85 protein-coding genes and 1 rRNA gene (1 of these 86 running past the window's edge) are annotated in these 115,343 nt (G+C 49.7%); 40 read left to right on the forward strand and 46 right to left on the reverse strand.

All coding sequences use genetic code 11. From position 1 onward, the window contains the following. A 5S ribosomal RNA gene (gene rrf, locus CLV60_RS21565) occupies positions 1–95 on the forward strand; the annotation flags it as partial. Between the two features lie 244 nt (positions 96–339). On the opposite strand, the gene CLV60_RS21570 is transcribed toward rrf, so the two are convergent. After that, positions 340–1,365 (reverse strand): LacI family DNA-binding transcriptional regulator, encoded by a 1,026-nt coding sequence (locus CLV60_RS21570; protein ID WP_106597463.1) that lies wholly within the window; start codon positions 1,363–1,365, stop codon positions 340–342. A gap of 151 nt (positions 1,366–1,516) precedes the next feature. Here CLV60_RS21570 and CLV60_RS21575 point away from each other — a divergent pair, with 151 nt between their 5' ends. The 4 genes from CLV60_RS21575 (at position 1,517) to CLV60_RS21590 (ending at position 6,221) form a co-directional block, all read left to right on the forward strand. Further along, positions 1,517–2,920: a Gfo/Idh/MocA family protein gene (locus tag CLV60_RS21575; RefSeq protein WP_106597464.1), complete on the forward strand. Its 1,404-nt coding sequence runs from the start codon at positions 1,517–1,519 to the stop codon at positions 2,918–2,920. A gap of 6 nt (positions 2,921–2,926) precedes the next feature. Next, a complete protein-coding gene (locus CLV60_RS21580) occupies positions 2,927–3,700 on the forward strand; it encodes a glucosamine-6-phosphate deaminase (RefSeq protein WP_106597465.1) in 774 nt (257 codons plus the stop codon). A 64-nt stretch (positions 3,701–3,764) separates the two neighbouring features. Then, entirely contained in the window at positions 3,765–4,907 is a 1,143-nt protein-coding gene (locus CLV60_RS21585) for an acyltransferase family protein (RefSeq protein WP_106597466.1), read from the forward strand. A 3-nt stretch (positions 4,908–4,910) separates the two neighbouring features. Further along, complete coding sequence (locus tag CLV60_RS21590) at positions 4,911–6,221, forward strand: dienelactone hydrolase family protein (RefSeq protein ID WP_211302266.1); 1,311 nt, start codon at positions 4,911–4,913, stop codon at positions 6,219–6,221. Here CLV60_RS21590 and CLV60_RS21595 read toward each other — a convergent pair. The 3 genes from CLV60_RS21595 to accC all read right to left on the reverse strand — a co-directional run bounded on the left by CLV60_RS21595 (position 6,205) and on the right by accC (position 9,796). Beyond that, the gene (locus CLV60_RS21595) at positions 6,205–6,885 is read right to left on the reverse strand and encodes a 2-C-methyl-D-erythritol 4-phosphate cytidylyltransferase (protein ID WP_106597467.1); all 681 of its coding nucleotides are present in this window, start codon (positions 6,883–6,885) and stop codon (positions 6,205–6,207) included. The genes CLV60_RS21590 and CLV60_RS21595 overlap by 17 nt on opposite strands. An 89-nt stretch (positions 6,886–6,974) precedes the next feature. Beyond that, positions 6,975–8,024, reverse strand: coding sequence for a tRNA preQ1(34) S-adenosylmethionine ribosyltransferase-isomerase QueA (gene queA / locus CLV60_RS21600; RefSeq protein WP_106597468.1), 1,050 nt, complete (start codon positions 8,022–8,024; stop codon positions 6,975–6,977). 266 nt (positions 8,025–8,290) lie between these two features. After that, positions 8,291–9,796, reverse strand: a complete 1,506-nt coding sequence (accC, locus tag CLV60_RS21605) for an acetyl-CoA carboxylase biotin carboxylase subunit (protein ID WP_106597469.1) — start codon at positions 9,794–9,796, stop codon at positions 8,291–8,293. 176 nt (positions 9,797–9,972) lie between these two features. Here accC and CLV60_RS21610 point away from each other — a divergent pair, with 176 nt between their 5' ends. Together CLV60_RS21610 and CLV60_RS21615 are read left to right on the forward strand one after the other, a co-directional pair. Further along, a complete protein-coding gene (locus CLV60_RS21610) occupies positions 9,973–11,244 on the forward strand; it encodes an aminotransferase class I/II-fold pyridoxal phosphate-dependent enzyme (protein WP_106597470.1) in 1,272 nt (423 codons plus the stop codon). Positions 11,245–11,505: 261 nt separating this feature from the next. Continuing rightward, the gene (locus tag CLV60_RS21615) at positions 11,506–11,688 is read left to right on the forward strand and encodes a BF3379 family histone-like protein (protein ID WP_090374548.1); all 183 of its coding nucleotides are present in this window, start codon (positions 11,506–11,508) and stop codon (positions 11,686–11,688) included. Between the two features lie 58 nt (positions 11,689–11,746). On the opposite strand, the gene CLV60_RS21620 is transcribed toward CLV60_RS21615, so the two are convergent. The 3 genes from CLV60_RS21620 to CLV60_RS21630 form a co-directional block, all read right to left on the reverse strand. After that, a complete protein-coding gene (locus CLV60_RS21620; protein WP_106597471.1) occupies positions 11,747–12,160 on the reverse strand; it encodes a MaoC family dehydratase in 414 nt (137 codons plus the stop codon). 99 nt (positions 12,161–12,259) lie between these two features. Next, positions 12,260–12,637, reverse strand: a complete 378-nt coding sequence (gene hpf, locus CLV60_RS21625) for a ribosome hibernation-promoting factor, HPF/YfiA family (protein WP_106597472.1) — start codon at positions 12,635–12,637, stop codon at positions 12,260–12,262. 231 nt (positions 12,638–12,868) lie between these two features. Continuing rightward, positions 12,869–13,171, reverse strand: coding sequence for a DUF4286 family protein (locus CLV60_RS21630; RefSeq protein ID WP_106597473.1), 303 nt, complete (start codon positions 13,169–13,171; stop codon positions 12,869–12,871). Between the two features lie 68 nt (positions 13,172–13,239). Between CLV60_RS21630 and CLV60_RS21635 the strand changes: the two genes are divergently transcribed. Further along, positions 13,240–13,659 (forward strand): cytochrome B, encoded by a 420-nt coding sequence (locus CLV60_RS21635; protein ID WP_106597474.1) that lies wholly within the window; start codon positions 13,240–13,242, stop codon positions 13,657–13,659. Between the two features lie 101 nt (positions 13,660–13,760). On the opposite strand, the gene cysM is transcribed toward CLV60_RS21635, so the two are convergent. From cysM to CLV60_RS21700, 13 genes are all read right to left on the reverse strand, one after another. Next, positions 13,761–14,633 (reverse strand): cysteine synthase CysM, encoded by an 873-nt coding sequence (cysM, locus tag CLV60_RS21640; protein ID WP_106597475.1) that lies wholly within the window; start codon positions 14,631–14,633, stop codon positions 13,761–13,763. A 199-nt stretch (positions 14,634–14,832) separates the two neighbouring features. After that, positions 14,833–16,044: an alpha/beta hydrolase family protein gene (locus tag CLV60_RS21645; protein WP_106597476.1), complete on the reverse strand. Its 1,212-nt coding sequence runs from the start codon at positions 16,042–16,044 to the stop codon at positions 14,833–14,835. Between the two features lie 74 nt (positions 16,045–16,118). Continuing rightward, a complete protein-coding gene (locus tag CLV60_RS21650) occupies positions 16,119–16,850 on the reverse strand; it encodes an alpha/beta fold hydrolase (protein ID WP_229211080.1) in 732 nt (243 codons plus the stop codon). Between the two features lie 67 nt (positions 16,851–16,917). Beyond that, positions 16,918–18,636 carry an AMP-binding protein gene (locus CLV60_RS21655; protein ID WP_106597478.1) on the reverse strand — a complete coding sequence of 573 codons (1,719 nt, stop codon included), beginning with the start codon at positions 18,634–18,636 and terminating at the stop codon, positions 16,918–16,920. 134 nt (positions 18,637–18,770) lie between these two features. Further along, positions 18,771–19,280, reverse strand: coding sequence for a GNAT family N-acetyltransferase (locus tag CLV60_RS21660; RefSeq protein WP_106597479.1), 510 nt, complete (start codon positions 19,278–19,280; stop codon positions 18,771–18,773). A 32-nt stretch (positions 19,281–19,312) separates the two neighbouring features. Further along, positions 19,313–20,704: a hypothetical protein gene (locus CLV60_RS21665; RefSeq protein WP_170118834.1), complete on the reverse strand. Its 1,392-nt coding sequence runs from the start codon at positions 20,702–20,704 to the stop codon at positions 19,313–19,315. A gap of 80 nt (positions 20,705–20,784) precedes the next feature. Continuing rightward, positions 20,785–22,038 (reverse strand): hypothetical protein, encoded by a 1,254-nt coding sequence (locus CLV60_RS21670; protein WP_106597481.1) that lies wholly within the window; start codon positions 22,036–22,038, stop codon positions 20,785–20,787. A 97-nt stretch (positions 22,039–22,135) separates the two neighbouring features. Then, complete coding sequence (locus tag CLV60_RS21675) at positions 22,136–22,828, reverse strand: hypothetical protein (protein WP_106597482.1); 693 nt, start codon at positions 22,826–22,828, stop codon at positions 22,136–22,138. Positions 22,829–22,834: 6 nt separating this feature from the next. Then, entirely contained in the window at positions 22,835–23,404 is a 570-nt protein-coding gene (locus CLV60_RS21680; RefSeq protein ID WP_229211081.1) for a thermonuclease family protein, read from the reverse strand. 48 nt (positions 23,405–23,452) lie between these two features. Beyond that, positions 23,453–23,845, reverse strand: a complete 393-nt coding sequence (locus CLV60_RS21685) for a hypothetical protein (RefSeq protein WP_106597483.1) — start codon at positions 23,843–23,845, stop codon at positions 23,453–23,455. Positions 23,846–23,880: 35 nt separating this feature from the next. Then, positions 23,881–25,113 (reverse strand): sulfite oxidase, encoded by a 1,233-nt coding sequence (locus CLV60_RS21690; RefSeq protein ID WP_106597484.1) that lies wholly within the window; start codon positions 25,111–25,113, stop codon positions 23,881–23,883. 226 nt (positions 25,114–25,339) lie between these two features. Then, positions 25,340–26,131 (reverse strand): ferritin-like domain-containing protein, encoded by a 792-nt coding sequence (locus CLV60_RS21695; protein WP_106597485.1) that lies wholly within the window; start codon positions 26,129–26,131, stop codon positions 25,340–25,342. Between the two features lie 27 nt (positions 26,132–26,158). Beyond that, positions 26,159–26,884: a ferritin-like domain-containing protein gene (locus CLV60_RS21700; RefSeq protein ID WP_106597486.1), complete on the reverse strand. Its 726-nt coding sequence runs from the start codon at positions 26,882–26,884 to the stop codon at positions 26,159–26,161. A gap of 602 nt (positions 26,885–27,486) precedes the next feature. On the opposite strand from CLV60_RS21700, the gene CLV60_RS21705 reads away from it, so the two are divergent. Together CLV60_RS21705 and CLV60_RS21710 are read left to right on the forward strand one after the other, a co-directional pair. After that, positions 27,487–27,789 (forward strand): hypothetical protein, encoded by a 303-nt coding sequence (locus tag CLV60_RS21705; protein WP_106597487.1) that lies wholly within the window; start codon positions 27,487–27,489, stop codon positions 27,787–27,789. 140 nt (positions 27,790–27,929) lie between these two features. Beyond that, on the forward strand, positions 27,930–29,303 hold the full coding sequence (locus CLV60_RS21710) for a sigma-54-dependent transcriptional regulator (RefSeq protein WP_106597488.1): 1,374 nt from the start codon (positions 27,930–27,932) through the stop codon (positions 29,301–29,303). On the opposite strand, the gene CLV60_RS21715 is transcribed toward CLV60_RS21710, so the two are convergent. From CLV60_RS21715 to CLV60_RS21725, 3 genes are all read right to left on the reverse strand, one after another. Beyond that, on the reverse strand, positions 29,291–31,855 hold the full coding sequence (locus CLV60_RS21715; RefSeq protein WP_106597489.1) for a hybrid sensor histidine kinase/response regulator: 2,565 nt from the start codon (positions 31,853–31,855) through the stop codon (positions 29,291–29,293). The two genes, CLV60_RS21710 and CLV60_RS21715, sit on opposite strands and share 13 nt — an antisense overlap. A gap of 201 nt (positions 31,856–32,056) precedes the next feature. Next, positions 32,057–34,003: a c-type cytochrome gene (locus tag CLV60_RS21720; protein ID WP_106597490.1), complete on the reverse strand. Its 1,947-nt coding sequence runs from the start codon at positions 34,001–34,003 to the stop codon at positions 32,057–32,059. Between the two features lie 28 nt (positions 34,004–34,031). Next, on the reverse strand, positions 34,032–35,879 hold the full coding sequence (locus CLV60_RS21725) for a 3-keto-alpha-glucoside-1,2-lyase-like domain-containing protein (RefSeq protein ID WP_229211082.1): 1,848 nt from the start codon (positions 35,877–35,879) through the stop codon (positions 34,032–34,034). Positions 35,880–36,072: 193 nt separating this feature from the next. On the opposite strand from CLV60_RS21725, the gene CLV60_RS21730 reads away from it, so the two are divergent. Next, positions 36,073–36,837 carry a 3-keto-disaccharide hydrolase gene (locus CLV60_RS21730; protein ID WP_106597491.1) on the forward strand — a complete coding sequence of 255 codons (765 nt, stop codon included), beginning with the start codon at positions 36,073–36,075 and terminating at the stop codon, positions 36,835–36,837. Positions 36,838–36,915: 78 nt separating this feature from the next. Here CLV60_RS21730 and CLV60_RS21735 read toward each other — a convergent pair whose 3' ends face one another. From CLV60_RS21735 to CLV60_RS21745, 3 genes are all read right to left on the reverse strand, one after another. Further along, positions 36,916–39,639 (reverse strand): TonB-dependent receptor, encoded by a 2,724-nt coding sequence (locus CLV60_RS21735; RefSeq protein ID WP_106597492.1) that lies wholly within the window; start codon positions 39,637–39,639, stop codon positions 36,916–36,918. Between the two features lie 130 nt (positions 39,640–39,769). After that, the gene (locus CLV60_RS21740; RefSeq protein ID WP_106597493.1) at positions 39,770–40,717 is read right to left on the reverse strand and encodes a FecR family protein; all 948 of its coding nucleotides are present in this window, start codon (positions 40,715–40,717) and stop codon (positions 39,770–39,772) included. An 87-nt stretch (positions 40,718–40,804) separates the two neighbouring features. Further along, positions 40,805–41,338, reverse strand: coding sequence for a sigma-70 family RNA polymerase sigma factor (locus CLV60_RS21745; protein WP_229211083.1), 534 nt, complete (start codon positions 41,336–41,338; stop codon positions 40,805–40,807). Positions 41,339–41,506: 168 nt separating this feature from the next. Between CLV60_RS21745 and CLV60_RS21750 the strand changes: the two genes are divergently transcribed. The 4 genes from CLV60_RS21750 to CLV60_RS21765 all read left to right on the forward strand — a co-directional run bounded on the left by CLV60_RS21750 (position 41,507) and on the right by CLV60_RS21765 (position 45,363). Then, complete coding sequence (locus CLV60_RS21750; RefSeq protein ID WP_106597693.1) at positions 41,507–42,076, forward strand: hypothetical protein; 570 nt, start codon at positions 41,507–41,509, stop codon at positions 42,074–42,076. Between the two features lie 95 nt (positions 42,077–42,171). Further along, entirely contained in the window at positions 42,172–42,900 is a 729-nt protein-coding gene (locus CLV60_RS21755; RefSeq protein ID WP_106597494.1) for a hypothetical protein, read from the forward strand. An 85-nt stretch (positions 42,901–42,985) separates the two neighbouring features. Beyond that, a complete protein-coding gene (gene glgP, locus CLV60_RS21760; RefSeq protein WP_106597495.1) occupies positions 42,986–44,635 on the forward strand; it encodes an alpha-glucan family phosphorylase in 1,650 nt (549 codons plus the stop codon). 185 nt (positions 44,636–44,820) lie between these two features. After that, a complete protein-coding gene (locus CLV60_RS21765) occupies positions 44,821–45,363 on the forward strand; it encodes a Uma2 family endonuclease (protein ID WP_229211084.1) in 543 nt (180 codons plus the stop codon). A gap of 10 nt (positions 45,364–45,373) precedes the next feature. Here the strand turns inward: CLV60_RS21765 and rfbD are convergent, their stop codons facing one another. The 4 genes from rfbD to CLV60_RS21785 form a co-directional block, all read right to left on the reverse strand. Next, positions 45,374–46,276, reverse strand: coding sequence for a dTDP-4-dehydrorhamnose reductase (gene rfbD, locus CLV60_RS21770; protein WP_106597497.1), 903 nt, complete (start codon positions 46,274–46,276; stop codon positions 45,374–45,376). Position 46,277: 1 nt separating this feature from the next. After that, positions 46,278–46,985, reverse strand: coding sequence for a peptidylprolyl isomerase (locus CLV60_RS21775; RefSeq protein WP_106597498.1), 708 nt, complete (start codon positions 46,983–46,985; stop codon positions 46,278–46,280). Between the two features lie 5 nt (positions 46,986–46,990). After that, entirely contained in the window at positions 46,991–47,587 is a 597-nt protein-coding gene (locus CLV60_RS21780; RefSeq protein ID WP_106597499.1) for a hypothetical protein, read from the reverse strand. A gap of 116 nt (positions 47,588–47,703) precedes the next feature. Continuing rightward, positions 47,704–49,128, reverse strand: a complete 1,425-nt coding sequence (locus tag CLV60_RS21785; RefSeq protein ID WP_106597500.1) for a BamA/TamA family outer membrane protein — start codon at positions 49,126–49,128, stop codon at positions 47,704–47,706. 223 nt (positions 49,129–49,351) lie between these two features. Between CLV60_RS21785 and CLV60_RS21790 the strand changes: the two genes are divergently transcribed. From CLV60_RS21790 to CLV60_RS21805, 4 genes are all read left to right on the forward strand, one after another. Then, positions 49,352–53,137, forward strand: coding sequence for a T9SS type A sorting domain-containing protein (locus tag CLV60_RS21790; protein WP_170118835.1), 3,786 nt, complete (start codon positions 49,352–49,354; stop codon positions 53,135–53,137). Positions 53,138–53,180: 43 nt separating this feature from the next. Further along, on the forward strand, positions 53,181–56,393 hold the full coding sequence (locus tag CLV60_RS21795; RefSeq protein ID WP_170118836.1) for a DUF6443 domain-containing protein: 3,213 nt from the start codon (positions 53,181–53,183) through the stop codon (positions 56,391–56,393). Positions 56,394–56,398: 5 nt separating this feature from the next. Continuing rightward, complete coding sequence (locus CLV60_RS21800; RefSeq protein WP_146151581.1) at positions 56,399–56,650, forward strand: hypothetical protein; 252 nt, start codon at positions 56,399–56,401, stop codon at positions 56,648–56,650. A gap of 212 nt (positions 56,651–56,862) precedes the next feature. Continuing rightward, positions 56,863–57,918, forward strand: coding sequence for a hypothetical protein (locus CLV60_RS21805; RefSeq protein WP_146151582.1), 1,056 nt, complete (start codon positions 56,863–56,865; stop codon positions 57,916–57,918). A 25-nt stretch (positions 57,919–57,943) separates the two neighbouring features. Here the strand turns inward: CLV60_RS21805 and CLV60_RS21810 are convergent, their stop codons facing one another. Continuing rightward, complete coding sequence (locus tag CLV60_RS21810; RefSeq protein ID WP_106597505.1) at positions 57,944–59,167, reverse strand: PepSY-associated TM helix domain-containing protein; 1,224 nt, start codon at positions 59,165–59,167, stop codon at positions 57,944–57,946. 44 nt (positions 59,168–59,211) lie between these two features. Then, complete coding sequence (locus CLV60_RS21815; protein ID WP_170118837.1) at positions 59,212–61,575, reverse strand: TonB-dependent receptor; 2,364 nt, start codon at positions 61,573–61,575, stop codon at positions 59,212–59,214. A gap of 194 nt (positions 61,576–61,769) precedes the next feature. Between CLV60_RS21815 and CLV60_RS21820 the strand changes: the two genes are divergently transcribed. The 7 genes from CLV60_RS21820 (at position 61,770) to CLV60_RS21850 (ending at position 72,790) form a co-directional block, all read left to right on the forward strand. After that, a complete protein-coding gene (locus CLV60_RS21820) occupies positions 61,770–61,967 on the forward strand; it encodes a hypothetical protein (protein WP_106597507.1) in 198 nt (65 codons plus the stop codon). A gap of 299 nt (positions 61,968–62,266) precedes the next feature. After that, a complete protein-coding gene (locus CLV60_RS21825; protein ID WP_106597508.1) occupies positions 62,267–65,659 on the forward strand; it encodes a SusC/RagA family TonB-linked outer membrane protein in 3,393 nt (1,130 codons plus the stop codon). A gap of 37 nt (positions 65,660–65,696) precedes the next feature. After that, a complete protein-coding gene (locus CLV60_RS21830) occupies positions 65,697–67,340 on the forward strand; it encodes a SusD/RagB family nutrient-binding outer membrane lipoprotein (RefSeq protein ID WP_106597509.1) in 1,644 nt (547 codons plus the stop codon). Between the two features lie 92 nt (positions 67,341–67,432). Beyond that, a complete protein-coding gene (locus tag CLV60_RS21835) occupies positions 67,433–68,719 on the forward strand; it encodes a hypothetical protein (RefSeq protein ID WP_106597510.1) in 1,287 nt (428 codons plus the stop codon). A gap of 30 nt (positions 68,720–68,749) precedes the next feature. Beyond that, a complete protein-coding gene (locus CLV60_RS21840; RefSeq protein ID WP_106597511.1) occupies positions 68,750–70,099 on the forward strand; it encodes a PhoPQ-activated pathogenicity-related family protein in 1,350 nt (449 codons plus the stop codon). A gap of 48 nt (positions 70,100–70,147) precedes the next feature. Beyond that, a complete protein-coding gene (locus CLV60_RS21845) occupies positions 70,148–71,926 on the forward strand; it encodes a purple acid phosphatase family protein (protein ID WP_106597512.1) in 1,779 nt (592 codons plus the stop codon). A gap of 21 nt (positions 71,927–71,947) precedes the next feature. Then, positions 71,948–72,790: a glycerophosphodiester phosphodiesterase family protein gene (locus CLV60_RS21850; protein WP_106597513.1), complete on the forward strand. Its 843-nt coding sequence runs from the start codon at positions 71,948–71,950 to the stop codon at positions 72,788–72,790. 66 nt (positions 72,791–72,856) lie between these two features. Here the strand turns inward: CLV60_RS21850 and CLV60_RS21855 are convergent, their stop codons facing one another. Next, entirely contained in the window at positions 72,857–74,143 is a 1,287-nt protein-coding gene (locus CLV60_RS21855; RefSeq protein ID WP_106597514.1) for a hypothetical protein, read from the reverse strand. Positions 74,144–74,298: 155 nt separating this feature from the next. Between CLV60_RS21855 and CLV60_RS21860 the strand changes: the two genes are divergently transcribed. Beyond that, positions 74,299–75,522 carry a DegT/DnrJ/EryC1/StrS family aminotransferase gene (locus CLV60_RS21860; RefSeq protein WP_106597515.1) on the forward strand — a complete coding sequence of 408 codons (1,224 nt, stop codon included), beginning with the start codon at positions 74,299–74,301 and terminating at the stop codon, positions 75,520–75,522. A 23-nt stretch (positions 75,523–75,545) separates the two neighbouring features. Here CLV60_RS21860 and CLV60_RS21865 read toward each other — a convergent pair whose 3' ends face one another. Next, the gene (locus CLV60_RS21865; protein ID WP_106597516.1) at positions 75,546–76,061 is read right to left on the reverse strand and encodes a GNAT family N-acetyltransferase; all 516 of its coding nucleotides are present in this window, start codon (positions 76,059–76,061) and stop codon (positions 75,546–75,548) included. A gap of 1 nt (position 76,062) precedes the next feature. Beyond that, positions 76,063–82,140, reverse strand: coding sequence for an alpha-2-macroglobulin family protein (locus CLV60_RS21870; RefSeq protein WP_106597694.1), 6,078 nt, complete (start codon positions 82,138–82,140; stop codon positions 76,063–76,065). Positions 82,141–82,382: 242 nt separating this feature from the next. Between CLV60_RS21870 and CLV60_RS21875 the strand changes: the two genes are divergently transcribed. The 4 genes from CLV60_RS21875 to CLV60_RS21890 all read left to right on the forward strand — a co-directional run bounded on the left by CLV60_RS21875 (position 82,383) and on the right by CLV60_RS21890 (position 87,255). Continuing rightward, positions 82,383–83,456: an efflux RND transporter periplasmic adaptor subunit gene (locus CLV60_RS21875; protein WP_106597517.1), complete on the forward strand. Its 1,074-nt coding sequence runs from the start codon at positions 82,383–82,385 to the stop codon at positions 83,454–83,456. Further along, positions 83,453–86,566, forward strand: coding sequence for an efflux RND transporter permease subunit (locus CLV60_RS21880; RefSeq protein ID WP_106597518.1), 3,114 nt, complete (start codon positions 83,453–83,455; stop codon positions 86,564–86,566). Before CLV60_RS21875 ends, CLV60_RS21880 begins: the two co-directional genes overlap by 4 nt. Before the next feature lie 65 nt (positions 86,567–86,631). Beyond that, positions 86,632–86,847: a DUF8507 family protein gene (locus tag CLV60_RS21885; RefSeq protein WP_106597519.1), complete on the forward strand. Its 216-nt coding sequence runs from the start codon at positions 86,632–86,634 to the stop codon at positions 86,845–86,847. 3 nt (positions 86,848–86,850) lie between these two features. Next, positions 86,851–87,255: a putative toxin-antitoxin system toxin component, PIN family gene (locus CLV60_RS21890; RefSeq protein ID WP_106597520.1), complete on the forward strand. Its 405-nt coding sequence runs from the start codon at positions 86,851–86,853 to the stop codon at positions 87,253–87,255. Positions 87,256–87,265: 10 nt separating this feature from the next. On the opposite strand, the gene CLV60_RS21895 is transcribed toward CLV60_RS21890, so the two are convergent. From CLV60_RS21895 to CLV60_RS21920, 5 genes are all read right to left on the reverse strand, one after another. Further along, positions 87,266–88,348 carry a fatty acid desaturase family protein gene (locus CLV60_RS21895; RefSeq protein WP_106597521.1) on the reverse strand — a complete coding sequence of 361 codons (1,083 nt, stop codon included), beginning with the start codon at positions 88,346–88,348 and terminating at the stop codon, positions 87,266–87,268. Positions 88,349–88,548: 200 nt separating this feature from the next. Continuing rightward, the gene (gene metK, locus CLV60_RS21905) at positions 88,549–89,829 is read right to left on the reverse strand and encodes a methionine adenosyltransferase (RefSeq protein ID WP_106597523.1); all 1,281 of its coding nucleotides are present in this window, start codon (positions 89,827–89,829) and stop codon (positions 88,549–88,551) included. Positions 89,830–89,875: 46 nt separating this feature from the next. Next, positions 89,876–90,739, reverse strand: coding sequence for an FkbM family methyltransferase (locus tag CLV60_RS21910; protein WP_106597524.1), 864 nt, complete (start codon positions 90,737–90,739; stop codon positions 89,876–89,878). Between the two features lie 165 nt (positions 90,740–90,904). After that, positions 90,905–91,783: a lipoyl synthase gene (gene lipA, locus CLV60_RS21915; protein ID WP_106597525.1), complete on the reverse strand. Its 879-nt coding sequence runs from the start codon at positions 91,781–91,783 to the stop codon at positions 90,905–90,907. Positions 91,784–91,801: 18 nt separating this feature from the next. Continuing rightward, positions 91,802–92,557: a hypothetical protein gene (locus CLV60_RS21920; protein WP_106597526.1), complete on the reverse strand. Its 756-nt coding sequence runs from the start codon at positions 92,555–92,557 to the stop codon at positions 91,802–91,804. A 219-nt stretch (positions 92,558–92,776) separates the two neighbouring features. Here CLV60_RS21920 and CLV60_RS21925 point away from each other — a divergent pair, with 219 nt between their 5' ends. Continuing rightward, positions 92,777–94,033 carry a 3-deoxy-D-manno-octulosonic acid transferase gene (locus CLV60_RS21925; RefSeq protein WP_106597527.1) on the forward strand — a complete coding sequence of 419 codons (1,257 nt, stop codon included), beginning with the start codon at positions 92,777–92,779 and terminating at the stop codon, positions 94,031–94,033. Between the two features lie 34 nt (positions 94,034–94,067). Here the strand turns inward: CLV60_RS21925 and CLV60_RS21930 are convergent, their stop codons facing one another. Next, positions 94,068–95,291 carry an ROK family transcriptional regulator gene (locus tag CLV60_RS21930; protein WP_106597528.1) on the reverse strand — a complete coding sequence of 408 codons (1,224 nt, stop codon included), beginning with the start codon at positions 95,289–95,291 and terminating at the stop codon, positions 94,068–94,070. A 344-nt stretch (positions 95,292–95,635) separates the two neighbouring features. Between CLV60_RS21930 and rsgA the strand changes: the two genes are divergently transcribed. Together rsgA and mce are read left to right on the forward strand one after the other, a co-directional pair. Beyond that, a complete protein-coding gene (gene rsgA / locus CLV60_RS21935) occupies positions 95,636–96,571 on the forward strand; it encodes a ribosome small subunit-dependent GTPase A (protein WP_106597529.1) in 936 nt (311 codons plus the stop codon). A 1-nt stretch (position 96,572) separates the two neighbouring features. Beyond that, positions 96,573–96,974, forward strand: a complete 402-nt coding sequence (gene mce / locus CLV60_RS21940; RefSeq protein WP_106597530.1) for a methylmalonyl-CoA epimerase — start codon at positions 96,573–96,575, stop codon at positions 96,972–96,974. A gap of 13 nt (positions 96,975–96,987) precedes the next feature. Here the strand turns inward: mce and tamL are convergent, their stop codons facing one another. From tamL to CLV60_RS21960, 4 genes are all read right to left on the reverse strand, one after another. Then, complete coding sequence (gene tamL / locus CLV60_RS21945; RefSeq protein WP_229211086.1) at positions 96,988–99,420, reverse strand: translocation and assembly module lipoprotein TamL; 2,433 nt, start codon at positions 99,418–99,420, stop codon at positions 96,988–96,990. Then, positions 99,410–104,350: a translocation/assembly module TamB domain-containing protein gene (locus CLV60_RS21950; RefSeq protein ID WP_106597532.1), complete on the reverse strand. Its 4,941-nt coding sequence runs from the start codon at positions 104,348–104,350 to the stop codon at positions 99,410–99,412. The genes tamL and CLV60_RS21950 overlap by 11 nt, the downstream gene beginning before the upstream one ends. 107 nt (positions 104,351–104,457) lie before the next feature. After that, complete coding sequence (locus CLV60_RS21955) at positions 104,458–105,168, reverse strand: hypothetical protein (protein ID WP_106597533.1); 711 nt, start codon at positions 105,166–105,168, stop codon at positions 104,458–104,460. A 275-nt stretch (positions 105,169–105,443) separates the two neighbouring features. Next, positions 105,444–107,786 (reverse strand): TonB-dependent receptor, encoded by a 2,343-nt coding sequence (locus CLV60_RS21960; RefSeq protein WP_106597534.1) that lies wholly within the window; start codon positions 107,784–107,786, stop codon positions 105,444–105,446. Positions 107,787–108,122: 336 nt separating this feature from the next. Between CLV60_RS21960 and CLV60_RS21965 the strand changes: the two genes are divergently transcribed. From CLV60_RS21965 to lolA1, 6 genes are all read left to right on the forward strand, one after another. Next, entirely contained in the window at positions 108,123–109,751 is a 1,629-nt protein-coding gene (locus CLV60_RS21965) for a beta-N-acetylhexosaminidase (protein WP_106597535.1), read from the forward strand. Between the two features lie 97 nt (positions 109,752–109,848). Beyond that, a complete protein-coding gene (locus CLV60_RS21970; protein WP_106597536.1) occupies positions 109,849–110,052 on the forward strand; it encodes a hypothetical protein in 204 nt (67 codons plus the stop codon). Further along, a complete protein-coding gene (locus CLV60_RS21975) occupies positions 110,043–110,525 on the forward strand; it encodes a DUF6036 family nucleotidyltransferase (RefSeq protein ID WP_106597537.1) in 483 nt (160 codons plus the stop codon). The genes CLV60_RS21970 and CLV60_RS21975 overlap by 10 nt, the downstream gene beginning before the upstream one ends. Positions 110,526–110,600: 75 nt before the next feature. Beyond that, a complete protein-coding gene (locus CLV60_RS21980) occupies positions 110,601–111,632 on the forward strand; it encodes a quinone-dependent dihydroorotate dehydrogenase (RefSeq protein ID WP_106597538.1) in 1,032 nt (343 codons plus the stop codon). 44 nt (positions 111,633–111,676) lie between these two features. Next, positions 111,677–114,244 carry an FtsK/SpoIIIE family DNA translocase gene (locus CLV60_RS21985; protein WP_106597539.1) on the forward strand — a complete coding sequence of 856 codons (2,568 nt, stop codon included), beginning with the start codon at positions 111,677–111,679 and terminating at the stop codon, positions 114,242–114,244. A gap of 103 nt (positions 114,245–114,347) precedes the next feature. Then, positions 114,348–114,998, forward strand: coding sequence for an outer membrane lipoprotein periplasmic chaperone LolA1 (gene lolA1 / locus CLV60_RS21990; RefSeq protein WP_170118838.1), 651 nt, complete (start codon positions 114,348–114,350; stop codon positions 114,996–114,998). A 148-nt stretch (positions 114,999–115,146) separates the two neighbouring features. Here lolA1 and CLV60_RS21995 read toward each other — a convergent pair whose 3' ends face one another. Then, positions 115,147–115,343, reverse strand: partial view of a DNA topoisomerase IB gene (locus tag CLV60_RS21995; protein WP_106597540.1) — the 3' portion only. 904 nt of this gene lie beyond the right edge of the window; the window shows 197 of its 1,101 coding nt (coding positions 905–1,101); the start codon falls outside the window, past its right edge — the gene reads right to left on this strand; its stop codon occupies positions 115,147–115,149.

Genomic DNA, 115,343 nt, shown 5'->3' on the forward strand with positions numbered 1-115,343 from the left:
TGGTGTTCACCTCTTCCCATCCCGAACAGAGAAGTTAAGCCCGGATCCGCCGATGATACTTGGTTCAAACCCGGTAAAGTAGGTAGCCGCCACAATTATTAAAACAATAAAAGCATCCCCATAAAGGATGCTTTTTTGCGTTAGGGGTCTGGTACTCACCTCTCCCCAGTCGAGCGCGACCCGTTAAGCCCGGATCCGCCGATGATACTTGAACTACGCGTCCCGGTTCAAACCCGGTAAAGTAGGTAGCCGCCACAATTATTAAAAACGAAAGCCCGTCCAGATGGAGGGGCTTTTCGCGCGTATAAGGGTGTTGTTTATTATTCAACCTTCAAGGCGCTAACCAATCCCAATAGACTTCCTCTGTGTGGATTCCCTGACAATGAGCTCGGTGGGTAATGAAATCTGCTGTGTAGGGTAGCTTTGTTTCTGAATATGCCTGATCAGCACTTCGCAGCTTTTGCGCCCGATCTCATAGGCGGGTTCGGCAATTGTGGATAACGATGGCGAAATGATTTTTGAAGTAGGATCATTCGTAAAGCCGATTACACCTACTTCTTCCCCCACCATTATGCCTTGCTCCCGCAACCATAAGATTACCCCAAATCCTTTGCGATCGTTGACAGAGAAAATCGCATCAGGGCGGGAGATGCTATTGAACAATGTGCTCATATCTTCACGTCCATTTTCATCGCTGAAACCGGAGTGAATGACGCCATAAGATTCGAGATTGTGTTTTTTTAATGTATCGAGATAGCCTTGAAGTCTTTGTTGAGTGAGGTTAAGGCCAGGAGGACCGGCGAGATGCGCTATTTTCGAATATCCCTGCGCAATCAAATGCTCAGTAGCCATACATGCCCCGGTATAGTCGTCCTGAACGACCACGGATGTTTTGACGGATTCCGGCACACGATCAAAAAATACCAGCGGCATATCAGCTTCGACCAACTCTTCAAAATGGCTGAAATCGGTCGTTTCATAGGTAATGCAAGCCAATAGTCCGTCGACGCTGCTTAGCGAAAGCTCCCGAACGACTTTTGTTTCCCAGTAGGCCGAGTCGTTCGTCAGATACAGCATTACCTGGTAATTCTGTTCCAATGCATATTCCTGAATGCCGGTGATTACCGTAGAGAAATAGTAATTGGTGATTGCCGGAATAATTACAGCAATTTTGTGCGTACCGCTTTTGACCAAACCAGTCGCGTTGAAGTTAGGCCGGTAATTCATTTTAGCGGCGGTATCCAGCACCAGTTTCCTGGTTTCCGCGCTCACATCATATGTATCCCTCATCGCACGCGAGACAGTCGCCACCGATATGCCGAGTGCTTTGGCAATGTCTTTAATCGTAGTTAATCTTTTGGTCATTGCACTGACTGCTTCGTGGTGTGGGATGAAATTCTGGTTTCGATAACGTTCTCGCTACTATTTAAAGTAAATATCTGGAATGCCGCTATAAAACATTGTAAAATTGTACGATTGCAAACGTTTTTTTGGATTGAACAATGACTCAAAACAAATGAAAAAGCGCGAATTTTTGAAAATAGCCGGATTAGGAACGCTCGGAATGGCAGGGGCAAACGCCAAGGTGGTTGCTGAACCGGGTCTCGTGTTACCAGTTGATAGAAAGCAGATTTTTAACATGAGCGGCTTTGCCGCACCGAAGATCGATAACGTGCGTATAGGCTATATAGGCATGGGTAATCGCGGCGGCGGGGCGATTAAACGCATCGTGCACCTGGCCAGCGTGCAGGTGACGGGCGTAGCCGATATCGTACCTGAAAAGGCGAATAGTGCAAAGAAGTTTTTGATAGAAGCCGGACATAACCCGGAAGCGTATTCCGGTTCGCCGGATGCCTGGAGGAAGCTTTGCGAACGCGACGACATTGACCTCATTTACATTTGCACACCCTGGAACCTGCATACCCCCATGGCGTTGTACGCGATGGAGCATGGCAAGCACGTCGCGACGGAAATCCCAGCTGCAACGACGGTGGAAGATTGCTGGAAGCTCGTTGAAACCTCGGAGCGCACCAAAAAGCATTGCATGATGCTGGAAAACTGCTGCTACGACTTTTTTGAGCTACTTACATTGAATATGGCCCGGCAGCGTTTTTTCGGAGAGATTGTCCATGTCGAAGGTGCCTATATCCATGACATTTTTGAATCACTGTTCCAAAAAGACAAGCGTTACGATTTGTGGCGCCTGAAAGAAAATCAGCGAAACGGGAACTTGTATCCTATGCACGGCCTGGGACCCATCGCGCAAGTTCTCGACATTAACCGCGGGGATAAAATGGATTACCTCGTGTCCATGAGCAGCAATGATTATATGCTGCAAGCCAAGGCGAATGAATTGGCTGCGAAAGATCCCGATTTCAAAAAGTACGCAGGGAAATCGTACCGCGGGAATATGAATACCACCACTATCAAGACTAATAAGGGGAAGACGATCATGCTGCAACACGACGTGTCCTCTCCACGGCCCTACTCGCGTCTGCATCTGATCAGCGGTACCAAAGGCGCCGCGCAAAAATATCCGTTACCGGAGGATGGCACGCAAGGTCGTATTTCGCACGGGCACGAGTGGATCAAGCCGGATGAATTCAAAGCACTTGAACAGCAGTATCAGCCTGAAATCGTGAAGCGCGTGGGAGAACTGGCCAAGAAGGTGGGCGGACATGGCGGGATGGATTTCCTGATGGACTGGCGGTTGATAGACTGCCTGCGTAATGGACTTCCCCTGGATCAGGACGTATACGATGCTGCGTCATGGAGTGTAATCTCGCCGCTCACTGAATGGTCGGTGGCAAACAGGTCCAATTCGATCGATGTACCAGACTTTACGAATGGTTCCTGGAAGAAAAATAAGCCCGTCGACATTACATTAAAGGAGGGCGGTAATACGGAAGTAAAATCATAGAAGAGTATGAAAGTTATTATTTCGGAGACAAAAGAGGAGTTGGGGCAAAGTGCCGGCGCATATGCTGCCATGATCATCAGGGACACCATAACTACGCAGGGCTATGCGAACGTGATTCTGGCCACTGGAACCAGCCAGTTTGAAACATTGAATCAGCTGATTGAGGAGAAAGATATCGACTGGTCGAAAGTCACGATGTTCCATTTAGATGAATACATCGGTTTGCCGGTGACGCATCCGGCGAGTTTCCGGAAATACCTGTCCGAGCGGTTTTTATCCAAAGTACCTTCGCTGCGCGCTTCGTACCTGATTAACGGGGAAGGTGATCTTGAAAAAGAGCTGGAATACCTGGCCCAAAATATCAGTGCGCATCCAATTGATGTGGCATTGGTGGGCATCGGCGAGAACGGGCATTTGGCGTTCAATGACCCACCAGCCGATTTTGATACCGAATCGCCTTATCTGGTGGTAAATCTTGATGAGCCGTGCCGTCGTCAGCAAATGGGCGAGGGCTGGTTTGGATCGCTCGACGAAGTGCCGTTGCAGGCGATCAGTATGTCGGTGCGGCAGATCATGAAATCGACCCACATAATTTGTTCGGTTCCCGACGAAAGGAAAGCGGTAGCAGTTAAAAATAGCCTCGAAAATGAGGTGAGTAATGCATTTCCGGCGAGCATTTTGCAGCTTCATTCGCATTGTGCCTTCTTTCTGGACAGGGAATCTGCGAGCTTGCTGACGGCCATTGAAACGGCAAACAGCGACGTCGAAATACGCAAATAGCGGCTCGGGTACGGGTAAAAGCAGCGTTATAGTAACTTCTATTCCAAATAGTTATCCTAAACCTATGGAAGCACCTTCTATTGCCGCACAAAAGGAAGTAAGGCAACCTTCCTCGCCGGGCCGGTTGGCCTCGATCGATGCGTTGCGGGGATTTGATATGCTGATGATTGCAGGAGGGGGGCAGTTCATTTCTACGCTGGGCGGAAAAACGGGGATTCCGTTTATCGACGCCATTGCCGCACAATTCGAGCATCCCGCGTGGAATGGTTTTACTTTTTACGATTTCATATTCCCGCTGTTTCTTTTCCTGGCAGGCACTTCCCTCGCATTCAGTGTTACGGGTGGTTTGGCGAAAGGCATTCCACCGTCAGTGATACGGAACAAGGTATTCAAACGAATGTTGATCCTGATTGCACTGGGTATTCTCGACAAGAATGCTCCGATGGATATTTTCGATCCCGCGCATATACGCTACGGGAGCGTGCTCGGGCGGATAGGGCTCGCGGCGTTCATTTCGGCGATTTTATATATGAAATTCGGAACGAACCAGCGGCTGTATATCGGAGCAGTCATTCTCGTTGCTTACTATTTGATTGTGCTATTGGTACCCGTTCCTGGTTTCGGTGCAGGTGATCTTTCTTTCGAAGGCAATCTGGTGGGCTGGATCGACCGCAATTTTATGCCGGGGATATTGAAGCAGGGTACGTATGATGAACTGGCACTCCTTACCCAGTTTCCGGCGATATGTCTTACCATTTTCGGTACGGTGGCTGGCGATGCGCTACTGAAAGAAAGCGATTCGGGTGCGAAAGTCGGGAGGCTTTTTGCATTCGCTCTGGCCGGTATTGTGGTTGGATTGGCCTGGAATTTCGTTTTTCCTGTTAACAAACACCTTTGGTCGAGCTCATTTATCATGCTCACTTCCGGAATGGCCTTCGCGATGCTCGCGCTGTTTTACTGGATCATCGATGTGAAAGGGCACCATAAATGGGCGTTTTTCTTCCGCGTAATCGGGCTGAATTCGCTCGTCATTTACTTAGCTGTGCGGTTTGTGGATTTCAATGAGTCGTCGAGACTGCTGTTTGCAGGTATTTATAAGCATGCTCCCGAAAACTGGCACGAGGTTTACAATACGCTGGGCGGGTTCGTACTGGTTTGGCTGTTTCTCTACTTTTTGTATCGTCAAAAAATATTTGTCAAAGTCTAGCTTATGAAAACCGCCGACACGGACCCCAATGGTGCTGAAATATCGAGAAGATCCTTTTTAAAAAACACCGCCGGTACGGTCGCGCTGTCAATGGCGGGCGGGGCGTCGGTAACTGCGGCAGCTCCCGTTTTTAATGCAAACAGTATTCATTCAGTTTCTATGGCATCAGAAAAAAGCCTGATAGGCGCTTACGGTCCCTGGGCCGCCTCATTGCTTCCCGCCCAGCCCCCGCTTTCATTTCGAAACTCCAAATGGGGCAATATTGAGGCCTGGCGGAAGGAGGCTTTGGAAAAGACCAGAGAACTGGTGTCGGCCCCCGCAAAACCCGCATTGCCGAAAGTGACTGTCAAGAAGAAATATACCTACGACGGGCTGGAAATCGAAGAACTAACCTGGCAATTGCCTTACGGGAGGCCCACCGAAGCCGTTTTGCTGAAACCGGCGGGCACTACCAAGCCGCTACCGGGCATTCTGGGGCTCCATGATCACGCGGGGATGAAGTATTTCGGATTAAGAAAAATTGTCAAAACATCCGACGACCAGCATCCGATACTGAAAGAACACCAGGAGACGGATTACGGCGGCAGGGCCTGGGCGAATGAGATAGCTAAACAGGGCCACGTAGTGCTGGTGCACGATACCTATGCGTTCGGCAGCCGCAGGGTGCATTATGAGGATACAAAAGGATTGAACTGGGGCGCGGTGAGCACCGAAGGTAAATCGGATGCTGATCCTGAAAAAACTGAGAATATCCGGACTTACAATGCATGGTCGTCGGAGCACGAGCATGTGATGTCCAAATCGCTGTTTTCGGCTGGTACCACGTGGCCCGGTGTGTTTTTGATGGAAGATCAGGTGGCGCTCGATATTCTGGCAGCCCGGAAAGAAGTAGACGCTAATCGCCTCGGCTGCGGCGGGCTTTCGGGGGGCGGGTTGCGTACCGTGTACCTGGCCGGCCTTGACCCGCGCATTAAATGTGCCGTTTGCGTCGGGTTTATGACCACCTGGAAGGATTTGATTCTAAATAAATCATTCAACCATACCTGGATGACTTATACGCCACTGCTGCCCAAATACCTCGATTTTCCTGAGATTCTGGGCCTGAGAGTGCCATTACCTACATTGGTTTTGAACAACAACCAGGATGAGCTCTACACCCTCCCGGAAATGAAGCAAGCGGACGCCATTTTAACGGAGGTTTTCAAAAAAGCCGGCGCTTCCGACAAATATAAGGCCAGCTTTTACGACGGCCCGCACAAGTTCGACGCAGATATGCAGAAAGAAGCCTTCGAGTGGTTCAGGAAGTGGCTTTGAGATAAATTTCCGCCCAGCGAAGATCTTCGGGTGTGGTGATCTTGATATTCTCGTAAGCGCCGTCGATGAGATGGATATGGTAACCCCATGCTTCGAGCACGCTTGCGCAATCGGTGAACGATTCGTGGTAGTCGGCGGTGAATGCGGCTTTCATCCAGCTGGATTTGAATGTCTGCGGCGTCTGGATAAGCCTGAATAGCGTGCGATCCATCGCTTTATTCCCTTCGTTCTGGCCTACAATCCGGATCGAATCTTTCAAAGGTACGCTCACCACCGCGGCGCCATACGAAGCGGCGTTTTTGAAGCTGTCGGCAATAATCTCGCGGGAAATCACTGGTCTTACGCCGTCGTGAACGGCCACGAGGAATTCTTCTTTCTCTACAATGCAGTTCAATCCGTTTTTAACCGAGTGAAAGCGTGTTTTTCCTCCTGCTACGAGTTGATGGGGAATGGCAAAACGATGATTTCTGCACAATTCTTCCCAGTAACCAAACTGCTCCGACGGCAGCACGACAATAATGCGCAGGTTGTGCGAATAGTCGGCAAATGCCCGGATCGTATGCATGAGCACAGGCAGGCCGTTGACAAAGAGAAACTGTTTCGGGATATCGCTTTTCATGCGGCTACCACTTCCGCCGGCAACGATGATGACGTATTCTTGCATCGGGATTCAGGCTAATAAAAAATGGTCATTTACGGCTCAGGACGATTTGTCGCTGATCATAAATGACCATTGGATTTCAGGGTTGTATATTAAATGATCAGCATGGCGTCGCCGTACGTGAAGAATTTGTATTTCTCCTTGATGGCGATATCATAAGCTTTCATTACCAGATCAAAACCTCCGAAAGCACATGCAGCCATCAAAAGGATCGATTCGGGCAACTGGAAATTCGATAGTAATGCATTGGCGATCTTGAAATCGTATGGAGGGAACACGAATTTATCGGTCCAGCCTTCTACCGGTTTCAAATGGCCGCTCGCCGATACCGACGATTCGATAGCGCGTAACGAAGTGGTACCTACCGCGCAAATGCGTTTTTTGCCGTCGATCGCCTTGTTCACAACCTCCGCTGTACCTTGTGTAATGCGGTAGTTTTCAGAGTCGGTTTTGTGTTTGGTCAAATCTTCCACGTCCACGGTACGGAAGGTACCCAAGCCAACGTGCAAAGTAACCGGAGCGAAGCTAACCCCTTTAATTTCAAGGCGCTTCATGATGGCTTTCGTAAAGTGCATACCCGCAGTAGGAGCGGCTACCGCACCGACGTGCTCTGCAAAAATGGTTTGGAAACGTTCCCGGTCGGCGCTTTCTACCTTGCGGCGTGAGATAATTTCAGGAGGAAGCGGTGTTTCGCCCAGTTCGTCGACCAGCTTCATGAATGCGTCGTTGTCGCCGTCGTAAAGGAAACGGATCGTACGGCCGCGTGAAGTGGTGTTGTCGATTACCTCGGCTACCAGGTCGCTGTCGCCGAAATACAGCTTGTTACCTACACGGATTTTCCGTGCTGGATCAACCAGAACATCCCAAAGGCGCATTTCGCGGTTCAATTCGCGCAACAGGAAAACTTCAATTTTCGCGCCGGTTTTTTCCTTCTGGCCGTAAAGGCGGGCAGGAAATACCTTCGTGTCGTTGATAGCCATTACATCGCCGTCGTCAAAATAATTGATCACATCGGCGAATGTTTTATGTTCAATTTCTCCTGTTTTCCGGTGAACGACCATCAGGCGGGACTCTCCGCGGTCGGAAGGATGAAGTGCGATTAAACTCTGGGGAAGATCAAACTTAAATTCGGATAGCTTCATAGCTGGATATTCTGTGAATTTCTTTGGTCGTAGATAATGTCAGGAAAAACGGATAAATCCCGATTTCTGGCGGATTCCGGCACTTATTACAACTGAATTATAGCAATTATTAACTAGATAAGCACTCACCTTTCAAAGAAAATTTGATAGCGGGAATACTTGCAGGCGTTTCAAATTGCCCAAAAAATTTGTATAATCAGCCCTTATCTAAAATAAGACCGCAAAAGTAGGAATTTTTTTAAAAAATTTCAAGAAATGCGGCGGTTTTAATATGCTGCGAACCGGCGTGCTTTCCATTTCGATGCATTTGCACTCACTTCCTCATTCTGAACAGGTTTGCTTTCCGGTAGAGTATCATTGAGCAACGCGGAGATCAGCGCTGCAAGGCCCGCGACTTCGTCATCGGTTTTTGTACTTAACAAATCCGGGTGGAAATGCCGGCCCACAAAATTGGTGTCGAAGCTGCCATTCACAAATGCCTCGTGCTGCATCACAAAGCGGCAGAACGGAAGCGTGGTTTGCACGCCGCTGATCTGGTATTCGTCGATGGCCCTCGTCATTTTACGGATCGCCGTTTCGCGGTCTTCTCCATAGGTAATGAGCTTGGCGATCATCGGATCATAGTAGATCGGGATTTCCATGCCCTCTTCAAAACCGTCGTCTACGCGCACGCCGTTGCCGTCGGGCTTCACGTATGTGTGTAATGTGCCTATGTCGGGCAGAAAATGATTGGCTGGGTCCTCGGCATAAACCCTGATTTCGATGGCATGGCCGTGGATTTGCAAATCTTCTTGCGCAATGCGGAGCGGTTGCCCTTCCGCGATCAGGATCATTTCCTTCACCAGGTCCACGCCGGTGATCATTTCCGTCACCGGATGCTCCACCTGCAATCGGGTATTCATTTCGAGGAAATAGAAATTCCGGTTTTCATCCATGATAAACTCCACGGTCCCTGCGCCGTAATAGTTACAGGAGCGTGCGACGTCCACCGCGCAACGCCCCATTTCTTCACGGATTTCGGGGGTGATGGAAATTGATGGCGCTTCCTCTACCACCTTCTGGTGCCGTCGTTGAATGGAGCATTCCCTTTCGAAAAGGTGGATAATATGGCCATACTGGTCGCCCAGGACCTGGATTTCGATGTGTTTAGGCGAGGTAATGTACTTTTCGATGAAAACGGAGCCATCCCCGAATGCCGCCTGTGCCTCGCTCACAGCGCGGTCCATCTGTTCGTCGAACTCGGCTTCATTTTCTACAACGCGCATGCCCTTTCCACCTCCGCCGGCGCTGGCTTTAATGAGAATCGGGTAACCAATGCTGTTGGCAATGCGTTTGGCCTCATCGCGGTCGCTAATGGCGTCAGGTGTACCGGGTACCATCGGGATATTGTATCTGGAGGCTGCTTGCTTGGCGGCCAGTTTGCTCCCCATTACCTCTATCGACTCGGGCGACGGACCTATGAAGATCAGCCCGGCTTCCTTCACTCTTTTGGCAAAGCCGGCATTTTCGGAAAGGAATCCATAGCCCGGATGGATCGCATCCACGTTCAGCTCGGCGCAGACTTTCAGGATTTTATCAATATTTAAATACGACTCCGAAGACGGCGCTGCACCTATGCATACGGCCTCGTCGGCATAGCGCACATGGGGTGATGTGCGGTCGGCCTCGCTGAACACGGCGACCGTCGCGATGCCCATTTCCCGGGCGGTACGCATGATTCTCAATGCAATTTCTCCCCGATTGGCGACCAGGATTTTTCGGATTTGGGGCATAAAAATGGTGGTAAGGTTTGGGATACGGCGTGCCGATTAAAGACACTCTTCCCATTAATTTACTAACTTACCGTAGGTTGCAATGACGAAGGTCTTTTTTAAGTTAAATGTAAATTTTTTATTTTTGCATTTATCTAACATTTAAATCATCAGTTACCCACATAAAAAAAGAGAGAGTGGATATTTTCGAGAAATTGCGCAACAACTCAGGTCCGATCGGAACGCCGGCTAAAATGCTGAACAGCCACCATTATTTTTCGTTTCCGATGCTGGAAGGAGAGCTTGGACCGCGCATGAGATTTATGGGACGGGAAGTGCTGAACTGGAGTCTCAACAATTACCTGGGCTTGGCGAATCATCCGGAAGTTCGCAAAGCGGACGCCGACGCCGCTGCCAAATGGGGCCTCGCGTACCCGATGGGCGCAAGGATGATGTCAGGGAATTCCGTCCTTCACGAAACTTTTGAAAAGGAACTGGCGCAGTTTGTTGGTAAAACAGATGCATTCCTCCTCAACTATGGTTACCAGGGCGTGATGTCTGCGATCGAATGTCTTTGCGACCACCGCGACGTGATCGTGTATGACGCCGAGTCGCATGCATGTCTGATCGACGGTATCCGTCTGCACAAAGCCAAGCTGGGCGAATACTACAAGTTCAACCATAACGACATGGTGAGCCTGGAAAAGAACCTGATCCGCGCGACCAAACTCGCAGAAGAGAAAGGCGGCGGCGTGTTGGTGATCACCGAGGGGGTTTTCGGAATGTCGGGTAAAGTAGGCGATCTGAAAGCCATTGCCGAACTGAAAAAGAAATACAACTTTCGTTTGCTCGTGGATGATGCACACGGTTTCGGAACCATGGGTGAAACCGGTGCCGGGGTAGGCGAGTTGCTGGGTGTTCAGGACGAAATTGACCTGTACTTCTCCACATTCGCGAAATCGATGGCAGCGATTGGTGCGTTCATCGCTTCGAACGATCCGGAGATCATCATGTTCCTGAAATACAACATGCGTTCGCAGACCTACGCGAAGGCACTTCCCATGCCTTATGTAGAGGGTTGCCGCAAACGTCTTGAGATGATCAAACAAATGCCGGAGTTGCGTGAGAAGCTTTGGGAAAATGTAAAAGCCATGCAGGACGGCTTGCGCGCCCGCGGATTCAATATTGGTGAAACCGAATCTCCCGTAACACCCGTGTTCCTGCACAGCGAAGGCGGTGTTCCGGAAGTTACCCGCATGGTACGCGACTTGCGCGAGAATATGGGAGTGTTCTGTTCGATCGTAGTTTATCCGGTAGTACCGAAAGGCCAGATCATGCTTCGCATCATTCCGACGGCTTCGCATACGCTCGAAGATGTAGAATATACACTGAACGCATTCACGACGCTTGCCGATAAACTGAAAAACCGGGTTTATCAGAGCGACGCGGTACAAGAAGTCGTGGAATAGTTATTAAAACCGCTTTTTTTGCATGCAGAGGGCTTTTTTTGAAAGAGCCCTCTTTTTTATTTACTATCGGACAATAAAACTTGACATGCGTAACTGATTGTTATTGAGTGATTTATGCTGATTTAGGTATTTAATTGTATTTTAGAAGTGTTTTTTTTTGTTTTTTGGGTTGCTTAAATGGTTTTAATTACTAAATTTCGGTCAAAACATGCGTTTTTAGCGTGTGAGAGGCATTTTTTAAAACTAAAAAACAAAGAAAACATGGCAAGATTCGATGAAGTAAAGGACTTGATTCTTTCACTGGAGGGCGATTTCGATAAGTTCTATAACAAAGGCAACCAGGCTGCCGGAACTCGTGTACGTAAAGGCATGCAGGATCTGAAAACGTTGGCTCAGGATATTCGCGCAGAAGTTCAGAACAAGAAGAACGAAGGCGAAAAATAACGAAGCACACGGAAGATTTTTCGAAGCCCCGGCGATCATCGCCGGGGCTTTTCCTTTTTTAGAATTTCTCCTCGTTCACCATCGTGGCGACACCACGGACGGCGATCTTTTTGGTAGTGGCGTCGTAAATCTCGGTGGAGATTTCGGCGATATGCTTGGCCGGGTTGATAGAGACGATCTTGAAAACGGCGCGATACTCCGTTTCGACGTACATCGGGCGCAGAAACTCTACGGTTTGTTTCAGATAAATGGAACCGAAACCAGGAAATTGGGTGCCCAATACCTTTGTGAAAACCGTAATCCCCAGCATTCCGTGGATGATTGGCTTCTTGAACTGCGTAGTGGCAGCGAATTCGGCATCCAGGTGCACAGGATTGTTATCGCCGGTCAGGTCGGCGAATGCCTGTACTTGCTCCTGCGTGAATTTGAAAAGATGGTCGAACGTTGCGTCGACAACAGGTTCTATTTGCATAAATGGGTCATTTACTTGGAATGGAATTTCAAAAATACATCTAAAACGCAAAAAGCCGCCTGGCGGTAGGCGGCTTCTTGCTTCAAGTTGAACGCTGGTCTATTCTTCCATGTCTTCGGCCAGCACGACTACCCCGTTGTCTTCGGAGAGTCCGTCAAGGCCTTTCGCGGCCCTGGCATTGTTCCTTTTATTTTTGAATTTTTTAACCTGCATTTTCAGGGTATCTATTGCTAAATCGGTTGCTTCTTCAAAGGTGGTTCCCTGCTCCCTCACAAACATCGTCCCGCCGGGCACATAGAGCTTCACTTCAAGGAGTTTGGTATGCAACTTGGTGTTTTCATTCCTGTCGAGCTTAAGGAATACCTCTCCACTGGTGATCCGGTCATAGAACGTATCCAGTTTATCCAATTTTTGTTGAATGAATGTCAACAATTTGGGATCGGCATCAAAGTGAATTGCTTGCATCTGCAGTCTCATAAGCACACATCATTTTAAAGTAAAACATATTTCCAACCGCTTTCCAGATCTTCATGCCGGAGGTTTATTCATCTTCGGATAGTTATAAAAACGCGTGCTATCCGGGCTGATCTCCTGGTTGAATCTGCCTTAACGGTAGATTAAATAAAAGGAAATATTAAGTTAATGTCAAGTAATAACCGTGGTTTTTAAGGCACATTTATTTGCCTCTAAAAACCACGTATACTGGCATTACGCTTCTTCCAAAAGTGTCCTGAAAGAGACATATTGCCCGTTGAAAAGCTCATGATGGCGCTCCTGTATGGTCGGCTGAAAGTGGGTTTGATACGCCAGAAAATCTTCCATCGTCCTGAATTTAAACTGGGTAGTGTAGGTCGAACCTTCGTTCTCGATCTCGGTCAGGAGCCGCAGCAGCTTGCATTCCAGCGGCAGTTCCGTCGCACTGATTTCCGGGATATACACCGATTTCATATAATGCAGCCAATCTTTTTCGGCCTGGTAACTGATATTGACTGTGATGTTATAGACGATCATTTTATAAAAATTTATGTTTGCGAGTTACATTTGCATGCATATACTTATTCACCGTAACCAGTATTATCATGAATATTCTTCTACACGCCCATTCGGGCCTCCGTTATGTGGTGTTAGGACTTTTGATTGCAGCGATTTTCACAGCCTACTCCAACTGGCAGAAGGGCAGCCAGGGCGACAGCAAGCTGTACCTCTTTACCCTCATCGCCACCCACACCCAGTTGTTGATCGGACTGGTGCTGTATTTCATGAGCTCCAAAGTTAACTTCGATCTGATCAGCGAGAAAGTTTTTCGTTTTTATTCGATAGAACACGTATTCATGATGCTGATCGCCATCGTGCTCATTACTGTGGGAAGAGTACGGTCGAAGAAGCTATCCGGCGCCGACAAGCACCGGACGGTGTTATATTTCTATGCATTGGCGTTGATTATTATCCTGGTGGCTATCCCCTGGCCTTTCCGTAACCTGGGATCGGGATGGTTCTGATTTGACCGCCGACGACCGACCGCTGACCGCCGATCACTTGTGTGTAATGCACAAGTGATCGGCGGTCGGCCGTTAGTGGTCAGCCGTCGCGGCGAAGCCGCTCATCCGAACAGATCGCTCGACAAATATCGGTCCCCGCGGTCGCAGATGATGAAGACGATCACCCCTTCTTTCAGTTCCTTCGCCAGTTGAATGGCCCCCCAGGCAGCACCTCCGCTGCTCATTCCGGCAAAAATAGCCTCTTCGTTGGCCAGGCGCCGGGTAGTAAGCGTGGCATCCTCCTGCGACACTTCGATCACGCGGTCCACGCGCTCTTTTTCAAATATTTTGGGAAGATATTCCACCGGCCATTTGCGGATGCCGGGGATACTCGAACCGTCGTTGGGCTGGCAGCCGACGATCTGGATATTACTGTTTTGTTCTTTCAAATAGCGCGAAACGCCCATAATGGTACCCGTAGTGCCCATCGATGATACGAAATGCGTAATCTGCTGGTCGGTATCGCGGTAAATTTCCGGTCCTGTGGTGCGGTAATGCGCTTTCCAGTTATCGGGGTTGGCAAATTGATTGAGCATGAAATAGTCACCTGCCGCAGCCTTTTCTTCGGCCAGATCGCGGGCACTTTCCATGGTTTCGGTGAGGATCACTTTTGCCCCGAATGCTTCCATCGTGAGCACGCGCTCGCGGGTGGAGCTCTGCGGCATCAGCAATTCTATTTCAAGGTCAAAAAGCCGTGCTATCATGGCCAGCGCGATGCCGGTATTGCCGCTGGTGGCTTCTACGAGCTTCATACCGGGCTTCACTTCGCCGCGTTCAAGCGCGCCTTTGATCATGCTGTATGCCGCGCGGTCTTTCACGCTGCCGCCGGGATTGTTGCCTTCCAGCTTGCCGAATATGCGGACGTTGGGATTGGGGTTAACTCTTCGTAATTCAACCAGGGGTGTATTGCCTACCAGATCCAGTAATGATGACATGGTGAAAATTCGTGATGTTGTGATTCAAAAAAGGTACGTGTATCAAGAGTTATCGACCGGGCGACCTCTTTGTGCAAGCGTAAATCAACAACATCGAACGATCCGAAAGAATGCCCGACGGGATGAAAAAGTAGAAAACTTGGTAGTTGAAAGCATATTTACCCTATGAAACTAGTGGGATGCAAATATACCATATTATTTATGGGGTTTCGGCAAAAAATGCCTGGGTACCCAGCAGGAATGGCAGGATTGAGCTGCTATGTGTGCCATCGGTAACCTTGATAAACGTCACATTGGTGGCGCCCAGCTTTTGCATGGCATTGTAGGCATTTTCGGAGTTGAAAAAAAACACCAGCGGGTCTTTAGTGCCGTGGTAGAGCTGTGTCGGGGTTTTGGGTTTGAAATTGTAAACGTCGTTATCGGCAATGGCATCGATGAAACCCTTATCTGTCCCGTCGTTGAGCGCTTTTTTGAATGAGTCGTTCAAGGCCAGGTGGAAGCTCTCTGCAATGGAGACATTTCTTCCCGACGCGGCTATTTTAGAGGCATACTTTTCCGTGAAGTAATACGAAGCCGGTTTGTTGAGCTTATAAATATTGTCGTACGTAAGCAAAACCCAGAGATAAAGCGAATTGTACCCCGCAATGCCATCTGTTTTATCATTGATGATATGCTTCATAAATGCGGTCTTGTCGTAAGCGCCGGCCCCGCAGCTGGATGCCCGCAGGTTAAATTCCGACGAGGCTTCTTCTTCGATCTTCCGTTGGAGGGACATCGTTGCAAACCCGCCTTCTGAATAGCCGGCGACATACAGTTTTTCGTCCCATTTGATCTCCGTTTGACCCCTCAGATATTCTTTCGCAGCTCTTAACATGTCCAATGATGCCGAAGCAAGGCTCGCGCGGTGCTCGTATGGGTGCGGGAGATTGTCGGAAGCACCATAGCCAATGTAGTCCGGGTAAGCGATAATGTAGCCCATCGACCCGAATAGCGATCCGAAAGAGGAGCCCTCCGATCCGTCCCTAAAAAGAGATGGCGCGTCGCCGATGTCGGTGATGGTACCGTGCTGCACGCTGATCATGGATACCGGGTTGCTTGTTACCGGAACGATTAGTGCCCCCGAAGCGGTAATATCCGTCCCGTCGGTGTTTTTGGTTTTATAAGTGATCTTGTAGACTTTGATATCGTTCTTAACGTATGCCGTCACCAACCCCGACAAGCTCCCCGTCTTTTGAATGATCTGCGCCTTGCTGAGGGAAGTAATAGGAGTACTTTCCTTTAAATAGACATTCTCCTCGGTAGGCGGTACCAGTTTGGTATCATCATCCTTACACGAGTTGAGGATCAGCAGGCTCCAAATGAGCAGGTAGCCAAGGTATCGAAATGAAAGGGAAGGGGTAGATTTTTGCATAGCTAAAAGATAAACAGGCCATTAGTATATTACTGGTAACGCATAATGGCCTGTTTTTGATGATAATTCTTCCGTTAAATTTTACTCATATACCAGTTAATCATCCTGGCGGTAGCATCAGGTCGCTCCACCATACCCATATGACCGGCCTCGGCGAAGATCAGCGGGTAGCTCTTTTTCGGGAATTCGGCGAGCTCGATGACGCTCTCGAAGGGAATCAGCTTGTCCTGCATGCCAATGATGAATAGTACCGGAAATGGCAAGCTGGCCAGCACAGCGGTGCGGTCGGGACGGTTGCGCATGGCAGTAATACCGGCGATCAACGCTTCGGCGGGGAGTTTGCCGAAATGCGCAATATGTTCTTTGATACGCTCGGGATAAAGCTCTTTGTAGCGGTCACCGAAAAGGTTTGCGGCCGTACTTTTTACAAACGACTCCGTGCCGTAGGTCCGCAGGAGTTCAATCATCTGGCCACGCTGATGCTTTTTCGCGTCGTCGTCGGCGTAGGCTGTGGAATGGAAAAGCCCGAAACCTTCGAGCATGTCCATGTATTTTTCGGCGAATGCCAGGGAAATATAGCCGCCCATCGAATGGCCGATCAGCGTACATTTCTGAATGTTGGCGTTGGTCAGGAAGCGATGCAGTTCGTCTGCATATTCCTCTACGGTCTGGCAGGAAGTGAAGAGCGAAATGTTCGGTCTTACTACCGTGTGAGTGTCATTGATTGCAGCGTCGAGGCTGTCCCAAATCGTGTCATCTATGCCATGACCATGTAGTAATACCAAAGTTTTCCGGTGTAGATTCATATAGATTTGCATTCAAGGTTGAGAACTTGTTTGCCTAAATATACTAAACCTTCGACCGTTTGCGGCCCTAATGGCTAACTTTCGCCATTTCTTCCTCGCGCAGCGCGCGGCGGAGTATCTTGCCTACATTGGTTTTGGGAAGCTCTTTACGGAACTCGATCTGCCGGGGATTTTTGTAGCCTGTGAGGTTTTCCTTGCAATAGGCTTTCACCTTTTCCTCAGTCAGTTCCGGGTCTTTTTTGACCACGAAAATTTTCACCATTTCCCCTGATTTCTCATCCGGAATGCCCACGCAGGCCACTTCTGCGACGCCTGGACATTGGGCTACTACATCCTCGATTTCATTGGGATAAACATTGAAGCCTGAAACGAGGATCATATCCTTTTTCCGGTCCACGATCTTGAAAAAGCCGTCGGCATCCTCGATACCGATGTCTCCGGTCCTGAACCAGCGGCCGCTTTCATCTTCCAGGATCACTTTGGCGGTTTCATCGGGGCGGTTATAATAGCCGAGCATAATTTGCGGCCCTTTCGCGCAGATTTCACCGCGCTCGCCGATGGGCAGCCATTTGTCGTCCTCTCCCAGGATGCGCATTTCAGTACTCGGGAACGGCAGGCCAATGGTACCCTGCTTGTGTTTGCCGTTCAACGGGTTCACCGAGAGTACCGGCGATGTTTCGGAAAGTCCGTAGCCTTCCACTAATGGGCAGCCGGTCGCTTTTTCCCATCGCTCCGCCACGATCTTTTGCAGTGCCATGCCGCCTGCAATCGTGATTTTGAGGTTCGAGAAATCCACTGAAGCAAATTCCGGGTTGTTCAGCAAGCCGTTAAAGAGCGTGTTGAGCCCCGGGAAAATATGGAATGTGTTTTTTTTGAGTTCTTTAATAAATGCGGGAATATCTTTCGGATTCGTGATCAGCACATTCAGCGCGCCCCATTTGATACCGCACAATCCGTTGATCGTCATGGCAAAGACGTGGTATAGCGGCAATGCGGCTATGAGTGTCAGCTGCCCGGTTGTTTCGGAATTCCGCATTTTGGACATTAGCCATTCGTTAATGCCCTCCACATTCGCGATCAGGTTCCTGTGGGTAAGCATAGCACCTTTGGATACACCGGTAGTGCCGCCCGTATATTGTATAAATGCAAGGTCGAGGCCCGAAACGTTCGGTTTCTGGTAGGTAATACCCGAGCCCACAGACAACGCATGAGCCAAAGAAACCGTGTTTTTGAGATGGTAAGCCGGTACCATTTTCTTCACATATTTCACCACCGCATTCACGATCAGCTTTTTGGGGAAGCCCAGCATATCGCCGATTTCGGAAATGATCACGTGCTCGATATTGGTATTGGCAATGACTTTTTCCAGGTTTGATGCAAAATTGGCAAGTATGACGATTGCTTTTGCCCCGGAATCCTTGAACTGGTGCTGCATTTCACGTGGCGTGTACAACGGATTCGTGTTCACGATCGTAAGGCCTGCACGCAGCGAGCCCATCATCACGACCGGGTATTGCAGCAGATTAGGCATTTGTAAGGCAATGCGGTCGCCTTGTTTCATGCCGACGCTCTGCAGGTATGCGGCAAAATTTTTCGAAAGTTCATCCAGTTGCCCGAAAGTCAGCTTTTTATCCATATTCGTAAAAGCAGCCTTATCGGCATTTTCCCGGAAACTCGACTCCATCAGTTCGAGCAGGGACGAGTACGCATCCGGATTTATTTCATAGGGAATGCCCTCCGGATAGTTTTTAAGCCATGGATAGGTATCCTTCGAGATCGAGACCATAATTTCAGAGCAAAGGGTAAGAATGACTATTTGTGAATTAAGGTAATCAATTAAGCCAAAAAAATATCGAACCAATCCAATTTATTTTTGACCTGAAAAACCTTCGAATTTGGGTTAAATCGCAGACATTCCGATTACCGGCGGCTAATTTCCCAACGCCAGAGCAGTCCTTCGTCCGGGTCGTTTATATCCTCGGTTTGGGCAAAACCCAGCTTTTCCAGAATATGCCCGGAAGCATTTTCTTCCGCCAGGGTGTGCGCGATCACCTTGCGCACGGACGGGTGCTGAAACGCATGGTCCATCAAGCCTTTGGCTGTTTCGGTGCCTAATCCTTTTTCCCGGTACGACGGAATGATTTCATAACCGATCTCCACCATGCCGTTCGGATCAGGCTCACCTTTGTAGCCGCAAGAGCCGATCAGCATGTTGTCGGGGACGTGTATAATGAGGTAAACCCACCAGTCGCGCAACGGCGGGTGGGCTTTCCAACGGTGATAAGATGGGGTGAAAGTATCGCGGAAATCCGTCCACTTTTTAGGGACGTTTACGCCCATAACGCGGGCTAATGTATTGTTTCCCATTCGGATAGCATCATAAAGCGTATCGTCACAGGAGATAATTCTTAAATGGGGGGTCAGAATCATAATAAAGGAAATGAGCCCCCCAAGTTAAGAAACTATAAATTGTTTTCGTCAAAGCGGTCGGTGATTGCCTTACGGATAGCCTGGTGCGGGCGCATTCCCGTGCTGCGCGTACGAGGCACGGCGCGATCGGCAGAGGCATTCGATTTGGCCCGTAATGCGAGGTTCGAAACCGTCAGATGACTGTTGCGCCAGGCGTCGTATTCCTCTTCGTTCATTACGTCGCGGGTAACCTGCCCGTGCGCATAACCGTCGCCGAAGGATTGAATGCGGCTGTCGGTTAATGCCTGTTTCCGTTCATTCTCCAATGCCTCTATTTCCGCCCTGATTTTCGCTTCTTCCGTTTTCAGTTCTTCCAGTTTAGGTAAGAGCTCGATTTCGTTTTCCAGAACGGTTTTCTGGGTCATATGCTGTGTTACGATCTGTTGCAACGGCTCCATTTGTTTCAGGATCCGCTTTCTTCGTCTGCGTAAGCGCCATAGTTTCGGGTCGACCTGCAACCAGCGGTACCAGAATCCTTGCAGCACCGGCAGGGCCATGCCCAGCGACACCGCACCCGCGATCGCAAACAATACACCGCTCAATACGAACGAAAGCAATGCCCACGGGCTGTTCACAAGGTCGAGGTTGAGCTGATCGGAATTTTGCAGTGCCTGCTCGATTTTCTTGGTCAGCGCAGGGCTATCCACCGGCGCGCCGGTCAATGGATCAACTGCATTCAATTGCAGGTTTTTAACTGATTTGTTGATTGCCTCTTTCAGCTTGTCGGTGCGGTAGGCTTCGTAACGGAACCAGCCGAGCACGATCAGCGTCACGATGGCGAAAATCGATAATATCAGTTTAAATCCGGCATAGCGCGATTTGGCCTTCGGGGATTCGTCTTTATGATAAGGCTCTTCCACCAGACGGTCATAGGCAGGTTTCAGTAACACCGAAAGCATCGCCAAACCGATCGCAAATGCCCAGGCTTCATTCGAATTCCGGATGTTCAGCGCATAGGCCACGATTTCGTGTGAGATAATCAGGTCACCTGCGATGAACGAAATACCGGCGGCAAGGAAAATCAAACCGGCGATCAGCGAATAGGACGGCGCCTTTTCGGCACGTTTCTCTTTCAGTTCCTCGGTCTGTGCGTCGATTTCGTTGATCGAACGCTCCATGTCCTTCATTTGCGTAGCTGCATTGTTGAGGCCCATTACCTCATTCTGCAATCTGCCATATGCGTTTTTGTGTTCTGTCAGCGCTTGTTGGTTCCGTGATCTGGTTTCCGAAAGCTCATATCTCTTTTCATTGAGCCGGTCCTGGATCCAGTCGTGGTTTACATTGCTCGACAGATAATTCTCATATACTTCACGGTCGATACCTTCCATTCCACGCGTGTAGCCGTGTTGGTAATCTCCGTTTTCATTTGGATTTTGCTCGTTCATGACCATTATTTGGGGTTGATCGATTATGAGTTAGGATAAAAATCGCGCCATCGGCGCATTTCCTGATCATCTTGCTGCCGCTATTTGCCCTTCTGGATCAGGTTAAGCTGCCGGGTAGTCAGCTCGTTTTTCATCCGGCGCGCGAGATAGAATTCGCTCTCAAAAAGCTTGATTAGCATGTCCCGCTTGGCAAAAAGGCGGTCGCGCTCGGTCTCGGCATGGCTCTGCTCGCGCAGTACCTGCCATTTTTTTACACGCAGGTCGTCGATCTCCTCCTGCAAGGTTTGGCATTCCGACTCCCAGTTGTAGTTATTTTCAACAAAATCCTGGCGGTCGCGACGAATATTTAACCAAACTTGGAGGTCATTGCGCAGGACGGTAATGTTACTGAGCAGCAGTTTTCCTGCAAAAAGGAAGAGGAAGAATACAAACACAAAAAGCGCAAATGCCTGCCACCAGGTTTGGTAAGTAATGACGTTGGCAAACACGAACAACGCCGAAGCAAATGGCAGTCCGATCTCTTCCAGCAGCGATTTCCACGTCACTTTCGAATCGGTGTCATGGAAAAGCGAAATGCGCCCGAACAAGCTGAACATCCCGGCCAGGAACACGCCCAGCGCGATCCACGAATTGTCTGCAAACGCCGGTTTCAGCGACTCGCGGATCAAAAAGAAGTTACCCACGCACATGGCTGCGCATAGCGTGATGCCTATGAGCGTCCGCGGAAGATGATGCTCGCCTTCCGCACGAGCGCCTGGTGTTTTCAGCCGCTCCTGCAATTCATCGATCCGGTTTTGTTTCTGACCGATGAAAAGGTTCAGTTCCTGAATGCGCTCATTATGCTCCTCGATGTTAGCCAAATGCGAGGCAGCCAGATTCGAGAAGTATTTATGAATAATGTCGGTTTTCTCGTGCGGGTCGGACTCCGAAAGCCCGAACAATACCCCTTCGTCACGCAATGTGTCTTCGTCTTCGAGCCAATACGGGATCGGTACTTCCACTTTCGGAATTTCTTGTGCCACCGGTTGAAACTGCGGAACCGCGGGCTGCGGTGCTACCGGTTGAGACGCTGCCGGTTGAGGAGCCGCTTGCTGAGCTGTGGTTGGCGCGGGTACTACCGGCCGGGGCGGCTGATTAACAGGAGGCTGGTACTGCGGCACAGTGGCCGTTACGTATTGCCGGTTATCGGCAACAGGTGTCTGAGGGATCTGATTTTGTTCCACTGATCGGGTAGGGGTGTCGTTCGCCTGAACAGGCTCATCATCGTAAAATTCGTTTTCGTCGGACTCTCTCGGACGAAACCAGCTGGCAATTAATTCAGTCAGTTTGGCCATAGTTTTTCATGGGTTAGCCTGCGATTATCCATGAAAACAAACAAATTCGCTATAATATTGTGATGACCGGCTATTAAAAAAGGTAAGCGCCTGGGGATTAGGACATTTCAAACATCTTCTGTAACGCTTGCCAGAGTTTTTTCTTAAGATTCCGGTCGGATTCGATCACCACCAGCGGGTCGACGAGCAGGAACCAGATACCTTCCAGATTCTTAGGCGTGTAAGGTACCAGCAGCAGGTCGAGGTGGAGCTTGATGAGCGGGACGCCGAAGGAGATAAAAAAGTTGGTCTTTTTACCCGAAAGTACGGTTCGCGCGTCCTGTCCGGGCATGAAGCTGAAATTCACAACATCGCTCGTTTCCAATGAATGGCCTACCGCTTTGAGGATATTGTCGAGGAACAATGCTTCGGACATGAGCATATCCTTCTGCTTTGGCTCGTCGGTGAGGACTAGGACCTTGTGCTTCAATGCAGGAAACGCAGCGGCAGGAATAGCTGCATTCACAGCCGGTGGGGGCGTTATTGCAGGTGTCTGAGGCAATGCAGGGGCAGTAATCGGAACGGCTGGCGTTGCTGGTTGTGACGAAACGGGTGGCTGCATGGGAACGGCCGGTGTCGCAGGTAAAGAGGACGCGGGCGCCTGCACATGCGCAGGCTCGGGTACCTGCGGGGCAGGTTGGGCTTCCTCAGCGACAGGCGCAGGGCGTTCAGTCAGCGCGCGATCTTCCAGCTGAAACAAGGTTTCATTCTGATAAAGGATCTGAAAAAATGCTACCGACGAATGCTCCATATTAGATTACAAATGCCCCAGTTCCATTCCAGGCTGGGTCCAAATGCCTATTTTCTGTTTGTTAGCAGCTATTTCAAGTTTGGCGTATTCCTGATCGTGCGAATACTTTTTGAAATGCACTGCCAATCCCTTCTTAACCAATTCCTTGTTCAGCACTTTACCGTCGGGCAGTACCACTTCTCCCAGCAGGCGACCGTATTTATCGAATTCGCCCTTGTGGCGAATGCTGACCATTTTCCGGAAGCATTTCTCGCTCGTAAACTGCTTCGCGTTGTTGTAAAAAGGCATGCTACGCTCCGGGCAGTTGATATGCAGAAAACGTATCCGCACATTCTTGCCCATTCTGCGGCCCGCCTTCTTACCTGAATAAATGTATTTCAGTTCGATCGTGTCGCCATCCTGAATACCAATCACTTCAGCTTTGAGCGGATTCGGTAGATCGCTGTTATTATTGAATTGCCGGCCTTCTTCGGACGTCAGCGCGCACGAGGCGAGCATGGTCGGGGCACTGGTGAGAACGAGGAACAGCAGGCTGGAAAATGCAAATCGGGAAACGAGAAAACGGAAATCAGGCACGCGGAAAATTCATAAAGTTTGAGTACCAAAGATAGCTATTGTTTCCGATCAGTTTTGTTCCAGTTTGTACCACTTGATGTCCTTTAAAGGCGCTCTCCTTGCCACTGAGGCAGTTGGCGAATAATTTTTTTCCAGATAATCGAGTACTGGCTTCTCTGCATCGCCCAGCTCCCACAGGTTGTGGTTGGCCTGCATCCAGCGGATCTTCTGCTTCCAGCCGTCGCGCGTGAAACGGTTGGCGATGATCAGCTTGGTGGAATGGCAATTGGTACATTGCGCCTTCACCATATACAGGTTCTCATCCACGATCAGGCCTGTTTCGGGGTCTTTTTTCGTGGTGTCGGCGATTATCGTACTCGCATTGTTATGTTTGGCCGGTGTTTCGGGCAGCGTTTGAAAAACAATACCTGCGCCGAGCATGGCTATCAAAAGAGTTTTCATAAACTATCGTATTTGCCCGGAAGCATTGTGGTACATTATCCTACCTTGACGGCGATTCTTTCGCAAGCATTGTTCAGATACCCGCCGGGGTTCCAGGCCGGTGCCAGCATCGGTTGGGCAACGCCAGTCTCATCGGTGGCTTTTACCCATATTTCGTAATAGCCGTTGGTCGGGAATTTGATATGGGTATTCCAATGCTGCCACGCCAGACGGTTCGCCGGTGCTTCGAGTTTGCATTCTTTCCAGGTAGCGCCGAAGTCGATGGAAACTTCCACTTTTTTAACAGAATGGTCTCCCGCCCATGCGTGCCCGCGCAATGCGAGCTCTTTTCCGGGATCGATCATCGCGCCAGTCTTTGGATACGTGATCAACGACTTCACCGGCATCGACTCTATAATTTTGTAATACTCATCGGTAGCCGGAATTTCAGTGCCGGGAGCTACCGGGTTGCGGGGCAGCTTGTAACTATGCCCTTCCATCTTCGGACCGTCGTGTACCTTGTTCCGTACCGAAATGCCGCTCAGCCACTTCCCCGAAACGGAAGCAGGCCAGCCGCCGATCACGAGCCGGAGCGGGTAGCCGTGGAACTCGGGAATATCCTTGCCATTCATTTGCCAGGCAATGAGCGTCTCATCTTCCAGGGCTTTTGCAATGGGTACGCCACGTGAGATGGATTCTTTCTTCGGATCGCGGCTCAGGTGGAGGTCTTTGCCGTGGTAACCTATATATACGGCATCGCTTTTAATGCCCACATCGTTTAAAATGTCTTTCAGGCGGACGCCTGTCCATTGTGCACAATGCACAGCGCCCTGGCCCCACTGGTTACCCGAGGCCTGGGGCTGGTAGCCCGAGCGACCGTTACCGCCGCATTCTAGCACCAGCTGATAGGAGTATTGTTTAAATTTCTTTTTAAGGTCTGCTAACGTGTAGGTTTTGGGCGCTTTTACCGACTCTCCGTCGATCGTGAGCGTCCAATTGGCTACATCTATTTTCTCGGGAACAAGACCGTTGTTGCGGATGAACATGTTCTCGACAGGAGTTACGCGGTCATCGAGCAGATGTACCGGCGTTTCCACATTCCAGGGCTTGTCACCCTGCACGATCATTTCCGCATTTTTGCCTTTCAACGCGTCCTTTTCATCCAGGAAAATGGGGCGGTACCCGGCGGGCATACGGCTAGCAAAAACGATCTGGCTTCCCATTGCGGTAGCCAATGCCGTGAGGCTCCCTGTTCTGAGAAAATCTCTTCTGTTTAATTCGGAATTCATCAACTGGTTCAGGAAAACTTTTAAAACTTTATTTTCAAACTTACATAAACCGAACGGCTTAAACCATTATTTCGTGTCAATTTGGGCGGTTTATCCATAAAAAAGAGGCTACCGTCGCCGGTAACCTCCTGATCCATAATAGTGTGTATTGAGGCACTTAGGGCTATGGCCCATTGAAAAGTGCATGTATATGCCTAACAGGGAAAGTTTACGTTAATGGGTGCGATTATTTTTTGATAAATGGCCCCGCAATCGCGAGTACGGCTTCTTTCGTCAGCGGCTCATCGAACGCTTCGGTAATGGCCGCATCACTCTTCGAAGCAAGCCCTTTGAGGTTTACGCCTCCTTGCGTCATGTTATCCTCTCCGGCGTAAATGGCAGCCACGGCTCCTTCCTTACCTGTGATCCAGCCCTTCATTGCCGTGTTGCCCAGCAATGTGGCAGCAAGCCGCCTCGCTACCGCTGCGTGCCGCGCTTCGATGGAATGCACCTGCAATGCATATTCGAGAATCTGTGGGTCGGCGATCAATGCACCGGCCTGGCCCTTGTAAGCACGTACGCCCGTATCTTCGAGCGCGCTCGAAACGGTTACGAAGGTTTTGTAATTGGTAAATACATCCCCGAAGGCACCACCGTATTTGAAATCGAAGGTTGGTTTTGCAATGGCTTTGCTCCCGAGCGCTTTTACGAGAAATGCGACGTGCTGCGTTTCGTGCTTGCCGATTTGTGTGAAAATGGTTTTGTCGGATGCCGGGATGAGGTTCGCAGCCGCATTGCCCGCTTTGTAGAACTCGTCTTCGAGGTATTCGAGCGTCAATGCGTAATTCAGTACGTCCACGGCGGCTGCCGACTGCGCGAATGCCTTGTTTACGATTGCCGCAAATGCAGTTGGGATCGCCGCGGAGGCCAGCTTGCTTCCTACCCGGTTCATAAAATGACGGCGCGACGCGTATTCGATTCTTCCGACTGCATCGCCGTCAATTTGCTGGAATTGATCTATGATTTTGAAAATATCCATTGTGTCTGATCCTGTTAGTGTGAATGATTATTTACCTACGTTGGCACCGGTGATGGTATCCTTTACGTAGCCCTTAACCGCCATGAGAATGTCGGCAGGCGCGATCGCCTTGTCCATTCCGTTGGCGTCGATGATGTCGTCACCGGCAAAATCGGCAGATTTCGGGTTGATCAGGTCACGGATAACGGCCGCGTGACGGGCCTCTACGGAAACGATCTTTCCTGCAAGCAAGAGGTAATTCGGATCTTTGATGAGCTTTCCGGCACCATTGTAGGCCGCTACGCCGGTGTCTTCGAATAGTTTGGCTGCGCCAAGGACCGCCTCCTTTTTGGAGAAGTCGATGGCAGCGAAGTTAGGGGTCAGTCCTTTGATAGCCTTGTCGCCCAATGCCGCCTTGAAAAAGTCGCGGTGAACGATCTCGTGGTCGCGGATGTCGGTCAGGATTGCTTTCTCTGCGTCGGTGATGCCGTTATAGGGCGTCTGGATCACTTGTGTGTAAAACGCGGCTTCGAGTTGTTCGAGCGCGTATGCATAGTTGAGTACGCCGATGTCTCCCGAACCGAGATCGACGGTGTCGCCTGTACCGGGGATCATCGGGTCGTCGTCATCGTCGTTGCAACCTGCGGCAATGACGATTGTTCCTAATGATGTGGCTAAACCGGCCGAGCGTAAAAAGAGACGTCTGTTAACGACCGACGTAATTTCCCCTTCTCCTTTGCCGGAGCTGTTCTTCGTTTTTGTGTGTTTGTTCATAGCAATAAAAGGTTATTGAGTTACTCTCCGTGTGTCGAAAGAGTTTTGAGAGACCTACGCAGGAAGGATTGCTTTAGATCGACGGACGGGAAAAAGGAGGAAGGGAAGGATGGGGGAGAGGGATTTAATAGAGAGGTGCTTAAAACGCAAAAAGAGTCCCGGATGGGGACTCTCGATGCTTTCAGACTAACCGATGGTATTCTTAAATAACGTTGAGTAAATAATGCCTGAGATATAATTCAATGTATGAATGTATAGCGTTAAGTCTCTAGCGGTGTGTAGTAGTTGTGCTACTTTTTGCAGATAAATAATTTCTACGCAAATATAAGGGAATATGTTCCTAACAAAACAATATTGGATAAAAAAATTTGAATTTTTTTTAGTTTGGGTAATAACATACGGGTACGTGAACAAACTGGTTATTAAATTTCACATAACTGGTGTGAAATTCCCCAACCTGAGGTACAGCTCCCGTTCCGTGCGGTTACACAGCTGCGAATTAAAATTGGTTAATATCTGATAATCAACTTTTTTTGTAGCATATTTCCGTTGGCACGAATATCTCTTTCATTTTATACTAAAAATTAAATGCCCGATCCATTATGCGAATAACCCCGATAGCCCTCGCCCTCTTGCTAGCAGCAGTTACCCTGGATGTTGACGCATCCATACAATCTCTTGGAGATGTGACCGTTATTGCCGAACATAGCAAGGTTGCCGTGCGGCCGGAAGACCTCCCGGAGGCGGTTAAGAGTACCTTGTCCGGCTCCTATGCCGAATGGAAAGTAACCAGTGCTTACCTGGTCACGCGGGATGACAACTCACAGTATTACGAAGTAAATATCAAACGAGCGGAAGAGACATCTACACTTAATCTGGACAAGTACGGGAAGAAGGTCGACTAGTAAAAGGCCGCTCCCGGCGTCTGACAGGCACATAATGAAAAGCCGGGGACTTCTCCGGCTTTTTGGCGTTTGTTTTTTGTACTTTTACATAATACCCACTCGTTTAATAGTATTTATTTTTCTTAGAAATAGTATCACCCATGGCTCATCTGCTCCTCGTTGAAGACGATTCTACATTTTCAAAGTTGCTCACCAATTTTCTCGGCAAGCATGGTCATCAGGTAAAAGTTTGTACAAACATAAAAGAGGCGAGAGAAGCACTCGGGAAGAACAACTCCGACGGGCCGTTTGAAGTGCTGATGCTCGACTACCGTCTGCCGGACGGTAACTCTGTAGATTTTCTCAAAACGCTTAGAAGCGAAGGAAACCGCACCCCGGCTTTCATCATGACCAGTTTTCATGATGTGAGGACCGCGGTTACCGCCATGCAAATCGGGGCTTTCGATTATATCACCAAGCCGGTGAACCCGGAAGAATTACTTATGGTACTCAGGGAAGCGCTGAACAAGGGAGAGGTGACGAGCGTGAAGACTGCGCCGAAAGCCAAAAGCAATTCGAAAGCAGAAAAGCAATCGCTTGACTATATCGAAGGTAAAAGCAAGGTTGCCAAACAACTTTTCGAATATGTGCGGCTGGTGGCGCCGACCGATATGTCGGTGATTATCCAGGGCGAAAGCGGTACGGGTAAGGAGCACGTGGCGAAGTCGATTCACCGCCTTAGCAAGCGCGCCGACGGCCCGTTCGTGGCGATCGATTGCGGTTCGCTGTCGAAAGACCTGGCGGCCAGCGAGCTTTTCGGTCATAAGAAAGGCGCATTCACCGGCGCGTTGCAGGATAAGATCGGGCAGTTCGAAGCGGCGGATGGCGGTACGCTATTCCTCGACGAGATCGGAAACCTGAGCTACGACGTGCAGATCAAGCTTCTCCGGGCATTGCAAGAGCGCATTATCGTTCCCATTGGCAGCACCCAGCAGGTCAAAGTGGATGTTCGTCTCATCGCAGCAACCAATGAAGACCTTATTTCGAGCGCAGCCGCCGGCGATTTTCGCGAAGATCTTTACCACCGGTTGAACGAGTTCAAAATCGAAGTGCCCGCATTGCGCAAGCGCGGCGAAGATCTGCCGATTTTTGTTCAGCATTTTGTAGACAAAGCCAACGACGAGCTCGAACGCAATGTGAGGGAGCTTTCGAAAGAAGTAATGGATGTTTTCCAGAAATACGACTGGCCGGGTAACCTGCGCGAGCTGAACAACGTAATCAAACGCCTCGTGCTCTTGTCGAAAGAGGAAGTGGCTACATTAAGTGCATTGCCATCGGAAATGATCACCGCGATGGAAGATCAGCAGAAACCTGCGCCGGGTTCCGATTTGAAAGCATTGCAGGAAACGCATGAGAAAGAAATGATCGAAAAGGTGTTGCAGGAAGTGCGTTACAACAAAAGCAAAGCGGCCAAGTTATTGAACATCGACCGCAAAACTTTGTATTACAAGATTGAAAAATATCATATCGAGTAGGAGAGCGCTTTTTCTTCCACTTGCTCTATTACTGACGCAGCGTCGTTTACGACCTGCGTCATTTCTTTTTCCGACACTTCCGCTGCGTTTTCACGCAATGCAATTTCCAGATTCCTGAATCTCGCCGAAAGGTCGCGGGCGCCGATCTGCCCGGTACGACCGGCCATGCGGTGCATGAGCTCCTGTGCGTGGTCGGGTTCGTTGGCGGAAATATGCTGCCTAAGCGATTCGATGTCGGCGCGGGAATCTTTCACAAACTGATCGAGGATCTCGCGCAGCAGGCTTTCGTCGCCGAAAGTCATTTCAGTGAGCATCGTGAAATCAAAATCCAGGTTGTGGGCCGGGTAGTCATTTTCTGGCTTGACCTCTGTTAGTATAACGGCGGGCGAATCTCTTTCCGGCGCCGAGGACGATTCGAGGAGTTCCAGCAGGTCCCTCGAATGGAATGGTTTCATCAGGTAACCGTCGAAGCCCATACTCAGCAGTTTTTTACGTTCTTCGGGCAATGCCTGTGCAGTGAGGACGAAGAACTTGACATCCTTCGGAGCCGATTTACGCAGGCGCTTTACGAGCTCGGCCCCGTTCATGCCCGACATACGCATGTCGGTGAGCACGAATTTCACCTGATCGTTCCATGGCCGGCTCAGTACCTCCTCGGCGGAGGAGAATGCCGCATGGGCAATGCCATTCATTTCAAGTACCGAAGAGCACCATTTGAGAATAAAGGCGTCGTCGTCCACCAGCCATACTTTGCCGTTGATCCGGTAGCTTCTTTCCGGCGCTTCTTCCGCCAACTCCAGTGTGTCTGCCTTTTTCATACTGGTGGTGACAAAAAAAGTCGTGCCTTCTCCCTGCTTGCTGGTGACATGAATACTCCCCGACATTCCTTCCACCAGCGCCTTTACAATGCTCAGACCGAGCCCTGTACCGCCATACCGGCGCTGAATGGAGGGGTCAGCCTGCTCGAACTGGTTGAAAATACGTTCTGTCTGTTCCTTCGACAGCCCGATACCTGTGTCCGAAATCTGGTATTCGATTTTGGCGAGATTACCGCTTTCGTGGCCTGCTACTTTGAGGACTACTTCCCCGTTCTCGGTGAACTTTATCGCATTAGTCAGCAAATTGTACAGAACCTGCCGCAATCGGAATGGGTCGCCATGCAGGTAGAGGTTGGGTTTCAGAGAGTTTTCGAGCCTCAATACCAGGCCTTTGGACAGAGCGTTGGGCCTGAGTACCTGTATTACCTCGTTCAGGAGCGGATTAATGGAAAATACCCTGTCCTCGAAGGTAAAGCGGTCGGAAATGATGCGGCTGTAATCAAGCACTTCATTAACGAGGTAGAGCAAGTGCTCCGAGGCCGAATGCAGCGTTTCCAAATCCTGCTTCCGCGGCTTTTCTTCGTTTTTCAATGCTTCCGCATAGCCGATGATCGATTGTAGCGGGGTACGGATCTCGTGGCTCATATTGGCCAGGAACCGCTGCTTGGCCATGCTGTGGTATTCGGCCTCTTCTTTGGCTTCTTCGAGCTGCTGGCGGTAGTCGTTGCTTTTGGTAATGTCGGTGAAAATGAAATAGGCCATTACGGCTGTCAGGAAAAAGAAGCCGAGCATGATCCATTCGAGGTAATCCACGCTGCCTTCTACCATTCCTTTCGCCTTCGCGTTGTTATCATTGGAATCCCGCATAACATCCCGCTGAACTTCCTGCATTACCCCGAGCAATTGCTTCACCAGCGAGTTACCTGCTGTCGCCAGCTCCTGCTCCCGGTCAACGAAGGTTACCGCCCGTTTTTTCTGAGATTTTTCAATGGCGTGAACAGCTTCACCTACTTTTTCAATCGTACTATCCTTTTTGGCAACACGAATCGTATCGACCTGGACATTTACCTCCTGTTTTTGCACCAGCTTCGTGGGTTCTTTAGCCGGTGTCTGATTCTTTTTATTTCCGCGAAATACCCTGCTGAGGAAGCCTTTTTTGGTGCTGGCTTTCTGGCTGGTATCCGGTACTTCTGTGTAAACGGTGGTAGTAGTGGTACGTTTTTCGGTCTTGACTACTGTGCTATCGGGTTTGACTTTCTTGGTGGTAATCAGTCCGGAAATGGATTTTACTTCGTCTTCCAGCGCTTTGTTGCTTACCAGCTTGGACCGCACCTTCACATAGTCTCCGTAAATTTTCTCTCGTTCTTTGAGGATCTTCTTCATGGAGTCGATCCGGATCACCTGCAACGGGTCTTCAAGGCTAAGGTAGCTGAGAGTGTCGAGCGTAGCGATGAGCTCGACGGATTGTGCGAGTACCTCATCATTGAGTTCTTCGCCTTTCAGCTTTCGTTCGTTCTGAAGGTGATCGAGCGTGAGGATGTCCTGGAATATCTTATTCACCAACCGCATTTTGTCGTCCGGGGTGGAGAGTGTATCCAGCGTGGTGAGCATATTGTCGAATGCCAGCTTGCTGGTTACCCAGGATGCTGCCAGGGCAAGAGAGGCAATGAAAAAGCCCACAACGACTTTTCCTTTTACCGATTTCAAGAAAGACGGGCCACGAAGCGTAAACATAGTTTTGGGTCACATTCAATAACAACTAACGCATTTTCAACGCTAAAACGTGCGATTTGTACTGCATTAGTCTGGTTGACAATGTGAAGATAATGTAATAAAATGTATTCTGAACAGGCTGATCTTCAACTAAAAAAGGCTGCTTCCGGTGTGGAAGCAGCCTTTTGGGATAATACCCGGGCATAGCCCGTTGGAATGCAATTATTTCGCAAGTGAATTGATCCACGCCGCGATTTTAGCAGCTTCTGCCTTAGGAACCTGAGGCATAGGCGCCATTGGCGTCGCGTAGTCAGGCCAGTTTTCAGGCTTCGGTGCGTAAATCAGTTCTACGATCTTCTCGTTGCTGTATTTGCGTTTTGCAACGTCAGCGTAAGAAGGTCCTACTACTTTTTTGTCGGGCGCGTGGCACGCAAGGCAAGTGTTTTTAGCCAGCAATGGCTTCACTTCTTCCCAGGTTGGCGCTTTCGCTGCTGCTCCGGCTTTAGCAGGAGTAGCTTTGCCTTTGCCGTCCGGAGAAACGTGCTCTTTCGCAGGTTCAGCCGAGACAGATGCCTGCGCTTTGCCTGAGCGGGTAGTTTTCAGGTCGGAAACCTTCAGTCTCTCGCCATCAGGAATGTTGTTCAGCGTGTAATAGGCATCCGGGTGTACGAGGGACCAGCTGTTTGAAGCTGAGCGAACGCCTTCCAGCGAGATTTTGTGAACATAGTATTGCTTCATACCGTCGAGTACGATGCGCACCTTCTTGTTATCGTCGGATACTTTCACACCTGTGATTTTCACGTCTTCCAGGTTGATCTGCGGGCTACCGTAAACAGGGTAATGCTTGTAGAGGTAGTTAACCACTTTGTAAGAATCCAGGTCTTCGGCCGATTTACGATCAACCGGCATGGTAAATTCGATTTCGAAACCGTCTGGCTGAGCTTTCACGGTGTACATTTCGAAAGGCATTTTGCCGTTCCATACCAAGCGCTGCAAGCCCTGGTTGGCGTCACCGGCCGATCCCCAACCACGGTTGGTTTCGCCTACGAACATTGATCCGTCCTTATCGAACGCCATACGCAACACACCCGACTGGAATCCACTTCGGAAACCGATGCTGGCACCCTGGTATTCTCCTTTTACTTTTTCCAAAACAATACGCATAATATTGCTTTGTCCCTGATCACCCACGAAAACCTGGCCGGTGAATGGCCCGAAACCACCTTTGGTATCATCCAGAATCAATTCAGCAGTAGATACACCGTGTACACCATAAGGCAACCATACAGCCGGAAGCTGTACCATATCGTATTTCTGTTTCAGTTGGTATAGGAACTGAGGCTCTTCTCCCAATGTATTTTCAGGCTTGATAGCACGGTCTTGTGCGTTGCGGTGCTGGCGGTTGTCGCGCTCCGCGAAGAATTGCTTTTCAGTCAGTTTTACCGGTGAGTTAGGCAATCCAGCCCACTTTAAACCTGCCGGGTGGCCCATGAAGCCTCCTTTTTTAACCTGGAAAATCGCGCCGGTACCCATCCAGTCGCCCTGGTTGTCGGTGTAAAACAGTTCGCCGTTCAGCATGCTGATACCCGCTGGAGAGCGCACACCGGTTGCGTAGGGTTCGTATTTGCCGTCGTTGGTGATGTGGAAAATCCAGCCACGACCTGGCACGCGGCTTTCGCCTCTCCACCATTCTTCATCACCGAATGCTACGTTACCACTTACGAAGAAGCTGCCATCCGGAGCCAGTTTCGGTCCGAACGAGTATTCGTGGTAGTGACCTGACAATGGCCATGCGTAAACGGTTTCGTAAACATCCGCCTTGCCGTCGCCGTTTTTATCAACAAGCTTGGTCAACTCGCCGCGCTGTGCGCAGTATAATGCACCTTCTTTGTAAGCCAAACCGAGGATTTCGTGCAAACCGGTCGCGAACTTGCGGAAATACGGCGTGCGGCTGGTAGGGTTATCCACGATCCAAACTTCACCACGACGTGTTGAAATCGCCAGGGAGCCATTCGGCATAGTCGTCAGACCACCTACTTCGAGGATAATACCTTCCGGGATCGGCGGTGTAACGATCTTGTAAAAGTCTTCTTCTTTCGGGGACTCCTGCGCTTTCAGCGTAGACAGGGAGGCCAAAAGAGCAAATGCTATATGAGCAAGTTTTTTCATTGTCAAATCAGGAATAATAAGGTTTAAATCAGAACAGGATAGAATACTTCACTTCGCCATTGGTTACAGGCACGATGAGTTCCTGCTCGCCTTTGGCGCCTCTGATTTCTGGTTTAAGTTTTTTGTCGGCCAGCTGGATGTAGTACGATTTGTCGTCTACCGCGTAAAGTCCTTCCGCGATTTTTTCGATGGAAGCACCGTCGGCCAGGCGTGCTACGAGGTCTTTTGCAGGGTTATTCACCTTTACAATGCGCTCGAAATACTGATTGTTCACGACAGAAACGTAGTCGGTGATCGAAGAACCGAATGCCTGGTACTGGAATGTAGGAACATCCGAGTCGTCCAGCACGTAACCTTTCGGACGGTAACCGCTGCCGGTTGTGTCCGCTTCCCATTTAGATTTACCTGATTTACCGAGGAACATATCGTCGCCGAGCAACGTCACGCTGCCGCGAGGGCGTGAAGAACCATCGCCGCGGTCGTGCCACATAGGAGTAGCATCGAGGAATTCGCCACGCCAAACTTGCAGAACCGCACCTTTGTCCAGGTCGTAGGTATAATGCAGGCTTGCAGGGCTACCCACAGACACCGCATGCACCACGCGCGTTCTTTTCGCTTTTTCGTCCTTGCGGAAATCCATGAAAGAGCGGGTAATGGTATTGTTAGAAGCCTGGATCAGGATCGGGTCGGTAGAACCGCCGCCCATCGCAGAGCTCTTGGAATGGAGTGCGATTTCACGGAAGCCTGGTCCGCTCACCCAAAGGCCGAGTACCGGGCGCATCCAGCCATCTCTTTTGTTATTGAAAAATTCGAGTTTGTGATCGCCGGCTGTCAGATTCACTTTGGCAACACGGAATTCGTTGTTCGATTTCCACTCCGGCTTGATCACATCCTTACCGTCGATTTTCAGGTATGCATTACCTGAAGCCTGCAAACGGAAAGTGTATTCACCTTCGCTGGCTGCATTGAAACGGCCATTGTAAACAAAAGAGTAGTTATTGTTCTCTTTCAAAATCTCCCAGTTCAGCGCTTCCGCTTTGCCGGTTTCGGCAGGAGTCAGTTTTGAAAGGTCTTCCGTTTCCGACAAACCGCCGTAATAGGTTTTGTAGGTCAGTTCGGAAAGGGTCGCAGGTTTCTTGTCAAAATTGTTCACCACGATATTGCGGATCGCGAGGGAACCGTGGTCGCCCTGGATGCGGATCGGGCCCATCGGCACGTCCTCAGCCGTGAGTGAACCGCGGGTTGGCCCGCTTACTTCCACATTTTCGTGGATAGTCACGCCATTCAACACCACTGAAAGGAATACCGCGTTTGCGATTTTCTTACCGCTCGCATCGAAACGGGGAGCCTGGTAAGAGATTTTGATATGTTGCCACAGACCTGGCGCTTTTGCCACGTTGAAACGCGGTGCATATCCTTCGTAGCCTTTTTCGCCTTCGGGCTTGGAGTCGTTCCAGCGCTCATAGATACCACCGGCATCATTGTATTTGGCGCCTTTTTTACCCCAGCTATCGAAAAGCTGTACTTCGTAGTTGCCTTGCAGGTAGATTCCTGAGTTGGAGCCTTTGCTCATCATGAAATCCAGCTCAATGTCGAGATCGCCGTGTTTGAAGTTGGAAATCAGTTCATAGTCGCTGCCGTACTTGCCTTTTTCGTGAAGGCAAGCGAGCACACCTTTACCCGGGCTGGTAACCAGCGCGTTTTCCTTGGTGAGATCAGCCGATGCATTGCCGACGATTTTCCAGTCACTGGATTTGGTCGTAAAAGCACTGAGGTCGTTGAGAGGAATGGGCTGCTGGGCGTAGGCGGTATGCATGGCGAAAGCCGCTACCCCAGAGGCGATTAATTGAAAAAGTGAACGGTTGGTTTTAGACATACTTGCAGTAAGCTTAGTCGGTTTTAGATTAGCAATCCAGGCTACGAATGCCTTTAGCCCTGCAAATTACGTGATAAGAATCGGGAAAATTACATTTATATAGATGAGAATCCTTTTTGTTGTTGCTTTTTCCTTAATGTTGTGTTTTGATACTATTTCAAAGAGTTTTTAGACTAAAACTGTTACCTTTCAAATGAAAAAATTGATGCTTACCGCGTTCAGCATGGCTGCTGCCTTTGCCGCACACGCGCAATTGCAGCCTGCGAAGCAAACTCCTGAGTCCAGCGAATTGTGGAATCCCGTTCCCCGCGTGGTAACGCCCGGCAAAGGTTCATCGGCGGTTTCAGGCTTCACTGCCCCTTCCGATGCGATCGTCCTGTTCGATGGTAAGAACCTCGATCAGTGGGTCTCAGGAAAAGACGGTAAATCAGCTGCTCCCTGGACTGTCGGCGACGGCGCAATGACCGTAGCCCCTAAATCAGGAGACATTCAAACCAAGCAGACATTCGGCGATTACCAGCTGCACATCGAGTGGAGAACCCCCGCAAAAGTGGACGGAAACGGACAAGGCCGTGGTAACAGCGGTATTTTTATGCAGGGAATCTACGAATTGCAGGTACTCGACAGCTATAACAACCCAACCTATTCAAACGGTCAGGCAGGTTCGATCTACAAGCAAACCATGCCGCTCGTGAATGCAGCGGTAGGCCCGGGCGAATGGCAGACTTACGATGTGGTTTACACCGCACCGCATTTCAACAAAGACGGCCACATGACACATCCGCCGTACATTACCGTAATCCATAATGGTGTATTGGTGCAAAACCACACCATGATCCAGGGAACGACTCCTTATATCGGCCAGCCGACGATCGAGCCGCACGGAAAAGGCCCTATCAAATTGCAGGACCACAACAACACGACCAGCTTCCGCAATATCTGGATCCGCGAGTTGTAAGATTGTAAACGTCTTAATATCAAAAAATGGCTGCCTCAAACGGGGCAGCCATTTTCAATTTATAATCCACTAGCTTAGTTAAAATTTGATCGCCAGATTGGCGGAGAAGTTTCTCGGCATTTGAGGCGTGAGCACGCCCTGGCCGGCGAAATATTTCTTATCGAGCATATTGTCGAGTTTGAGGCCGAGGCGCCATGCCTTGGTATTGTAGAAAATAGTCGAGTTCAAAACCGTGTAAGACGGAATGGTGAACACGCCCGTCACAGCGGAGTTAGCAGTCAAATGCTCGCTGATGTAATTCCCGCCGATACCGGCTCCAAGTCCTTTCAGCTTACCGAATGGCAGATTGTAGCTGATCCACGCATTCGCGAGGTCGGCAGGGCCCGCATTCGTTGGTCGGCGGCCTTCCAGCGCCACCGTCGACTTCGTCAATTTGCTGTCGTTATGGCTGTAACCGGCCACGAGGTTCAAGCCGGTGATGGGGTTGGCGATGACCTCTACCTCGATACCACGGCTGTACTGCGTACCGTCCTGCACAGTAATGTTGTAGTTCTTGCCCTCGCGCACGAGCACGTCCGTACGTGTGATGTTGTCAACCTTGATATCGTAATAGCTGACAGTCATATTCAGCTTGCCCTGATAGCTTTCCAGTTTAATACCCCCTTCCAACTGATTAGCTTGCTGCGGCTTGAAAACGCCCGAAACATCCGGCAGCGGCTGGGCGACAGGCGCTACATTGAAGAAGCCATTCATATAATTCCCAAAAACCGAAAGCCGGTCTTTAATAATCTGATACACCAATCCGAACTTGGGCGAAACGGCCGTTTGCTTGAACTGCGTATTGGCTACGTAGGTGCGTGTGGCGTGATTTAATGTGCCTTTGTTTTCGAAGCGGTCCACGCGCAGGCTGATCATCGCGAGCAGGCGGTCGGTGACATTGAGGACGTCGGAGAAATAGGCGCTGTACACATTGCCTGAGTTGTAGTTGCGCGTAGGCGCGTCGGTATTTGCAGCCAGGCGTGCTTCTACGGACGTGCGGTTGATTTTCAGGTAATTCGGATCGTTATGAATGCCGCTTACATTATCGAACACAATGTAGGGCGAGTTGTTGTTATGCGCCGTGCGGTTCAGGTAGTCGAGGCCAATCACAACGCGGTTGCGCAATGTCCCGATCTTGAAATCGCCGATGAAGTTCTGCTGGATGTCGATCGCATTGTTGGTCGTGTTTTGAAGGGAAATATTACGTTCGAGCAATGTATCGGCCACTGCTCCGCGGATGAACTGGTATTGATAAAAGCCGTCGGATTTGCGGGTATTGCTGGAAAACGCGGTTTGAGACGTCCAGCTGTTGGAAAGTTTGTATTTCAACTGACCATACACATTGATGGTCGGCGTTTTCATCGTCAGGTCGTTGCTGGTGTAAGACCTGTTCCAGTCGAAACCAAGCTCCTGGGGTGTGTGGGCCACAAACTGGCGCGTACGATTCAGGAAGATAGCCGAAGGGCTGGTCATTTCACCCTGGTAAATGCCTGCGTTGAAAAGCACGGTCATTTTTTGATTCACGCGGTATTCCAGCGACGGCGCAATCACCAGGCTTCTCCGGAAACCGGCATCCTGGAAACTGCCCTGGTATTGATAAGCCGCATTAACCCTCAGCAAAAGGTTTTTAGAAGCATTGATAGGGCCGTAAATATCCGCGGTCAGGCGATTCAACCCAAAGCTCCCGGTGGTATAGCCAATCTCGCCGCCGGCGATTTCAACCGGCTTTTTGGTGACAATATTAATTAATCCACCAAACGACGTCACCGAGCTGCCGAACAGCGTGGCCGATGGTCCTTTGATCACCTCCACTTTTTCCACATTGATCGGGTCGAACTCGCCGTTGGTTTGTACCGGCAGTCCATCCACAACCGACAGTTCCGTGCGGAAGCCCCGCAACGCGTAGAATGTCGCACCATCGGAATTGATACCACGATTAGCCTGGATCTTGTAAACTCCCGGCGCATTCTTGACGATGTTGGAGAAGTCGGTAATGAGCTGCTCGGTGAACAGGGTTTTGGATAATGCGCTGTAAACCTGCGGGTTTTCCATGTTGCTCACCGGCAGCTTGGCTACGTAATCGCTTTCTTTTTTAGAGAACTTGTTAATATCCCCGCTGATCACGACTTCCTGTAATGCTTTACTGTCTTCGTTCAGAAATATTGGTTCGAATGTGACGGTCTCGTCCGCTTCGATGGTTACCACACGCTCGATGGGCTCGTAACCAAGCAGCTGGATCACCACCTTATGCTCGCCAGCCGGGATATTACGGATTATAAAGTCTCCGTTGAGATCGCTTTGCGCACCTTTGCCCGTACCCTTTACCGTAATGTTCACAAACTCGGCCGGTTTGCCGTCGGAAGTTTTTAATGTTCCGCGCAATGCGCCGCGGCCTTCACCGGCTTCGATCGTAATCACATTTTCCTGCACGTGCAGTTCTTTCAATGCTGAGCCTACCACACGGTGCAGTGCGTCTTTCATCGGCACACCGGCCAGATTCGCATTCACCTTTTTGGCGACATTCAATTGCGTGCTGCTGTATGAAATGGAAGTGCCCGTCTGGTCGCCTATTTGCGCGAGGGCATCGGCCAGGCGTACATCATGTAATTTGAGGGTCACAGCTTTGGCAAGTACCGGTGCCTGGGCCAGCGTTTTATTTGAAATACACAAAACTATGGCGCATAACGCTGCGGCCATGCAGTTTCGAAGGAGCGAATAACAGATTTTGGCGCCCGTTTGGGGCGAAGTATAATTGGGCTGCATATTTTTGTTTAAATGTTGATTGATCTGCGATTGATTGGCATTCGACCCGATGTTAAGTTTGGCGACAGCGCATCGGGTTTTTCCATTTTCGCAGGTTAGGGCGATTTATTCATTGGGATGGATGGGGTTACTATTCATATATACTGATGGATTCTCCTTGTACTGTATAGCGGAAGTCAACCGCTATGCTCAAACTGCCCAGCACCGCATTGAGTGTCGGTTTCTTAAATGAGCCGGTGTAGCGTTGGTTTTTCAATGCCTCATCGCGGATTTGAATGCTGACATTGTAGCGCCTTTCGAGCTCGCGCGCCACCTGCGTCAGAGGCACGTCATCGAATCGTAAAGCATTGTTCAGCCACGAAACTTCTGCTTCCACACCCGAAACGGCACGGACCGATAACCGCTTCCCTTCTATCAGACCGGTCATTCCGGCAGTTACGATCTCCGATTTCGGCGAAATTTTGTTGGTGAACTTTACTTTTCCTTCCGTTACCAGCAATGCTGTGTGAGCTTCGCCGGGGTATTCTTTCACATCAAAAACAGTCCCGAGCACGCGTGTCTGCGCTGCGGCTGTTTCCACAATGAATGGCTGTTTCGGATTCTTTTTGACTGAAAATTGCGCCTCACCGATCAGTACAACCCGCCGGATCGAGTCTGTGAAAGTGGAAGGATACCGAAGCTCACTATCGTAACCTAGCATCACCACCGAGCCATCGGGCAATGCGAATTGCCGGGTTTCCCCTTTTTGCGTGCTGCTAATCTGAATGGCCGCTACTTTGACAGGCTCCTGCCCTTTTTTGTTTTGGAATAAATACCAGACAACACCACTAGCCAGCAAAAGCATAGCGGCTATTCCAGACAGGTAATGCCGGTAGCGCGCCCAGAGCGGCTGCGCATCAAGCACCTGCAAGCGCTCCCACACACGTGCGCCCGACTCCCGCCTTATTTCATCGGGGATTTCGGAGATAGCTTCCGCGGCGGTTTCGGGGGCATCGAGCCATTGTTCCACGGCTTGTATTTCGGCAGGAGTGCATTGGCCTTCGGTATAACGCTTTAAAAGTTCAGGTGTAATGTTCATATGCCGCCATGGGTTCATGGGGACGGGATGTCCCTGCATATATTGTTGCGTAGCCCGAAGGTTCCCCTGGCGTGCGGCAGAAATTTTTTAATGCTGGTATTCGGCGAGGTGCTTGCCGAGGAAGCGCAATGCGCGGGTGAGGTGGTATTCCACCGTTTTTTCGGACAGCACAAGCGATGCGGCAATGGCTTTATTGGACATCCCTTCCTGCCGGCTCATCACGAAAACATCCTGGCAGGGGTGGGGCAGATCGGTCACAAGCTCGCTCAGGCGCTCGGAAAGCAGGTGATAGTCGACCTGCCGTTGTGTCGTTTCTTCGAAACCTGCTTTTTTAGGAATAACCTGATCAAATATTTGCCGGCGGTTGGCTGAGTCGCGGTGGTGGGCGAGGAGTTTGAGTTTCGCTGCCCGCACGAGATAGTTGGCGACCGGGCCTTCTACCCGCAGCTCACGGCGCCGCTCCCAGAGCGACTGGAATATTTCGTGCATCAAATCTTCGGCCAGTTCGAGGTCGCGGGTACCCTGGTAACACACCGCAAATACCTTTTCCCAATGCAAATGGTAAAGTTCTTCAAACGACTTGTCTGTCTGAATCAGCAATGGGGCGATTACAGGGGGCATAGGGTACCGGGAATGTCCAATGCAAAGCTACAACACTATTTATATTAAGTCCAAATAATGAATTTATCAGGTGCAATAATTTTTAAGCGTTAAATGATTGGTAACATCGGTGAAGCCTTTTCTGTTTTCATTTATATTCGCTTTCAATGTCACTCCAAAACCGTTGCCATGCAGGAAATAGAGCCCTATTACAATTGGGAGAAGCATTATGTGGCCAGCCACGATGAGCGTTCGCCCTTCTACGGCCGTACTTATAACCTGGATTATTACGAAAATGCGATCTACGGCTACTACATCCATCCGCTGTGGGATGATATCGGGTCGGAGACGCTGTATGTGAAAATCCTGTTTGCAGATTACAACAAGCGCTTTGTGATCATTGAGATGTTCGGGGAGTGGAACGATGCGCTGCATAACGACATCATGTTCTTCAAAAGGCAGGTCATTGATCCGCTCGTGAACCAGGGCATTAACCAGTTTATATTACTGGGCGAAAATGTGCTCGATTTCCATGGCGGTAACGACGACGACTATTATGCAGAGTGGTTCGACGACGTGGAGGACGGCTGGATCGCCGCGATCAATTTCCGTGAGCATGTGGAGGAGCAATGGAAGAAGTACCGGCTCGATTATTATATCAATTTCGGTGGTACGCTGCACCTCAATAACTGGCGCACATTATTGCCGGAGCCGTTTTATGAGTTGGTTAAAAATTTGATGGTTAGAAGGTTAACGTAGCATAAAGCTGCGTGCATTGCTTGCAACCTTGGTAACTCCTTTGTAGCTTACGCACTCATCGTATCAACTGTTCTTACCTTAAAACCTCATTTCCCATGGCCGAGAATACCGAACCTACACCAGAAGATGCAAAAGAATCGCTGGAAAATAAAGTTGAAGAACTCAAAACTACTGCTACCGACGCTAAGGACGCAGTCGTGGAAGAGGTGCAGGAAGTGAAGGCCGAGGCAACCGAAGTAGTGAAAGAAGAAGTGGCTGCCGTAGAGACGAAGGCGGAGGAGAAATTGGAGGAAGCGGCCGATGGCATTAAGACCGAAGTTTACGAAACGATCGACGACCTGAAAGCACAGGCGGAGACCAAGGCAGCGGCTGCCGAGGAAGCGGTGGAAGAGGTGAAAGAAGAGGCGGCGGCTAAGGTAGAGGTTGTAAAAGAGGAGGTTGCGGAAAAAGTCGAAGAGGTACAATCGGGCTTTGCTGCGAAACTAGCCGGTCTGACAGAGGCAGCGGCTGAGAAATTCGAGGACCTGAAAGAGGCCGCGACGGATAAGTTTGAAGATATTAAGGAAGTTGCTGCGGAGAAGTTTGAAGATATCAAGGTAGCCGCGGCAGACAAGTATGAAGATATCAAAGAAGATGCCGCCGAAGCATTGGAAGATGCGAAAGAGGTAGCTTCCGAAAAGCTCGCCGAAGCACAAGCCAAGGCTAATGAATTGAAAGCGAAGGCTGCGGAGGAAATAGCGGAGTTCAGGGAGGAAGCCTCGGAGAAAGTCGTTGAGACGAAAACCAAGGCGAAGGGATTCTGGGCGCGGCTCTTCGGCAAATAGGCGCTTGAAAAAGTAACCGGACCCGGCCCTTTTCGATAGGCCGGGTTTTTTATGCAATTGTTTTGTTCTACCAAAATTGCTTCTAATGTCACAACAAACTTTCGCTCTTCCCTACCGCCACCCGTTTGCGGCGGATAATCAGTACAAAAAATCAGTGGCCTACTTTTCGATGGAATTTGCTGTCGATCAGGCTTTAAAGATCTACTCGGGCGGTCTGGGTTTCCTCGCGGGCTCGCATATGCGCAGCGTGTACGGGCTCAAACAAAACCTGATTGGTATCGGAATGCTGTGGAAATATGGCTACTACGACCAGGGCCGCAAGAAAGACGGCAGTATGGAGCCGGAGTTCCACGAGAAAATGTATTCCTACCTGGTCGATACTCAAATCCGCTTTCAAATACCCATCATGGGTAAAAACGTTTGGGTTGCAGCCTACTACCTCGATCCGGAAACGTTCGGTTCGGCGCCATTATTCCTGCTCACGACCGACACCGACGGCAACGACGAATCGACGCGGGCGATCAGTTATTCATTGTACGATTCCGATGTCACCTATAAAGTGGCGCAATGTATGGTGCTGGGCATCGGCGGTGCGAGGTTGCTGGAAGCCCTTCAATACGAGCCGGAAGTTTACCATTTGAACGAGGCGCACGCGGTTTCTGCACTGTTTCATTTGTATAAAAAATATAAGAAGCCTGCGGAGGTACAGAAGCGGGTGGTTTTCACGACACACACGCCGGAGGAAGCCGGAAATGAAAAGCACGATATTCACTTTCTGGACCAGCTGGGCTTTTTCTCCGGTCTGGACCTCGAAACCGTGCGGAAAATCAGCGGTATAAGCGACGATGTGTTCAACCACTCGCTGGCCGCATTGCGCCTGAGCCACAAGGCGAATGGTGTTTCGAAACTGCATGGAGAGGTCTCCCGGAAAATGTGGAAATCGCATCCCAAAATCGCGCCGATCGGCCACGTTACCAATGCGCAGAACAATGCTTATTGGGTTGACCCGGTATTGGAAGAAGCGAGGCTCGGAAAGGATATCGATGCGATCGTTGCGCGTAAAAAAGCATTGAAAAAGACATTGTTCAAGACAGTTGCCGACCAATGCGGAAAGCTGTTCGACCCGGATGTGCTCACGATCGTGTGGGCGAGGCGGTTTGCGGCCTACAAGCGGCCGGATATGCTGATCTGGGATCTCGAGAGGTTTAAGAAAATCATGGAGAATACGAAGCAGCCGGTGCAGGTAATATGGGCCGGTAAACCGTATCCGAAAGATGAAGGAGCGATTGCGACCTTTAATCATCTCTTCTATTTAAGCCATTTGTTTCCCAATATGGCTGTGCTGACCGGCTATGAACTGGCATTGTCCAAGCTGCTCAAAGATGGCGCCGATATCTGGCTCAATACGCCTGTCGTTACGCGGGAAGCTTCCGGCACCAGCGGTATGACCGCCGCCATGAATGCCGCATTGAACCTCTCTACATTCGACGGATGGATATGCGAGTTCGCGAAGGACGGGCACAATGCATTTCTGCTGCCGGTAGCCCAGGGAGAGGATATCAATAAGCAGGATTGCGATAACCTGCTGAAAGCCCTCGAAAGCACGGTAATCCCCACTTACTACAATGCGCCCAAGAAGTGGCAAAAGATGATTTTGAATAGTATGAACGACGTTTCGGAACCGTTCAGCTCTGATCGGATGGCGCGGGAGTATTATGAGTTGTTGTATAGTTAAAATCCAAGCCGTAGGAAAGCGGCGACCGGTAGTTGGGTTTTGTGGGTGTATCCTGTGAAAATTGGCTGCTGGTCGCTCTGCAACCTTCGCTTTGAAATCGTTATATTTGATTTACATTATTGAAAGACTTCCAAAGACATCGTTAAGTTATGGACACGCCTGTTAAATTCATTGTGGGAGATATCATGAGCGAGGACGAATTTTTCCGTTTTTGCCAGATGAACGATACGCTCAGTTTTGAACGGGACAGCGAAGGCAACATTATACTTATGTCGCCGGCTGGAAGTTTATCTGATAATCTTAGTTCCAAAATTCTTATCGCGCTCGGTATATGGCTGGATCAGCACGATAATCCAGGGATGATCTTTGGCTCATCGGCTGGTTTTACGCTTCCTAATGGGGCTGTTCGCTCGCCGGACGTTGCCTGGATTAATAGCAAAAGCTGGGATGCCTTGTCCGAAGCGGAGCAAGAGCGATTTGCGCCAATCTGCCCTGATTTTGTTGTTGAAGTTCGCTCGAAAACTGATAGCATTATTTATTTGCAGAATAAAATGCAGGAATACATGGCTAACGGCTGTCGCCTTGGCTGGCTGATCGACAAGTATGTCGGGAAAGTATATGTTTACGAACCCGGCAACCCTATCATTGAACATTCCGGCTTGGATATTCAACTTTCAGGAGAGCCCGTTTTCCCAGGGTTTAAGTTGGACCTTGCGAAGATAGCATGATAATTCAACCTTAAATCTGCCCCGCCAAAATCTCAATCCCTTCCCGAAACGAATGCGGCTCGTACCCCAGCACATTCCGTGACTTAGTCAGATTAAAACCTGTACGCGGTGGCCTTCGCGCCGGTTGCGTGAATGTGGATGCATCCGTAGGCGAAATCAAAGAAGCGTCCAAACCAAAGTAATCCGCAGCAGCAAGCGCCATTTGGTAGGGTGTCAGGAAATCCTTGCCGGAAATGTGGTAAATGCCTTTGGCCTCCTGGTCCGCAATGAGGAAGCAGCCCATTGCCAGGTCCTCGGCCAGCGTAGGTGTGCGGAATTGGTCGGTTACCACTTTGATGGCCTTGCCCTCCTCCAATGATTTTTTAACCCAAAGTATGATATTGCTCCGACTCATGTCGTGCGCGATTCCGTACACAAGTACGGTGCGGGCGATGGCCCACTCGATGTCCGAGGATTTGACGGCTTTTTCAGCAGCATACTTGCTCCATCCGTAAAAACTGATGGGGTTAGGGATATCCTCCTCCCGGTAGGGCCCCGAGGTGCCGTCGAAAATGAAGTCGGTAGAGACGTGTTCGAGAAAGATCTGGTACCTGGCACAGGCCGCTACCAGCGTTTCGGTAGCGGTAACATTCAGTTGCCAGCAGGCATCTTTCTCCGCTTCGCATTGGTCCACATTCGTCATCGCGGCGGTGTGGATCAGCACATTGGGGCGCTCGGCGCCGAGCACCTGATCAACGGCTTCCGGGTCGGTAATATCCATTTCAACATAGCGGTACCCCTTGCTGAATGGCAGCCGGTTTTCTCCTCTGGCCGTGGCAACTGTTTCAATATGTGCTTTTGAAACGAGTAGTTCCACCAGTTTTTGACCCAGCAACCCGTTGGAGCCGGTGATCAGGATTTTTTTCTTTTCCAATTTAAGCTTCGTATTTCCAGCCGTATTTGCGGGTAATCTTCTTCTTTTTCATCTTCTTGACAGTCACTTTCATCGAAACGTCCTTCTCAGGGCGATCGCGCTCGTCTTTGTCTACCGAAGCAATCTTGTCAATTACGTCCATGCCGTCAATAAGCTGCCCAAAAACGGTATAGGCACCGTCCAGGTGCGGTGTGCCGCCGATGGTCTCGTATACTTTCTTCTGGGCGTCGGTCAGTTTACGTGCCGCGCGTGCCGATTGTTTTTCAAGGTCTGCCTTGCTCCATTTGCGGCCTTCTACAATATAAAACTGGCATCCGCTGGACTCTTTTTCGGGATTGTTGTCGCGTGCAGCGGCCAGTGCGCCCTTCTGGTGGAACAACTTTCCGTTGAATTCCGCAGGTACCCTGTAACCGTTGTCGCCGCGGCCTAGCATGTCGTCGGGTTTTGCATTGCGGGAATTGGGGTCACCGCCCTGGATCATGAAGTCGTCGATGACGCGGTGGAAAAGCAGCCCGTTATAGAATTTGTCCTTGGCAAGTTTGATGAAGTTGGCCTTATGCTTCGGCGTTTCGTCGAAAAGAATGAAGCGCATCGTGCCCTTGTCGGTAGCGATGGTGATTACCTCGTCTTTTTTGGACGGTTTTTGCGCAAAAACATTCAGGGCAATCAGGCATAATGCGCCCAGGAGAATCGATTTTTTGTTTTTCATAGGTGTTATTTGGCGGCCAGAACGTTTTTGTCGACCGGGAAGAATTGAAATTTCAGACCATAATCTTTCCCTTCCGAAACATCCTCCATGTCCACCCGGATCGTCTTGTTGTTCCAGGTGATCTTTTTGGTTTCTTCTTTCGGGGAAGAATAGGCCTCGCTAAAATACTGTTTGCTGGCATTCCAGAGCTGTTTGGTAGCTTCCGGGCTGTTCAGGTAAACGTCGATCGTGATTTTGTTTACCTTCTTTTCAGGTGTAAGAAAGTACTGCACGTCGATGGTTTCCAGCTGAGCCGTTTCCGAGGTGTATCCCAGGTGGTCGGGTGCTTCTTCAAACATTTCGAAGGTTTCGGTGGCCTTCACTTTGGCGACCGCATCACCGAACGCAATGCCCCTCAGAACAACACCCGCCGGATTCTGCTCCGCTGGCCCGAGGATCGTTTTCAGCAGCGCCGACTGGTCGCTGTTCAGGTCGGCGGGAGCAGCTTCGTGCAGGACTACCGAGTCTGCCGCCGCCTCGGTTTTTTCATTTGTTTTAGTGTCGCAAGCCGAAGCGAATAATGCTATCGCGAGCAATGCGATTCCGTTTTTCAGCGTATTCATAATCGTAGAGGTTGTGTCATGCGGTTAAATAAAGTTGAGAAATTATCGTGCCTTATAACTAGTTCGACTGATGGTCAATTGCAATTTATACATATTTAACACTTCCGGAAATCCGGTTAAAACTCTCTTGCAAGGTTAAAAAAGAACCGGCGTTCGCCCAAGCCGTTCAGGGTTACATTGAACCGCGCAACGATATTATAGAAAGTTACCACGTCCAGTCCCGCACCGGCGCCATACAATGTCGAGTTGCCCAATTTGGTATTGCTGAACTCCGGATAGCTGTTTTTGACATAGCCTGCATCTGCAAAAGTATTGATGTAGGCCGCCAGCGGAATCGTATTAAATTGTCTGACAGGGATGAATGAAAAATGTTTTTGAATTGAGAAAAGCCTGTATTTCAGTTCGTTCTTGATCAATGCGTAATCCTGGCCGTCGATCACATAAAGCTCGTACCCGCGCACGAGGTCGTTACGATAGCCTAGACCCACCGTTTGGGTGTAAGGTTGGCGCTTCGGAAACGATACCCGCCCCCGGACATTGGTGTTGAAAAACCACTTCTTGCCCAGCGGAATAAATTTGCGGTAAGAGCCGTACAAGTACAGCGTGTTGACGTCGTCGGAAGGCAGGAGCCCGGTTTTGGAAATCTGCAACCCGGCCGTCTGGCCTTGCAGTGCATATTGCGCATTATCCCGCTTGTCGTAGCTGTATGTGTAGGTCAGCTGGAAATAACGTTGCCGTTTATCCCCATTCAGAAGGTAGTTGGGGTTGAGCTTCGCTATCGTATCCGAAATCGTGAGGTAGCTCCACCGGAGGTCAACGGAGTGGAATGTGTAATACTTGTTACGCCGCGTCAGACTCACGTAGGTATAGAACCGTTCGCGGTTGATATCCTCGCTGCTGAGGTATTGCAGCTTATCGCGCCAGGTTCTGAAAGCGGTATTTTTATTGATGGAATACGAAGTCCCGACGGTGATGCCGGTCTTCTGCGCCTTGTCGATATAAGGCAACGTATAGGCTAGTTCGAACTTGGGAATAAAACCGAATTCGGCCAGAAAACGGAGCTTGTCGGCCCGGCCTGTGACATTACCGTAGCTGAGGTATACGCCGTAGGTCGTCCTGGAAAGGTCCCGCTTTCGTTCGTACCACCATTCATTGAAATTCCGGTCGGCGAGCTGGAAAACCGGGAGTATAATGAAGTACCAGCGTTCCTTCACAACAATGCGGATATCGGTGTGAACGGAATCCGGATTCGGCTTTGTCAGCAGGTCGACTGTAATGAATAAATTGGTATTAATGACCTTTCTGCGGTCAATTTCGAGCTTTTCTTTGAGTGTTTCCGTGGTAAGCGAATCGCCTCTGCGGATGTCCATCTCACGCATAATGATGCCCGTGCGGGTACGATGGTTCCCTTCCACCGTAATATCACCCACGATCACATTGCCGGCACTGTCGGCAACGACCGTCTGGGCGGAGGCGAAATGGGAAAAAAGCAGGATAAAAAGCAGAAAGTAAATCTCCTGACAGCACTTCTTAGGGTTCATTCTTCACGGTTCCGAGTTTCGGTATAGAAACGATACTTTCTGTTAATATGATAAAATTTTAGCAAAAATAGGGGTTAACACCGAACATCTGGCCGTTCGGTGATCGAAAAGGGTTGCTTGATAATTATATGGTTTCCTGCAAGCGGCAGTAGTATATGTTTGCCGGCATCGTACTAGTTGAATTCCGGAGCTTAACTAGTGTGAGATGGCACCCACTGTCATAATGATACTCGTTTGTGCGCTGCACACCTGTAACTATTGTTTCACCGGCCTGCTTGCAGGTCAGCCGGATATTCTTTGTCCGGTTATCCTGATCATCAACATGAGACACACATTACTATTGATTTTTACCCTTTGCTGTTTTTATACAAGATTGCTAGGGCAGATTGTGCCCAAGCCGGATTCGGAAGATTCGGCGAAGCTTGTGAATGCTATCCAATATTTGCAGATACAGGAAAATATTCCGAAAGCTCCGAGTACAATTCAAAGCCCCAACGTAGCAAGCTTTGGGTCGCACGGAGAAATTCCAGTTTCTCTTTATACCGGTAAGCCGGAAATTTCAGTCAATCTGCACGAAGTTTCCGATGGCCCCGTGAAGCTACCGATCTCTTTGATATATGACGCAGCTGGCGTCCGGCCGGAGCAACATCCGGGGTGGGTAGGGATGAATTTTACACTGTCTACGCATTATGCAATTACAAGGACGGTCAGAGACGCGCCGGATGACAACAAACCCAATGCGAGTACGCTCGGAGAACATGGGTACGCGTATCATACTGCTTTGCTTAACGGAGTGGATTGGTCTCAGAGCGCAGGTATCATAGCCATTGCAAACACCACGTTAAACCAGATTCATATCGATACTGAACCGGATGAGTTCAGCTTTTCGGCTCCGGGATTTTCAGGAAAATTTTATCTGGGCAGCGACGCAAAGTGGAAAGTACAATCCGAACGCCCTTTGAGGGTGCAATTGATTAATAGCGGAATACCGCTTTACCCCCCTTTTACACCTCCTACTTTTACCGGGAACCAATGGGATAGCTTTAATAACCAACATTACGCAGAACATTTTGAAGGTTTTATAATTACCGATGAGTTTGGCACACAATATATTTTTGGAGGTAGTGATAATTCCTACCTGGAATATAGTCTTGATTTTTTTAATCAGGGAAAATCTAATTGGACGTGTAATTCCTGGTATCTGAAAAGTATTGTGCGTCCGACAGGTCAAACAATTCAGTTTTTGTATGAGAGAGGTGATTTTCTGGCCCAGATGTACATCGCTATTTACAACAAGATGGCTAGGGTCAACGGAGGAAACCTTTTTTCATGCAGCAATTGGTCGTCGCTCATAGGCCAGATGGGCCCGTACAATGGAAAACTTATTTCTCCGATTTACCTTAAACAAATCACCGCGGATAATTTTCGGGTCATCTACAACACCTCCATCAGCAATGAATTACCCTATTCGCAGGACATTTTTGATTCATATATTAATGGCCTTTCACTGAGTATTCCCGGGTTCACCAAGCGAGATTATCTTACGTATTTGTATGACTGTTTTTATCCCAATAACACTGGACCCAATAACTGCGGTAGCCCGAGTTTAGCGCAGCTTTTGGCAAAGCTCAAATGGCGGAAGCTGGACAAGATTGTTATTCAGAACGGCAGCGGTATTACAATCAAAGAGTTTGAGCTCACCTTCAACAATATCGCGAGCGAGCGCCTAATGTTGCAGAAGGTGCAGGAGAAATCAGGCTATAATGCAAATAAGTTACCTGCATACGAATTTACCTACTATGCAGATCCTCAGCTGAGTTTGCCGCCCTATTGCAAGTCGCACACCGATCACTGGGGATTCAATAATGGCAAGCTGATTAATGTGAATGTGGATTTTAACGATTTCGGCAACTATGGGCTGAGCTTTCGAAATCCGGCGGTCTTTGAAAAATATTATCGTCTGGGAGCGCTATCACAGATAAAGTATCCGACGGGCGGCATTACAAAGTTCTGGTTTGAGCCCCATCGCTATTCAAAGGAGGTGAAACTCAAACGTTGGGAGGGTGAAGATGCTCTGGCGTCAAATCAAATAGCGGGCGGACTGAGAATTCGTGAAATCGTAAGCTATGATCCCGGTTTGGGACTTCCCGCGGTGTCGAAGAAGTATTACTATCTGGCCAGCTTTAATGCTGCTAGTCCGGACACTTCGTCGTCGGCACTTTCGAGCGGTGTACTAGGGGGTAAAACGCAGTATTATTGGCCTGACTACAAACCATTACCGGAAACAGCTGGGGTGTTGGTCGAGGAAGATATTTTCTCTACCCAATCGGTTTTGCCGATATCCGAAAATGCGATGGGAGTGCATATCGGTTACTCACAAGTCATTGAACGTTCTTCGACGGAGGGGTGGAAAGTGCATCAGTTCTCGAATTTCGACAATGGGTACCGGGATGAGGCACCGTCAGGTTTCCTTCAAACGAGTGCAACTCCCTATCAGCCGTACAACAATAAATCCTACACGAGAGGAAAACTGCTCAACTTGTCAAGCTATTATCAGAATGGAAATCTGGCATCAAAGACGACACAGATTTTTAATCCTGTCGGTCCGCTTGGTGAGTATTCTGCTCGCTCTGTAAAGACGTTGGTGGAACTATTATGTCAGACGAATCACAAGGTTTATGAAGGCACAGCAAGTTTGATAGATGTCAGGAAGTTCCTTCCCACGGAGATTATTCAAAATACTTATGATCAGGATGATCCGGTTCTTTTCAGCAGTTCTGTGGCCAGTAGAGTGTATTGGCCCAACGGACAACTAGATATAGAGGGGCAAAGCGATAGTCGCGGAAGGATGATCAAAAACAGATACAGATATCCGCTCAATCAGGGGGATGCGGCAAGTATCGCAATGACTAGTAAGTACATCATTGGCCCGGTTGTTGAAATGCTTAAATATAGCGGCTTGGATGTGTCGCCAACTCCGATAAGAGCGACGACAATTTCCTATGACCTTTTTTCGGGGAATTACCAACCTAAAAAGGTTGAAAGTAAACTTGGTTTTACACCAACTTTCACAACCGACATTGAATTCCTCACTTACGACCCGAGAGGAAACCTGCTGACTTATAAGGAGCTTAATGGGCCTGCGAATAAACTGGAATATTTCGGGCCTGCCGATGTAGGCAAGACTGATTTGCTCAAAAAGCGAACTATTGCAGATGGCACATCCGCAGCGCAGTCCACGAGCTACGACTATAAGCCGGGTGTGGGTGTGGAAACGATCCAGGACCCGAACGGTAAAACGATATTCTATGAATATGATGGTTTCAACAGGTTGAAATCGGCGATTTCAAATAATGCGGGTGGACCTAAGCGAGCGGGTTATTGCTATAATCTGGCAGGCCAGGTAGTGGATTGTGCGCCTTTAACGCCTACCGGAACTGTTTCTGCACCTCCATTACTGCTCATTTCCGAAGCCGCCTTGCCGGTGACGCTGGTTGAGTTCAACGCGGTTCGTCGCGAAAATGCGGCTTTGCTGTCTTGGACAACCACCCACGAATCCAATAGCGATCATTTCGCGGTTGAACGTAGCGGTGATGGAAAACAATGGGAATCGATAGGGACGATTAAATCGCATGTGGAAAGTGACGAAAAGCAATTCTACACATTTACCGACACCGCGCCGCTACCCTCGGAAAATCTATACAGGCTTAAAATGGTCGATCAGGATGGCTCATATGCTTATAGTCGCATTCAAAGCGTGACGTTTGGGGATCAGCGTGATGCCGTACTTTATCCCAATCCGATTACGGTCGGGAATAAGTTGCAGATACGGGTATCCGATCCGTCCGCAATTACACGCATTGCGATTTTTGATTCGGGAGGCGATGAGGTCCTGTCGGCTCGATGGCAGCCCGAGATAGATGTTTCGAGCCTGTCCGCGGGGTTGTATGTTGTGCGCATTGCCTATCGCGATGGTTCGACGGGTATCCACCGGATCGCGAAGCAATAGTCAGCCCTTCCTTCTATTTATTTACTTCAATCCAGATTCAGGTATGAAACACACATTATCCTGGCTGGTGATCTGCATGCTTGTGCGGATCATTGGCTATGCGCAGCAAACAAATACGCGTAACTATATTATCCATCGAAGTTACAAACAATCGGGAGCGAATGCGGACGACGTGAGTAAGGTCAACACGCAAGTACAGTATTTCGACGGCCTTGGCCGGCCCATTCAAATGGTGATGGTAGCACAGAACCCGGCCGGTCAGGATTTCGTGGAGCCATTGGAGTATGACGCCGCTGGCCGGATTATCAAGAAATACCTCCCTTATGCGGCGTCGGGGAGTGGGGCGTTCCATGGAAATGCGGGTGCCGAAGCGACGAATTGGTATAATGCCAATACCGCTGGTCTGGCATCCTCGGATCTGGGCAGGCCTTACCAGGAGACATTCTTTGAGCCCGCACCAACCAATCGCATTTCGGGAGAGCGGGCGCCGGGCAATAAAAGTAACACTTCGGTAATTAAGCAGAAGGTCAATACGGCAAATCAGGTAAATCGCTATGATTATGATCAAGCGGCGAATACCATTGTTCAAGTGGGTGCGTATGCAGCGGGAACATTGACCTACAAAAACATCACCGACGAACAGGGTAATGTTACAAACGAATTTACCGACCTGCTCGGACAGGTAATTTGCCGGCAGGTAATCGCAGGAGCGGGTAATTTACTTTCCACCTATTACATCTATGACGATGCCGGGCTGCTCAGAGGCGTTTTGCAGCCGAATTACCAGGATGTGCCGTCGTTGACGGATCATGCATTCACATATGACTATGATGAGCGCGGGCGTATGACAGTGAGGAGGGTCCCCGGCGGTGGTGTAACGGAGTTGGTTTATGACCAGTATAACCGGCTGGCGCTTTCCCGTGACCCGAATCAACTAGCGCGGGGCGTCTGGGCATTCATCAAATATGACGCATTGGACCGACCTGTCGTATCCGGGGAAATTGCTTCGAATGCCACCAGGCAAAGCTGGGCCGTAAACGTAGATGCCAACACCGAACATCATGAAGAGCGCAACAATGGTGCGATTCAGGGGTACACGTTGGATAAGACAGCCCCTAAGACAGCCACGGAAGCCAGTCTGCTAACCATCACTTTTTATGATGATTATGCTTTTTCAAAGGCTGCTAATTTAGCCTACAATGCGGCTTATTACCCCGCCTCCAATTCGAATGTAAAAGGGCAAGTCACCGGCACGCGGGCGAGGATGCTTCCGGGGAGTGGCGCTGCGGGGAGCTGGCTGACATCCGTAAGCTATTTCGATAATGAATACCGCACAATTCAGGTTACCCGGGAGCTGTATGATTTGGGAGCAAGTAGCATCGAACGTGTTTCAAATCAATACAAATACGACCTCGCGCCCGTGATGGCAGAGCAGAAGACCGAACAAATGTTGCCCGGGAATGTTACGCACACTCATGTTGCAACTTTCGAATACGATCATGCCGACAGGTTATTGTGTGTTAAGGAAAAGGTTATGAGTGCTAACAAAACAAAAGAGCTTTTTACCACCGGCCATCGCTACAACACCCTTGGACAGCAGCAAAGCCAGTGGCAGCATTCGCCCGACAACATACATTACCTTCGAAAGACCAATTTTACCTACAACATCCGAAGCTGGCAAACCGAAGGGCGAACGGTTTACAAACAGCAGGATAACAATCCGGAGCAGAATGTTTTTGGCTTTACTTTAAACTATGCCAACGGGAACAACTATACAAACGGCAACATCAGCCAGATGCTATGGTTGAACAAAGATGAGGCTTCGTACGTCAAGGGGCTCAATTTTACTTATGACGCAGCGAACAGATTGACGGGTTCGAGCGGTGCCGGCGGCTATGCCGATACAGAAAATGGCATTACCTATGACAAGAACGGGAACATCAAAACGCTTGTCAGGGCTGGCTCGGCTGTCGATAATCTGGCTTATACCTACGCTGGGAACCGGCTGTCGTCAGTCAGCGACGGAAGCGGTAATAATCTTGGCGTCAAAAGCGGGGCGAGTTCTTACGGTTACGATGGAAATGGCAATATGACTGCGGATGGAAACCGAGTCGCGACACTGACTTACAATTATCTGAACCTGCCTAAAACGGTCACATTGGGAGGGAAAACCGCGACTTACGATTACGACGCGCTCGGTGCGAAGCACAAGTATGTGTTTGATACGCTTACATTGAAATACGCCGGGCAGTTCCAATACCGGCAAACGGGCAATGCGAACAACCTTCACCGCATATCCCTGTCCGAAGGCCAGGCTGTTTTCAGAAATAACAATATCGGATTTGAATATTATCTGAAAGACCATCTCGGTAACGTCAGGCTCGTTTTCGACGAGAAAGGCCAGACATTACAGCGTACAGATTATTACCCCTTCGGCCTGGAAATAGACCGGAACAATCCGGTACAGCCGCTCAAAGTGCGGAATGGGTATAACCGGTATCTTTATAATGAGAAGGAGTTGCAGGTCGGGATTGGGTATTTGGATTATGGTGCGCGGATGTATATGCCGGAGATCGGGCGCTGGGGCGTGGTAGATAATCGAGCCGAAAAATATACATTTTCAAGCCCCTATGCTTATTGTCTAAATAACCCCCTGATTTACACCGATCCTAAGGGAGACACTGTTAGAGTTTATACAGAAGTTTCAGGTGCTGGACATGCATGGTTAAGCACAGGAGACGGTAAAAATATGACGGTGTATAGCTATGGTAGGTATGCCGGAACTTATGATAAATGGCATGGTGTGAATACATTGTCCAATGGCCCTGGTGTATTATTAAGATTAACGGGAGAAGATGCACGCTCTTACAATCAGAAAAAATTCGACAAAACCGGAGCGACAGTATTTCAGGTTTTGGATGTAACTGACGAAGCCGTTCAAGAGAAAATTGATGCTCAATTTAATTCTTCTGATAAGAGACCCCAAAAGGGGGAATATAAAAGTGATCCAAGAGCACGTGTCGTCGGAGAATACCAATTGTTAAGTAATAATTGTACGACCTGTGTTAGCGATGCATTGAGCAATTCTGGATCCAATGCAACTCAACAACGTCCAAATAGGAGTGGTAAACAGGAAGATGCTCGTTTTGTTATTCCTGCATCATTACAAGCATTTTTAAATTGGCAAGCAAATTCAATATTTGGAAACAATTCAGTTAGAGTTGAGAAAGTGATAGCACCCAAAAAAGAGAACTGATGAACATGAAAATTGTTTCAAAACTTTGGATCGCTGTATCCTTGATGCTTTTGCTAATTGTAGCATCCAAATTATTAGATGCTTACGTGTCATTAAAATATGAGGTGGAAGAGGTTCATGTGTCTAGCCAATTGAATGAAGCGGTAATTGATAAAAAGAAATTGCTGGATCAAATGATTGTGGGGCTTTGGTCTGCCGCGACATATTTACTAGTGAATATTATCATTATGGTTCGTCGGGTGTATAATAATCAATAGCAAACTATTGAAGAGTATACGTCTAATTTGGAACGAGTTATTGATCTATTGACCTTAATTCAATTATTTTCAATTTAACCAAAAACACACCTATGAAAGCGCATTCAACACACATTATGAGAAACTATACACATGCCTTCCATAATGTAATTCCTTGTCTATTTATAATTCAATTAATCACAGCATCGCAAACTTTCGGCCAAGGGAAATTCGTGGAAGGCTACATTCTAACCAATCAGAGTGACACTATCCGCGGATTTGTCCGGGATGAAAATTGGGCGACCAGCCCGGATCGCATTGCGTTTAGAAATCTGAATGGCGAGGTATCGGCTTACGCGGCCGAAAGTATTGCGGGTTTCGGATTAGTTACCGCAAAGGAAATTTACAAGAGCAGGAAAATTGGGGTATTGAACATAAACCTCATGCAGCCGTATATGCTTGCACCGTCATTGGAAACCCGGGATTCGGTTCAGGTGTTTTTGCAGGAAGTAGTAAGCGGCGGAGTAGTAACGTTATTTGAATTCCTGGATCACACGCAGCATTCGCGTTTCTTTATTGAGAAGGAGCACCGGTTGAAAGAGCTGTTCTACTATCCGTTCTACAAATCGGTTGACAATCGGAATTACCTGGTTGTTTACGATGAATATAAAAAGCAGCTCGTGAAACTATGCGCGGATGCAGAGCGGTTTCGCGAACCACTACCGCCGTATCAGGAAAAGCATTTAAAAGAGTATATCAAGTCGTATAATGCGTTTTTTACCAAGGATAGTGTCCGATACCTGGCTGAAAATCATAGGCTGGCTTTCAATTTGGAGCTCATCGGAGGTGTTGAGAACTGGGGCGAGGAGATGGTCATTCATAACAAGGCTACTTATGGCTTCGGGTTGCGGACGGACTTTCCACGCAAGTTTCGCAACAGGTATGTGAAAGCCAGTATGCTCTTTACGCCTGGCCTCCCACTCGGATTCTCTCCAGGTGCATTCTCTAAAAAGACGTTAAGAACACTCGAAGTTGGTTTGGGACGATATTTTGGGTCGGGAGGTCTCCGACCTTTTTTAGGCCTCAATGCGAGCATCGTCAATAGGGGCTACCGTAGTGATTTCCTGGGAATGAATGTAGGAATAAGCTACAAGCGCCTGATAAGTGTGGAAGTAGGGCATTTTGCCAATTTCTACTGCTTCATGACCAAGACCAGTTTCCTGATCCAACCACGAATAAGTTTGCACTATTTTGCCAACTTGAATTTTGGTCAGAACAGGATGCGCTAGCACAATACATTGGGAAGAAAGTCACCTAAGTTACCACGGACCGCTTTGCCGCCACAGATTTTACCTTGCCGCTCTTTTTTCCCCTAAACCACCAGATAATAAACCCTGTCACCGGTAAACTGGCCCCGATCAAGCTCGCGAAGAATGCGAGAATGCGCGTCGGCAGGCCGTAGATCTGCCCCACGTGAATGTCAAAATTCATGGCGTAGAGTTTTTCCCCGGTAGACATTTCCTCGAATTTTTTCGATTCCTCTGAGGGGAGTTCGGCCAGGGTATTGCGGTCAAAAAAGCGGGTGAAAGTTTTGTAAATGGTACCGTCTTGGGGGTTGATGGTGATTTCATAAGGATCGTTGGCTTCTTCGGGGAAGCTGATGTTCAGCCGGCCGAGGTCGCCGGGGTGGTCGTTGCGGATCCGTTGCCAGAGGATGTCCGCGGGCTGGTCGTACAGTGGATGGGTGAAAGTCGTGTCGGAATGCGGGTGATCGTCGGAATGGCCGTGGGAGGCGGTGGCTTTGCCGGTGAGCAGCCATTGGTAACCTCTGTCGAACCAGTCGAAACTGTATACGATGCCCGAGATTGTGAGCGCCAGCACGACGATGAATGCGTAGAAGCCAAGCACGTTGTGGAGGTCGAGGTTGACGCGCTTCCAGTTTCCCTTCCATTTGATTTTGAAACTTTTGTCACGTGTCGATTTTGTCCATTTCTTAGGATACCACCAAATGAGCCCGGTGATGAGGGTGATCACAAAAATAATGCAGGAAGCGCCTACGACCGGGCTGCCGATTTTTTGAGGCAGGAAAAAGAACCGGTGACCGCTGCGTACAAATATGAAGAATGATTCGGCCGTCGATGGGCCGGTTTTGTGATACAGTACCCGTCCGTCATAAGGATTGAGGTAAACGGAGTAAAACTTACCCTTCTCCGGTGTGTAGTTCGTGAATGCGGATTTTTCGGAAGTGCCGTAAGTAATGCTGGTGAACTCCACGCCTTTGCCCTCCTTGCGCTGCGCGAATGCGGCGGCCTTGGCAATCAATACGGAGGGCGGGAGAAACGGCTTGTTTTGGGCCTCCACGCGCTGGTAGGGTTCGGTAAAATACCAGACTTCGTACCGGAATACCCACAATGCGGCCGTGAGGCACACGACAAATACGACAATACCGGATGCAAGCCCCAGCCAGAGATGCAGCCATTCATTCATGCGCCTGAAAAGAGAACGCCGGGGTTTTTCTGTGGATTTACGGTTGCTCATGGTGGCAGGATTGAATCCGGGGCGCAGAACGCGCCCCGGATAGATCAGAATTTGATGGTTACCGAGCCGGATAACTGGCGGAGCGGCTGAGGCAATCCCCAGTTGGAGAAGGTGGCTTCGTTGCCCAGGTTATTGCCTTTGAGCGTCACGCGCCATTTGGGCTGGTCGTAAAAGAGCGAGGCGTTAATCAGCGTATAGCCCGGAATGGTAATCAGGTTGGCGGCCTCGAAGAAGCAGTCGGATACATAATTACCGCCAAAGCCAAGGCCAAAATTGCGCAGTGTTTTGCCGGTAAACTTGTAGCTCACCCAGAGATTGGCAAAGTCGGTCGGGACTTGCGCCACGTAGTTGCCTTCGAATGCAGCGGCTTTCACTACTTTATTCTCATTTTTGGCATAACCCGCCACGATGTTCAGGCCCGCTACCGGGTTTGCAACGATCTCTACTTCATAGCCTTTGCTTTTCTGTTGGCCGTCCTGAATCGTAAAGCTGTTTTCGATGCGGGTAGCATTGTTGATTGCGATATCATAGTAGCTGACAGTACCCGTCAGTTTGCGGTTAAATGCTTCGGCTTTCAAACCAAACTCCCATTGATTGGCATTCAAAGGCTTGAACGTAGCGATGGTACCGTCGGGCTGCACCACGGGGGCGACATTCTGGAAACCATTCATGTAGTTACCAAAAATCGAAAGCTGCTCCGGTGCAAGCTGGTATACAAAACCGAATTTGGGCGAAACGGCGGTTTGCTTGTAATCGTTGGTTCCTTTGACACCGTTGGTGATCGTCGCATTGTTCACGAACCGGTCCACACGGAGGCTCAGCATTACAATCAGGCGCTCGGTCAGGTTGATCACGTCCGAGGCATAGGCGCTGTACGTGCTTAGGCGCGTCTGGTTGTTGGAATTGGTTTTGGCAGCCATGAGGTCGTTCACCTTTTCGAGGTTGATGCCCGGGATAGGCTTGTTGGTATTCACCACATCATACGTTCCGACGTCGGTATAGCGCAGCTGGCTCGTGAACGTGTACACGTCCAGGCCTATGAGCAGGCGGTTGCGTACGCGTCCGATGTTGAAATTGCCGGTAAAGTTTTGCTGCGCATTGATGGACGTGAAAATGCGGGGGCCGTAGTTGGAAATGTTTCGGTTGAAAGTCGTGTCGCTTGTCCAGTTCGGGTAAATCTGGTTGCTGTGCTCGATGCGGTTATTGCCGAGCGTGATATTCGTTTGGGAGGTCCATTTGGAATTGATGGTATAACGGGCGCCGAGTGCGTAATTGAGTGCGGTGAGGTCCGCGTCGATGTTTTCGCCGCCCAGGGATGTTTTGCTGCTGACAGGTATGTCCTTGAAATTCTTGTAGGAAGTTTTGTTCAGGTTCTGATAATAGGCTACGGTCGAGCGGTTGGTGGCATTCAATTCGGCGTCGAAAGAGAGCGTAAGACGATCGTCTACCTTGTAAAGCAAGCTTGGTGTAGCGGTGTAGCGGCGGTTATGGCCGAAACTCTGCCAGGTTCCTTCCGAGTGTGCGGCGGCATTCACACGGAGGAGCAGGCTCTTGTCTGCATTGAGCGGCGTATTGACATCCGCTGTAAACCGGCTGAGCTCGTAACTTCCTGCGGTATACGAAACTTCACCTTTAAATTTCTCGAAAGGCTTTTTGGTAACCTCGTTGATCAGCCCGCCGAAGCTTACAAGGCTCGACCCGAACAATGTTCCCGATGGACCTTTGATCACTTCAACCCGTTCCAGGTTGATCGGGTCCGATTGGTAAATCTGCACCGCCATCCCGTTCCGGATTGTGGTGGTAGCCGAAAAGCCCCGGATCGTAGCACCGGTACCACCGGCCGGATTGTTGACAGGTGCCACGCCCGCTACATTCCGTAATGCGTCTTTAAAATCGGTCACGACCTGTTCGCTGATGAGGTCTTTGTTGACAGTGCTATAAACCTGGGGATTTTCCAGGTTTTTGAGCGGAAGCCTGGCCACATAATCCGATTCCTTGTCGGCAAACCGGTTTACATTCCCTTTCACCTGCACCTCTTCCAGCTGGTTTAAACTCTCTTTGAGGCTCACAACAGGTACCGTGATCGTTTCATCGGCCACGATTTCAATGGGTATTTCAACGGCCGAGTAGCCGATGAGCTGCACGACGAGCGTTTGGCTGCCTTCGATGACATTCCGGATGATATAGTCGCCCTGTTCGCTGGTGAGTGCGCCTTTGGACGAACCTTTAATGGACACATTGACAAAGCTGGCCGGCTGGCCGTCGGAGGTTTGCACAACTCCCCGCACGTTGCCGCGTCCCTTGTCGGGAGCGAGCGCGAAGGCGCATTGAAATGAAATCAGCAAGGCAACGGCCAGGTGGGTTACACGCAATAGGGCATTTGCAGAGTGTAAGTATTGATTTTTCATATTATTTGTAAATAATCTAAATAAAAATACAAACATAATGCGCTTTTCGGTTTTCGCCAACGAAAGCGGAAAAATTTGCCGGCTGCGGGCTTCGCAAAAAAGAAGCAGTGTGGGGAGAAAAATCCGGGTTGCGGTAGTAGTCTGTTATGAAGCTTTGCAAGTATCCTTGTCACATACCAAAACTAACTAACACCATGTCATTCTCCCGGGCTGAAATTTTGATTAACAAGCTTATCAGCAATAAGATATCCGAGGACGAACTGGCGGAGTTGCTCGCAGGGATTTCCGATGACGAAGGGGGTAAAACTTACTCCGACGCCCTCGAAATTTATTTCAACCGTTTGTTGAAGGAAAACCGGCCGAACGGTGAGGCCGGGCCGAAGGAATCATAGCAGATTACAGAATTTACAACTACTCACTCTCCTCTATCAATAGTTTGTTCAGAAATAAAAAAGTCAGATCCTTTTAGAATAGCCCAAACGACACCATCCCTAGTAATGTGAGCAGGATTTCAAGATGTTTTCTTCCGTGAGCAACCCTCGCGGAAGGTGATCCGCTACTCACCTCTGATACCATGTTATTAATACCGCTGACACGGATTATATAAGTCTGTCGTGTTTTCTATTTTTTTAACATAAAGCTCTATTTCTCAGTATCATGAACAGTGCCCGTCACCTTAAACACAAAAACTATGGATCCAAATTTTACTGCTAGCCTGCGAAGGTTGCTCCTATGCATTTTCGTGGCAGTTTTGCTCGTCAGCCCGGCATTCGCGGCGAGAAATCTCGATAAGACCATCAAGGGAAAAGTTACTTCGAAAATAGACGGCGCGGCGCTGCCCGGCGTCAGTATTGTGGTGAAGGGAAGCCAGCTGGGTACCTCCACCGATGCAACCGGTAATTACTCGATCAACGTCAATGAGGCCTCCAAGCCGGTTCTCGTATTTTCCTACATCGGGCATGAAACCCAGGAAGTGATCGTAGGGAACCAATCGGTGATCGACGTGGTGCTGGCGGAAGGTGTTGAAACGCTGAACGAAACCGTGGTAACGGCTTTGGGTCTTTCACGCGAGAAACGCTCATTGGGCTATTCGGTGGCCGAAGTCAATGGAAAAGATATCAGCCGGGTGGCACAGGAAAACGTGCTGAATTCGCTGGCCGGCAGGGTGCCGGGCGTTACCATTAGCTCCACAGGTGGCACCGGTTCTTCGGTCAGTATGATCATCCGCGGCGCTACATCTCTGAGCAGTGATAATCAGCCGCTTTTCGTAGTTGACGGTGTTCCTATCGCCAATACGCTCAACAACGTAAGCCAGGTAGGTAACGACAACCGCGTCGACTACGGTAATGCGATTTCCAGCCTTAACCCCGACGATATCGAGAACGTATCCATCCTGAAAGGCCCGAACGCAGCGGCACTTTACGGTTCGAGGGCAGGTCGCGGGGTGGTGCTGATTACTACCAAAACCGGTAGCAAATCGAAAAAAATGACGGTTTCCGTCAACTCCAACACGGTTTTTGACAAGCCTTACAAATACCTGAACATGCACCACAAGTTTGCGACGGGTATTCTGCCTTTTACACCGGATAACAACCCGTACCCCGGTGGTGTGCTGATGATCGACGAAGGTTCTGCCGGTGGGGTAGGCCCGGAACTCGACAAAGGCTATAAGGCCATTCAATGGAACAGCCCCAAGGATGCCAATGGCAACCCGATTCCTACGGACCTCGTTTCGCATCCGGATAATGTCAAAAATTTTGTGCGTACAGGTATTACCACCACCAACGGGGTTGCAATTTCAAACAGCAATGATCTGGTAACTTACCGGTTGTCGTATTCGAACATGTCGAACCGCGGTATTATCCCGAATTCAGATCTGTTCCGTAATTCATTGAATATCAATTCGGCAGTGAAGCTGGCCAAAAAACTGACGCTCAGCACGAACGTCGATATCAGCCGCAACAACTCCAACAACCGTCCGGCGACCAACCGTGGTACCAACCCGCTGCAATGGGCATATGCGGTTTCGCCGCACATCGATATCCGCGACCTGCGCAATTACTGGGTGCCGGGGCAGGAAGGCTTGCAGCAGCTGTCACAAGGCCCGGGCGATTACAACAACCCGTGGTTCCTGGCTTACGAGGTCAACAACAGCTTCGTCCGCGACCGTGTGTTTGGGAACCTTAAGGCCGACTGGCAGATCACACCGCATTTGAGCCTGATGGGTCGTTACGCGCTCGATACTTATCGCGAACAGCGCGAAACCAAAATCGGAAACAGCTATACCAATGATAGCCGTGGTGGTTACGGGGTGATTAACCTTACCCGATTTGAACGCAATGCCGACTTCCTTTTGAGCTATAAGCGTGATATCAACAATTTCAGTTTCTCGGTATCGGGCGGTGGTAATACCCGTTATCAGAAAAATATGGACGTGAACACAGCCAGCGGAAATGGTACCGGGTTGGTTATCCCGGGGCTTTATACGCTGTCGAACATTGCCCCGCAGAACCTCAGATTTTCCAGCTACCTGTCGGAAAGGGCCGTTTACAGTGTCTACGGATTGGCCAACATTGGTTTCAAAGACATGGTCTACCTCGACCTGACAGCACGCAACGACTGGTCGAGTACCCTGCCGAAAGCTAACCGCTCGTACTTCTATCCGTCGGCTTCATTGAGTGTCCTGCTCAATGAGGTATTCCGGATGCCTAATCAGATCAGTTTGCTGAAAGCGAGAGGAAGCTGGGCACAGGTGGGTAACGATACCCAGCCCTACAATTTGCTGGCGACGCTGGGTAACTCCGGTGCCTGGGATGGCATTACACGCTTGTCCAAATCCGGATCAATATTGCTTCCCGACCTGAAACCGGAGATCGCGACTTCGTATGAATACGGGCTTGACCTGAACCTCTACCAAAACCGCGTCCGAATGACCGCCACTTACTATCAGGTGGAGAACCGCAACCAGATTATCCCGACCAAACTTCCGGGGTCGAGCGGTTTTACTTCGAAAAATATCAATGCAGGTTTGCTCGTGAGCAAAGGACTTGAACTGACACTCGGAGGCACGCCGATCGACAAGAACGGCTGGCGCTGGGATATCAATGCCAACTGGTCGAGAAACCGCACGACGATCAAGTCGCTGTCGGATGGCCTTGAATTCTATACGCTCTGGACCGACGCAAAAGGCGGTGCCTGGACTTACGTAGGCGATAAGATCGGGGATATTTACGATAACGAGCTGGTTACGGTTAAGGACAAGAGCTCGCCTTATTACGGCTACCCTATTCTGGATGAGAACGGTTCGTGGCAGTCGATTTCCGCTTCCAAAACCCGCAATAAGATCGGTAACTTCAATCCCGACTTCCTGATGGGTTTGCAAACATCCCTTTCATATAAAGGTTTCACGCTGAACATGTCGTTCGACTGGCGCCAGGGTGGCGATTTCGTATCGCAAACATATCGTTATGGCGAGTCCGACCTGAAATCTCAGCGCTTCCTGGATAACCTGATTAATCCGAACGGAATGACCGGCGACCAGCTGCGCAACTATCTCGTGAACAACAACAAGGTGGTGGTTACCGGAAACCAATTCAACATCGTCGGTGGTCCTACCAAAGAATATGGCGGCTTCCCGTTTGAGTACGGAGGCAATACGTATGACTATGCGGTGTTCAACCCCGGCGTGATTGCACAATACAACGAAGCCGGCGAAATCACCGGTTACACTGAGAACCTCGGTGGAGCGGGCACGAAATACATTCCTTACGGCGACAACTATCCCTGGGATTTCACCCGTGCGGCTACATTCGATGCTTCGTTTGTGAAACTCCGTGAAGTATCGCTCGGATACGACCTGCCCTCAACTTTTGTGAAACGCCTGGGTCTGCAAAATGCCAACATCGCCGTTTACAGCCGCAACATTATCCTTTGGACCAAAGCCAAAATCGGTATTGACCCCGAGCAGGCATTCCAGCAAGAGTCCGGTGCACAGGCTGGTACCCAGTTCAAGCAGGGTATCGAGCGCTACAACGTAACTCCGTGGGTGATACCTGTTGGTTTTAAACTTGGTTTAACTTTCTGATATAGAATTACATAGTCTATTTAATATAAATAAACTCATGAAAAAACTTAATAACAAGTTCGTCATCATACCGCTGCTGCTGGCATGCATGGTCTTTTCCTGTAAGGACCTGACGGAGCTCAATGAAAACCCGAACGGGGTAGCACCGGAGTCGGTGAACCCGAACCTCGTATTGCCGACGGTCCTGACGGAGGCGGCCAAGCTGTATGTGAACCTGGGCTACCAGGACATCGCGGGCGTGGTGCAACACACGCAGAAAGACGCATGGTCGAGCGGGCATAATGACTATGACTGGGGCGGGGACCAGAGCTGGAATGCGTATTACGATGTATTGCGTAATAATGATCTGGTGTATCAAAGAGCCGTGGCCACAAATTTTGAGTTTCACCAGGGCGTAACTTTGGTGATGAAATCGTTCATGTTCGGTCTCATTACCGATCTCTGGGGCGATGCGCCTTATACCAATGCATTGAAAGGCGAAGCCGGTTCGACAGCCGATATTCTGCCGTCATTCGACAGCCAGGACAAGATTTACGCGGGAATTATCGCCGACTTGGAAAGAGCCAATACCTTGCTTTCCAAATCGAAAGCCGACTATGAGGGAATCGTCGACAATGTGGATGTTTATTATGGAGGCGATCCTGCCAAATGGCGGAAGATGGCTAATTCGCTATTGCTTCGTTACTACATGCGTATTTCGGCCAAGCAGCCTGACATTGCGAAGGCGGGTATCGAGAAAATCGTGGCCAATGCGGCAAATTATCCCATCATTACTTCCAATGCGGATGATGCTACGATGGGCTTCCCGGGCAACAGCGAGGCAGATTCATGGCCTGCTAACACCGTGATCGACGCGAGCGGAAGCAACTACCGCCGCATTAAAATGTGCGCGACACTGGTGGAAAAATTGCAGACATTGAAAGACCCACGCCTGGGAATCTGGGCCAACAAGGTGGAAATTCCCCTCGTAGTGGATCCGACACAACCAGCCGGAACCGACAAAATCGTGGACGGCAAGCGCATTCTTTCGCCGGATAAGGTTAAGAATACGCAAGTCGACACAGACCCGGAATATGTGGGTTTGCCGCCAAGCTTTTCGGCATTGCCGTCGGCCTATAACCTCAACCCAACGCCGGGGCAGACATCCTTTAACCCGCACGTTTCGTTCCTGAACAACATTTACAAATCCGCCAAAGGCCCGTTGCTGCGTGCACGGCTTATTTCTGCTGCGGAAGTAAACTTCATTCTCGCCGAAGCGGCATTGAAAGGCTGGGCTGTCGGTGTGGCGAAAGACCGTTACGAAGCCGGTGTGAAGGCTTCCATGACCACCTGGACGGTAGGCGATAAGTATGCCGCTTACATTGCGACACCCGGCGTGGTTTTCGACAATACAGTGAAGCAAGTACTCGAACAGAAATGGATTGCCAGCTGGACAGCTGCTACCGAAGCGTGGTTCGATTTCCGCCGTACCGGCATGCCTGCTTTGAAAGCCGGCCCTGCGGCCAAGCGGGAGGTGCTGCCTGTGCGCTTCTATTATATGCAGGACGAGCTGCGGATCAACAAAACCAATGCGGAGGCTGCCGTGAGCAAGCTGGAAGTGACCAACTATTCGCAGGCCGACAACGGTAACAGCGCGTGGTCCAAACAATGGCTTTTGCAAGGAACTGGTAAGCCCTGGTAGTCATATTTGTTTTAAGGTGAGTATTTAAAACCGGGACTGTCGGGATCATCCCGCAGTTCCGGTTTAGTTTTAATTGGTAAACCCCTTCCAAAATGAGAGCCAGAATCATTTTCGTTTGCCTTTTGTATCTGTGCATTAGCCAGGTCGCGGTTGGCCAGCATTTCAGGGCTGCGGCGGCTGTGCGGGTGATAACGCCCGATCCGCTTTTGCCGGTTTCCGGGGGCATTGGTACGCCGAAGAAAGCAACGCAAAAGAATGGCGACTTGTATGCGAGAGCATTTGTGATGGAAAAGGGGGCGGTCAGGATCGCCATTGTGAATGTGGATAACCTGGGCTGGCCGGCTGCCTTGGGCAACAGGTCGCGGAAGCTGATCAAAGGGATTGCGCCCGAGAACGTGCTCATAGGCGCCACGCATACGCACAGCGGGCCCGATGCGTACGGTTTTCCCAATGAAAAGGGCGAGTCGTTCGCCGATATGGCTTACCTCGACCGTTGCGTTCAGCAAATCGCCGATGCCGTGAATGAGGCAGTCGGGAAACTGGAAAATGCTTCATTGAAAATAGCAGTAGCCGATGCCAAAGGTAAGATCGCGTATAACTACTATGCCGACCAGCTTTACGATCCCAGTTGCGGCGTGATCCAGGCTGTGGCCAACTCCGGGGCAAATAAAGGTAAGCCCATTGCCACGCTGGTGAACTACGCGATACACCCGGAGGTGATCGGGTCGGGCAGGGGTATTCTGAGCCCGGATCTTTGCGGGCCGCTGTACGATCGCATTGAATCTCAAGGTGGAGGAGTCGCCATTTTTATGAACGGCGCGCAGGGCGGCATGGTAACTGCCGATAACCGCCTTGAAGGTGGGAAGGAAGCCAATGACTGGACTGAATGCAAAAGGATAGGCGAACTGCTGGCCGATGAAGCGTTGCGGATCGTGAAAGACGCGGCGGTGCAGGAAAACCCGGACGTTTATTGCGCTTCCCGCAGGATTGAGTTTCCGGTGGATTCGGAGATCATGCGTTTTATCCTTCAAAAATCACCTATTAAAAATGAAATGGCCGGTGATAATCGCATTGTGACGCAGCTGAATCTGCTCAATATCGGCAGCGCTCAGGTGCTGACCGTTCCGGGCGAGGCATTGCCCAATATCGGCTACTATGTCAAAAGGCATATGAATACCAAAAAGCCATTCCTTTTCGGACTGACGAACGATGCATTCGGCTACATGCTCACGAAGGTTGATTTCAACAGTTTTAAACGGTATGACTACGTGAGCCGGACAAGCCTGGGCGAAATGACAGGCGAGATTTACATGGAACAGGCATTGAAATTAGTAAAAGACAGCCCCGCGCCGCAGCCGACTGCCCCGGCGGGAAAGTAAACCGATTTTTCAACCCAAATAAGAGTGATCATGTTTTTGAAAATAGCCGTCAGATCCGTGTTGCTGGCCTTCGTGGCGACCGTATTCGCGAACGCCCAGAAAGTGACCCCGGAAAACGCATTGGAGAGCTACCTCAACAATGGCGACAAAACCTTCAAATGGGAGCTGAAAGAGACATTTAAACGCGACGATCTGACATTTTACCAGATCCTGCTGACCTCTCAGAAATGGCGGGAGTTCACCTGGACGCACCAGTTGACGCTCATCGTACCAAAAGAAAACCGGCACGACGACGCGTTGCTTTTCATAACGGGCGGTTCCAATTCCAACGAACAGCCCAATTGGAACAGCAAAAAAGACGAAAAAATGTACGGATCGCTCGGTGCGGTGGCTACCACGAACCAAGCCATTGTGGCATTGCTGAAACAGACGCCTAATCAGCCGTTTTTTGGTGATTTGACGGAGGATGCATTGATTTCCTATACATTACACAACTTCAAAAAAGACAAGGACTACACCTGGCCGCTGCTCTTTCCGATGGTTAAAAGTGCTGTGAAAGCCATGGATGCCGTGCAGCAGTTTTCCCAAAAGGAATTGAAACACACCGTGAATAGCTTCGTCGTAACGGGTGCTTCGAAGCGGGGATGGACGACCTGGCTCACAGGTGCGAGCGACAAACGCGTGGAGGCAATCGCTCCCATGGTGATCGATGTGCTGAATATGCCGGTAAGTCTCGATTATCAGATTAAGTCCTGGGGCGATTACAGCGTTCAGATCGAGGATTATGTGAAACTGGGTATTCCGCAGTCGACCGGTTCACCCGACGGGCAGGCCATTACGGCCATGATCGACCCCTATTCGTATCGTGCCAAACTGACCATGCCGAAGATGATCTTCATGGGAACGAACGACGAGTATTGGGTGGTGGATAATATCAAAAACTACCTCGACAAGATTCCCGGGAAAAACATGCTGCATTATGTGCCTAATGCAGGCCACGACCTCGGCGACGGCAAGCAGGCGATGGAAGCACTGAGTGCGTTCTTCGGCGCAACGATTAACAAACGGCCTTATACCGAATGCAAATGGAGCCAGTCAATGGCCAACCGGAAGGTGAATCTGGACATTAAGACGACGCCGGATGCGTTAGTGGACGTGATCCTGTGGTCGGCCAACTCGCCCGACCAGGATTTGCGGAATGATACCTGGACCGCGCAAAGTTTAAAAATCAGCCAGCAATCCAATGTGAAGGTAACGGCCGAGCTTCCGGCCAGCGGCTTCCGGGCATTTTATGTGGATTTGAAATACAAAACGCCGCAAGGCAACGTCTACACCGAGAGTACAAGAGTGTTTTTAACGGATAATAAGTCGGTTCTGTAAATCCCTGAAATAGGTGTATATATACCTGACGGGAAACTTGAAATAGCCATGATCAAAAACAAAAGATTGCGCTGGTGGGCATTGCTATGCCCGGTTTGGATGTCTTTCGCGCTAGCCGGGGAGCAGCCCGAGCGGACGGTAAAAGAGGTGATCGACCGCACGGTGACGCGGTTTTATGAAACCCTCACACCTGCGCAGCTGGACACGATTTCGGATAACTATATCCTGAGTGTGCTCAGCGACCGCGATAAGGAAACACTAGCAACGCGTTTCTGGACATTCGATGTGAATGTGCCGGTGAGAGTTTCGCTGATGCGGCATACCGGCCAGGCCGTGCCGCCTTTCTGGCTTCAAAAGAGTGGTTTTAAAAAGACGCAAATGCTCGTCAAAAACGAGGAGTACACCTATGAAGTATGGCAAAAGGATTTCGAAAAAGGACAGGTAGGGCTTGGTATCAATGGCTTTGATAAAGATCGCCCGGTGTATTTCATCAGCGTGGCGCCACTCGATAAGGCAGAAAAACTCGCGGTTTCGAATGTAGTGCCTGCACAATACGCATTAGGTACCATGCAGAAAGGGGCATTTACCTATCACGATTGGGATGGTCTGGTATTGACCGAAGTTCCCGATGAACTGAAAGGCCAGACGCTCTTCACGACCGTACGGGGGCGCGCACGCGAGGCGCATCTGGTGAATGCATTCAGAAGAACCTCCACACCTTCGTCGGAAAAACCCGATCAGGTAGTAATGACATGGAACGGGGATCCTGCTACTACCGCGAATATCCAGTGGCGTACCAGTCCGAAGGTGCTCAGGAGCAAAGTGAAATACTGGAAGCCGGGGACATCAGATACGCTTTTTAAGGATGCCTCCGCATTTAATATGGAAGACAGGCTGTTGCAGAACGACCGGTTCGTCAACCGCTTTACCGCACAACTCAAAGGGCTGAGCCCTGGTTCGTTGTACCATTATTCGATCGGTACGGGGCAATCGCGATGGTCGGTGCCGGCTTCTTTCCAGACCGCCTCCGACCGGGTGAAGGACTTCTCGTTTATCTGGTTCGGCGATACGCATTATTCGCCTATCTGGGGCGATATGGCACAAAAGTCGATCAAGCGGCATCCTGAAACGGCATTCTTCTCCATCGCTGGTGATCTGGTAACTACCGGCTTGCACCGCGACGATTGGGATCAGCTTTGGGCGCATGCGGGGCCGACGTTCAGTACGCGGCCATTGATGCCAGTGCCGGGTAATCACGATAGCCAGGACGGTCTCGGTGCCTGGATGTACAAAGAGATGTTCAGCCTGCCGGAGAATGGCCCGTCCGGTCAGCCTTCCGAAATGACCTATGCTTTTAATTACCAGGACGCATTGTTCCTGATGATCGACGCGACGCTTTCGGTGCCGCAGCAGACGGCCTGGGTCGAAAATCAGCTCAGGAATTCGAAAGCGAAATGGAAGTTTGCAATGTTCCACTTTCCGCCCTACAACTTTGAAGAGCCTTATGATGAGATCAAGCGGGAGTGGTGTACGCTTTTTGACAAATACCACGTGGATATGGTCATGAGCGGGCATATGCATTACTACCTGCGCACGAAGCCGATGTTCAACGACAAAGAAGTGGCCAGCCCGGCGAAGGGCACCATTTACCTGATGTCTATCAGTATTCCCGGCAAGCAGGAGCGCTGGCCGAAGGAGGATTATGCCGTGGTGAGGTACAAAGACGGCCCCCTTTACCAGCACGTGTCGATCAAGGGGAACACGCTGCATTACAAATGTTACAATCCCGAGGGCGAGTTAAAAGACGAGCTGACGATTACGAAGTAGTATCCAACAATTTCAATCATAATGACCCGCATTACATTACCCGCTATTCTGTTATTAGCTGTTGTTTTTAAAACCCATGCACAAGTAGGACCGATCCGGAAGGAGTTTTTGAATCCGAAATCTAAAAATGTTCTGGTAGCATCGCACCGGGCGGTGCATCACGAAAAACCGGAAAATTCGTTGCCCGCGATCAAAGAGGCGATCAGATTGGGTGTTGATATCATCGAAATTGATGTGAAAGTGAGCAAGGACGGTATTCCGATGCTCATGCACGACGGCAAAGTGGATCGCACGACAACCGGTAAGGGCGATCTGGAAACGCAAACCTTCGAAGCGCTCCGGAAGCTACGCCTGGTTTCTAATGGGAAAGTCACCGAGGAAACGATTCCGACATTGGAAGAGGCCCTGCAAATAGCGAAAGGACATATTCTGGTGGATCTCGACCTGAAAACCGATCACATCGACAAGGTAATAGAGGTGGTGAAAAAAGTGGGAGGAGAAGATTTTGTAATCTTTTTCGACAGTGATTACGAAGTCCTTGCCAAGGTAGACGCGGCTTCTAAAAAGTTCATGCTCATGCCGCGGGCCCAGTCGCTGGCCATGGCAGATTCGGCATTGACACGCTTCAAACCGGAAGTGATCCATATCGATGAGGATTTCTACACGCCGGAAGTTACCGGCCTGATCAGAAAAAAGGGCGCGAGGGTCTGGATCAATGCATTGGGTGATCCGGATAAAGAAATCAGGAAAGGCAATGCCCGTGAAGCGCTCAAAGAGCTCACCAGGCAAGGGGCGAACATCATCCAGACCGACGAGCCGGAGAAGGTAATCCGCGAATTGCGGGAACTGGGGCTGCACCGATAATCACTAACGAGCAAAGAGCCATTCTGAAAATCTTCGGAATGGCTCTTTGCTTTTCTGACTTTGTTGCTATTCAAACCGCCTGTTAGCCCCATTCAATTCGCCATGCGTGCTGATGGCCACCGCGGTGAGGATGGCGAAGATGGCGACGATGAATATGAAGTTGACCGCCCAGCGGCTGATGTTTAGCCCGCGATCCGAGAAAGATGCCTGGGTCTTTTTGATCAGAAAGCCCAGAACAGCCAGGTTCAGGATGTATAGGTATTGCTCAATGCGGTAGAGGCTCATGAACGCGCAGGTAATGAGGATGCTGTAAATGGTGTATAGGCCGAGGTTAAGGAAGAAGAAGCGTTGAACATCCTCGTATTGAATCTCCCAAAACGGAGTTTTTACTTGAATGTAATACCTGAATAGGGCATAGCCTGCAAAGGCGAGCACCAGCAGCAATGCAATCCATTGCACGTAGGTAGTAACACCGGCAGCATCGGCCAGTGGATCGAAGCTCCGGATTGTTTCAACCAGCCTCTCGGTTTTGAATGATTGATCCCAGACAATGAACGGAATGATCAGCGTCAGGATAACGATAGGGGCGAGCAGCTGCGAGCGGGAGGCCTGGGTGTCGGTGGTTTCCCATTCGGAAGTGAATGTGCCGTATGCCATTCCCGCTCCGCCGAAAAAGCCGATTGAATATTCCATCACATTCCAGAAATTGAAGTGAATGCCGGAAACATTCCCCATCACTTGCAGGAAGTTGCCGAATGCGAACCCGAAACCACCGCCGAGTCCGGCGAAAACGGCCAGTCTCATGGCTGAACGCTGCTTGTGGCGGATCATATACCAGAACAGCGCCACCGTCATACCGAAACACGCGGCCCAGGCTTCTGAGCGGGGAGGGGTCATGAGCCAGCCGAGTTGTTCGATCAACAGATAGTAAAATAGAATTGCCCCCGCAGTCATTTCGGTGATCAGTTGCGGCCACTGTACCGGCTTTTCGCGGGAGGAAGCCAATGTAAGCCCGAATAGCCCTCCGCCGATCAGCCCGAAAAGCCCGCCGATGATGCCGAGCATCAGAAATCCATAGTAAACATTTCCGAATTCGAGGCCGCGTGCGAAGCCGACCACTTTACCATAGCTGATAATGCCCCCGATGCCCCAACCGGCAGCCGAGGCCAATGCGAGTTGAAATGCTTTGGCATACCAGTCTTTGCGCTTGGCGACGAGAACGATGCTTAGCCCGCCGATGCCGCCGGCCCATGCGGCGCCTTGCTCGTGCCCGAACTGGCCGCGGATGGCCCATGCGGTGCCCAATGAAATCCCCGCAACAAGCAGGGCATAAAGTAGTTGTCTGTTATTCATGAACGGAATGCGTATAAGGGTTTGTAGGATAAATACTGGATCGTCTCCTAAAAAGACTATAATGGTGCTCTACGTCAGGAGGAAATAGCCCGTTTCGCTTTTGAGGTAGTATTCCCCCTAAAAACTGGCACGACATTTCCGGAACACGAGACCCCATGAGCATTCAAAAAGAACAACTTGCGATCAACGGCGGACCCAAAACGATCGACAAGACATTTCCATGGCCCATTTATGATGAAAATGAGGTGAATGCCGTCGCTGCGATCGTGGCGAGCGGTAAATGGGGTAATCCCGACTGCGGGGATGAGGTGGAGCGTTTTGAGCGGGCATTTGCGGATTATTGCGGGAGCAAATATGCCATTACGTGTGTAAATGGCTCGGTTTCGCTCCGGTTGGCGCTGATGGCGTGCAGCGTGAAACCCGGTGACGAGGTGATCGTGCCGCCTTACACTTTTATAACTACGGCATCGTCGGTGATCGAATGCAACTGTGTGCCTGTTTTTGTCGATATCGACCCCGAGACTTACAATATCAGCCCCGCAGCCATAGAGGCGGCTATAACGCCGCGGACGAAAGTGATCATTCCGGTGCATTTCGGCGGACTTGCCTGCGATATGGATGCAATTATGGACATTGCGCAACGGCATAATCTTAAAGTAATCGAAGACGCCGCGCACGGGCATGGCGCCGAATACAAGGGGAAAAAGCTGGGGTCTATCGGGCACGTGGGTAGTTTCAGTTTCCAATCGTCCAAGAATCTCACGTCCGGGGAGGGTGGTATTGTGATTACCGACGACGATGATTTGTACGCGATGATGCATTCCCTGCGCAACGTAGGCCGGATTGAGGGCGGGCAATGGTATGAGCATTATAACCCGGGCTGCAATTACCGCATTACCCAAATGCAGGCTGTACTGCTCTCAGAACAGCTCAAACGGCTGGAAGAGCAAACCCGGCGGAGGAATGCCAATGGTTTGTATTTAAATGAGCTGTTGGAAAAAATAGAAGGGATTTCGCCTTTAAAACGCAACGATACGATCACGCTGCACGGCTATCACATTTACATATTCAAATACGACGCCATGAAGTTCGGAGGGCTGCCTAAAACCGAATTTGCGGCCATGCTCGCCGCCGAAGGGGTGCCTAGCTTTAAAGGTTACCCGCATCCGCTGTACAAGCAACCGCTTTTTCAGAACAAAACATTCTTATGCTACGCCATTCCGGAAAGCGCGGATTACAGCCAGACCTTTTGCCCGGTCGCAGAACAGGCTTGCGACACCGACGCGGTGTGGATTCTCCAACATGCGATGTTGGGAGAGCAAGAAGACATGGAAGCATTTGCGAGTGCAATTTTGAAAATTCAGGAGGCAGTCCGGTAATCCGAACGCCTCCTGTGATTGTCTTATAGCTCCTTCCGCATCATAATATCGGTTTGGATGTCGTCTCCGAGCGTGAAAAGGTGTTTGTCGAACTCCACAAAACCATTACGTTTGTAAAAGCCGATCGCGTTTTCATTTTCTTCCCACACGCCCAGCCACACATACGCGTAACCGCGCTCACGGGCAATGTCGATGGCTTTGTTATAAAACAGCTGCCCGACTTTCAGTCCCTGCCATGCCCGAAGGACATATATCCGCTCGATTTCCAACGCGGTATCGTCTTTCAGTTCACTTTGGGCAGGGCCATGATTCACTTTGAGGTAACCGATCAGTTGGTCGCCATCATATGCCAGATGGAATTCCGAATCCGCATTGCCGAGTTCGGAAGCAACCTTCTCCATACTGAACCCGGTTTTGAGGTAATCTGCCATGTTTTCCTCCGTATTGACCGAAGCGAACGATTCATAAAAAGTATCTATTCCAATTTGTCTGACGGTTTCCAGATCGTTGATGGTTGCTTGTCTAAGTTGTATCGGCATGTTACTTGCTGGGTAATGCTTTTAATCTGACGCCCTCACTATGGGCTGTGAACTCCGGCGCGTACATGCATTGGATCGTCGTGATACCGTTGCTGAAACCGCCCTCATGTGTAATAAAAAGCGGATATTCGAACACATAAGTTCCTTTTCGCAAGGCATTGAAGAAGAAATTGGTACTGGCATCGCGTGTACTTTCATAATACCCGAGGCCGCCCTGCCAGCGGTAGCCGCTCAGCACATTCACCGGTTCGAGCCCCGACGCCCGCATGTCTTTCATATGCACGTATTCCATGTCACGATCGACCCGTAACTCAATGCGTACCTTTATTTTGTCGCCCACCTTCACAGCGTCGCCTTCGCGCACTGGCGTGAGGACTGGACCTGAATCGGTGTTGGTTTCCACAAAAAGCTGTTTGGCGAGTTTTAGCGGCGTTTCCGCGAAGGTGATTTTGTCGAGGTCTTCGAAATATTGCCAGTAGACCGCCCCCCAGCTGCCCGGCTGAGAAGCACCTGAATTTCCATTGACGGAAACGTCGATGTTGCCCATTTGCGCGGTAATGCCGGCGGCGATCGTCTTTTTGAAATACCCGGTGCCTCCCTCCGTTTTTTCGTCTTTTGAACTGACTTCGGTATTGCCAATACGCACAGTAGCTTGCGGGGCTTCGGCCAGCCAGTCGCTTCCATTCATTAAAAGTGCGTAAGAAGCCTCCGCCGTGGCCTTTGTACTTTCCCAGTTGTTTGTTTGCTTGTTTTTAAGAAGCCAGGTTTTGAGTTCTCCAACGGTCTGTTGGTCATTACTGATTTCCTGAAATGCTTCAATGAGCAATGCCTGGCGCTCGATAGGCGCCTCGTGCCACCACCAGCCACGCTGCACGTTTTTCCAGTACATACCCAGTTCATCATTTTTAACAGCCGTTTGCCGTAACGATTCCAGGATCTGGCCGGCTGTCTTGGCATCGTTGGTCCGATGGCTTATCAATGCCGTCATGCCTTGCAGCAGCTTGGTTTGTGAAAGCCATGTAAGCCTTGCACGTTCGCGGTAATACTGGTAAGCCTTCTGTGTCGCGGGAGGAACGGGCTTTGCGAAAAAGCTCCGGGCGTAGAGGTATTGTATTTCAACTGGGCCCGGGATGTATTTTTTCAGATCCGATTTTGACTTGACGAGCCTGTCATAATCCTCTTCAATCCGCTTGTCGAGGTAAGGCAGGGCTTTTTCGAGCATCGCATTGATGCTTTCCGTTTGAGACGGATGCAACGCTTTGATTTTCTGCAAATGTCCGATCCCCGTAACGATATACTGCGTCATGTAGCGATCGTCAGGCCCACCTTTGAACCACACAAAGCCACCGTTCGGACTCTGCATTTCCTGCAATTTGCGCATGGCTCCATTCAACTCGTTCTCCATTCTCACCAGGTCGAACAGCAATGCGATATTCCGCTTTTGCTCGTCTTCGCTTTTAGAAGCGAGTACCCATGGTGTCTCCTGCAAGAGGAGTGATTTCAGTTCCTGATTTTTAGCCAGATTACTTTGCAGCGCATCCGTACCTTTCCAGGATTTGAAAACCGCAGCAACCCGCGGAGAGGCATTCACGATATACGAAGCCAGCGAATTGGCATAATAGCGGTTCCACGTCTGCTCGGCGCATTCGTAGGGATATTCCATCAAATAGGGCAGCGATTGCACCGCATACCAGGCCGGATTGCTGCTGTATTCCACCGTGACAGACTGGTGCGTCAGCGTAGCCGATTTGGCGGAGCCCAATAGTTTTTCAAACGTAAAGTGTTTGCTGCCGTTGCCTTTCACCCCAATGGGCATACTCTCGGTAACCAGCATACGGTTTGACAATACCGGCAGCACATTTTCTTCACCATCCGAAAGGTTTCCGGCTTTCGCAACGGCTCGCCAGGTTACCATTTTGGTGAAACCTTTGGGGATTTCCAATGTGAAAAAAGCGGTACTGCTTTGCCTGGCAGCGATCGAAAACGAACGCGAAGGCTTGTCATTTTTGAAAAGCTTGTCCAGCGATTCATTCGTTTCTGTATCAAACAACGTAAGCGATACTTCCCCATTTACTGGTGAACTGCCCAGGTTCGCCACTTTCACTGGAAAACTGATCCGGTCGCCCTCGCGCAGGAAGCGCGGGGCATTCGGCTGTACCATGAGGTCTTTTTGGGTAACGATCTCTTTGCTGCTATAACCTAATGCCAGTTCTTGCGTATGTGCGAGCGCCTGGAATTTCCACCTCGTAAGCGCTTCCGGCATGGTGAAAGAGAAGGTAATGTTGCCCTCATTATCCGTTTTCAGGTCGGGGAGGAAGAAGGCGGTTTCGTTGAAGTTCGTTCGATTGGCCGGGGTTGGCTGTTTCTCCGCGGCAGCTTGTTGCTCGCGATTATTGACGCCATACCCGACTTTAACCACTTCACTCAGGGCGGGATCACCTTCCTTTGCAAAATCGGCCATTTCTTCTGCTGCCATTGGAGCAGCTTCCGGGATTGCAGCTCCGCCCGCCGGAGCAGAATTGTTGCCTAAGGCAGCCTTGTAAACTCTTCGGCTGTGCGCATACCTTCTTTGGTAAGGGTTGAAAATCAGTTCGTCGTACCGCTTTTCGAAGGACTTATAGTTCTCATTGTAGCCGTAAAAAACATTGGCATTCGTCTCGTCGAAATTCCCGCTGTCGGTCCAGCTTCCAAGGCTCCTGCTCACGGGCCATACGTACGGTTTTCGCCAATGGTGAGGGTAAAACTGATCGAGGGATGCGTCGTACATGCTTCCGAGCATTTCGGCGGCTACGGATTCTTTCTTGTAACCGCTGATTTTGACTTTCCACGTTTCCTTGCTTCCCGGCAGCGTCTTGTCACGGAATGTTGCGTATTCGATTTTCAGGTCCTTGTTCGTCCAGGGAACTGCAATGCTTTCCGTATGGGCGTGAATTCGGTTGTGTTTTACAAATACATAATCTACCTGATAGCCGCCCCGGTCGGCGTCCGATGGGGTGTAGTCAAATCTTTTTAATTCCTCATTGAATGTCAGGAATGCAAACCCCGCCGGGCCCGATTTGCGATTCGTCGTGCTGATTACGAATGCTTTGGTAGCCGAGGTGCCCAACATATAAAACCCTTTTTCGCCCGGCTCGGCGGCGGTAGCGGGTGTTGCTGCCACATATTGCGGGTACGCAGGCTTCTTGGCTCCGGGATCTTTGAGTTCTGTGAATTTTACCTCGGTCAGTTTTTCGCCGGCGGCATTGGTGCTCAGGATTTCGATTTGATAAAAGCCGGTTGGAAGGTTAAATTCCGAAACTGGTACGAGGCTGTCGGGCTGCAATTGTACAGTTTTGGTAACGGGTGAGCCTGCTTTTTCCCAGTTTTCCATTTCCGTTTCGCGATCGTACTCATCGTGCGGGAAGCTGGCAATGAACTCGCTTTTGGACATCACAAAAAGGTCGGGTCGCTCCCAATAACGGGTCCGGATGAGCCGGTTTTCGGGCATGACACGTGTGATCCGGATGTTCGCCTCGGCCGGGGCGAATACTCCTGCCAGGTTTTCGGTGCGGATGGCCAACGTTTTAAACTGACCGGTTTCCATCTCAGAAGGAATATCTGCTTTCAATACATACGATTTGTAGCCGACCGACACCGCCGTTTCGGCACTCCGGGTTTCACCATTGCTATCAGTCACGTCCGCGTGAATGGTATATTCAAAAATAGGATCGGCTTTGGGATCAACTTTACGGTCCGGAATGGCTTCGAAGTCGACATGAAACTGTCCCGACGCATCGGTAACCGCTTCTCCATGCGCGATTATCATCGGTTCTTCCGACACCCACCAGCGTTTACGCGCCCACGCATACGGGAAGCGCGGCGCGCGCACGACCCGGTACTTCACCGTCGCTGCGTCGATAGCATTCCCTGCGTACGCTATGGCCTTACCGGTTACTTTAATGGTGTCATTTATCTTGTAGGCAGCTTTCAGCGTATCGAATTCAACCGCAAAACGGGGACGCTTGTATTCTTCTACATGGAAATCAACGCGAAAATTGTCCCTTACCTGAATGTAGAAATTGCCTGTAAGCCCGTTGCCCGGAATCACAAATGAACCCGAAAAACTTCCAAATGCATTCACACGGTGTTTCGCTTCCGCTACATGTTCCGCATTTGCATTGTAGAGTACCGCAGTGAATTCTTCCTGCTGGTTGGTGAACACTCCATCTGCCTTTGCGACAATGCCTTTGTAATACACTGTCTGGCCCGGTCGGTACAAGCTTCGGTCGGCGAACAGGTAAATGCGCTCCTTGCCTTCGTCGCTTGCGGGTTCAGCATCTTCATTGTAATAATACTGGTTCGTTTTTTCCTGCACGAACAGACGGTCGCTTCCATGCGTGATATCCAGCATATGCTGCTCCCCGTAGTTCACTTGCCGGATATGCGCCCGTTTGAAGTGGGCGTCCTTGTCGGCGGTGAGAAGGGTACCTTTGTTTTTAATAAAAGTCCTCGTATTGTAGTCATAACGCTTTTGCCACAGCTGCACCTTGGCGCCGGGCAATGGCTCGCCGGTTTCACGGTTCAGGACAAAGAAATCATCTCCTTTCTGAATAAAACTGATATCCGAGACGTAGCATATCATTGCGCCAACTGCTGCATTATTATTGTCGAAATGGGGGTCTAAGCTGGCAAGTAAAATGTATTCTCCCGATGGTAGACCATCGGCCTTAACTTCTACGGAATGTTCCTGGAAATCTTTGATATCAATGAGTTTTTGTTCCCATGATTTCACAGCTTGAACACTCGCCAATGCACTCCATTTGGTTCCGTTCTGGTCGTCTTCCAATCTTCTTCGGAGAAATTCTGATGCCTTTATAACCCGGAAGTGCAGTCGGTCGAGATTCCGGTACTTCACAAATACCCGGAATGGCTTTGAAATGCTGTTAACCGTTTCAACTGAAAAGGAAAAACTTTTACGAAGGATACTTTTGGAAAGGTTGAATGCATTCACACCGCCTTCCGTATCGGGATTGTCACGGACCACCTGCTGGCAAATCTCCAATGCCTTCACCCGCTCGAATTGCCCGGCCGAATCCTTGCCCGGCTTGTATTGATCCGCTTTTTCATTGAGCGAAGCTGCTTTGAGATACCAGGCTTGCGCCGCGGCGGGCGTAGATTGGTATTGGTTCGCTACATGATTGACAGCCAGATAGTACAACTCGGCTTTGTCCGGATGCACCGATTTTTGACTTATATATTGCAACCTTGCGAGGTCGACATCGATCAATGCACCCGGATCCTTGTCTTCGAGGTGAAATGCGATTAGTTTCTGATACAGCAGCAATGCATGATGTTCCAGTGAGGCTGAGTCCTTTGTTTCAAATTTTCGGTGTACGAAATCCGCGGCGGGATCGAATGCGGACGCCGTGTTGATTTCGAATGCATAAGCAGGCTTTTTGATGTTTCGCTCATCGGAAGAGAAGTACTCCAATGCCCTGAATGCGAGCAGATCAAACAGCGTCGGGCGCAGCTTGCGCATATTCCCTTTGGTAATGATTGCGTCGTAGCTATCCAGCCTGGTTTTCTTCAAAATGGCCTCCTCATGTAGCGATTCCAGAAACAACGCCCCTATTTTTTGGTGAAAGTCCTCTGTACTCCAAGTCGCGATGTCTTTCTTATCGAAACTCACGGTGGCGGTGCGATTGTACAGTTGCCAGCGGATGGTCTGGTAATATGCATAATACTCCGATGCCACCAGGCTTGCGAGGATCGATCGAGCAGGGCCGGTGCTTGCGGCCATTTCCTCTTCCAGCTCTTTGATCGATGCGATGGTGTTGTTTTCCCGGTTTTCGGCCTGCAATTGCGTCATATACACAGCCGCTTTGATGACCTGTGCTTCCTGCCTTTCCTGCTTTGCGAGCCCGTAAATTTTCTTCACCTGTTGGAGCGCGTCCTTGGCGAGTCCCTTGCCGGTGAGCTCATCGACTTTTTTCCACTCTGCATTGTAATTCTTAACCGGGTCTTGTCCGTAGGTGTGCATAGTTAATGATAAGATAATGGTGATGATCAGATAGTAACCGAAGGTGTAGGCTATTTTCATCGTGCGGATCATTTGGTTTGTGATGAATAGGATAAAGATAGTAAAACGTCGCGGTGCCAAAAGCGGCATTGAGCAGCCGGAAAGGGTCATTCAGCAAACAACCGGCGAAAGCCTTGCCTTGCAGAAGTATAAAACATCTACATTGCCTCTTTTTGCAATATGAAGTATCTTTAAATAGTGCTTTTGCAAAATATAACTAATTACTACTCTTCTTGAACGAATTTTATTTTTAAGTAAACTCTATGCGTACGATCATGTTGGTGGCGGGGATCATCGTCGCACTGGTTTTGGGGAAACTGTTTATTTTCTCTAAACCCGGTGAAGGCAAAGACTCCGATGCGAAAAAAGGTGGTGAGGGGAAAAATGCGAAGTCCTCCGGCGGTGCTGTGCCGGTGAATGTGTTTATTGTGGGGATGGAATCTATTGAAAATCAGATTTTTGCGTCAGGTACTGTGTTGCCCAATGAGGAAGTGAACCTGATGGCAGAGATATCCGGCAGGCTCGTGAAACTCGACATCAAGGAAGGATCGTATGTGGCCAAAGGGCAGCTGATCGCGAAAATCAATGACCGGGAATTGCAAGCGCAGTTGCAGAAGGTTGCTTATAACCAGGATTTGAGTAAAAAGATAGAAGCACGGCAAAAGAAGTTGCTGAACGTCGAGGCGATTAACCTGGAAGAATATGATGTTACTTCCAACAACATCCGGGTTTTGGAAGCAGAAAAAGAAGTGATAGAAGCACAGCTTGAAAAAACGGAAATCCGGGCACCTTTCAGCGGACGTATCGGGTTGAAGTTCATCAGCGAAGGTGCATACCTGGCGCCGGGTACGCCCATCGTGACGATTGTTCAGAGTAATCCGGTCAAAATCGATTTCACGGTTCCTGAAAAATACAGCCCGAGCATCCGGGTAGGAAGTTCGGTCAAATTCAATCTGGACGGCGATCCGTCGACCTACACTGCCAGAATTTTGGCGATCGACCCAAAAGTAGACGAGAACCTTCGTACGCTGCGTGTACGCGCGCTCGCCAACAACCCCGAAGGCCGGTTCGTACCAGGGATGTTTGTGAAAGTATTGGCGGACCTCGAGGCCAATCGCTCCGCAATGATGATCCCTACCGAAGCGATTGTGCCGGTTTTGAAGGGCAAAAAAGTTTTTGTTGTGAAAGACGGCAAAGCGCAGGAAGCGATGGTGACGACAGGCTTGCGTACCGACAAAAAGATCCAGATCATAGACGGTTTGCAGCCCGGTGATTCGCTGATTACCTCGGGGATCATCGCGATCAAACCTAACACCGCCGTGAAGGTCAACCTATGAGCATATCAACCCTTTCTATCAAAAGGCCGGTTCTCGCGATAGTGATGAACCTGCTGATCATTCTGTTCGGGTTCCTGGGCTACAAGTTCCTGGGGATGCGCGAATTCCCGTCGATCGATCCGCCGGTGGTGTCCATTCGCACGAGCTACACGGGCGCGAATGCCGACATTATCGAGTCGCAGATCACCGAGCCGCTCGAAAAGCAGCTCAACAGTATTGAGGGTATTAAGTCCATCAGCTCTACCAGTAGCCAGGGTACGAGCCAGATCACGGTCGAATTCGACATTGGCGTGGACATGGAGCGCGCTGCGAACGACGTGCGCGACAAGGTAGGTTCCGCATCGCGTACATTACCCCTTGATATCGACGGCCCGCCGGTGGTAAGCAAGGCCGATGCGAACTCGGAGCCTATTATCGTACTGACATTCACGAGCAACACACGCTCGCACCTCGAGGTGAGCGACTACGCCGAGAACGTGATCGCGCAACGCCTGCAAACGATCGAGGGCGTGAGCGAAATCCGCATTTTCGGACAGAAGAAATATGCGATGCGGATCTGGATGGATCCGGTCAAAATGGCTTCGCTGGGCATTACAACCCAGGATGTGAAAACCGCACTCGATAAGGAGAATGTGGAATTGCCGAGCGGAAAACTGGCTGGCGATAATACCGAGCTGACCGTGAAGACGATCGGCCGCTTCCGCACCGAAGAGGATTTTAATGAAATGATCATTAAAAACTCCGCCACGCAGACGATCCACCTGAAAGATATCGGTTCGGCGACGTTGGGACCTGAGAACGAGGAAACAATCCTGCGCCTCGACAATGTGCCGATGATCGGTCTGGCGATTTCGCCGATGCCGGGCGCAAACTACCTCAATATCGCCGAGGAAGTGAACAAGCGGATGGAGGCCATTAAGAAGGAACTGCCCAAAGATTACAAGCTGGACACGCTGATCGATAACACCATTTTCGTGGAGCGCTCGATTGAAGAAGTAGGGGAGACGCTGCTGATCGCGATTGTACTGGTGGTGATCATTATTTACCTCTTCTTCCGCGACTGGCTCATAGCGTTCCGCCCGCTCATTGATATACCCGTTTCGCTCATTGGTACATTCTTCATTATGTACATTATGGGCTTCTCGGTGAATGTACTCACGTTGCTCGCGATCGTGCTCGCGACGGGACTCGTGGTCGATGACGGGATTGTGGTCACGGAGAATATTTTCAAGAAAATCGAGCAGGGTATGAGCCCGATTGAGGCGGCCATTAAAGGCTCGAACGAGATCATATTTGCGGTATTATCCACATCCATTACGCTGGCTTCTGTGTTTTTGCCCGTGATTTTTATGGAGGGTTTTGTAGGAAAACTGTTCCGGGAGTTCGGTATCGTTATTTCCGCCGCTGTATTGATCTCCGCGTTCGTTTCACTGACGCTTACGCCGATGCTGAATGCGTACCTCGTGCGCAAGACACATAAGAAAAGCTGGTTTTACGAAAAGACGGAGCCGTTTTTTGAAAAGATCACCAATGACTACGGTAATGCACTGGCGAAGTTTCTGAAAATGCGCTGGGTTGCCGCGCCGCTGGTAGCTATTACGTTGGGCATGATCTGGTTTTTCGGGAAAGACCTTCAATCGGAACTGGCACCGCTCGATGATCGGAATTGGTTTCGGATCAATATGACAGCGCCGGAAGGTTCCTCTTTCGAATTTACCGACCGCTATGTGCAGGACGTAGGCAATATGCTCATGGACTCGATGCCGGGTAAAAAGGGGCTGATGCTGATCACCTCGCCGGGGAACTCCGGCCTTGGCGCTGCCAATACCGGTAGCGGGCGTATCGCATTGGTAGATAAGAAATTGAGGAAAGAATCGCAGCAGGAAATCGCGGATTATATCAACAAGAAACTCAAACAAATGCCCGATGCCAAGTCGTTTGTCGTACAGCAACAGACGATTTCGGTGGATTCGCGGGGCGGTTTGCCGATCCAGTATGTGATCCAGGCGCCGGATTTTGAAAAATTGCGGGAGTACCTTCCCAAATTCATGGAAGAAGTGTCCGAAGACCCCACTTTCGCGATCACGGATGTCAACCTGAAATTCAGCAAGCCTGAAATCCAGATCAAGATCGATCGTGAGAAAGCGAAATCGCTGGGTGTTTCGGTGCAGGACGTTGCGCAGACGATGCAGCTTGCATTTGCAGGGCAGCGGTTTGGGTATTTCACCATGAATGGCCGTCAGTACCAGGTAATAGGCCAGTACGACCGCGCTAACCGTGACGAGCCGCTGGATTTGAAGAGTATGTTTGTCAAAACGAATACGGGCCAGCTGGTGCAGCTGGATAACATCGTGAAAGCAGAAGAGGAGAGCAGCCCACCGCAGCTTTTCCACTTCAACCGCTACATGAGCGCCACTGTGCAGGCCGCGCTTGCGCCCGGGAAGACTGTTGGTGACGGCATCGCTGCCATGGACCGTATCCGCGATAAATTGAACGACGAGACGATCCAGACGGCATTAAGCGGCTCCTCCCGCGACTACGCCGAGAGTTCATCAAATACCATGTTCTCGTTCTTCCTGGCATTGATACTGATCTACTTCATCCTGGCGGCGCAGTTCGAGAGTTTCGTGGATCCTTTCATCATTATGTTTACGGTGCCTCTGGCGATCGGTGGAGCTGTATTCTCGCTCTGGTTCTTCGATCAGACACTCAATATTTTCAGTCAGATCGGTATGATCATGCTCATTGGCCTCGTAACGAAGAATGGTATCCTCATCGTCGAGTTTGCCAACCAGCTGCGTGAGCAGGGACGAAGCATTCAGGAAGCGGCATTGGAAGCGGCCACAATGCGTTTCAGGCCTATTCTGATGACGAGCCTGGCGACCGTCCTCGGTGCATTGCCTATTGCGATGGCGTTAGGCTCCGCAGGCCGCAGCCGCATGTCCATGGGGATTGTAATCATGGGAGGGCTGCTATTCTCGCTCGTTCTGACCCTGTATGTCATCCCGGCCATTTACACATTCTTCTCACGGCCTAAGAACTTCGAAAAAATGAAGATGATCGAGCGCGTGGCTAGGGATAGCGAATTGGAGGAGCCGGCGCATTTTTGAGTATTCGGGTACTGGTTGACTATACAGCCGGGGTTTGCTAACTTTGGTATAAATAGCTATCAACCATGCAAGCTACACCGAAATCGAATTTGACAAACCTCCAACAGGAACTGCTGCAATTATATGCGCGGCAGGTGAGTGAGGAGGATTTGAAAAATATTAGAGAGCTGATCGGCGCTTATTTCGCTGGTCGGCTTAATTCACTTGCCGATGCAGCATGGGATAAGAATGGCTGGACTCAACAAGATATGGATGATATTTTGAACGAATCCAGCCAGTAATGAATGAAAATTGTTCTGGACACTAACGTCCTGCTTGTATCGCTTCCCACCCATTCCAAATACCATCCTATCTTTCAGGCATTGCTGCGGAAAGAGTACGATCTCTTTGTTACCAATGAGACATTGATGGAGTACGAAGAACAGATTGGTAAAAGGTTAGGTGTAAAGCGTACCGAATTGCAATTGATCGAGTTGTTGAACCTGTCCAACGTGCACAAAATTGTTCCCTACTACTTTTGGCAATTAATTGAACAGGATGCCGACGATAACAAATTCATCGATTGTGCCGTGAGTGCCGGTGCAGACTACCTGGTTAGCAATGACCGCCATTTCGATGTGTTGGCATCGATCGAATTTCCGAAAATGAAGGTCATCAGGGCTGAGGCGTTTCTGGAAATGCTAACTTGATTTCGCTAGATTACCGCGTTCCCATGTTTTTTAACATCCTCACATGAGATCCCAATGCATTGCGGAAGTTGGGTTTTGCATTGTAAATCAATCCGAACTCCAAGGCCGTGGCTTTTACAATGGGAGATAGCGCGTGGTAATGGATGTGTGAAATGGACGGGAAAAGGTGGTGCTCGATCTGGTAATCCAGGCCACCGATGAACCACGAAAGAATGCGGTTTTTTCCTGCGAAATTGGAGGTAGTTTGCAGCTGGTGAACAGCCCAGGCGTTCTCGATACAGCCGGAAGAATCAGGTTCCGGTTGGTCCGCGCCTTCTACGACGTGGGCCATTTGAAATATAGTACTTAATATCATTCCGGCCGTGCCATGCATGATCAGAAAGCCCACGAGCCATTCTCCGAAAGAAAGTGAAGTAATGCAGAGCGGGATGATGCAAATGAAGGCAATGTAGGCCAATTTTGTAGCTACCAGCCGTATCAGTTCTTTTCTGGGAAATGGCTTGGTCATGCCGGATTTGGCCATTCGGTTAAAAATCCCGATTTCCTTGAAGTCTTTCCATAGAAATGAAAGCGTCATGAGGCTATACAGGAAAAATGCGTAGATGTGCTGAAAGCGGTGGATGAATTTCTGCTTCTCCTGGAATGAAAGCCGTAGCAAAAACTTGCCGGTAATGTCCTCGTCGACCTCGTGAATATTGGTGTAGGTATGGTGCAGCCGGTTGTGTTGCACTTCCCAGTTATAGGCGTTTCCTCCGAGCAGGTAAATGGAAGCACCAAAAATCTTGTTCAGCCGGTTGGCGGTCGAGAGGGAGCCGTGGATAGCATCGTGCATGACCGACATGCCGACCCCGGCAACGCCCAGGCCCATTACCACTGCAAAACCCGCCATGGCCAGCAGGTTGAACTGATTGGAAAGAATGAGTGCATACGGTACCAGATAGAGGCTCAGCATGAACATGGCCTTGTAAATAATGCCGGAGCCGCCGGATTTGCATAGTTTGTTGACAGAGAAATGCTGATCAACGCGATGTCTGAGGGTAGGGAAAAACGTGCTCTTTTCCGGGTTCGTGAATTTGATTTTGTGAGATTGCATGGAAGCGCGCGGAATGCACGGTTTAGATGAGTGGGGTTGCGTTGACAGAACGGTTCTCTGGAGACAATTATTAGCAAAACAGCTTTTTAATTTTAGTTTTGAAAAAACAACGCGAGAGATCACAAAGGAAATATCCCTGGACAAACGAAAAGAGGCCGGCATCGCTGCCGACCTCTTTTCATTTTCTATAACTCAAATGCTTAAAGCGCGAATTTCGCTTTGATTGCATCTACGAAATCGAGTTTCTCCCAGGTGAAGAGTTCAACTTCGACTTCTTTTTCTTCGCCGTTAGCGCCTTTGAAAGATTTCTTAACGATCTCGTTCTTACGTCCCATGTGGCCGTATGCCGCAGTTTCGGAATAGATCGGGTTGCGCAGTTTCAGGCGCTGCTCCACTGCGTAAGGACGCATGTCGAAGATTTCGCCGATTTTCGCTGCGATCGCTCCGTCGTTGTCAGCCACTTTGGAAGTTCCATAAGTGTTTACGTACAAACCGCAAGGTTCAGCAACACCGATCGCGTAAGAAACCTGAACGAGTACTTCGTCACAAAGACCGGAAGCTACCATGTTTTTCGCGATATGGCGTGTTGCATATGCCGCAGAACGGTCCACTTTGGAAGGATCTTTCCCGGAGAATGCGCCACCACCGTGTGCACCTTTTCCACCGTAAGTATCTACGATGATTTTACGACCTGTAAGACCGGTGTCGCCGTGAGGACCACCGATTACGAATTTACCGGTTGGGTTGATGTGGTGCGTAATGTCGCCGGTGAACAGCTTTTGCAATTCAGGCGTCAGTTTAGCCTTCACGCGTGGAATAACGATATTGATGATATCGCTCTTGATTTTCGCAAGCATGGCTTCTTCTGTGTCGAAGTCGTCGTGCTGTGTCGAAACCACGATTGTATCGATGCGTTGTGGAACGTTGTCGTCGCTATATTCGATCGTTACCTGTGATTTCGCGTCAGGGCGCAGGTAAGGGATCAATGAAGGCTCGTTGTTGCGGATGTACGACATTTCTTGCAGGATCTTATGCGCCAGGTCGAGTGCAAGCGGCATATAGTTCGCTGTCTCGCGGGTTGCATATCCGAACATCATACCCTGGTCACCGGCTCCTTGTGCATTCGCTTTCGATTCGAAGTCTTCGGCTGCCGCAGCACGGTCTACACCCTGGTTGATATCCGCGCTCTGGTCGTGAATTGCCGAAAGGATACCGCAAGAGTTCGCTTCAAACATGTATTCACTCTTCGTGTAACCAATACGTTTGATCACTTCGCGGGTGATCTTCTGAACGTCCAGATATGTGTTGGTTTTTACCTCGCCGGCCAAAACTACTTGTCCGGTCGTCACCAGTGTTTCGCAGGCCACCTTACTGTCGGTATCCCATGCTAAAAAATTGTCAATCAGTGCATCTGATATTTGATCGGCTACCTTGTCAGGATGTCCTTCAGATACGGACTCCGAGGTGAATAAGTATGGCATTGGAAACGAAATAAAAGTTAAAGAAAAGTTTAAATGTGTGATAAAATTACCTCATGAGAAGCTCTTCTATTTTCCTAGTCGACGGCAAAAATAAGTAATCATTTAGATATTGACTTTGTGAATCGTATTGTTTAAGAATAATTTCCTCAATTTTATCAAAATTCAATCCCTTTTCCGGCTTGGTCCTGTAAATGGTGTAGTTCAGGCTTTTAACCAGTTCGACCAGCTTGCTGGCCCGCTCCTGCAACACGTCGAGGTTTGAGGCGGCCTTGTGGCAGTCGAGTACTTCGCAGGTGATCACGGGATTGTGTTTTTCAAGTGTCTTTTTCAAACCGGTCAATACTTCCAGCTCGGCGCCTTCCACATCGATTTTGATGAAGGAGATATTGCTGATGTTGTTCAAATCGAGATCGTCGAACGGAAACACTGGCACGTAGCTGATATCCTCCGGTCGATAATAGTCCGGCCGGAGTTCTCCGACCATCGTAGCAGAAGAGTCTGCGCCGGTTTTGCAATAGAATTTGAGGATTTCGGCGGAAGATGAGAGACCTACGGGAAGCAAATGGACATCCTCGAGGTTGTTCATTTTAATGAGCTTGTTAAGATAGAACGCGCAGTGCGGGCTGGGTTCGAAGCCGTAGTAGGGATTGCTGCGGTAGCTTCTGAAGGCGATCAGCGATTGCCCCACATTTACGCCCACATCGATAAAACTGCTTCCCTCCGGCATTTGCATGGATTTCACCAGTTGAAAAAACCAGTCGTCATCTTCAATCGTGAAGTTGGGTAGCCCGATGTTATTAATCACCGGAATTTTAAAGTTTTTGTTGTTGAATGTGACGGACCTTGTGAAGTTTACATGACGGGTCACGTCTTTAACCGTCTGTTTGACGAATTTTGTTAGAGAATTCATTGATTGTGAGTGGTATAGTATAACATATAAACCTACGTATTTCTACCTCTGAATCAAACAACTCTTTGCAAACGGCGACAACCAATAATTTGCTGGTAAAACAATAAAGCCGGCATATCGTATTATACCGGCTTTGTTATGCTGTTCTAAAATGTCGTCGCGCTATCAGATCGGCACATTCACATGGCGTTCCGCGTGGTAGCTGGAACGTACCAGTGGTCCCGATTCAACGTATTTCAAGCCGCGCTTTAATCCTTCTTCCCTGTAATTGTCGAACATCTCGGGAGTAATCCATTCGATTACCTCGTGGTGCATTTTGGTTGGTTGAAGATATTGTCCCAGTGTCAGGATGTCGAGGCCATTTTCAGCCAGGTCGTCCATTGCTTTGTGTACTTCATCCTGTGTTTCACCGAAACCGAGCATAATGCCCGATTTGGTCCGCTGGCCGAACTCCTTCGTCCGCTTGATCTGTTCCAGGCTGCGGGTATATTTGGCCTGGGGACGTACCGCGCGGTATAAACGTTCCACAGTCTCCATATTATGAGAAACCACTTCCTGGCCCGCTTCGATCATGTGGATCAATGCATCCCAATTGCTTTTCACATCGGGAATCAACGTTTCGATCGTCGTTTCCGGGGTATTTTCCTTTACCTGACGAACGGTCTGATACCAGATTTCGGCGCCTTTGTCTTTCAGCTCATCGCGGTTCACGGACGTGATCACCGCATGTTTTACCTGCATCAGCTTGATTGCCTCCGCTACGCGCCGTGGTTCGTCGGTGTCGTATTCATTAGGCCTGCCGGTTGCTACCGCGCAAAAACTGCAACTTCTGGTACACACATTTCCGAGGATCATGAAGGTGGCCGTTCCGGCGCCCCAACATTCTCCCATATTCGGACAATTGCCGCTTTCGCAAATGGTATGGAGTTTATAGTTATCGACCAGCTGTCTTACTTTCCTGAATTCAGGTCCTGCGGGGAGTTTAACCCGGAGCCAATCGGGGCGTTTTCTGCGTTCCGATGGTATTACTGGCAATTCAATCATATTAATCTGTAATGGTAATTATCTTTTCTTACTTCCAAAATAAAGGGTCAGGTATCCGGATGTAAAAAAGGCCTTATTCTGCGCATCCGCCATAATGGTAATTTTTCTTGAAAAAGCTTCGGCTATAAAACCGACTTCCACACCGGTAACATTGTCCCGGAAAGCGCTCAACTCGAAGCTCATTGCGGTTTTAACATGCAGCCCCGGTACTACTTTCGATTTGCCGAAACCCGAGAAAAAGCTGCCTGCACCGATAATATCGCCTGCCCTGTTCGGATCGAAGGGCGCAGTGGTTACGCGGCCGTCGGTACCCTGGTACTGCACCATATAGGGTTTCTCAAAACCAAGGGAAGGGCCTGCTGCCAGGATTCCGCTGATCGAAATGCCTTCATCGTCCTGGCGGCTGAACAGCGCTATTTCACGGCCATATTCCGGGCGTAGCACAAACAGGTAGTTTTGCTTGCCATAAACCAGCCGTGCGCCTGTCACAAAGTCCTGCGTGGAAAGTTCTTTCGGGTGTTTCACATTCACCAATTCGAGTGCCAGGTACCGGTATGCATTCTTTCCGAACATTTTTGAACCTGTTGCAGCAGACTGGCGAAATACCGCTCCTCCAAGAATCCCGGAGTTGGTATTGGTGGTAATACCCACAGAGGTAAATGATTTATAGGTCTCCTCGGCGTCCTCATTCTTCACAGACCTGCGCTGAGCGTATATTTCTGTCGATAGTGCAAACAGAATAGCTACTGAAAGTAAAAGTTTTACACGCATCATATTATTAGTATAAATTCTCTGTGACTGTGTATGTGTCGTATGAACAGTGAAAGTACAAAATAATAGCGTATGCTGCTGTATATCGACACCACTTTAACGGTTTTTTGTACATTTATGTTCTTTAAACGAAAAAAGAAACAAAAAAGCCCGCCGGCGGTCTCTTACCCGACCCAATGCCGGTCTTTTATTGCTTTTCTAATGTCCTTTTAATCAGACTCCTTGGTGAAAATTATTTATCAGGTCGCCATTCAGGTTTTCGCATTTCTATTCCGGTTCGTTGCACCTTTCAATCATAAATTAAAGCTCGGCGTTGAGGGTCGAAAAGGCCTTCTGGACCGTCTGCGTGCGTCGTTTCAGGCCCAGGCGGCAGGACGGCCGGTGGCGTGGTTTCATGCCGCGTCGCTGGGCGAATTTGAACAGGGGAGGCCGGTGATGGAAGCTTACAGGAAAGCGTACCCAGGCCATTTTATTTTGCTTACTTTTTTCTCGCCTTCGGGTTATGAAATCCGGAAGGATTACGCCGGGGCCGATTTTATTTGTTACCTGCCGATCGACACGCCGGGTAATGCACGTGAGTTTGTTGCCATTGTCAATCCGCGCATTGCATTTTTTATCAAATATGAATTCTGGTTCAACTACCTCCGGGAATTGCGGAAAAACGGGAGTTATATTCTTTCGTTTTCATCGATCTTCCGCTCCAATCAGATTTTCTTCAAGTTCTACGGCGGCTTTTTCCGTCAAAAGCTAGGCTATTTCGACCATTTCTTTGTCCAGAACCAGGCATCGGTTTCACTTTTGGCCGGTATCGGCATTACGGCCGCGAGCATCGCGGGCGATACGCGTTTTGACCGCGTGCGCGCGATCGCCTCCCACGCGCGCGAGCTGCCGGAGATCGGACGCTTCAAAAGTGACGGCCAATGCCTGATTGCAGGCTCCGTGTGGGATGCGGATATGCAGGTGCTCATTCCCGCGCTGAATGCATTATCGGGCAAATTGAAGGCGATTATCGCGCCGCATGAGATCAAAGCCGACGAAATAGCCGGTTGGCGTTCTAAACTGAACGGTCGTTCCATTTTGTATTCCGAGGTGGCCGCAGGACAGGATCCGGCGGGGTTTGATTATCTCATTATCAATAACATCGGTATGCTTTCCTCGCTTTATCGGTATGGTAATATGGCCTATATCGGTGGCTCGTTCGGCGTAGGGCTGCATAATATTCTCGAAGCCGCGACATTTGGATTGCCGATTGTTTTTGGGAACAAAAGCTATCACCGGTTCCAGGAAGCCGTGGATTTGATTGAAAAAGGCGGTGCCTTCGCCGTTAGTGATGGCGATCAGCTTTTGAAAACGATGGAGAACTGGGTTGTCAGCCCCGCAGAGGCCTTGCGTGCGGGCAGCGTTAGTGCGGAGTACGTGAAGTCAGGAACAGGTGCTACGGACCTGATTATGCGGAAAGTAAGGGAAGCAATGGGCTGATGGCACAGATGAATGCACCATCAGCTATTAAATATCAAGAGAATTCCTTCGCAATCAGATTGTCGAACAGGTAGGCCTGAGTGCCCAGCAAACGTGCTTTTGCTCCCAGCTTGGAAATGTGGATCGAGAGCGGGTTTTTGAAATCCGACAGGCAGTATTTGTTGATCGCCTGCTCGATCGGGTTGGAAATGAACGGCCCGGCTTCTGCCAGCAAACCACCCACGATAATCACTTCCGGATTAAACAAATGAACGGCGGTAGCCAATCCTTTACCCAGTTCGGTACCAACTGTGCTCAGCAGGTCGATCGAAAACTCGTCGCCCGCGTGCACCGCCTCGATGATATGGGAAGTTTCCAGTAGGTCGAGATTACCATGCACGATCTGTTTCAGGATCGTCGCACGGCCGCTTTTGATACCTTCCTTCGCCTGGCGTATCAATGCAATGGCCGAAGTAATCGTGTCCAGGCAGCCCACTTTTCCACAATGGCAAAGCATTCCGTCCGGTTTTACCTGAATATGCCCCAACTCGCCTGCAAAGCCCGATGCGCCGTTGAAAACCTCTCCGTTAATGATAATGCCCAGACCAACGCCCCAGTCGATATTGATTGTCAATACCTGCGATTTATCGACGGCATAACCGAAGCGGTGCTCGCCGATGGTAGTGGCCTTGGTATCATTGAAAAGGCACACGGGAAGGTCAAAATGCTCTTTGAGGTACGTTACCAGCGGCACACCCGGGGGTGTCAGGTTCAGGTAAGTTAAGTTAATACCTTGCGAAGAATTGATCAGACCAGGCATCGAAACACCGATACCCCACAGTTTGCTGCGCGTGATATTGTTGGATTTCAAGAAGTCGTCCGTGGACGTGAAAAGCTCTTCCAGGAAATTCGAGGAGTCGTCAAGGCGTATATCAACCTTCCTTTTGAGGATCAGTTGGTTGTGTAAATCGAATATGCAGAGCTGAGTGTCATGGCGGTTGATATCCATGATCAGCGTGAGGTACTTCTTCGCATTCAGGCCATAGAGCACCGGTGGGCGGCCAGCCCTTGCGGGGCCTGTACCTGTTTCGGTAATCCAGCCTTCACGCATCAGATCGTTCACAATTCCGGTTGCGGACGGTATACTCGCATGGAACAACTTAGCCATTTTGTTAATGGAAGTGTCGCCGGACTGATATAGATGCAACAAAAGGCTGCTCCTAATGCGATTTTTACGAATATCAATGACCGAACTCGGTTCTTCTGCCACTAAGTCCATTATGCGGAGCGAAAATAATTATAGGATGATATTTTTAATTTTCTTTAACTATTGGGTGTACTAATGTATGAAATAATCAGAAAAAACGGCTGTGATTTTAAAAAATATTATTATTTGTTGTAAAATATTTAGCGAATCGGGCGATCGGCCAAACGTTTCCTAATAATACGGCAGTCACAAAACGGGGATTTTTCAGCTTGAAGGAGATAATTATACGCAATGCAAGTAAAAAATCATGGAGGCTGAAAAACTACTTGTTTTGTGCCTTGTTTTGACTTCCCGGGTAATTTTTAGTGACTTCTGGCAAAGTCCTTTTAAATTCGCTGATTCCAAAACAAAGACAAATGAGTTTAATAAGGGGTTTGGTGCTTCGTTCGACCGGTTCGTGGTACGAGGTCAGGGACAGCAGGGACGGGCACATCTGGCAGTGTCGTTTGAAAGGTAAATTCAAAGCATTGGGTTTGAAAGTAACCAACCCGATTGCGGTGGGGGACTATGTGAATTTCGAGGTAGAGAATGAAAGTGAAAACTTTGGCATTATCCACGAGATCGTCCCGCGCGAGAACTATGTGATCCGCCGCTCTGTCCACAAAACGGCACACGCGCACCTTATCGCAGCGAATGTGGATCAGGCTATTCTCATCTGTACATTGGTATTCCCGCGCACTTCGCTGGGATTTATCGATCGTTTCCTGGTGGCCATCGAATCGTTCCGCATTCCGGGCGTGCTGGTTTTCAACAAGCAGGATCTTCTGAATGATGAAATGAAAGATTTTCAGGCCGAACTCATGGAGCTGTATACAAGCCTGGGTTATCGCTGCCTCACCACCACGGCACTGCATGAATTGGGTCTCGGGGAGTTCAAATCCCTGCTGAAAGGCAAGGTATCACTGCTTTCGGGGCACTCAGGCGTAGGCAAGTCGACACTCGTGAATGCGATAGCGCCCGATCTGGATATTAAAACACAGGAAGTCTCCACATTCGCGAACAAGGGCGTGCATACGACCACTTTCGCAGAAATGTTCGAACTCGAAAAGGACACATTCATTATCGATTCGCCGGGGATTAAGGAACTTGGGCTGGCAGATATGGAAAAGGAGGAAATCAGCCATTACTTTCCCGAAATGCGCGATCTGCTCAACCAATGCCGCTTCAATAATTGCCAGCATATCAATGAGCCCGGTTGCGCGGTGAAAGACGCTGTGTCCGAAGGCAAGATTGCGCTTAGCCGTTTTGAGAGTTACCTGAGCATCATGGCGGGGGACGACAACCGGAAATAACATGACAAACGTCGAACACATCGGTATTGCGGTCAGGAACCTTTCAGCGGCAGAGGATCTTTACTCGACGCTTTTGAATGCCTCACCCTATAAACGCGAAGCCGTAGCATCGGAGCAGGTCACTACTTCCTTTTTTAAGGTAAATCAAACCAAAATAGAACTGCTGGAAGCCTCCGGGCCGGACAGTGCCATTGCCCGTTTTATCGAAAAAAAGGGGGAGGGTATTCATCACATTGCGTTCGAAGTGGAAGACATCATCGCGGAAATGGAACGCCTTCGCGACGCCGGGTTTGTGTTGCTAAACGAAACCCCGAAACGCGGCGCCGACAATAAGCTGGTTTGTTTTGTGCATCCCAAAAGTGCGAATGGCGTTCTGATCGAACTCTGTCAGGAAATCAGGTGATAGTTTGACCCGCCTAAAACGGTAACCCGACCGCTATATTCAATATCAGATTCTCCTTTCGCCACGCCCGGCTGCCGAAGTTGATTTCATTAAATACCCATGGATTTTTGTATTCCACAACGCCTTCATCACTGATATTCTTGATCTCATTCACGTACCACGGCTTGCGGAATGGCGTCGCGAGGTCGAGGCGGAATATCAGGTAAGAGAAATCCAGGCGCAGGCCGATCCCCCCGCCGACGGCGACTTGTTTCAAAAATTTATTGCTGATCAAAGCTGTTCCGGGATATGCAGCGCGGGTACTGTCACCGAATGACCAGATATTGCCGGCGTCCAGAAAAATAGCCCCGTTAATGATATCAGTGAACTTCATTCGAACCTCTGAGTTGAATTCGAGCCGGATATCCGCAAAAGACTGATAGCCCAATAAGCGAATGGACAATGTATCCGGAGCAACCGAACCCGGCCCCAGCGACCGTGCGCGAAACGCCCTGATTCCCGTACTACCTCCACCAAAGTACTGTTTAAATTGAGGTATCGGCATCGTCTTCGAGTTTCCATATGGCTTAGCAGCACCCACCAGAATGCGGTTCGCCCATTTAATTGACGGGGTGATTGTGCGGTAATATCTTACGTCGCCATCCACCTTCAAATATTGCAGGATAGGCACTTTCAAAAATTCTTTGGGATACCCCTCATCATTTTTCTTCGCCAAGAGACTCAAAATGTTCCCGCCCCACTCGATACCACCCGACATGGCTACCTGATTTTTACTGAATGGCCGGGGTGTTGGGCGATAGGACACAGAATAGTTGGAACCCAGTATAAAGAATTTGGTGTCGACAAGCCGGAAAAGCCGGTCAACATCGGACGGGTTTGTATTGGGGTCCGTCGCAACTTCCCCAAGTAGTTCTGTATTGATATTTCTCGGTTCCACGAAGTTGATGGAAATCGGCGCGAATGTGTGTTCAACTTCCGAATTTCGGCGCCATACATAGGACCAGTCGCCCCGGATGGAACGCGTCGTGTAAAAGTTACGCTGTATCCGGTTTTCGTAGGTTACTGAAAGAATGGTTTTAGGCAAAGATTGGCTTTTCTCAGGTCTGATTCTTACGAAAGGAATGATAAAGCGGGGAAAAGACAAATCGGCGGAAGCACCGTAACGGATATACTCGTTCCCAATGTTATTGGAAGTGGTACGACTACCGCCTAACTGCACGTCAAATCCGAAATATGCCTTGATTGCGAGCATTTCGGCTCCCCTGAAAAAGTTGCGGTTGCGCCAGGTAACATCCAGCTGCGACCCGCCCAGGTTATTGGATTTGGTACTGGCCGAAAGAGTCGTCTGCAGCGACTTTTTCTTCATCGGTGAAAGGTCGTAGTGCACATCAAGCAATGCGGAATCGGAACGGGGTACGAGGTCGAAACGATTTTTAACAAACCGGAAATTTTGCAGGTTGATCAACCTTTGCAGGGATACATCGTGCATGGTATTGGTGTACAAATTCCCCCTTCTGAAACCGATGGCATCGTAGAATATCCTGCGCTTGTAATGATTACCCGGGTCAGTAATGGTAATACCCCGGCGCAGCGGCCCGCGTGCGGCAAGGCCCGTGGTGTCGGCCAGCTTGTTTTCTTCCGTACCGGTATTGACGTAAATGCGGTTGATAAAATACTGTTTCAAAGAAGTCTGGGCAGTTTCCTTCTTGACTTCGAGGAAAAGATTCACCTGCTGCGGCCCCAATGTAGAGTCGGCACGACCGATGGTGGAATCGACTTTGACAATCAAATAATCGGGATTGAAATAGTAATATCCTTTGCCTTTCAACTCCTGGTCGATGCGGACACGCTCGGTTGTGATTACTTCCAGGCGGATCGGGTCTCCCTTTTTCAGCAGGGTTTTTTGTTTGGCCAAAACCAGGTCGCGGTTGAACAGCGAACTGTCGGGCACCACATAGCTGATTTCGTTGATCACATAGCGGGGCATGACGTAAGCATCGTATTCTGTGATTGCCGTACGTTTTCGTTTATTTTTGTTCGGAACGATCTTACCCTTGGCCTTGGAGCGGTAATAGCCTTCGTTATCCAGAAACGCAACCATATTGGCCGCATTGATGTCGACAATGCGCTGCGTGGCGTAACGCGGCGGCTCGCCGAGCTTTTTCCGGAACCAGCTTCGCAATCCACCTTCATCTTTGGGTTCGCCGATCCAGTAGTAAAACCACACTTTCCAGGGAAACCCGAAAATAGTTTTGTTGGCAGGAGGTTTGATCAGTCCTTCCAATTGGTCGGCAACGCCGGTCACGTTTGGTTTGGAAATGCTGTCGGGCTGCACATTGACCTTGTTGCCCACATATATGCTCTGTCCTTCGGGCACGTATCTATTAACCGAGCAGCCGCCCAGGAAAATACAGATCGCCAGTATATATCCTATGTTACTTCTCATTGCGCTGCTTTTGGAAAATTTCGCGGAACAGGTCATAGTCCGCAGTAATGATAAAACTCACACCGGTTTCGATGATAAAACCTTCCAGAATAGACTGATACTGGTTTTTTCGATAGCCCCGGAACATATACCGGCCGTCTTTGCTGAGAGAATAATCAAGGGCAATGTTGTCGAATACTTCGGTTGAATTGCCCGTATTGCCTTTACTTTCAAGCTCGAAGTTCTTGCCCACGGAAATTTTCAACCGGTTGTTCAGGAATGCCTTGCTAAGGCCAACGTTCAAGTCGGTGCGTGCTCCGGTACTCTGGTCTGCCGTGGAGTTCAGGCCAATGTTAAGGTCGACGCCCTTCACGAGATCAGAGGCCAGGTTGTTAAGCTGGTCGGTGAGCAGCTGACTTACGCTTTGACGCGCCACAGCTTCCGCGCTCGAACCGATATTGAAACCCGCAGTAGACTGGTCGGTGATGAATTTGTTGGTGATCAGCAACGCGAACGCCTGTTTGTTAGCCTCGGACGGGTTGTTCTGCATATCCTTCCAGAATGTCTGGCCGGTAATGTCTTGTTCAATGGTTTTATCGATGGATTTGTCGGGTATTACGATCTGGAATGCGATATTGGGCGTTGTGAGATTTCCCGTGATCACGATTTGCACTTCCACCGGTATTTTACTGGCGCCCTGGAATTTGGCGGCAATAGAGCCAGGGTCGACCATCACCGGATACGAAGCGGTGATATTCAGATCGGCTTTCATGGGATCACCGGTCCAGAGGAGCGTACTTCCCTTTTTAATCTCAAACTGCCTTTTCAGGATTTGCAGCGTGAGGTCATAAGAACCTTCCGTTAAATCATAAGAACCCAGGAGGAAGAGCTGACCGTTCGGTGCCACGCCTGTGTTCAGCTGCGCATTTCCTTTCAGGCGGATGTTATCGCCATTCAATTCGTCGATCACTACTTTGAATTCCGATTTATCATCGACGTCGATGTCCAGCGAAATCTGCGATGCAAAATCCACCATTACGTTTTGCGATGCTTCCACGGAGTCCTTCTTCACCGCTTCGGTGCCGTTGCTCATATCCACAAACTCGATCACGCCTTTGGTTGCGTCGCCCGCCTCCGTGGCGTCACTGGGCATGACCACCGTTATATTGCTTCCGGGATCGACCTTCACACTACCGTCGATCACCGAGTTCGCGCCCTGGCCTTTTACGGTCAGATTAGCGTCGATATTGGCTTTCCCGAAGAATAGCTCGTTCTCTTTCTGGGTCGAATTCAGGACATTGAAATTTTTAGCAGAAATATTGAGGTTATACCCCACATCCGGCAGCTTGGCAATGCTTACATTTCCATTGATCTTCATCGCCTGGTTGAGCGAATCGGTAACTGTGAAGTTGTTGAAATTGATATTCTGGCCTGCAAACTGAATTTTTTGCCCGGCCAGCGAGTACCGCGATCCCAGTTGTGTCGCATTGAATGCCACATTATCGAAATTGATCGCTCCGTCGAGTCGCGGACTGTCGGTCGCCCCGGTAATGTTGATATTGCCCGTCAGGTTACCTTCCGCCCGTTTCAGCTCGCCGAAACTGAATGCCTCGATCGTTTTGGCGCTGAGTTTTTTCAAATCCATCTTGAAATCCATCGGACTTTCGGATTTCAGATTATAGCTTCCCCTGATACTCACGTCATTCTGATCGTTTACGAGTGACATGGCCACGCGGATCAGGTTTTCGGTTTCGTTAGTCGATTTCAGTGCCAGGTCACCTACCGGTATTTTGGTTACGGCGAGATTATTGATTGTCAGTTCCCCCGTGTACACCGGTGAGGTCATATAGTTGCTCAATAATACTTTCCCATTCAAAGTACCTGTCGCGAGCGTGGAGTCGAGCGTAGCGATCTCGATCAACGGACCGATAGCGATATTGGCCATTGTAATGTCGAGCGGACTGTTTGGCGCATCGGATGTAGAATTGATTTTCAACGACTGCCCCTTGTTACTGATCGCCAGATTCTTCACATACACGCTGTCGGCCGCATATTGTACATAACCAGCCGTGTCAGTCTCCCATTTGTCGTAATTCAGCAGCAGGTCGTCGCGCAGGTTGAGGCGATATTGATTGTTGTTAATGGCCAGGTCACCTTTTACAGCGTGTCGTTCGGTATTGACCGAATCGCGGACGATAAAATCGAATTTGACGTCATTATCGACAATCTGGCTAACCAGCGACGCATTCTGCATTCTGAAACCACCGGTATTGACCTGTCCTACATTCGCATTCAAAGCCGCATTGGCTTCCGTGGTGCTGAAATTTATCGACGTCCGTTCCACGATGGTACTGTCGTAATTGACCATCGGGACACTCAGCCGGGCTACCAGGGACGAATCTTTCTGGTTATCCATTTGCGCATGTAGCTGGATTGTCTTCATTTCCCGTATTTCCGGCACGAAAACCTGGATTGCCGGATGATTGTTAAGCGTGGCATCCAGGGCGAAGTTTACCGGTTTGGTCACTTCTTTGTACGTCAGGTCGGGTGATTTGAAATGCTTTCCGACCTCGGTCAGGATCGCGTCGCCAATTTCGGTGTAAGAATACTGGCCGGTCATTTTGGCTTTCAGAATGGGCGATTCGATGTAAGCTTGCTTGCCGCCGCTGGAATCGGTCAATTGTACGCGGATATTGGAGATACCGACCGGCTTGCGATGGTGTACCAGCACCAGGCTGTCGACATTCACGGTTCCCAGCGGATTTTCAGGATTGGTCGAAGGCATATCTACCTTAATGCTTCCTTTCACCTGCAATGAATCCGCATACAGATTCAGGGCCGTAAGGTCGAGGTTCGTCACTTCAAGGTCGGCTTTTACCGACGGGTATTCTTTGGACAAATCTGCCTGTGCATTCAGGTCAAGATCGATATTACGGTCGTCCATGTTGGCCGAGATGTTGGCTAGTCCATGGTCGATATCGCCTTTCAGTTTCAGGTTTTGGTATACATAACCCTTGATGTCTGCACTTTCAATATTGCCGTCCAGGCGTGCCTTCATTGTTTTCGGGGCATATCCTACACCGTCCACATCCGCACGGAGGGTGAGTTTGCCCATTTCGGCGGGTGGTTGCTTGGTAAGCTTGCCGAGGTCGAATTCCGTGAGTGTCAGTGTGCCGTTATACTGAGCCCGCAGGCTATCGGCGATGTTTTTAAGATTGCCTGTAAAAGTCCCCGTACCAAACGACGTGTTCACGGCCGTTGCGAGGGTAAGATTTTCCATGGAGCCTTTCACTTTCCCGGATACCTTGATCGCGTCGGGCAACTCGATGGAAGCCGGAACTGTGCTGTCGGGCAGCATTTTGAGGAGATCGGCCTTGGTCGACGATATTTCGTTAATATTCAAATCCATCGCGAGCTTTTCTGCATCTGGAAGGCCTCTCAGGCGACCGTCTGCACTCAGGACGGTGCCGTCGAGCATAGTAAACCTCGCTTTGGAAATGAGCATATCGTCTACTGATCCGGTGATTTGTCCCGTCCCTTTCACTACGCCGTTCGGCTCCTTGTCGAATGGCGGGGTTTTGGCCAGATCTGGCGCCAAAAGCAAAATGTCTGCGAAGGCAATGCGGCTGTCGGTGAGGCGTAATTTAAGCTTTACCTTGCCAATGTCGTTGGTGAGCTGGTCGAGGTTTTTGTAGCGCAGGCTCAGCTCATCTCGCAAAAGGGTATTCGGCGTTTTGAGATAAAGATTTCGGAGGTAGGTCTCCTGGTCGCCATAGGCAAAGTCGGTACGGAATGCATCCAGGCGAAAGCCGCTTTTGTCCTTGAATGAGGCAGATTTCAATGCACCGGCAATATTTTCCGGCGAGAAAAGGAAGTCCCGTAAATCTACATTGAGGTCTTTGATATTGAGGTGTGCGTAGTCGAGGCCCTTGGGTATGGCGGGGGAGTTGAAGTCATCGTAGCGGATATCGTTGTCCGCCAGTTTGATTTCTCCCACTTTTACATACCAACCCGGGGCGGAAGTAGTGTCCTTCGTTTCCGGCGGCGGCCCGGCGGCCGTAGTTTTAGGTTTTTTAGCAAATTCTGCAAAGAGCGACATGTTTTGCAGCGAAACGTTTTTCACATCCACACGCTGGCTACCCATGTAAACGCTGTTCACATGCCCGGCCAGTTTCCCGACGGTCAAGCCGTTTTTCAATCCCGATGTTTCATCGTCAAATTCCCATTTGAACTGTTGAATATCGATGTCACCCGCTTTGATATCCAGCGAATCAGCCGGATCTGGCTTCGGCTCGGGGCCGGAGGCAGCCACTTTCGGGGCAGGATACATCCTGAGCTTCACCTGGCTGTTATGCAATGCAGTGTTGGTGAGGTGGTATTGTGAGATCGTTGGATTAAATTTGTCGAACTTGACAACCGCTGAGTCGATGTTCCCCGAAGCGTCGGTGCCGATCACCGCGTCGCGGTATGAGAACCGGACCTTTTTCAACGAAATCTGATCCAGGCGCATTTTGAGCGGTTTTGACGGTGTTGTATCAACTTCTTTATCGGTACCGGCAAATGCATCTACTATAAACTGGAAATTGAAGGTAGTATCGGGTAAAACACGGTTGATGTTAGCATTCACATCTTCCAGCTCTACCTTGTTAATACCAATATCGCCGTTGATGAGGCTGTACATATCAAGGTCAACATACAGGCGCTTGCCCGCAATGAGCGTGTCGCCATGCGAATCTTCAAAATACACGCCTTCGAGCAATACCCAGTCGGGAATGTCGAACCGGATTTTCTCGATATTGACCTTGGTTTTAAGTTTTTTACGTAAAAAAGAATTCGCCTGGGATGTTAAAAAATTCTGGCCGAACGGTGTCTGGATTCCCCAGATCAACACGCCAACCAGAATCAAAACTGTCAGGATTATTATGGCCAGTACTTTCAGTGCTTTCTTCATCCCAGGCTGATTTCCGCCATATTAAGGCGTTGATAATCTTGGTTTGCAATAAACCTGCCTGCCAGATGCATCATCTGACAGGCAGGTATCGGGCGATAATACCCTTGTTATCTTTTGAATAGTTCGACGTTCACATTTTCGTTCACCGTCAGCGCCGATTTGATCGTCACCGGTTTTTTATCAGAGCTGTTGAGCTCCACGAGCTTCGCGGGGTATAAAATACCATACGCAGATTTGGCATAATCTGATAAATCGGTAGTCGTTTCTACGCCGGCCTGGTTCAGTTTCTGACGTACGAGCAAACCGGATTTAGCGTCGAAATAGAGGTTGTACTTTACACCTTTACCCTGCAATTCTACATTATTCACCTGAACGCCGTTGAGCGTTTCCGTACCGACAGTCGTGGCGATCAGCCCGCGGTTTTTATAGTCGATGAAAGGCACGAGGTTGTCATACAGCTCCATCCGCATATTCTGTTGCTCCGCCTGGCTCAGGTCTTTCACATCGACTCTCTGCCCGATAGGTACTTTGATCCACCCCTGGTCGCCCTTCACGGTGTATACAAAGCTGCGTTTCATGATGGTTTTGTTCTTGTAGATCGATTGCTCAGGGATAGATGCAGTGATTACCGCGTCGTATGGAGTGGCAGCAGCGGCAGCATAGCTTCTTTTGATGTTATAGGATTTTACCCCATCCCAAAGGCCTTTGCCGCCCGTTGCTTTGTAAAATTGTGAAAATATGGAGTCAGCGGGCAATTTCTGTGCGTAAGAACCAGCCGTTACCAATAGCAATGCGGCCAGCATTTTGATCTTTTTCATCTGTGTAAAATTTTGTTTTAAGTTTTTGACCTTCCGGCATCCGGTTATCCGGGCGCCCTGATTTTTTAGATCACGCTGCGTGTTCGGGGTTTAAATAACTAAAATTAATCGACTCCTGTGCGAGCTATTTGCAAAAACCGTTCCATGAAGCCGAATCCGCTCGAAAATGATCGTAGCAGCGCTTCCTGAGGCTATCAGGAACTGCTTGTAAATGAAAAGGAAGGACCGAAACGACCCTTCCTTTTCACATATATTAACAAATGTCGCCTTACCGATCACGCATCGTCGCCGCTTGCGGAAATTTTGCCGAATCTGTATTGGAATGTCACATTTACCAGTCGGTTGGTCTGATGCCAGTTCGACGACTGTGAATAAGTAACCGTGTTCAGCTGGCTTCTGTAATTCCGCGAAAGGAAGATGTCCTGCACATTGAAGGATATGGTCGCTTTCTTTTCCAGCAAATCCTTGCGGATACCCATATTGGCGATGAAAACGCCATCGCGCGTTCCTTGCGCGATCGCCCGCGGGCCTTCGTAATTCACGTAGGCGGATGCGCGGAAGTCGGCGGGAAGTGTGATGAATGCATTGAGGTTACCCGAGTAGCTCCATGTCCGGTTATCGATCTGAGCGACTGCCGATACCACTTCGCTGCGGAAAACGCGGCCGCTGCCATTGATTTTCAGTACATCGCCGAAGAGTTTTTGGGAGAAATCGGTTTCAAAACCATAAGAGAACTCGCGACCGACATTGTCGTATCTGGTGAGCGAAACACCTGCTTCATCGATCGTACGGATCTGCGTGATCGCATTGTTGGAGTAATCCATGAAAAGCGAAGGTCCCCAGCCGCCGTTGGCTTCATAATTGGAATAACCCATTTCGGCTTTGTGTGTAAACTCCGGACGGAGGTTCGGATTACCGGTTTTCACGTTGCGTGGATCGGAAACGTCGGTGTAGGGGTTCAGCCAGTCGGCCTCGGGACGCTGCACGCGGCGGCTGTAATTCAACTTCATCTGCGAAGATTCACCCAATTTGCGCGTCACGGCGAACGACGGCACGAGCGTCAGGAAATGTACGCTGAAATCCTGGTTGCGGCTGATCTGATTGATATCCTGGTTGTAGTCGGTCACCCGCAAACCGGCCCGCACACCCCATAGATCTGTTTTTTGCGAGAAAGTCATGAACCCGGTGTAGGTGGCATCCTTGTAGCCGAATACGTTGCTGATATTGTTGTCAAAAACGTAGGTGTTGGTTTCGCGGTCGAGATTGTAGAATGCATTCACATTGTCGTTTGAGCTGCTGCGCGAGCGCACGCCTGCTTCCAGGGTTGCCTTCGGTGTAATGGGCCAGGTGTAGTCGGCATTCAGGAATAGGGAATGGCGGTTGTTGTTGCGCAGGTTTTGCTGGTTGCGCAACAGGCTGTCGATGGTGCTTTCCTGAGCGAAATAGGATTCCCCGTCGGAGCCGCCCAGCGAGTAGCTCGAGTTGAAATTGAGCTGATGGTCTTTTTCGGCAAATTTCAGGCGGTAATCGAAATTGAAGTTGAGGTTATCCCCATTGCCTTTGCTGTTGTTCAGGCGGCGGAAACTTTCCGATACCACGCCCGACGCGAGCGTTGTCTCGTTGAGGATATTGCTGTTATTGCGGTTGTTATCGCGCGAGTAGTTTACGCCGGCCTCGATAGAGTTCCTGTCGTTGAAATCATAATTGACTCCGACGCGCCCGAATGCATTCTTGCCTTTGTTCCCGCCCGTACCGTCCTGCTGTAAGTGCGAAGTCGATTCGGTGACGAAATTATCGCGGCTCAATGTTCTCTCCCACGTCATGGCGCGGGTTTGTCCGCTGAGCGACGCATTCAGGCCGAATTTGCCTACTTTATAACTCAGGTTGCCTGATGCGGCATTGTTATTCCTGTTACCAATGCTTAACCGCGCACCACCGTTCATCCCGCGGATTTTCGTTTTCTTGGTAATGATATCGATCACACCCGATGCACCTTCTCCTTCATATTTGGCCGAAGGGGTCGTCATGACGTCGATTCGCTCAATGAGGTTTGCGGGGAAAGATTGCAGGATGGTCGGAAGGTCGCTGCCATAGAGGTTGGAAGGCTTGCCGTCGATGAGCACCACTACATTCCCTTTTCCGCGCACCTGCGGATTGCCGTTTTCATCGAGCGAAACGGCCGGTACCTTTTCCAGCAGGTCACTTACGTTATTGCTCGTCGCCAGCATGTCCTTGCCGATATTGACTATCTTCTTGTCGATATCGTCGACGATCATCGTTTTTTCACCCTTCACTACCACCTCTGCGAGTTTTTGTGCTTCGGGCTGTACGGTGATGCTTCCCAGGTCGAGCAGGCTGGCCTCGGCCGCCAGTTTGACATTGGGGCGGTAGAGTGTTTGGTACCCCATATTGGTCACCCGCAGGATGTAATTCCCCGGTGCCACCTCGGCAATGGTAAATGCACCGTTTTCATCGGCCACAGCACCGTTGACGAGCGATGAGTCTTTGGGCATCAATAGGGCCACGGTAGCAAATGCCACCCCGGCATTGTTTGGTCCTTCTACGATTTTACCCACAAGCTTGCCGCCGAGCGCATGCTGCGATTTTGGATGATTCACAGGAAGCGGTCGGGTACCAGGGGCTGCGAGAAGTAGATGGGTCGGTAAAATTAAGGCAAGACTGTTAAGAAACAGAGTTCTTTTCACGGGTATAGGATTTAGATTTTATTAGGAGTCAAGCAGGGTAAAAATGCTGCGTACATATTGTGAAATGTAACTAAATCAAGCTGTAAAGCTTTAATGAGTACAAAGTTACATGTATTTATGGTAACGTACCCTTTTTCGAAATAATTACATAAAATTATAAAAAAATAAAGATTTGCAGTATTTTAAAATAGGAATACGATAACTTGCAGTATTTTTAAATATTTTTAATAAATACCGGATTCCTAATTCATGAAACGTTTTCTTTTTGGACTAATCTGTTGCGTGCTCGTACACTCAGCAATGGCGCAGATTAACGTGATCCCCAAACCAACCCAGGTCCTGACCGCGAAAGGCGCATGGACGCTTAAAGCCAAAACGAAGATCGGCGCACCTGCCGATGCCAAATGGTCGCACGTGGCAGAAATGCTGGCGGCACAACTAGGCAAAGCCACCGGGCAACCTGTTTCTACCGCAAAAGGCAAAGGTGATATTACCCTTGCGGTATCATCGGATGCCAGCCTCGGCGAAGAAGGGTATCGCTTGCTTTCGACACCCAAGGGGGTAACGATACAGGCGCAAACTGCCAAAGGTGCATTTTATGGCGTGCAAACCCTGCTGCAACTGTTGCCGGCGGAGGTATTCAGCGAAACTCCGGTTGCGGGTGTGAAATGGACAGTTCCTTACGTAACGATCAAAGACGTGCCCCGCTACGCTTACCGTGGGCTGATGCTCGACGTTTGCCGTCACTTTATGCCGATCGAGTTTGTGAAAAAGTACATTGACCTGATTGCATTACACAAGCAGAATCAGTTCCACTGGCACCTTACCGACGACCAGGGCTGGCGCATCGAGATCAAGAAATATCCTGAACTGAAAACCATCAGCTCGAAACGCAAAGAGACGATGAAGGGGCATTATGGCGACCACAAGTATGATGGCAAGCCTTATGAGGGTTTCTACACACAGGATGAAATCAAAGAAGTGATTAAATATGCCGAGGACCGTTTCGTGAACGTGATCCCGGAAATCGAAATGCCGGGCCACGCGCTGGCTGCATTGGCCGCTTATCCGCAACTGGGTAACAATCCCGACAAAATTTATGAGGTAGGCACCAAATGGGGCGTTTACGATGACGTTTTCATGCCGCGTGAAGAGACTTTCAAATTCCTGGAAGATGTACTGACCGAAGTGATTGACCTTTTCCCAAGCAAATACATCCACATCGGCGGCGACGAGTGCCCGAAAATACAATGGAAGGAAAGCCGTTTTGCCCAGGGTATTATTCAGAAAGAAGGGTTGAAGGATGAGCACGGCTTGCAAAGCTACGTGATCAAGCGCATCGATAAATTCATTACGGCGAAAGGCCGCCGGATGATCGGCTGGGATGAAATTTTGGAAGGTGGACTCTCGCCGAATGCCACGGTAATGAGCTGGCGGGGTATCGAAGGTGGCATCGCCGCTGCCAAAGAGCGCCACGACGTGATCATGACACCGGGTAACTTCTGCTACCTCGACCATTACCAGGCCGAAGCAAAAACGCAGCCTATCGCTATTGGCGGCTTCACCGACCTCGCGGAATCTTATTCTTATGAGCCAACCCCGGCGGAGCTTTCAGCCGACGAAGCGAAGCACATCCTAGGGGTGCAAGGCAATGTGTGGACCGAATACATGAAGACCCCTGCCTACGTACAATATATGGTATGGCCCCGCGCCACCGCATTGGCCGAGGTAGGCTGGACTTCCAAAGAAGGCAAGAACTTCGAAGATTTCAGCAAACGGATGGAAATCCACAAAAAACGCCTCGACTTCCTGGGTGTCAACTACTTCGGTGCGCCTATCAACGGCAAGTTCGAGTATGTGTGGCCGGAGAAAAAATAAGGCACGCATTTTGAAAAGCAATAAAAGCATCCTGGAAGAGGGTGCTTTTATTGCTTAACGAATATGCCGATATTTACTTTTCATTGATTTTTGAGACATGGAAGCGAAGAAGAAACTAATCACCATTTATAAAAACCTCGATGATCCATATGTTGATGTAATGCTTACGGGCATGGGCGAAACGCCGCGTGAGCGCTTCGACAGGTTTTTTGAGACTCGGAAGAAATTCGAGCTTTTCATTGGCTTTGACCATAGTACTCGCGATAGAACCATTAAAATCCGTAATGTAGAATGGATTTAGAGAACGGTGAGTTCATGGAATTCACAAGATGCGCACACTTGGAGAAACTGGAGTATCTGATCGTCGGTGGATTTGCGATGTTTTTGAACGGATTGAATCGCGCTACGAACGATGTGGATATCTGGATTAATCCTACGCATAAGAATGGACGACGCCTGATTGAAGTATTCCGGTGTATGGATTTAGATGAAAGCGAGATTTTTAAACTCGAACAGTTGGATTTTACACAACCACAGGTTTTTGGTTTTAACGGCGAGCTAGACATCGTTACCAAAATTCATAGAAACTTCAATTTCCAGGAAGTTTTCGACAGGTCCAGAAGTTTTGTCAATGCGCAAGGTTCAACTATTTACTTTCTGCATTTAAATGACTTGCGCGAGTTGAAAGTGCTTGCGAGAAGACCGCAGGACCTTCGGGATGTCGTAATGATCGACGATTTTATCAAGCTGGGCGGCGGCTCTGGGGCCGATTGATTTTTACCCGATCATTCAAAAATAAAATTCTCCCACCTTCCTCCCCCTTCCTGCGAAAGATTCTATTTTTGCAGGATGTATAAGATTCTGATCTCCCCTATACTTTTTCTGTTTGACGCTGAGCGCATTCACCATTTTGTGTGCGAAGCGCTGCATTTCGCTTTCAAAATCCCGTTCGTGCCGCAGATCATGCGTGCGATGTACACGTATGAGCATCCTGACCTCGTGCAGGAAGTGGCCGGTTTGCGGTTTCGTAACCCGGTAGGACTGGCAGCCGGCTTTGATAAGAACGCCGAAATGGTGGATCAGCTGGAAGCATTGGGCTTCGGATATATTGAGATCGGGACAGTGACGCCGCGCCCTCAGCCAGGGAATGATAAGCCACGCCTGTTCCGCCTCAAAAAGGATAAGGCGCTGATTAACCGCATGGGTTTCAACAATAAGGGCGTGCAGGTGGCTGCGGCCAAGCTTGCCAAACGGAAGTCGAAGATCCTGGTAGGCGGGAATATTGGTAAAAACAAGGACACCCCGAACGAGCAGGCGCTAAGCGATTACCTGATCTGTTTCCGGGAGCTGTTCGATGTGGTCGATTATTTTGTGGTGAATGTAAGCTCGCCGAATACGCCTGGCTTGCGCGATTTACAGGAGAAAGGGCCGCTAACCGAGATTTTGAAAGAACTGCAAACCAAAAACAAGGAAAAGGTCGCCCCCAAGCCGATCTTCCTGAAAATAGCGCCGGATCTGACAACAAGCCAGCTGGACGATATTATCGATATTGTGAAGGAAACCGGCATTGCTGGCGTGATCGCGACCAACACGACGATCAGCCGGGAAGGGCTTGTAACCGATGCGTCGGAAGTGACGCAGATAGGAGCGGGCGGATTGAGCGGCGCACCGCTGACACATCGCTCGACGGAAGTAATTCGTTACCTTTGTGAACAATCCAATCATGCATTTCCCGTTATCGGAGTCGGCGGTATCGCTACTCCCGGAAACGCTTTGGAGAAAATTAATGCAGGCGCCGGCCTGATTCAGCTTTATACCGGCTTTATTTACGAAGGACCCGGTGTGGTCAGCAGGATCTGCAAAGCATTGGTCAGGAAGTAAAATCAGAAAACACAGCACTTCACGCATTCCCGGAATTGAAATAAATGTCAGTCAACAAGCCAAGAGGTAACACACAGCGCCAGAAACCGGAGGAGGCCGCCGCTCCCCGCTTTCGTGTATCCCTCGATTGGGAACACATTTTCACCAGCCCGAAGAATACGTTGGCCTGGGGTACATTCTTTATCGTACTGGGATTGATCCTGGAAACATCTTTTTTCTCCTACATCGTCACCGGTCTCTCGGACCAGAGCGTACTGGACGGTCTGGGGCATCAGTCTATCCGCGACGCCGGGCGCCAAACCCGCAACTTCCTCGGTGTGCTCGGGGCGGTAGTTTCGCACATTTTCGTCTATCGCTGGTTTGGATTGGGTGCATTGCTGCTGCCGGTCGTGCCTTTTGTGGCAGGCTGGAAAATGGCGTTCGGGAGAGAAATACTGCCGTTGAACAGGGCTACCAAAGAAGTAATCTTTTTTACGCTGTGGGTAAGCGTGCTCATGGGCTATATCATTCTCATGAGTAACACCGAGAACACGCTCAGCTTCCTCTCCGGAGGCTTTGGCTACCTCGTGAACATTTCGCTTTTTGATTGGCTGAAATGGGGAAGTGTACTGCCTATTCTGTTCGCATTGTTCGTGTTCGCGGTATTCTTCTATGACGTACGCGACAAGTACGAGTCGTGGAAGGCCAAGCATGCCAAGCCCGAAGTGGTGGCGGAAGAGCCTCTGGATGGAGCGCCTTCTCCCGCAGAACCGGAAGAAGCTGCTGTGCCTGAAAGCACATTTGTGTCGGTAGTGAACGACACTTATGACGACGAGGTACTGGCGCCGGAAGAACAGCCGGATACCGACCTGGAAGTAGAGGAGGAAGCGCCGCATGTGGCGCCGCATCCTGCGGTGGTGTTGCCGGTCGCGCCACAAATGCCTTCCGTAGCCGCGTCGACGAGCATAGATTTGCCCGTCATGCCGATGGAAGTGTCGGCGGTACCATCCGAGCCGCTGCTCGAACTGGAAGTGGAGGATACCACACAAGCCAAGGAAACTGCGGCAGAGGAATTTGAGGACGAAGATGTGAATGCGTCAATATTGCGCGAATTCGGGCAGTATGATCCGATGCTCGACCTGCCGTCGTATCACTTCCCCAATATCGACCTGCTGAATGAGGTGGTGGAAAACCAGCACGAGAAAGTTAGCCAGGAAGAGTTGGAAAGCAATAAAACCAAGATTGTCGACACGCTCGGCAGCTATGGTATTAATATATCCAAGATTAAAGCGACAATCGGGCCGACGGTGACGCTTTACGAGATTATTCCGGAAGCGGGTGTGCGGATATCGAAGATCAAGAACCTCGAAGGGGATATCGCATTGAGCCTTGCGGCGTTGGGCATCCGGATCATCGCCCCGATGCCGGGCCGTGGTACCATCGGTATCGAGGTGCCTAACAAGAACCGGGAAACGGTTTTTGCACGATCGGTACTGGCGAATGACCGCTTCCAGAAATCGACCTACGATTTGCCCATTGTTTTGGGTAAAACCATTTCAAACGACATCCACATCGCCGATTTGGCTAAAATGCCCCACTTGCTGATGGCGGGTGCTACCGGGCAAGGAAAGTCGGTAGGTCTGAACGTGATCCTGGCATCTTTGATTTACAAAAAGCACCCCGCGGAGCTCAAATTCGTACTCGTAGACCCGAAAAAGGTGGAATTGACCCTTTTCAACAAGTTGGAAAGGCACTTCCTGGCGAAGCTCCCGAATGCGGAAGAAGCAATCATTACCGACACGAAAAAGGTAATTTTTACCCTGAACTCTCTCTGTATCGAGATGGATTCGCGCTACGACCTGTTGAAAGAAGCCGCGGTACGGAATTTGAAAGAATACAATGCTAAGTTCGCCGCCAGAAGGTTGAACCCCGAGAAAGGCCACCGTTTCCTGCCCTATATTGTGTTGGTAATTGACGAGTTGGCGGATTTGATGATGACGGCCGGCAAAGAGGTCGAGACGCCGATTGCACGTCTGGCGCAGCTGGCCCGAGCGGTAGGTATTCACCTGGTGGTAGCTACGCAGCGGCCTTCGGTAAAGGTTATTACCGGTTTGATCAAGGCGAACTTCCCGGCGCGCTTGTCGTTCCGTGTAACATCGAGTATCGACTCGCGTACGATCCTCGATATGGGGGGGGCCGAGCAGCTCGTGGGGCAGGGAGATATGCTGCTTGCCATCAACTCAGAGGTGATCCGTTTGCAATGCCCGTTCATCGACACCCGCGAGATTGAGGATATTTGCGAGTACATAGGCGGGCAGCGTGGTTATGACGAAGCCTACGCCCTGCCTGAATACGAAGGCGAGGATGCGGCAGAAGGTAAGGCAGAGCTCAACCCGGATGATTTCGATAGTTTGCTGCCCGACGCCGCACGACTGATCGTGACACACCAGCAGGGCAGTACGTCGCTGATCCAGCGCAAAATGAAGCTTGGCTACAACCGTGCGGGCCGCATTATGGATCAACTGGAGGTCCTCGGTGTGGTAGGTCCTTTCACCGGCAGCAAAGCGCGTGATGTGATGTTCCATGACCTGAATATGCTCGAAGAGCACCTCCGGGTGATGGGCGTAAGTTAGGTCGGGCCCCGGTTAAACCTTTGTGACTTCGTAAAGTCTAAAATTGAAATATTTCACTTAAAACCCCGTTTTTATAAACTTAGTAGGTATTAAATCATTGAATATGAGAAATTTGAAGAAGAGTGCTTGTTTGCTTGCGGTATTGACGATTTTCATTTTGAACCCTTTGGCTTCCCATGCGCAAGGCGACAAAAAATCATCGGATATCCTGAACGCTATGAGCAGCAAGTACCAGAAGATCAAATCCTTTAAAGCACTTTTTACTTACATTACCAAGGGTGAGAAGCCGCTGAAAGGAGAAGCGACTGTGAAGGGCTCGAAATTTCGGTTGAAAATGGCAGGTCAGGAGATCTTTAACGACGGTAAGTTGATGGCCACCTACATCAAGGAAACCAATGAAGTGAATTTGCAGGATTTTGACCCTGCTGCCGGCGGCGATCTCGACCCGACAAAAATTTACACTGCTTATAAAAAGGGTTTCAAATCCGCTTTTGTGAAGGAAAAACAGGAAGCAGGTAAGGCAGTGGAAGTGGTTGAATTAACCTCAACCAACAAAAACAGCCAGGTCAACAAAGTGCAGATCGAAGTGAATAAGGCCGATAAATCGATCAGCAGCTGGAAAATTTTCCAGAAGAATGGTCAGGAAGTTACTTATAAGGTAGATCAGTTTGTGGCCGACGTCAATGTGGCCGACAATTTCTTCGCGTTCAATGCCAAGCAATATCCGGGCGTGGAAGTAGTGGACCTGCGATAATTTTCAGCTACATATGCCAATAGTAATGGGTGAGCCTTCCGGTCTCACCCATTTTTCTTATACGCGTTATAATGTCCTCAAAAATCAATGTCAAAGTTTGTGACAAGGATTGTATACAAATGGTTGCATCTGATAGAAACTATCTGTTTCAGCCCGGGCGTGCCAGTAATGCACGCACATGCTGCTCGGTTTCGGAGAAATGGGCCGCTTCTTCCACGTCTTTTTGCAGAAAGCGCTGAATGCGGTTGCTCTCATAGGCCCTGAAAACAGCCGGGTGCACGTAATACTTTTTACAAACAGCACGGGTATTGCCCAAATGCGCGGCTACCGCGTCGAGGCAGGTAT

It is taken from the genome of Dyadobacter jiangsuensis, from assembly GCF_003014695.1.
In the GTDB taxonomy this organism is placed as follows: domain Bacteria; phylum Bacteroidota; class Bacteroidia; order Cytophagales; family Spirosomataceae; genus Dyadobacter; species Dyadobacter jiangsuensis.

Bases quoted from the DNA above. Each gene is read 5' to 3' on its own strand.
- CLV60_RS21955 (WP_106597533.1), bottom strand. From the start codon at position 105,168: ATGAAAAAGATCAAAATGCTGGCCGCATTGCTATTGGTAACGGCTGGT.
- CLV60_RS21865 (WP_106597516.1), bottom strand. From the start codon at position 76,061: ATGCCGATACAACTTAGACAAGCAACCATCAACGATCTGGAAACCGTC.
- CLV60_RS21965 (WP_106597535.1), top strand. From the start codon at position 108,123: ATGAAACGTTTTCTTTTTGGACTAATCTGTTGCGTGCTCGTACACTCA.
- CLV60_RS21850 (WP_106597513.1), top strand. From the start codon at position 71,948: ATGACCCGCATTACATTACCCGCTATTCTGTTATTAGCTGTTGTTTTT.
- tamL (WP_229211086.1), bottom strand. From the start codon at position 99,420: ATGAGAAGTAACATAGGATATATACTGGCGATCTGTATTTTCCTGGGC.
- CLV60_RS21910 (WP_106597524.1), bottom strand. From the start codon at position 90,739: ATGAATTCTCTAACAAAATTCGTCAAACAGACGGTTAAAGACGTGACC.
- CLV60_RS21655 (WP_106597478.1), bottom strand. From the start codon at position 18,636: ATGGTCTCGATCTCGAAGGATACCTATCCATGGCTTAAAAACTATCCG.
- CLV60_RS21650 (WP_229211080.1), bottom strand. From the start codon at position 16,850: ATGAATCTACACCGGAAAACTTTGGTATTACTACATGGTCATGGCATA.
- CLV60_RS21785 (WP_106597500.1), bottom strand. From the start codon at position 49,128: ATGAACCCTAAGAAGTGCTGTCAGGAGATTTACTTTCTGCTTTTTATC.
- CLV60_RS21950 (WP_106597532.1), bottom strand. From the start codon at position 104,350: ATGAAGAAAGCACTGAAAGTACTGGCCATAATAATCCTGACAGTTTTG.
- CLV60_RS21755 (WP_106597494.1), top strand. From the start codon at position 42,172: ATGGCCGAGAATACCGAACCTACACCAGAAGATGCAAAAGAATCGCTG.
- lolA1 (WP_170118838.1), top strand. From the start codon at position 114,348: ATGAGAAATTTGAAGAAGAGTGCTTGTTTGCTTGCGGTATTGACGATT.
- CLV60_RS21750 (WP_106597693.1), top strand. From the start codon at position 41,507: ATGCAGGAAATAGAGCCCTATTACAATTGGGAGAAGCATTATGTGGCC.
- CLV60_RS21835 (WP_106597510.1), top strand. From the start codon at position 67,433: ATGAGAGCCAGAATCATTTTCGTTTGCCTTTTGTATCTGTGCATTAGC.
- CLV60_RS21645 (WP_106597476.1), bottom strand. From the start codon at position 16,044: ATGCAAAAATCTACCCCTTCCCTTTCATTTCGATACCTTGGCTACCTG.
- CLV60_RS21875 (WP_106597517.1), top strand. From the start codon at position 82,383: ATGCGTACGATCATGTTGGTGGCGGGGATCATCGTCGCACTGGTTTTG.
- cysM (WP_106597475.1), bottom strand. From the start codon at position 14,633: ATGTCATCATTACTGGATCTGGTAGGCAATACACCCCTGGTTGAATTA.
- CLV60_RS21585 (WP_106597466.1), top strand. From the start codon at position 3,765: ATGGAAGCACCTTCTATTGCCGCACAAAAGGAAGTAAGGCAACCTTCC.
- CLV60_RS21780 (WP_106597499.1), bottom strand. From the start codon at position 47,587: ATGAATACGCTGAAAAACGGAATCGCATTGCTCGCGATAGCATTATTC.
- CLV60_RS21795 (WP_170118836.1), top strand. From the start codon at position 53,181: ATGAAACACACATTATCCTGGCTGGTGATCTGCATGCTTGTGCGGATC.
- CLV60_RS21630 (WP_106597473.1), bottom strand. From the start codon at position 13,171: ATGATCGTCTATAACATCACAGTCAATATCAGTTACCAGGCCGAAAAA.
- CLV60_RS21930 (WP_106597528.1), bottom strand. From the start codon at position 95,291: ATGGACTTAGTGGCAGAAGAACCGAGTTCGGTCATTGATATTCGTAAA.
- CLV60_RS21715 (WP_106597489.1), bottom strand. From the start codon at position 31,855: ATGTTTACGCTTCGTGGCCCGTCTTTCTTGAAATCGGTAAAAGGAAAA.
- CLV60_RS21980 (WP_106597538.1), top strand. From the start codon at position 110,601: ATGTATAAGATTCTGATCTCCCCTATACTTTTTCTGTTTGACGCTGAG.
- CLV60_RS21725 (WP_229211082.1), bottom strand. From the start codon at position 35,879: ATGTCTAAAACCAACCGTTCACTTTTTCAATTAATCGCCTCTGGGGTA.
- CLV60_RS21665 (WP_170118834.1), bottom strand. From the start codon at position 20,704: ATGAACGAGCAAAATCCAAATGAAAACGGAGATTACCAACACGGCTAC.
- hpf (WP_106597472.1), bottom strand. From the start codon at position 12,637: ATGAGACTGCAGATGCAAGCAATTCACTTTGATGCCGATCCCAAATTG.
- CLV60_RS21570 (WP_106597463.1), bottom strand. From the start codon at position 1,365: ATGACCAAAAGATTAACTACGATTAAAGACATTGCCAAAGCACTCGGC.
- mce (WP_106597530.1), top strand. From the start codon at position 96,573: ATGACAAACGTCGAACACATCGGTATTGCGGTCAGGAACCTTTCAGCG.
- CLV60_RS21800 (WP_146151581.1), top strand. From the start codon at position 56,399: ATGAAAATTGTTTCAAAACTTTGGATCGCTGTATCCTTGATGCTTTTG.
- CLV60_RS21830 (WP_106597509.1), top strand. From the start codon at position 65,697: ATGAAAAAACTTAATAACAAGTTCGTCATCATACCGCTGCTGCTGGCA.
- CLV60_RS21880 (WP_106597518.1), top strand. From the start codon at position 83,453: ATGAGCATATCAACCCTTTCTATCAAAAGGCCGGTTCTCGCGATAGTG.
- CLV60_RS21855 (WP_106597514.1), bottom strand. From the start codon at position 74,143: ATGAATAACAGACAACTACTTTATGCCCTGCTTGTTGCGGGGATTTCA.
- CLV60_RS21765 (WP_229211084.1), top strand. From the start codon at position 44,821: ATGAGCGAGGACGAATTTTTCCGTTTTTGCCAGATGAACGATACGCTC.
- CLV60_RS21845 (WP_106597512.1), top strand. From the start codon at position 70,148: ATGATCAAAAACAAAAGATTGCGCTGGTGGGCATTGCTATGCCCGGTT.
- CLV60_RS21820 (WP_106597507.1), top strand. From the start codon at position 61,770: ATGTCATTCTCCCGGGCTGAAATTTTGATTAACAAGCTTATCAGCAAT.
- accC (WP_106597469.1), bottom strand. From the start codon at position 9,796: ATGCCCCAAATCCGAAAAATCCTGGTCGCCAATCGGGGAGAAATTGCA.
- CLV60_RS21675 (WP_106597482.1), bottom strand. From the start codon at position 22,828: ATGGAGCATTCGTCGGTAGCATTTTTTCAGATCCTTTATCAGAATGAA.
- CLV60_RS21895 (WP_106597521.1), bottom strand. From the start codon at position 88,348: ATGCAATCTCACAAAATCAAATTCACGAACCCGGAAAAGAGCACGTTT.
- rsgA (WP_106597529.1), top strand. From the start codon at position 95,636: ATGAGTTTAATAAGGGGTTTGGTGCTTCGTTCGACCGGTTCGTGGTAC.
- CLV60_RS21710 (WP_106597488.1), top strand. From the start codon at position 27,930: ATGGCTCATCTGCTCCTCGTTGAAGACGATTCTACATTTTCAAAGTTG.
- CLV60_RS21615 (WP_090374548.1), top strand. From the start codon at position 11,506: ATGGCAAGATTCGATGAAGTAAAGGACTTGATTCTTTCACTGGAGGGC.
- CLV60_RS21690 (WP_106597484.1), bottom strand. From the start codon at position 25,113: ATGAATTCCGAATTAAACAGAAGAGATTTTCTCAGAACAGGGAGCCTC.
- CLV60_RS21815 (WP_170118837.1), bottom strand. From the start codon at position 61,575: ATGAAAAATCAATACTTACACTCTGCAAATGCCCTATTGCGTGTAACC.
- CLV60_RS21745 (WP_229211083.1), bottom strand. From the start codon at position 41,338: ATGCCCCCTGTAATCGCCCCATTGCTGATTCAGACAGACAAGTCGTTT.
- CLV60_RS21810 (WP_106597505.1), bottom strand. From the start codon at position 59,167: ATGAGCAACCGTAAATCCACAGAAAAACCCCGGCGTTCTCTTTTCAGG.
- CLV60_RS21975 (WP_106597537.1), top strand. From the start codon at position 110,043: ATGGATTTAGAGAACGGTGAGTTCATGGAATTCACAAGATGCGCACAC.
- CLV60_RS21890 (WP_106597520.1), top strand. From the start codon at position 86,851: ATGAAAATTGTTCTGGACACTAACGTCCTGCTTGTATCGCTTCCCACC.
- CLV60_RS21595 (WP_106597467.1), bottom strand. From the start codon at position 6,885: ATGCAAGAATACGTCATCATCGTTGCCGGCGGAAGTGGTAGCCGCATG.
- CLV60_RS21840 (WP_106597511.1), top strand. From the start codon at position 68,750: ATGTTTTTGAAAATAGCCGTCAGATCCGTGTTGCTGGCCTTCGTGGCG.
- queA (WP_106597468.1), bottom strand. From the start codon at position 8,024: ATGAAGCTATCCGAATTTAAGTTTGATCTTCCCCAGAGTTTAATCGCA.
- CLV60_RS21860 (WP_106597515.1), top strand. From the start codon at position 74,299: ATGAGCATTCAAAAAGAACAACTTGCGATCAACGGCGGACCCAAAACG.
- CLV60_RS21575 (WP_106597464.1), top strand. From the start codon at position 1,517: ATGAAAAAGCGCGAATTTTTGAAAATAGCCGGATTAGGAACGCTCGGA.
- CLV60_RS21635 (WP_106597474.1), top strand. From the start codon at position 13,240: ATGAATATTCTTCTACACGCCCATTCGGGCCTCCGTTATGTGGTGTTA.
- CLV60_RS21825 (WP_106597508.1), top strand. From the start codon at position 62,267: ATGGATCCAAATTTTACTGCTAGCCTGCGAAGGTTGCTCCTATGCATT.
- lipA (WP_106597525.1), bottom strand. From the start codon at position 91,783: ATGATTGAATTGCCAGTAATACCATCGGAACGCAGAAAACGCCCCGAT.
- CLV60_RS21670 (WP_106597481.1), bottom strand. From the start codon at position 22,038: ATGGCCAAACTGACTGAATTAATTGCCAGCTGGTTTCGTCCGAGAGAG.
- CLV60_RS21720 (WP_106597490.1), bottom strand. From the start codon at position 34,003: ATGAAAAAACTTGCTCATATAGCATTTGCTCTTTTGGCCTCCCTGTCT.
- CLV60_RS21685 (WP_106597483.1), bottom strand. From the start codon at position 23,845: ATGAAAACTCTTTTGATAGCCATGCTCGGCGCAGGTATTGTTTTTCAA.
- CLV60_RS21580 (WP_106597465.1), top strand. From the start codon at position 2,927: ATGAAAGTTATTATTTCGGAGACAAAAGAGGAGTTGGGGCAAAGTGCC.
- CLV60_RS21620 (WP_106597471.1), bottom strand. From the start codon at position 12,160: ATGCAAATAGAACCTGTTGTCGACGCAACGTTCGACCATCTTTTCAAA.
- CLV60_RS21985 (WP_106597539.1), top strand. From the start codon at position 111,677: ATGTCAGTCAACAAGCCAAGAGGTAACACACAGCGCCAGAAACCGGAG.
- CLV60_RS21700 (WP_106597486.1), bottom strand. From the start codon at position 26,884: ATGAACAAACACACAAAAACGAAGAACAGCTCCGGCAAAGGAGAAGGG.
- metK (WP_106597523.1), bottom strand. From the start codon at position 89,829: ATGCCATACTTATTCACCTCGGAGTCCGTATCTGAAGGACATCCTGAC.
- CLV60_RS21970 (WP_106597536.1), top strand. From the start codon at position 109,849: ATGGAAGCGAAGAAGAAACTAATCACCATTTATAAAAACCTCGATGAT.
- CLV60_RS21920 (WP_106597526.1), bottom strand. From the start codon at position 92,557: ATGATGCGTGTAAAACTTTTACTTTCAGTAGCTATTCTGTTTGCACTA.
- CLV60_RS21590 (WP_211302266.1), top strand. From the start codon at position 4,911: ATGAAAACCGCCGACACGGACCCCAATGGTGCTGAAATATCGAGAAGA.
- CLV60_RS21740 (WP_106597493.1), bottom strand. From the start codon at position 40,717: ATGAACATTACACCTGAACTTTTAAAGCGTTATACCGAAGGCCAATGC.
- CLV60_RS21660 (WP_106597479.1), bottom strand. From the start codon at position 19,280: ATGATTCTGACCCCCCATTTAAGAATTATCTCCTGTGACGATACGCTT.
- CLV60_RS21870 (WP_106597694.1), bottom strand. From the start codon at position 82,140: ATGAAAATAGCCTACACCTTCGGTTACTATCTGATCATCACCATTATC.
- CLV60_RS21735 (WP_106597492.1), bottom strand. From the start codon at position 39,639: ATGCAGCCCAATTATACTTCGCCCCAAACGGGCGCCAAAATCTGTTAT.
- CLV60_RS21885 (WP_106597519.1), top strand. From the start codon at position 86,632: ATGCAAGCTACACCGAAATCGAATTTGACAAACCTCCAACAGGAACTG.
- CLV60_RS21730 (WP_106597491.1), top strand. From the start codon at position 36,073: ATGAAAAAATTGATGCTTACCGCGTTCAGCATGGCTGCTGCCTTTGCC.
- CLV60_RS21790 (WP_170118835.1), top strand. From the start codon at position 49,352: ATGATACTCGTTTGTGCGCTGCACACCTGTAACTATTGTTTCACCGGC.
- CLV60_RS21705 (WP_106597487.1), top strand. From the start codon at position 27,487: ATGCGAATAACCCCGATAGCCCTCGCCCTCTTGCTAGCAGCAGTTACC.
- CLV60_RS21775 (WP_106597498.1), bottom strand. From the start codon at position 46,985: ATGAAAAACAAAAAATCGATTCTCCTGGGCGCATTATGCCTGATTGCC.
- glgP (WP_106597495.1), top strand. From the start codon at position 42,986: ATGTCACAACAAACTTTCGCTCTTCCCTACCGCCACCCGTTTGCGGCG.
- CLV60_RS21695 (WP_106597485.1), bottom strand. From the start codon at position 26,131: ATGGATATTTTCAAAATCATAGATCAATTCCAGCAAATTGACGGCGAT.